Annotated in this window: 102 protein-coding genes, 3 tRNA genes and 2 pseudogenes (1 of these 107 only partly in view); 53 read left to right on the top strand and 54 right to left on the bottom strand. The window is 71.4% G+C overall.

Going from position 1 to position 115,343, the window contains the following annotated elements; translation table 11 throughout:
* Both MTQ01_RS01930 and MTQ01_RS01925 read left to right on the top strand, forming a co-directional pair.
* A protein-coding gene (locus MTQ01_RS01930) for a Tat pathway signal sequence domain protein (protein WP_247486536.1) crosses the window boundary here: on the top strand, positions 1-284 show its 3' portion. It extends 376 nt beyond the left edge of the window; 284 of the gene's 660 nt are visible here — the last part of the coding sequence; its start codon lies off the left edge, out of view; its stop codon occupies positions 282-284.
* 462 nt (positions 285-746) lie between these two features.
* Positions 747-1,280, top strand: a complete 534-nt coding sequence (locus MTQ01_RS01925) for a hypothetical protein (protein WP_247486535.1) — start codon at positions 747-749, stop codon at positions 1,278-1,280.
* 268 nt (positions 1,281-1,548) lie between these two features.
* Here the strand turns inward: MTQ01_RS01925 and MTQ01_RS01920 are convergent, their stop codons facing one another.
* Together MTQ01_RS01920 and MTQ01_RS01915 are read right to left on the bottom strand one after the other, a co-directional pair.
* Positions 1,549-2,076: a GNAT family N-acetyltransferase gene (locus MTQ01_RS01920; protein ID WP_247487648.1), complete on the bottom strand. Its 528-nt coding sequence runs from the start codon at positions 2,074-2,076 to the stop codon at positions 1,549-1,551.
* 314 nt (positions 2,077-2,390) lie between these two features.
* Positions 2,391-3,035 carry a TetR/AcrR family transcriptional regulator gene (locus MTQ01_RS01915; RefSeq protein WP_247486534.1) on the bottom strand — a complete coding sequence of 215 codons (645 nt, stop codon included), beginning with the start codon at positions 3,033-3,035 and terminating at the stop codon, positions 2,391-2,393.
* 425 nt (positions 3,036-3,460) lie between these two features.
* On the opposite strand from MTQ01_RS01915, the gene MTQ01_RS01910 reads away from it, so the two are divergent.
* Together MTQ01_RS01910 and MTQ01_RS01905 are read left to right on the top strand one after the other, a co-directional pair.
* Entirely contained in the window at positions 3,461-5,854 is a 2,394-nt protein-coding gene (locus MTQ01_RS01910; RefSeq protein WP_247486533.1) for an excinuclease ABC subunit UvrA, read from the top strand.
* 31 nt (positions 5,855-5,885) lie between these two features.
* Positions 5,886-6,365 (top strand): SRPBCC domain-containing protein, encoded by a 480-nt coding sequence (locus tag MTQ01_RS01905; RefSeq protein WP_247486532.1) that lies wholly within the window; start codon positions 5,886-5,888, stop codon positions 6,363-6,365.
* Between the two features lie 149 nt (positions 6,366-6,514).
* Here the strand turns inward: MTQ01_RS01905 and MTQ01_RS01900 are convergent, their stop codons facing one another.
* From MTQ01_RS01900 to MTQ01_RS01865, 8 genes are all read right to left on the bottom strand, one after another.
* On the bottom strand, positions 6,515-6,811 hold the full coding sequence (locus tag MTQ01_RS01900; RefSeq protein WP_247486531.1) for an SCO4225 family membrane protein: 297 nt from the start codon (positions 6,809-6,811) through the stop codon (positions 6,515-6,517).
* A gap of 323 nt (positions 6,812-7,134) precedes the next feature.
* Complete coding sequence (locus tag MTQ01_RS01895) at positions 7,135-7,827, bottom strand: response regulator transcription factor (protein ID WP_247486530.1); 693 nt, start codon at positions 7,825-7,827, stop codon at positions 7,135-7,137.
* Complete coding sequence (locus MTQ01_RS01890; RefSeq protein WP_247486529.1) at positions 7,824-10,454, bottom strand: histidine kinase; 2,631 nt, start codon at positions 10,452-10,454, stop codon at positions 7,824-7,826. The genes MTQ01_RS01895 and MTQ01_RS01890 overlap by 4 nt, the downstream gene beginning before the upstream one ends.
* Before the next feature lie 318 nt (positions 10,455-10,772).
* The gene (locus MTQ01_RS01885) at positions 10,773-13,265 is read right to left on the bottom strand and encodes an HAD-IC family P-type ATPase (protein ID WP_247486528.1); all 2,493 of its coding nucleotides are present in this window, start codon (positions 13,263-13,265) and stop codon (positions 10,773-10,775) included.
* A 358-nt stretch (positions 13,266-13,623) separates the two neighbouring features.
* Positions 13,624-14,427 (bottom strand): ABC transporter permease subunit, encoded by an 804-nt coding sequence (locus MTQ01_RS01880; protein ID WP_247486527.1) that lies wholly within the window; start codon positions 14,425-14,427, stop codon positions 13,624-13,626.
* Between the two features lie 53 nt (positions 14,428-14,480).
* Positions 14,481-15,407, bottom strand: a complete 927-nt coding sequence (locus MTQ01_RS01875; protein ID WP_247486526.1) for an ATP-binding cassette domain-containing protein — start codon at positions 15,405-15,407, stop codon at positions 14,481-14,483.
* A gap of 151 nt (positions 15,408-15,558) precedes the next feature.
* Positions 15,559-16,347: a response regulator transcription factor gene (locus MTQ01_RS01870; protein WP_247486525.1), complete on the bottom strand. Its 789-nt coding sequence runs from the start codon at positions 16,345-16,347 to the stop codon at positions 15,559-15,561.
* A 285-nt stretch (positions 16,348-16,632) separates the two neighbouring features.
* Positions 16,633-17,406, bottom strand: a complete 774-nt coding sequence (locus MTQ01_RS01865) for a TIGR03084 family metal-binding protein (protein WP_247487645.1) — start codon at positions 17,404-17,406, stop codon at positions 16,633-16,635.
* A 334-nt stretch (positions 17,407-17,740) separates the two neighbouring features.
* Here MTQ01_RS01865 and MTQ01_RS01860 point away from each other — a divergent pair, with 334 nt between their 5' ends.
* Positions 17,741-18,313: a GNAT family N-acetyltransferase gene (locus MTQ01_RS01860; RefSeq protein ID WP_247486524.1), complete on the top strand. Its 573-nt coding sequence runs from the start codon at positions 17,741-17,743 to the stop codon at positions 18,311-18,313.
* Positions 18,314-18,322: 9 nt separating this feature from the next.
* On the opposite strand, the gene MTQ01_RS01855 is transcribed toward MTQ01_RS01860, so the two are convergent.
* Complete coding sequence (locus tag MTQ01_RS01855; RefSeq protein ID WP_247486523.1) at positions 18,323-19,537, bottom strand: sensor histidine kinase; 1,215 nt, start codon at positions 19,535-19,537, stop codon at positions 18,323-18,325.
* A gap of 193 nt (positions 19,538-19,730) precedes the next feature.
* On the opposite strand from MTQ01_RS01855, the gene MTQ01_RS01850 reads away from it, so the two are divergent.
* Positions 19,731-21,149 (top strand): DUF234 domain-containing protein, encoded by a 1,419-nt coding sequence (locus MTQ01_RS01850; RefSeq protein ID WP_247486522.1) that lies wholly within the window; start codon positions 19,731-19,733, stop codon positions 21,147-21,149.
* A 174-nt stretch (positions 21,150-21,323) separates the two neighbouring features.
* Here the strand turns inward: MTQ01_RS01850 and MTQ01_RS01845 are convergent, their stop codons facing one another.
* A complete protein-coding gene (locus tag MTQ01_RS01845; protein WP_247486521.1) occupies positions 21,324-23,645 on the bottom strand; it encodes a family 2 encapsulin nanocompartment cargo protein terpene cyclase in 2,322 nt (773 codons plus the stop codon).
* A gap of 415 nt (positions 23,646-24,060) precedes the next feature.
* Between MTQ01_RS01845 and MTQ01_RS01840 the strand changes: the two genes are divergently transcribed.
* On the top strand, positions 24,061-24,648 hold the full coding sequence (locus tag MTQ01_RS01840; protein ID WP_247486520.1) for an HhH-GPD-type base excision DNA repair protein: 588 nt from the start codon (positions 24,061-24,063) through the stop codon (positions 24,646-24,648).
* A 140-nt stretch (positions 24,649-24,788) separates the two neighbouring features.
* On the opposite strand, the gene MTQ01_RS01835 is transcribed toward MTQ01_RS01840, so the two are convergent.
* Both MTQ01_RS01835 and MTQ01_RS01830 read right to left on the bottom strand, forming a co-directional pair.
* Positions 24,789-25,538, bottom strand: coding sequence for a GrpB family protein (locus MTQ01_RS01835; protein ID WP_247486519.1), 750 nt, complete (start codon positions 25,536-25,538; stop codon positions 24,789-24,791).
* Positions 25,535-25,918: a VOC family protein gene (locus MTQ01_RS01830; protein WP_247486518.1), complete on the bottom strand. Its 384-nt coding sequence runs from the start codon at positions 25,916-25,918 to the stop codon at positions 25,535-25,537. The genes MTQ01_RS01835 and MTQ01_RS01830 overlap by 4 nt, the downstream gene beginning before the upstream one ends.
* A gap of 349 nt (positions 25,919-26,267) precedes the next feature.
* Between MTQ01_RS01830 and MTQ01_RS01825 the strand changes: the two genes are divergently transcribed.
* From MTQ01_RS01825 to MTQ01_RS01815, 3 genes are all read left to right on the top strand, one after another.
* Entirely contained in the window at positions 26,268-27,854 is a 1,587-nt protein-coding gene (locus tag MTQ01_RS01825) for a M28 family metallopeptidase (protein WP_247486517.1), read from the top strand.
* 279 nt (positions 27,855-28,133) lie between these two features.
* On the top strand, positions 28,134-28,430 hold the full coding sequence (locus MTQ01_RS01820) for a type II toxin-antitoxin system VapB family antitoxin (RefSeq protein ID WP_211042282.1): 297 nt from the start codon (positions 28,134-28,136) through the stop codon (positions 28,428-28,430).
* Between the two features lie 368 nt (positions 28,431-28,798).
* Entirely contained in the window at positions 28,799-29,464 is a 666-nt protein-coding gene (locus tag MTQ01_RS01815) for a LytR C-terminal domain-containing protein (RefSeq protein ID WP_247486516.1), read from the top strand.
* 106 nt (positions 29,465-29,570) lie between these two features.
* Here the strand turns inward: MTQ01_RS01815 and upp are convergent, their stop codons facing one another.
* Positions 29,571-30,206 carry a uracil phosphoribosyltransferase gene (upp, locus tag MTQ01_RS01810; RefSeq protein ID WP_247486515.1) on the bottom strand — a complete coding sequence of 212 codons (636 nt, stop codon included), beginning with the start codon at positions 30,204-30,206 and terminating at the stop codon, positions 29,571-29,573.
* Between the two features lie 101 nt (positions 30,207-30,307).
* Between upp and MTQ01_RS01805 the strand changes: the two genes are divergently transcribed.
* The 5 genes from MTQ01_RS01805 to MTQ01_RS01785 all read left to right on the top strand — a co-directional run bounded on the left by MTQ01_RS01805 (position 30,308) and on the right by MTQ01_RS01785 (position 33,408).
* The gene (locus MTQ01_RS01805; protein ID WP_247486514.1) at positions 30,308-30,559 is read left to right on the top strand and encodes a hypothetical protein; all 252 of its coding nucleotides are present in this window, start codon (positions 30,308-30,310) and stop codon (positions 30,557-30,559) included.
* Between the two features lie 313 nt (positions 30,560-30,872).
* A complete protein-coding gene (locus MTQ01_RS01800; RefSeq protein WP_247486513.1) occupies positions 30,873-31,421 on the top strand; it encodes a hypothetical protein in 549 nt (182 codons plus the stop codon).
* Positions 31,422-31,678: 257 nt separating this feature from the next.
* Entirely contained in the window at positions 31,679-32,221 is a 543-nt protein-coding gene (locus tag MTQ01_RS01795; RefSeq protein WP_247486512.1) for a nucleoside deaminase, read from the top strand.
* A gap of 294 nt (positions 32,222-32,515) precedes the next feature.
* Positions 32,516-32,602, top strand: a tRNA-Ser gene (locus MTQ01_RS01790).
* A 218-nt stretch (positions 32,603-32,820) separates the two neighbouring features.
* Positions 32,821-33,408, top strand: a complete 588-nt coding sequence (locus MTQ01_RS01785) for a hypothetical protein (RefSeq protein ID WP_247486511.1) — start codon at positions 32,821-32,823, stop codon at positions 33,406-33,408.
* A 1-nt stretch (position 33,409) separates the two neighbouring features.
* On the opposite strand, the gene MTQ01_RS01780 is transcribed toward MTQ01_RS01785, so the two are convergent.
* On the bottom strand, positions 33,410-35,200 hold the full coding sequence (locus MTQ01_RS01780) for a transcriptional regulator (RefSeq protein ID WP_247486510.1): 1,791 nt from the start codon (positions 35,198-35,200) through the stop codon (positions 33,410-33,412).
* 223 nt (positions 35,201-35,423) lie between these two features.
* Here MTQ01_RS01780 and MTQ01_RS01775 point away from each other — a divergent pair, with 223 nt between their 5' ends.
* Positions 35,424-36,632, top strand: coding sequence for an ArsR family transcriptional regulator (locus MTQ01_RS01775; protein WP_308294344.1), 1,209 nt, complete (start codon positions 35,424-35,426; stop codon positions 36,630-36,632).
* Here MTQ01_RS01775 and MTQ01_RS01770 read toward each other — a convergent pair.
* The 6 genes from MTQ01_RS01770 to MTQ01_RS01745 form a co-directional block, all read right to left on the bottom strand.
* Complete coding sequence (locus tag MTQ01_RS01770) at positions 36,600-38,354, bottom strand: ABC transporter ATP-binding protein (RefSeq protein WP_247487642.1); 1,755 nt, start codon at positions 38,352-38,354, stop codon at positions 36,600-36,602. The two genes, MTQ01_RS01775 and MTQ01_RS01770, sit on opposite strands and share 33 nt — an antisense overlap.
* A 359-nt stretch (positions 38,355-38,713) precedes the next feature.
* Positions 38,714-39,784, bottom strand: a complete 1,071-nt coding sequence (locus MTQ01_RS01765) for an LLM class flavin-dependent oxidoreductase (protein WP_247486509.1) — start codon at positions 39,782-39,784, stop codon at positions 38,714-38,716.
* Positions 39,781-40,233, bottom strand: a complete 453-nt coding sequence (locus MTQ01_RS01760) for a lasso peptide biosynthesis B2 protein (protein WP_247486508.1) — start codon at positions 40,231-40,233, stop codon at positions 39,781-39,783. Before MTQ01_RS01760 ends, MTQ01_RS01765 begins: the two co-directional genes overlap by 4 nt.
* A complete protein-coding gene (locus tag MTQ01_RS01755) occupies positions 40,230-40,490 on the bottom strand; it encodes a lasso peptide biosynthesis PqqD family chaperone (RefSeq protein ID WP_247486507.1) in 261 nt (86 codons plus the stop codon). Before MTQ01_RS01755 ends, MTQ01_RS01760 begins: the two co-directional genes overlap by 4 nt.
* The gene (locus tag MTQ01_RS01750; RefSeq protein ID WP_247486506.1) at positions 40,487-42,310 is read right to left on the bottom strand and encodes an asparagine synthase-related protein; all 1,824 of its coding nucleotides are present in this window, start codon (positions 42,308-42,310) and stop codon (positions 40,487-40,489) included. Before MTQ01_RS01750 ends, MTQ01_RS01755 begins: the two co-directional genes overlap by 4 nt.
* Before the next feature lie 216 nt (positions 42,311-42,526).
* Positions 42,527-42,652, bottom strand: a complete 126-nt coding sequence (locus tag MTQ01_RS01745) for a lasso RiPP family leader peptide-containing protein (RefSeq protein ID WP_247486505.1) — start codon at positions 42,650-42,652, stop codon at positions 42,527-42,529.
* Positions 42,653-43,090: 438 nt separating this feature from the next.
* On the opposite strand from MTQ01_RS01745, the gene MTQ01_RS01740 reads away from it, so the two are divergent.
* The 4 genes from MTQ01_RS01740 to MTQ01_RS01725 all read left to right on the top strand — a co-directional run bounded on the left by MTQ01_RS01740 (position 43,091) and on the right by MTQ01_RS01725 (position 46,567).
* Complete coding sequence (locus MTQ01_RS01740; protein ID WP_211043823.1) at positions 43,091-43,252, top strand: hypothetical protein; 162 nt, start codon at positions 43,091-43,093, stop codon at positions 43,250-43,252.
* A gap of 255 nt (positions 43,253-43,507) precedes the next feature.
* A complete protein-coding gene (locus MTQ01_RS01735) occupies positions 43,508-44,299 on the top strand; it encodes an RNA polymerase sigma factor SigF (protein ID WP_247486504.1) in 792 nt (263 codons plus the stop codon).
* A gap of 197 nt (positions 44,300-44,496) precedes the next feature.
* Complete coding sequence (locus tag MTQ01_RS01730; protein ID WP_247486503.1) at positions 44,497-45,414, top strand: RNA polymerase sigma factor SigF; 918 nt, start codon at positions 44,497-44,499, stop codon at positions 45,412-45,414.
* Positions 45,415-45,784: 370 nt separating this feature from the next.
* Positions 45,785-46,567 carry a hypothetical protein gene (locus MTQ01_RS01725; protein WP_247486502.1) on the top strand — a complete coding sequence of 261 codons (783 nt, stop codon included), beginning with the start codon at positions 45,785-45,787 and terminating at the stop codon, positions 46,565-46,567.
* Between the two features lie 180 nt (positions 46,568-46,747).
* On the opposite strand, the gene MTQ01_RS01720 is transcribed toward MTQ01_RS01725, so the two are convergent.
* The gene (locus tag MTQ01_RS01720) at positions 46,748-46,960 is read right to left on the bottom strand and encodes a hypothetical protein (protein ID WP_247486501.1); all 213 of its coding nucleotides are present in this window, start codon (positions 46,958-46,960) and stop codon (positions 46,748-46,750) included.
* Between the two features lie 401 nt (positions 46,961-47,361).
* On the opposite strand from MTQ01_RS01720, the gene MTQ01_RS01715 reads away from it, so the two are divergent.
* The gene (locus tag MTQ01_RS01715) at positions 47,362-48,855 is read left to right on the top strand and encodes an MDR family MFS transporter (RefSeq protein WP_247487640.1); all 1,494 of its coding nucleotides are present in this window, start codon (positions 47,362-47,364) and stop codon (positions 48,853-48,855) included.
* Between the two features lie 166 nt (positions 48,856-49,021).
* Here the strand turns inward: MTQ01_RS01715 and MTQ01_RS01710 are convergent, their stop codons facing one another.
* From MTQ01_RS01710 to dnaK, 7 genes are all read right to left on the bottom strand, one after another.
* Entirely contained in the window at positions 49,022-49,798 is a 777-nt protein-coding gene (locus MTQ01_RS01710; RefSeq protein WP_247486500.1) for a TetR/AcrR family transcriptional regulator, read from the bottom strand.
* 98 nt (positions 49,799-49,896) lie between these two features.
* Positions 49,897-51,609 carry an MFS transporter gene (locus MTQ01_RS01705; protein ID WP_247486499.1) on the bottom strand — a complete coding sequence of 571 codons (1,713 nt, stop codon included), beginning with the start codon at positions 51,607-51,609 and terminating at the stop codon, positions 49,897-49,899.
* Positions 51,610-51,828: 219 nt separating this feature from the next.
* The gene (locus tag MTQ01_RS01700) at positions 51,829-52,782 is read right to left on the bottom strand and encodes an amidohydrolase family protein (RefSeq protein ID WP_247486498.1); all 954 of its coding nucleotides are present in this window, start codon (positions 52,780-52,782) and stop codon (positions 51,829-51,831) included.
* Positions 52,783-53,033: 251 nt separating this feature from the next.
* Positions 53,034-53,492: a heat shock protein transcriptional repressor HspR gene (locus tag MTQ01_RS01695; RefSeq protein WP_211040798.1), complete on the bottom strand. Its 459-nt coding sequence runs from the start codon at positions 53,490-53,492 to the stop codon at positions 53,034-53,036.
* A gap of 1 nt (position 53,493) precedes the next feature.
* A complete protein-coding gene (gene dnaJ / locus MTQ01_RS01690) occupies positions 53,494-54,687 on the bottom strand; it encodes a molecular chaperone DnaJ (RefSeq protein ID WP_247486497.1) in 1,194 nt (397 codons plus the stop codon).
* A gap of 39 nt (positions 54,688-54,726) precedes the next feature.
* Positions 54,727-55,428 carry a nucleotide exchange factor GrpE gene (gene grpE / locus MTQ01_RS01685; protein ID WP_247486496.1) on the bottom strand — a complete coding sequence of 234 codons (702 nt, stop codon included), beginning with the start codon at positions 55,426-55,428 and terminating at the stop codon, positions 54,727-54,729.
* Positions 55,425-57,293: a molecular chaperone DnaK gene (gene dnaK, locus MTQ01_RS01680; protein WP_247486495.1), complete on the bottom strand. Its 1,869-nt coding sequence runs from the start codon at positions 57,291-57,293 to the stop codon at positions 55,425-55,427. Before dnaK ends, grpE begins: the two co-directional genes overlap by 4 nt.
* A 538-nt stretch (positions 57,294-57,831) precedes the next feature.
* Between dnaK and MTQ01_RS01675 the strand changes: the two genes are divergently transcribed.
* From MTQ01_RS01675 to MTQ01_RS01655, 5 genes are all read left to right on the top strand, one after another.
* Entirely contained in the window at positions 57,832-58,506 is a 675-nt protein-coding gene (locus tag MTQ01_RS01675; protein WP_247486494.1) for a response regulator transcription factor, read from the top strand.
* 372 nt (positions 58,507-58,878) lie between these two features.
* Positions 58,879-60,072, top strand: coding sequence for a M23 family metallopeptidase (locus MTQ01_RS24790; protein WP_282613120.1), 1,194 nt, complete (start codon positions 58,879-58,881; stop codon positions 60,070-60,072).
* 236 nt (positions 60,073-60,308) lie between these two features.
* The gene (locus tag MTQ01_RS01665) at positions 60,309-62,714 is read left to right on the top strand and encodes a (Fe-S)-binding protein (RefSeq protein ID WP_247486493.1); all 2,406 of its coding nucleotides are present in this window, start codon (positions 60,309-60,311) and stop codon (positions 62,712-62,714) included.
* A 306-nt stretch (positions 62,715-63,020) separates the two neighbouring features.
* The gene (locus MTQ01_RS01660) at positions 63,021-63,467 is read left to right on the top strand and encodes an ATP-binding protein (RefSeq protein ID WP_374207629.1); all 447 of its coding nucleotides are present in this window, start codon (positions 63,021-63,023) and stop codon (positions 63,465-63,467) included.
* 245 nt (positions 63,468-63,712) lie between these two features.
* On the top strand, positions 63,713-64,711 hold the full coding sequence (locus tag MTQ01_RS01655; protein ID WP_247486492.1) for a Yip1 family protein: 999 nt from the start codon (positions 63,713-63,715) through the stop codon (positions 64,709-64,711).
* 203 nt (positions 64,712-64,914) lie between these two features.
* On the opposite strand, the gene MTQ01_RS01650 is transcribed toward MTQ01_RS01655, so the two are convergent.
* From MTQ01_RS01650 to MTQ01_RS01635, 4 genes are all read right to left on the bottom strand, one after another.
* Complete coding sequence (locus MTQ01_RS01650; protein WP_247486491.1) at positions 64,915-65,454, bottom strand: GNAT family N-acetyltransferase; 540 nt, start codon at positions 65,452-65,454, stop codon at positions 64,915-64,917.
* Positions 65,455-65,479: 25 nt separating this feature from the next.
* Positions 65,480-66,214 (bottom strand): VOC family protein, encoded by a 735-nt coding sequence (locus tag MTQ01_RS01645; RefSeq protein ID WP_247486490.1) that lies wholly within the window; start codon positions 66,212-66,214, stop codon positions 65,480-65,482.
* A gap of 92 nt (positions 66,215-66,306) precedes the next feature.
* A complete protein-coding gene (locus MTQ01_RS01640) occupies positions 66,307-66,450 on the bottom strand; it encodes a hypothetical protein (protein ID WP_247486489.1) in 144 nt (47 codons plus the stop codon).
* Positions 66,451-66,500: 50 nt separating this feature from the next.
* A complete protein-coding gene (locus tag MTQ01_RS01635; protein ID WP_247486488.1) occupies positions 66,501-66,917 on the bottom strand; it encodes a hypothetical protein in 417 nt (138 codons plus the stop codon).
* A 452-nt stretch (positions 66,918-67,369) separates the two neighbouring features.
* On the opposite strand from MTQ01_RS01635, the pseudogene MTQ01_RS01630 reads away from it, so the two are divergent.
* Positions 67,370-67,657: pseudogene (locus MTQ01_RS01630) on the top strand (ArsR/SmtB family transcription factor); the annotation flags it as partial.
* Positions 67,658-67,746: 89 nt separating this feature from the next.
* On the top strand, positions 67,747-68,139 hold the full coding sequence (locus MTQ01_RS01625; protein ID WP_247486487.1) for a VOC family protein: 393 nt from the start codon (positions 67,747-67,749) through the stop codon (positions 68,137-68,139).
* Positions 68,140-68,270: 131 nt separating this feature from the next.
* Here MTQ01_RS01625 and MTQ01_RS01620 read toward each other — a convergent pair.
* Positions 68,271-68,344, bottom strand: a tRNA-Met gene (locus tag MTQ01_RS01620).
* 424 nt (positions 68,345-68,768) lie between these two features.
* Between MTQ01_RS01620 and MTQ01_RS01615 the strand changes: the two genes are divergently transcribed.
* The 7 genes from MTQ01_RS01615 (at position 68,769) to MTQ01_RS01590 (ending at position 73,639) form a co-directional block, all read left to right on the top strand.
* Positions 68,769-69,188: a hypothetical protein gene (locus tag MTQ01_RS01615; protein WP_247486486.1), complete on the top strand. Its 420-nt coding sequence runs from the start codon at positions 68,769-68,771 to the stop codon at positions 69,186-69,188.
* Between the two features lie 58 nt (positions 69,189-69,246).
* Entirely contained in the window at positions 69,247-69,717 is a 471-nt protein-coding gene (locus MTQ01_RS01610) for a hypothetical protein (RefSeq protein WP_247486485.1), read from the top strand.
* A complete protein-coding gene (locus MTQ01_RS01605; RefSeq protein WP_247486484.1) occupies positions 69,714-71,027 on the top strand; it encodes an efflux RND transporter periplasmic adaptor subunit in 1,314 nt (437 codons plus the stop codon). Before MTQ01_RS01610 ends, MTQ01_RS01605 begins: the two co-directional genes overlap by 4 nt.
* Complete coding sequence (locus MTQ01_RS01600; RefSeq protein ID WP_247486483.1) at positions 71,024-71,848, top strand: ABC transporter ATP-binding protein; 825 nt, start codon at positions 71,024-71,026, stop codon at positions 71,846-71,848. The genes MTQ01_RS01605 and MTQ01_RS01600 overlap by 4 nt, the downstream gene beginning before the upstream one ends.
* Positions 71,845-73,245 (top strand): FtsX-like permease family protein, encoded by a 1,401-nt coding sequence (locus tag MTQ01_RS25065; protein WP_247486482.1) that lies wholly within the window; start codon positions 71,845-71,847, stop codon positions 73,243-73,245. Before MTQ01_RS01600 ends, MTQ01_RS25065 begins: the two co-directional genes overlap by 4 nt.
* A 61-nt stretch (positions 73,246-73,306) precedes the next feature.
* Positions 73,307-73,438 carry a hypothetical protein gene (locus tag MTQ01_RS24780; protein WP_282613119.1) on the top strand — a complete coding sequence of 44 codons (132 nt, stop codon included), beginning with the start codon at positions 73,307-73,309 and terminating at the stop codon, positions 73,436-73,438.
* A 15-nt stretch (positions 73,439-73,453) separates the two neighbouring features.
* Entirely contained in the window at positions 73,454-73,639 is a 186-nt protein-coding gene (locus MTQ01_RS01590) for a hypothetical protein (RefSeq protein ID WP_247486481.1), read from the top strand.
* Between the two features lie 153 nt (positions 73,640-73,792).
* On the opposite strand, the gene MTQ01_RS01585 is transcribed toward MTQ01_RS01590, so the two are convergent.
* The 4 genes from MTQ01_RS01585 to MTQ01_RS01570 form a co-directional block, all read right to left on the bottom strand.
* A complete protein-coding gene (locus tag MTQ01_RS01585; RefSeq protein WP_247486480.1) occupies positions 73,793-74,497 on the bottom strand; it encodes a hypothetical protein in 705 nt (234 codons plus the stop codon).
* Between the two features lie 1,753 nt (positions 74,498-76,250).
* Positions 76,251-76,772: a phosphoribosyltransferase gene (locus MTQ01_RS01580; protein WP_247486479.1), complete on the bottom strand. Its 522-nt coding sequence runs from the start codon at positions 76,770-76,772 to the stop codon at positions 76,251-76,253.
* A gap of 4 nt (positions 76,773-76,776) precedes the next feature.
* Positions 76,777-77,352 carry a dCTP deaminase gene (gene dcd / locus MTQ01_RS01575; protein WP_247486478.1) on the bottom strand — a complete coding sequence of 192 codons (576 nt, stop codon included), beginning with the start codon at positions 77,350-77,352 and terminating at the stop codon, positions 76,777-76,779.
* Between the two features lie 91 nt (positions 77,353-77,443).
* Positions 77,444-77,623: a hypothetical protein gene (locus MTQ01_RS01570; protein WP_247486477.1), complete on the bottom strand. Its 180-nt coding sequence runs from the start codon at positions 77,621-77,623 to the stop codon at positions 77,444-77,446.
* A gap of 866 nt (positions 77,624-78,489) precedes the next feature.
* Here MTQ01_RS01570 and MTQ01_RS01565 point away from each other — a divergent pair.
* Complete coding sequence (locus MTQ01_RS01565; protein ID WP_247486476.1) at positions 78,490-80,631, top strand: hypothetical protein; 2,142 nt, start codon at positions 78,490-78,492, stop codon at positions 80,629-80,631.
* A 5-nt stretch (positions 80,632-80,636) separates the two neighbouring features.
* Positions 80,637-82,277, top strand: coding sequence for an ABC transporter substrate-binding protein (locus MTQ01_RS01560; protein WP_247486475.1), 1,641 nt, complete (start codon positions 80,637-80,639; stop codon positions 82,275-82,277).
* A 193-nt stretch (positions 82,278-82,470) separates the two neighbouring features.
* On the opposite strand, the gene MTQ01_RS01555 is transcribed toward MTQ01_RS01560, so the two are convergent.
* The 3 genes from MTQ01_RS01555 to MTQ01_RS01545 form a co-directional block, all read right to left on the bottom strand.
* Positions 82,471-82,698 carry a hypothetical protein gene (locus MTQ01_RS01555; protein WP_247486474.1) on the bottom strand — a complete coding sequence of 76 codons (228 nt, stop codon included), beginning with the start codon at positions 82,696-82,698 and terminating at the stop codon, positions 82,471-82,473.
* 29 nt (positions 82,699-82,727) lie between these two features.
* A complete protein-coding gene (locus MTQ01_RS01550; RefSeq protein WP_247486473.1) occupies positions 82,728-82,904 on the bottom strand; it encodes a hypothetical protein in 177 nt (58 codons plus the stop codon).
* A gap of 143 nt (positions 82,905-83,047) precedes the next feature.
* Positions 83,048-83,341 (bottom strand): hypothetical protein, encoded by a 294-nt coding sequence (locus MTQ01_RS01545; RefSeq protein ID WP_247486472.1) that lies wholly within the window; start codon positions 83,339-83,341, stop codon positions 83,048-83,050.
* A gap of 216 nt (positions 83,342-83,557) precedes the next feature.
* Here MTQ01_RS01545 and MTQ01_RS01540 point away from each other — a divergent pair, with 216 nt between their 5' ends.
* Both MTQ01_RS01540 and MTQ01_RS01535 read left to right on the top strand, forming a co-directional pair.
* Positions 83,558-83,878, top strand: a complete 321-nt coding sequence (locus MTQ01_RS01540; RefSeq protein ID WP_247486471.1) for a putative quinol monooxygenase — start codon at positions 83,558-83,560, stop codon at positions 83,876-83,878.
* Positions 83,875-85,113, top strand: coding sequence for a helix-turn-helix domain-containing protein (locus tag MTQ01_RS01535; protein ID WP_247486470.1), 1,239 nt, complete (start codon positions 83,875-83,877; stop codon positions 85,111-85,113). Before MTQ01_RS01540 ends, MTQ01_RS01535 begins: the two co-directional genes overlap by 4 nt.
* 49 nt (positions 85,114-85,162) lie before the next feature.
* On the opposite strand, the gene MTQ01_RS01530 is transcribed toward MTQ01_RS01535, so the two are convergent.
* The 4 genes from MTQ01_RS01530 to MTQ01_RS01515 all read right to left on the bottom strand — a co-directional run bounded on the left by MTQ01_RS01530 (position 85,163) and on the right by MTQ01_RS01515 (position 89,232).
* Positions 85,163-85,846 carry a hypothetical protein gene (locus tag MTQ01_RS01530; RefSeq protein WP_247486469.1) on the bottom strand — a complete coding sequence of 228 codons (684 nt, stop codon included), beginning with the start codon at positions 85,844-85,846 and terminating at the stop codon, positions 85,163-85,165.
* A 565-nt stretch (positions 85,847-86,411) separates the two neighbouring features.
* Entirely contained in the window at positions 86,412-86,846 is a 435-nt protein-coding gene (locus MTQ01_RS01525) for a hypothetical protein (protein ID WP_247486468.1), read from the bottom strand.
* A gap of 566 nt (positions 86,847-87,412) precedes the next feature.
* Positions 87,413-87,500: transfer RNA gene (locus tag MTQ01_RS01520), tRNA-Ser, on the bottom strand.
* Positions 87,501-87,615: 115 nt separating this feature from the next.
* Entirely contained in the window at positions 87,616-89,232 is a 1,617-nt protein-coding gene (locus tag MTQ01_RS01515) for a S1C family serine protease (RefSeq protein ID WP_247486467.1), read from the bottom strand.
* A gap of 947 nt (positions 89,233-90,179) precedes the next feature.
* On the opposite strand from MTQ01_RS01515, the gene MTQ01_RS01510 reads away from it, so the two are divergent.
* From MTQ01_RS01510 to MTQ01_RS01500, 3 genes and pseudogenes are all read left to right on the top strand, one after another.
* Complete coding sequence (locus MTQ01_RS01510) at positions 90,180-90,962, top strand: glycerophosphodiester phosphodiesterase (RefSeq protein ID WP_247486466.1); 783 nt, start codon at positions 90,180-90,182, stop codon at positions 90,960-90,962.
* Positions 90,963-91,123: 161 nt separating this feature from the next.
* Positions 91,124-91,540 (top strand): annotated as a pseudogene (locus MTQ01_RS01505) (ATP-binding protein); the annotation flags it as partial.
* A gap of 593 nt (positions 91,541-92,133) precedes the next feature.
* Entirely contained in the window at positions 92,134-93,102 is a 969-nt protein-coding gene (locus tag MTQ01_RS01500; RefSeq protein ID WP_247486465.1) for a DUF5926 family protein, read from the top strand.
* Between the two features lie 588 nt (positions 93,103-93,690).
* Here MTQ01_RS01500 and MTQ01_RS01495 read toward each other — a convergent pair.
* Together MTQ01_RS01495 and MTQ01_RS01490 are read right to left on the bottom strand one after the other, a co-directional pair.
* Positions 93,691-94,386, bottom strand: a complete 696-nt coding sequence (locus tag MTQ01_RS01495; RefSeq protein ID WP_247486464.1) for a hypothetical protein — start codon at positions 94,384-94,386, stop codon at positions 93,691-93,693.
* Positions 94,387-94,520: 134 nt separating this feature from the next.
* Complete coding sequence (locus MTQ01_RS01490) at positions 94,521-95,336, bottom strand: bifunctional DNA primase/polymerase (protein WP_247486463.1); 816 nt, start codon at positions 95,334-95,336, stop codon at positions 94,521-94,523.
* A 709-nt stretch (positions 95,337-96,045) separates the two neighbouring features.
* Between MTQ01_RS01490 and MTQ01_RS01485 the strand changes: the two genes are divergently transcribed.
* The 3 genes from MTQ01_RS01485 to MTQ01_RS01475 all read left to right on the top strand — a co-directional run bounded on the left by MTQ01_RS01485 (position 96,046) and on the right by MTQ01_RS01475 (position 100,152).
* Positions 96,046-98,007 carry a SpoIIE family protein phosphatase gene (locus tag MTQ01_RS01485; protein ID WP_374207628.1) on the top strand — a complete coding sequence of 654 codons (1,962 nt, stop codon included), beginning with the start codon at positions 96,046-96,048 and terminating at the stop codon, positions 98,005-98,007.
* Positions 98,008-98,195: 188 nt separating this feature from the next.
* Positions 98,196-99,656: an aminopeptidase P family protein gene (locus MTQ01_RS01480; protein WP_247486461.1), complete on the top strand. Its 1,461-nt coding sequence runs from the start codon at positions 98,196-98,198 to the stop codon at positions 99,654-99,656.
* A 265-nt stretch (positions 99,657-99,921) separates the two neighbouring features.
* Positions 99,922-100,152, top strand: coding sequence for a twin-arginine translocase TatA/TatE family subunit (locus tag MTQ01_RS01475; protein WP_247486460.1), 231 nt, complete (start codon positions 99,922-99,924; stop codon positions 100,150-100,152).
* Between the two features lie 299 nt (positions 100,153-100,451).
* On the opposite strand, the gene MTQ01_RS01470 is transcribed toward MTQ01_RS01475, so the two are convergent.
* Both MTQ01_RS01470 and MTQ01_RS01465 read right to left on the bottom strand, forming a co-directional pair.
* Positions 100,452-101,507, bottom strand: a complete 1,056-nt coding sequence (locus MTQ01_RS01470) for a hemolysin family protein (RefSeq protein WP_247486459.1) — start codon at positions 101,505-101,507, stop codon at positions 100,452-100,454.
* Positions 101,504-102,838, bottom strand: a complete 1,335-nt coding sequence (locus MTQ01_RS01465; protein WP_247486458.1) for a hemolysin family protein — start codon at positions 102,836-102,838, stop codon at positions 101,504-101,506. Before MTQ01_RS01465 ends, MTQ01_RS01470 begins: the two co-directional genes overlap by 4 nt.
* Before the next feature lie 578 nt (positions 102,839-103,416).
* On the opposite strand from MTQ01_RS01465, the gene MTQ01_RS01460 reads away from it, so the two are divergent.
* Positions 103,417-104,925 (top strand): LCP family protein, encoded by a 1,509-nt coding sequence (locus MTQ01_RS01460; protein ID WP_247486457.1) that lies wholly within the window; start codon positions 103,417-103,419, stop codon positions 104,923-104,925.
* 66 nt (positions 104,926-104,991) lie between these two features.
* On the opposite strand, the gene MTQ01_RS01455 is transcribed toward MTQ01_RS01460, so the two are convergent.
* The 4 genes from MTQ01_RS01455 to MTQ01_RS01440 form a co-directional block, all read right to left on the bottom strand.
* A complete protein-coding gene (locus MTQ01_RS01455) occupies positions 104,992-105,564 on the bottom strand; it encodes a hypothetical protein (protein WP_247486456.1) in 573 nt (190 codons plus the stop codon).
* 104 nt (positions 105,565-105,668) lie between these two features.
* Positions 105,669-106,082 carry a hypothetical protein gene (locus tag MTQ01_RS01450; protein ID WP_247486455.1) on the bottom strand — a complete coding sequence of 138 codons (414 nt, stop codon included), beginning with the start codon at positions 106,080-106,082 and terminating at the stop codon, positions 105,669-105,671.
* Positions 106,083-106,341: 259 nt separating this feature from the next.
* Positions 106,342-106,545 carry a cold-shock protein gene (locus MTQ01_RS01445; protein ID WP_247486454.1) on the bottom strand — a complete coding sequence of 68 codons (204 nt, stop codon included), beginning with the start codon at positions 106,543-106,545 and terminating at the stop codon, positions 106,342-106,344.
* Between the two features lie 274 nt (positions 106,546-106,819).
* On the bottom strand, positions 106,820-107,266 hold the full coding sequence (locus MTQ01_RS01440) for an ATP-binding protein (RefSeq protein WP_247486453.1): 447 nt from the start codon (positions 107,264-107,266) through the stop codon (positions 106,820-106,822).
* Between the two features lie 274 nt (positions 107,267-107,540).
* On the opposite strand from MTQ01_RS01440, the gene MTQ01_RS01435 reads away from it, so the two are divergent.
* The 7 genes from MTQ01_RS01435 (at position 107,541) to pheA (ending at position 115,186) form a co-directional block, all read left to right on the top strand.
* Complete coding sequence (locus MTQ01_RS01435) at positions 107,541-108,368, top strand: hypothetical protein (protein ID WP_247486452.1); 828 nt, start codon at positions 107,541-107,543, stop codon at positions 108,366-108,368.
* Positions 108,369-108,504: 136 nt separating this feature from the next.
* Entirely contained in the window at positions 108,505-109,242 is a 738-nt protein-coding gene (locus tag MTQ01_RS01430; RefSeq protein WP_247486451.1) for a YcnI family protein, read from the top strand.
* Positions 109,243-109,495: 253 nt separating this feature from the next.
* The gene (locus MTQ01_RS01425) at positions 109,496-110,203 is read left to right on the top strand and encodes an SCO family protein (protein WP_247486450.1); all 708 of its coding nucleotides are present in this window, start codon (positions 109,496-109,498) and stop codon (positions 110,201-110,203) included.
* Positions 110,203-110,691: a copper chaperone PCu(A)C gene (locus tag MTQ01_RS01420; protein ID WP_247486449.1), complete on the top strand. Its 489-nt coding sequence runs from the start codon at positions 110,203-110,205 to the stop codon at positions 110,689-110,691. The genes MTQ01_RS01425 and MTQ01_RS01420 overlap by 1 nt, the downstream gene beginning before the upstream one ends.
* 63 nt (positions 110,692-110,754) lie before the next feature.
* Complete coding sequence (locus tag MTQ01_RS01415) at positions 110,755-112,881, top strand: copper resistance CopC/CopD family protein (protein ID WP_247486448.1); 2,127 nt, start codon at positions 110,755-110,757, stop codon at positions 112,879-112,881.
* A gap of 9 nt (positions 112,882-112,890) precedes the next feature.
* The gene (gene efeB / locus MTQ01_RS01410) at positions 112,891-114,174 is read left to right on the top strand and encodes an iron uptake transporter deferrochelatase/peroxidase subunit (protein WP_247486447.1); all 1,284 of its coding nucleotides are present in this window, start codon (positions 112,891-112,893) and stop codon (positions 114,172-114,174) included.
* Between the two features lie 82 nt (positions 114,175-114,256).
* Positions 114,257-115,186 carry a prephenate dehydratase gene (pheA, locus tag MTQ01_RS01405; RefSeq protein ID WP_247486446.1) on the top strand — a complete coding sequence of 310 codons (930 nt, stop codon included), beginning with the start codon at positions 114,257-114,259 and terminating at the stop codon, positions 115,184-115,186.
* The last annotated feature ends 157 nt before the right edge of the window (positions 115,187-115,343 follow it).

Genomic DNA, 115,343 nt, shown 5'->3' with positions numbered 1-115,343 from the left:
CGCTGGGCGTCAGCAGCGGCGAGGGCAACCCCGTCACCATCAGCGGCGAACCGATGAAGATCAGCGCCGAACTGGACACCCTCATCGGCAAGATCACCTGCGTGTACGAGTCGACGAGCATCAGCGGCAGCGCGAACAACGCCGACAACAGCATCGCCTTCAGCAAGCAGGAGTTCACCCGCAGCGAGGGCCCGAGCAACTGCTTCTCGCCGGGCTACTTCACCGCCACGTACAGCCCGATCCAGAACGAGACCGCGGGCGGCAGTCCGGTCTTCGTCAACTGACCCGCACCACGGGCAGGTTGACGAGGAGCCGCTGACCGGTTCGCAACCGGGCGCAAGGCACTGAACCGCCGCAGCCGTCGGGCGTTCGACGACCGGAGCGGCGACGGTGACCGGCGACCGGCGCGACCGGAGCCGGCGGCGCAACCGCGACGCCCGGTACGCACGGCCCTCCCGGGTGGGCCGAGGCGTACCGGGCGTCGCCACGTCCGCCCACGGACAGGCCGCCGGGCCGCCCCTGCCCGGCTTGCAGTACGGGTTACAGGCGCCCGGCGCGGTACGGGCAACACGGGCCCGGCGCGGTACGGGCGATGTGCTCGGCGCGGCAGTGCGAGCGGTGCGCCCGGCGCCGCGGGCCGCGAGCACGCCTGGGCAATGGAGCGCCGAGTGCGCCTGGCTATCCTCGACGGACGGACGAACGCGGCCCGAGCGCCGCGAAAGGGCACCACCAAGGGGGATCACGACATGCGCAGAACCGCGAACGGGGCCGTACTCGCGACAGCGGTCGCACTGGTACTGACCGGCTGCGGCAGCGACGGGGGCGACAGCGAGGACGGCGCAAAGAAGGACACGGCCTCCTCGGGGCCGTCCGACCCGAACAGCGGCTCGGACGACAGCAGTTCGGGGGACGGCGGCTCGGACGACGGGGCCTCGCAGGACAAGGGCTCCGACGGCTCGGGCGACGCGGACGGGGAGACCCGCGAGGTCACCCTCGAAGTGACCGGCGAGGGCACCGTCCTCGGCGCCGTCATCTACATGACGAACGAGATGAAGACCGAGACGGTCAAGAAGCTGCCGTGGACGAAGACCGAGACGCTCGCGCTGAGGGGCGCGGAGACCGAGGTCGGCCGGGCGGTCACGCTGACACCGCCCTCGGTCCAGAATCCCGACGGCAAGCTGGTGCCCGCTCGCTGCGTCATCAAGGTCGACGGGAAGACGATCGCGGACAACGCGGACAACGACCCGGGCGACAGCAGCTGCAAGGCGTCGGTCAAGTAGCCCCGCCCCGAAGGCTTTCCGGCCGCCGAGGCGAGAGCGAGAACCAACGGTGAACGGGTCACCACAACGAACGCACGCTGCAACCTGACCGAGGTCGCCGAGCAGTCGACCGAAGTCCGAGGTTGAGGCTCATTCGTACGCGTGGTGAACGTCCCTCATTGATGCGAACCATCGCCTCCGCGGCCGGTTGGGGACTTCCGCGCCGGCCCCCGAGAGCCCGACTCGCAGCCGCACCGCCGCGGCCGCGCCAAGGGCTGTCAGGCAGGGCTCAATCGGAGAACCGCATTCCCAGCCACTGCTCGGCGCCCCAGGCATGGAACCGCTCCACCTCGGTGAACCCCAGCTTCGCCGCGAGGCGCATTGATGCGACGTTCGCGATCTGGGTGGTGAGCACTACCGACTCTCCGGGAAGGACGCTGTCGAGCCAGTCGAGTGCGGCCCCGCACGCCTCAGCGGCGTACCCGAACCCCCATGCCTGCGGCAGAAACAGGTAGCCGAGGTCGGCTTTCCCCACGGCAACCGGGCAACTGTGCTCCGTCGCCCGCCTGAGGAGGACCTGGCCGATCATCTCCTCGTCAAGATCAACAACGAAGCTGCCCGGCCGCCTCCCCGGCACTTCGGGCATCTCACGCGCAAGCTCGCGACGCGGGCGGGGACCACCCAGGTAGGTGTGCACCTCGGGCGAGGCGTGCAGCTCGATGAAGGCGGCACGGTCCCGCCCCTCGGCCTGACGAAGAACGAGCCTCTCGGTCCGGATCGGTGCGGGAGGCCAGCTGACAGGCCCGAGCTCAGTCATGTCGCGCAGCCAATCAGCACGCTCGGCAGCGATCAAGGCTCGCAGTCGGTCAAGCCGCTGCCGCAGGGCCCCTGTCCCACTTGGGCGGCTCTCAACGAACCACGCCGGCCGGGGCGAAATGCCTCCCGTTCCCGTGGCTTCGGCTTCGGCGGCTGCGGACCGTGCGACGAAGCGCCGTTCTGCACTCGGGCTTTGTGAACAGGGCCGCCCCGTCCGACGCAAGACGCCGTCGTAGGAACGGTGTTGAGCCGACGGGCGGGGAAGGCCATGCCAGTACGAGCCACCTCGGGCTGGGTCGGCGGTACGGGCTCGGCTCAGGGTGCCGGTCGTACTCCGCAGGCGGCGCGGAAGGCCCGGAGCAGTGGCGCTCGCAGCACCTCGGCCGGCTCCTGGCGGCAGGCGACGGTGTGCACCAGCCCCATCACGGCCAACTGGGCCGCCACCGAACCGTCCTCGGGCCGCGCCTCGGAGCCGGTCACTGAGCCCGTCGAGGTGTCGGTCGAGGTGTCCGTCGAGGAACCGGCCGCGGATTCACCGGAAGTGCTGAACTCCGCGAGCGTCTCCGTACGGTGGTCGTTTAGCTCGGTCAACACGCCGCTCTCCGCGCGGAGTTCGGTGCGCAGCATCGGCAGACCGGAGTCGAGCACCAGGCCCACGCTGGCGCGGTGCCGCAGCGCGAGGTCCACCAGATCCGCGGAGGCCCGCATCCGTCGCTCGGGTCCCGGCGGCAGAGCCGCCCAGGTCGCCCGGAGCGCCGCGAACTCCGCCAGCGGAGGGGCGAGGACCGCGGCGAGCAGCCGTTCCTTGGAGGGGAAACGGTGCAGCAGGCCGGTCTTCGAGTAGCCGACCCGATCGGCCACCTGCTGGACGGAGGTGCCCAAGTAGCCCTGGGCGCGGAAGAGTTCGGCGGCCGCCTCGATGATCTCGGCATCGACCTCGGCGCGGGTGGGGCGGGGCAAGGCGTTCTCCTGTCGTGAGTCCGCGGCCGGTCCGGACACTGGGCCGGCCCGATATGGACCCGGCACGGTTCCGGTTCCGGTCCGGAGCCGGGCCCCGAGGGGCGGCAGGTCGTGGGGCCGGACCGAACGTAACAGACCAAGTGGTCCCTCTCCGACCGAGTGGTCCGGCAGACCGTCGCCGACCAGTGCCGGAACGGATTGTCAGTGCCGTGCCCTACGGTTCGTTCGACCCCTCGATCCCGCTCGGCCCTCGGCCGTTGTCGCGCACCGTCACCGTTCCGCCGTCGTTCCCACTCGCCTCTCAGCCGCCTCCCAGCCCGTTCCCACTCGCCTTCCCAGCCGTCATCCGCTGTCGCTCCCGCCGTCGCCGGTCGCTGTCACCGCTCCTCGTGATCCGGCTCGGCCCCGCAGAGAAGGACGTACCCATGCCCGCCGAGCCCCCGGCCCTCGACCGCACCGCGACCGGGCCCACAGCCGCCGGCCACGACTCCCCCGCCGGTGGGAGCGCGGCAAGCGCCCCCGCTGCTCTCCCGCCCGCGCTCGCGGTCCCCACCACCGCCGACGGGCACGCCGTCATCCAGGTCCGCGGTGCGCGCGAGAACAACCTGCGCAACGTCTCGGTCGATCTGCCCAAGCGTCGGCTCACCGTCTTCACCGGCGTCTCCGGATCGGGCAAGTCCTCGCTCGTCTTCGGCACGATCGCCGCCGAGTCGCAGCGGCTGATCAACGAGACGTACACCGCGTTCATCCAGTCGTTCATGCCGAGCCTGGGCCGTCCCGACGTGGACGGGCTGCACAACCTGAGCGCCGCGATCATCGTCGACCAGGAGCGGATGACGCCCAACTCCCGTTCCACGGTCGGCACGGTGACGGACGCCTACACGATGCTGCGGATCATCTTCAGCCGCCTCGGCAGCCCGTACGTCGGGCCGTCCTTCCACTTCAGCTTCAACACCCCGGACGGGATGTGCCCCGACTGCGAGGGCATCGGCGAGGTCTCCACCATCGACCTCGACGAGCTCGTCGACCGCGAACTCTCCCTGAACCAGGGCGCGATCACCGCTCCCGGGTACGCGGTCGACTCCTGGCAGTGGCAGGTCTACGCGAGCTCGGGGTTCTACGACCCCGACACCAGGCTCGCCGACTTCACGGCCGAGGAGTGGCACGCGCTGATGCATCTGCCCGCCACCAAGGTGAAGGTCGGCAAGAGCAATCTGAGCTACGAGGGCCTGGTCCCCAAGATCCAGCGCACGTACCTGAGCAAGGACCGGGAGGCGATGCAGGCGCACATCCGCACCTTCGTCGACCGGGCCGTGGTCTTCGCGACCTGCGGCAGCTGCGGAGGCAGCCGGCTCAGCCCGGCCGCGCTCTCCGCGCGGATCGACGGCCGCAACATCGCCGACTGCTCCCGGATGCAGATCAACGACCTCGCCGCCTTCCTGCGCGGCATCGAGCCGGGCGACACCGGCCCGCTGCTGTCCAATCTGCGCGAACTGCTGGACTCCCTGGTCGAGATCGGGCTCGGCTACCTCAGCCTCGACCGCCCCTCGGGCACCCTCTCCGGCGGCGAGGCACAGCGCGTGAAGATGGTGCGGCACCTCGGCTCCAGCATCACCGACGTCACCTACGTCTTCGACGAGCCGACCGTCGGTCTGCACCCGCACGACATCCGGCGGATGAACGACCTGCTGCTGCGCATCCGCGACAAGGGCAACACCGTGCTGGTCGTGGAGCATAAGCCGGAGGTCATCACGATCGCCGACCACGTCGTCGACCTGGGGCCCGGCGCGGGGACCGCCGGCGGCGAGATCTGCTACACCGGTGACGTCGCCGGCCTCCGCACCTCCGGCACCCTGACCGGTCAGCACCTGGAGCACCGCATACGTCCCAAGGAGACCGTGCGGGAGCCGCGCGGCAGGCTCTCGATCACCGGAGCGAGCAGACACAACCTGCGGAACGTCGACGTGGACATCCCGCTGGGGGTGCTCACCGTGGTCACCGGGGTGGCCGGCTCGGGCAAGTCCTCCCTGATCCACGGTTCGCTGCCGGGCCGCGAGGGTGTGGTGGTGGCCGACCAGACACCGATCCGCGGTTCGCGCCGCAGCAACCCCGCCACGTACACCGGGCTGCTCACCTCGATCCGCAACGCCTTCGCCAAGGAGAACGGCGTCAAGGCGTCCCTGTTCAGCGCCAACTCCGAGGGCGCCTGCGCGAAGTGCGGCGGTATCGGGCTCATCCACACCGATTTGGCGATGATGGCCGGTGTGGCGTCGCGGTGCGAGGAGTGCGAGGGCAAGCGCTTCACCCCGGAGGTGCTGAACCACCGGCTGCGCGGCAGAAACATCCACGAGGTGCTGGAGATGTCGGCCGCCGAGGCGCACGACTTCTTCCCCGGCGGCCAGGCGCACAAGGTCCTCGGCCGACTGGTCGACGTGGGCCTGGGCTACATACGCCTCGGCCAGCCGCTCACCACCCTGTCCGGCGGTGAGCGCCAGCGCCTCAAGCTCGCCATCCACATGGCGGAGAAGGCGGCCACCTACGTCCTGGACGAGCCGACGACCGGCCTCCACCTCGCCGACGTCGACCAACTCCTGGCGCTGATGGACCAGTTGGTCGACGCGGGCAACTCGGTCATCGTCATCGAGCACCACCAGGCCGTGATGGCGCACGCCGACTGGATCATCGACCTCGGTCCCGGCGGCGGGCACGACGGCGGCGAGGTCGTCTTCACCGGAACCCCGGCCGATCTCGTCGCCCACGGCAAGACGCTCACCGCGCAGCATCTGCGCGAGTACGTGGACCGGCACGACGAGCCGTGACCGACATACGCTGACGAATGAGGGTGACAGCATGAAGCGGACGGATCGGGCACAGAAGTGGGTGCCGGCGGACAGCGGACGGGTGTACGCGGCCCTGGTGGACGCGGACGCGCTGGCGCAGTGGCTGCCGCCGGAGGGGATGCACGGCCGGTTCGAGCACTTCGACCCGCGGCCGGGCGGTTCCTTCCGGATGGTCCTCACCTACCTGGGCGACGACGAGGGCAACGCCAAGTCCGGCGAAGGGCAGGACGTGGTGGAGTCCCGGTTCGTCGAACTCGTGCCGGGCCGACGGGTGGTGCAGGCGATCGACTTCGTCTCGGACGACCCCGCCTACAGCGGCACGATGACGATGACCTGGGAGCTGACGCCCGGCGACGGCGGCACCCTGATGGAGATCCGCGCCGAGGACGTGCCGTCGGGCATCTCCGCGGAGGACCACGCCGCCGGGCTCTCCTCGTCGCTGTCGCACCTCGCGGCACACCTCGCACAGGACACACAACCGGACGAGTGACCCGGGGCAGGTGAAGGGTGCGGCGGTTCGGCGGGTGCGCGTGGTGCATTGCTTGCGCGAGGTGAGTGGCGTGCGCGGGATGAGTGGCGTGCGCGGGCAGGCGCGGGGCGCCCCGGGTGTGCGGCACGTGCGCGGGACCGCCGGGCGTCTCAGCTGCTGCGCCTCTTGCGCAGGGTCTGCGAACACCAGCCGATGACAAGGGCGTTGACGAGCCCGCCGATCGCCACGGCCACCAGGAACGACGCGGCGTGATCGGGCAGCAGGACGAGGACGAAACCGAAGGGCGCGGTCGCCAGGACGGGCACGACCCCCGCCATCGACTCGCCCGAATCGTCGAGACCGGTCACCGTCAGCGCCCAGACCACCAGGGCGGCGACCAGGGCCAGATAGCCGAGCGCCACCGGGTCGGTGAGGAACTGGCGGATACGGCCGGCGAATCGATTCATGGTGAACTCCTCTGTTGTACGAGCCTGTTGAGTCGTGCCCGTCGGATCGGGGCTGGGCTGGTCGGGGGCGGTGGGTCGGGGCTGTCGGGTCGGGGGCGGTGGGTCGGGGGGCTGTCGGGTCGGGGCCGGTGGCTGCGGAAGGGCTGAGGTCGGGGGCGGGCAGGGACGGGCACGAGGGCTCGGCAGGGTCGGCCGGCCTTGTGGCCGAGCGAGCGCCCAACTCCCGTGCGCCGTGCGTCGTGCGTCGTGCGGCATCCGGCCGTGCGTAACGGCTGTGCCGCTCCGGTGCGGGCAGAGCCGGCGCCGTTACGGGTGCGGCGCGGTCAAGTCGCGTACGGACCGGGCGGGTTGGGGCGTACGAGGCCCAGGTCGTAGGCGAGGATCGTCGCCTGGACCCGGTCGCGCACCCCGAGCTTGTGCAACAGCGCGTTGACATGGGATTTCACGGTGCCGACGGCGATGCCGAGCTGATCACCGATCTCGGCGTTGCTCAGTCCGGTGGCGAGCAGGCCGAGCACACGGCGTTCGCGTTCGGTGAGGTTCGCCGAATCGGGAGGCATCCGATCGTCCGCACGGGAGCGCCCGGACCCCGGCTGTGCCGCATAGTGGCCGATGAGTCGGCGGGTCGCGGACGGTGCCAGTACGCTCTCACCGGCCGCCACCACCCTGATTCCGCGCAGGAGTTCGCCCGCGTGGACGTCCTTCAGCAGAAAGCCGGACGCTCCCGCGCGCAGTGCGTCGAAGACGTACGAGTCGAGGTCGAAGGTGGTCAGCACCAGTACCCGGGGGCCGTTCGGCACGGCGGTGATGATGCGGGTGGCGGCGATGCCGTCGACCTCCGGCATCCGGACGTCCCTGACGACCACGTCGGGCGCGAGTTCGCGTGCGAGGTGCACCGCCGCGGCACCGTCGGCGGCCTCGCCCACGACGCACATGTCCTCCTCGGCGTCGATCACCGCGGCGAACCCCGCCCGGACCACGCCCTGGTCGTCGACGACCAGCACCTTGAGACTCACCGGTTCCTCCTGTCGTGGTCCCGCTCCGTGCCCGACCCGCGGTCCGCCGCACCGTCACCGAGCGGCAGCGAAATGCGGAACGCCCCCGGTGAGCCGTCGAATCGGGCCGTCAGTGTGCCACCGAGCGCGTCGACGCGGGCCGCAAGACGCGCTGCCGCCGCGGGCCGCTCGGCACCCGCCGCCCCGGTCGCCGTGATCGTCAACTCGGCCTCGTCCGCGTCGAGTTCGACCGTGGTGACAGCGGCCGGAGGCTGCGGGGCAGCGGCGGAGAGGAGCGTCTCGGTGAGGTGGTACGCGGCGAGGTCGACTGCTGCGGGCAGGCGCTGCGGTACGCGAGGCGTCAGCCGGATCCTGACGTCTCGGCCGGTGGCCCGGGCCTGGCGGGCGAGCAGATCGAGGGCGTCGACCGTCGGCTGCGGACGGCGCGGAGCGCCGGAGCGATGCGCGTCAGTGCTGTCCTGTGTCGCGCCGGAGCCGTCTCGCGTTTCGCCGGACAGATGCGTCTCGCCGGCCGGGTGCGCCTCACTGTCGCGCGCATCGCCGTCGTGCGCGTCACTGTGGTGCGCATCGCCGTCGCGCGCATCGTCGGCCGGCTGCGCGTCGCGGGCTGTGCGTGCTTCGCCCGAGGGGCGGGTGGTGTCGGCGGCGTGGACGGAGTCGAGCAGGGCGCGCATCGCCGCCAGCGCCTCGCGGGCCCGTTCGGCGGTCGCCTCGAGCCGTCCGGCCTCGGCTTCCGCGGCCATGTCGGCGGTGCGTGCGAGCACGGTCGTCTCCAGTCCGGCGGTGATGCGGCGGCGTTCGGCCCAGGCGTCGCGCACGGCCGCCTCGGTCCAGTCGTCGATGCGCGCCGCGTGTGCGTCCTCGGCCTCGCGCCTCCGACTACCGCGCCGCAGGCCGGCCGTCTCGGCGGCGCCGAGCAGCGCCGCGGCACCGGCCGCACATCCCGCGACCACCGCCCAGAGCGGCAGCGTCGTACCGCGTCCGAGCACCGCGGCGACCGCCGCCGCGGTGTGCACCGCCACGCACACCGCCGGTGCGATCAGCCCCGCCGAACCGGCGACACCGGCAGCACCGGCGACACCGGCAGCACCGGTGACACCGGCCCGGCCGCCGCGCCCGGTCGCGGTGCCGTCGGGGCGGGGGCGTTCCTGGCCGACGAGAGCCGCGCAGGTGGCGACGGCGCTCAGCAGCGGCGGCAGCAACACCGGCCCTTCGTACTGCCCCGCGGCCATGGCCACCGGCCACAGCGGTACCAGCGCGAGCAGTGCGAACTGCGCCGTGCGCGGCGAACGGCGCAGCCACAGCAGGGCGACGGCCTGCGCGGCGGCGAGCAGCGCGAACAGCACTCCGGCCGGAATCTGCCAGTCGCCGCTCGGCTCGGCCGGTGTCCGCGCGGTACTGAGCACCAGCGTCGACAGCAGCGGCTGGGTGCACAGGCCGAGGGCCACGACCAGCTGTGCGGCCCGGTGACCGACCGGTTCGGTCCGTTCCACCAACACAGCGGCCCGGCCCGGGAGTTCGGCGCGGACCTCCCAACCGCCCTCCGGGCCCGGGCCGGTCCGCAGCGTGCCGCCGGCCTCCCGTGCCCGCGAGCGGAGCGACCCCTGCCCGCGTCCGCCGCCGAGTCCCGCGGCGTGCGCGGTTGCGCCGGCGGGCGGTGCGGCGTTGGTGATCCGCACCTCGGTCCGTGCCTCGCCGTATCGGCAGACCACCGTGGTACGGGCGCCGGGGGCGTGGCGGGCCACATTGGTCAGCGCCTCGCGGACGATGCCGTACGCCGCGTCGGCGACAGCACCGTCGGGCAGCGGGTCGATCTCGTGCTCGATGACCCCGCCCAGCCGGCCGAAGCCCGCGACGAGGTCGAGCAACCGCTCGTGCGGGGAGGGGAGTTCGTCCGCCGACGCCGCGGGCGAGCGTACGGCGGTGAGGGCAGCGGTGACCGTACGGCCGGTTTCGGCGGCGAACTCCAGTGCCTCACCGGCGAGTTCGGGTCGCCGCTCGTGCAGGCTGAGCGCCGCACCGGCGGTGACGACGACAGCGGTCAGATGGTGCGCGCTGACGTCGTGCAACTCCCGTTCCATCCGCCGGCGTTCGACTGCCGGGAGCCGGTGGCGCTCCGACTCGGCGCGTTCCAGGCGGAGTTCGGCCGCCCCACGGGCCCGACGGTTGCGCCGTACCAGCAGCCCGCCGCCGCAGGCGCCGGCGTGGAGCAGCGCGGTCAGGACGAGGTCGAGCCCGTGGCGGTCGCTGAGGCCGTGCAGACTCACGCCGTGGACGAACTGCCAGCCGGAGAGCGCGGCTGCGCACAGCACCGCGGTGAAGGTGTCCCGTTCCGTCGCCACGGTGTACAGCGCGAGCGCGATTCCGGCCGTGCCCAGTACCGCGGTGCCACCGACGGGCAGCGCCCCCGCGCCCAGCGCACAGGCGGCGACGGCCGGCAGCAGCGCGAGCACGGGCCGCGAGCGGCGCACTGTGAGCGCGGCCGTCACGGTGCCCGCGGTCAGCAGCGCCACCAACAGTTCCGAGGCGGACGGCACCGATCCGCGCAGCAGCGATCCGCCCGGCCACACCAGGGCCTGGAGGCAGAGCAGGAGAGCCGGCAGCAACCGGTCGTCGTCGCGTTTCACGTGGCCAGGCTAGGTCCGGGCCCACTCCGTACGGCTCGGGCTGCGGGGCGATATCCGGGCGACGGCTCTCTATCGCTGGTTCGAGTCCGGCCTCGTCCGACCGGTCGAAGCACCTCGCGGGACAGCACCCGTCACCAGCCGCACCGCCGCCACCCGTACGCCCCGTCCCCATACGTCCACCGCACATACGCCCGCCCGCCTCACCGGAGACGACGGCGGGGCGGGTCCGAAGACCCGCCCCGTGCTGCGCCCGTCGGGCCGGCCGGCGACCCCGCCGACCGGTCCGACGGGCGTCAACCGCCCTGTCGGCAAAGCGTGTTACGCCGCCGCGCCGAGCTTCTCCCCCGCCGCGGTCCCGGCCGCGGACTCCTCGGTCCGGGCCCGGCGGCGCAGCACGTACCAGAGGACCTCCAGCGTCACACCGGCCGTCACGGCGACGCCGACCGCGGTCCAGGGCGCCTGGGTGCCGACCAGGCTGATCTGGAAGAAGTCCTGGAGGAACGGCACGGTCAGCACGGTCGCGAACGACAGCGCCATGGTGCCGACCAGCAGCACCCGCCACCAGGTGTACGGGCGGGAGATGATCGCCAGCGCCCAGAGCGCGACCAGGAACAGGGTCAGACAGGCGATGGAGGTCTCCGCCTCCAGGTTGTCGTCGTACACCGACCGCGCCATCAGGTACGACACCGTGGTGGCGACCGCGGCGAGGCTGCCCGCGGGGATCGCGAACCTCAGCACCCGGCCCACGAAGTTGGACTTCGCGCGCTCCTTGTTCGGGGCGAGCGCGAGGAAGAAGGCCGGGATGCCGATCGTCAGCGAACCGATCAGGGTCAGATGCCGCGGCAGGAACGGGTACGGGGTCTGCGCGAACACCACGATGATCGCGAGCAGCGCTCCGTACACCGTCTTGGTGAGGAAGAGGTTGGCGACCCGCTCGATGTTGCCGATCACCCGACGGCCCTCGGCGACCACCGACGGGAGGGTGGCGAAGCTGTTGTTCAGCAGCACGATCTGGGCTACACCGCGCGAGGCCGGGCTGCCGGAGCCCATCGCGACTGCGATGTCCGCGTCCTTGAGCGCCAGTACGTCGTTGACGCCGTCACCGGTCATCGCCACCGTGTGGCCGCGCGACTGGAGTGCGTGCACCATGTCCCGCTTCTGCTGCGGACCGACGCGGCCGAAGATCGTGTTGCCCTCGACCTCGTCGGCGAGCCGGTCGGGCTCGCGCGCACCGTCGGGCAGGCCGCGGGCGTCCACCGGGTGCTCGGCGCCGGGCAGTTCGAGGCCACGGGCGACCGCGCCGACGGAGAGCGCGTTGTCGCCGGAGATGACCTTGGTTTCCACGCCCTGGTCGGCGAAGTACCGCAGCGTCTCGGGGGCCTCGGGACGGATGCGCTGCTTGATCACGACCAGTGCCACCGGGGTGGCCGCCGCCGTCGCGGTCGCCGGCTCGGCGAGCAGCGCGTCCAGTTCGGCCGAGCAGCGGGCCAGCAGCAGGACCCGCAGTCCCTTGGCGCCGTACTCGTCGACCTCGGCGAGCGCCTCGTGGCCGGCGGGCAGCAGCACGTCGGGGGCGCCCAGCAGCCAGGTCTCGGTGGCACCCGCGGCGGTGCGCACGGTGGCGCCGCTCCACTTGCGCGCCGAGGAGAACGGGGCGCCGCCGACCACCGACCAGCCGGAAGGGGCCGGGTAGCGGTCGATGATGGCCTGGAGGCTGGCGTTGGGACGCTCGTCCGCGCTGCCGAGCGCGCCGAGCACCGCGTCCACGTCGATGTCGGCGGGCGCGTCGCCCAACCGGTGCACGGTCTCGACGTCCATCGAGGCCTCGGTGAGCGTGCCGGTCTTGTCCAGGCAGACGGTGTCGACCCGGGCCAGGCCCTCGATCGCCGGCAGCTCCTGGACCAGGCACTGCTTGCGGCCCAGCCGTACGACGCCGACCGCGAAGGCGATCGAGGTGAGCAGCACCAGCCCCTCGGGCACCATCGGCACCAGACCCGCGACCATCCGGCGCACGGCCTCCGGCAGATCGCCGTCGTTGATCGCCAACTGGCTGATGATCAAGGCGATTCCGGCCGGAATGATGACGTACGTGACGTACTTCAGGATGGTGCTGATGCCCTGCCGCAGCTCCGAGTTGACCAGCGTGAAGCGCTTGGCCTCCTCGGCGAGCTGCGCCGCGTACGCGTCCTTGCCCACCCGGGTCGCGGCGAACGCACCGCCACCGGCGACGACGAAGCTGCCGGACATCACCGGGTCGCCGGGCTCCTTGACGACCGGATCGGCCTCGCCGGTGAGCAGCGACTCGTCGACCTCCAGGTTGTCGGTGAAGACGGCCTGCCCGTCGACGACGATCTTGTCCCCCGGCCCGAGCTCGATGACGTCGCCGAGCACCACCTCGGACGGGCTGATCTCGACGACCTCCCCGTCGCGCCAGACCGACGGACGGGTCTCGCCGACGATGGCCAGCTCGTCCAGGGTCCGCTTGGCGCGCACCTCCTGGAAGATGCCGATCAGGATGTTGGCGACGATCACGCCGCCGAAGAGACCGTCCTGGATCGGGCCGACGATCATGATGATGACGAAGAGCACACCGATGATCGCGTTGATACGGGTGAAGACGTTCGCCCGCACGATCTCGCCGACGCTGCGGCTGGACCGCGGCGGTACGTCGTTGACCTGCCCGGCGGCAACCCGTGCGGCGACTTCGGCGGAGGTCAGTCCGACTCCTCGCGAGGCGTGATGGGCACCCCCGGACTCCTGTCCGGCCGACGAGTCCGTCGACTCGTCGATCGTGTCCAACCGTTCACTCATGCGTGATGTCCTCCGCGCTCGCGCAACCGTCCTGCAGGGCCCCGGGAGAACCCACCCGGCTGACCGTAGAGCGTGCGGGCCGATCGCACCATTCACCTTCGTCGCCCGTCGGGTCTGACGAAAGTGAGAACACCCGCTCCGGCGGGTCCCTGCCCGCCCCCGCTGGGACGCGACGCGGGCGGCCACGGTTGCGCCCACCGCCCGCGAAGTGCGGCTTGTGACCAGCGCAACCCCGCCGACCGGTGCGACCCCGGAGACGCCGGGGCGCCCGGCGCCGTACGGGCCGCGGCGCTGCGTTCGGGCCGCGGGCGCTGCGTTCGGGCCGCGGCGCTGCGGCCCGTACGGCGGGCGCTGCGGTTCAGTGCACGTCGCGCAGCCGGAAGGCCGTACCGGCCACCAGCAGTACGACCGCCGTGTAGCCGGCGACCAACAGGAGCGACGCCCCGGCGCCGAGACTGCCGACCACCTCCGCGCCGGCGTCGGAGGTCTGGATCACCTTCTCCAGCGCGGCGGTCGGCGAGACGCCCGCCACCCAGCCCTGGAAGTCGCCGAAGAGCGGGCCGAGGAGGGACGGCAGCAGGAGCACCGCCACCGCCGCGGTCACCGCACCCGCCGAGTGGCGCACCAGCAGTCCGATCGCCAACCCCAGCAGCCCGGAGACGGCGAACGACGCCGCGGCCCCGAACAGCGCGGGCAGCGGCTCGCCCTGTGCGTACGTCCCGCTCGGCAGCAGTGCGTCTCCCAGCAGGTACGCGGCTGTGCACGAGACCAGCCCCACCGCGTACAGCACCGACGCGACCAGCGTCGTCTTGGCCGCCACCACCGTGCCGCGGCGCGGACAGGCAGTGAGCGTCGTACGGATCGTGCCGCTCGCGTACTCGCCGCTGACGACGAGCACACCGAACACGGCCGCCAGCATCTGGCCGAGGACGGCCAGTGTGAGACTGCCGCCCAGCACGGTGTCGTCGGGTTGCAGGCTCTCGCTGAGGGCGACGAACACCGCGCCGAGAGCGGTCACCGCGCCGGTCGCCACCACGGTCCACAGCGTCGAGCGGACGCTGGTGAATTTGACCCACTCGTGGCCGAGCGCCTGCCGGAAACCGGCTCTCCCGGCGCCGGGCCGGGACTCGGCCCGCTGTTCCGTCCTGGGTGTCCTGTTCACCTCGTCCGCCCTGTTGTCCGTCCTGTGTGTCCTGTCCGTCCCGGTGTCCCCTTTCATCGGGCAGCCTCCTTCTCGGGCCGGGCGCGGTAGCGCGCGGCGGGTTGGGCCAGCTCCGTGTAGACGTCCTCCAACGAGGAGTGGCACGGAGTGAGTTCATGGATCGCGTGTCCGTACCGACGGGCGAGATCACCGATGACCTCGGCGCGCAGCCCGTCGACTCGCCAGCCGCCTCGCGGCTCCGGCCGCCACTGCGCGCCCCGCCCCTCCACCAGTGAGCGCAGGCACTCCGGCTCGGGCGTGCGGACCAGCACATGACCCTGCGAATGGGTCTCGATGAAGTCCCGCATCGTGGTGTCGGCCAGCAACCGTCCCCGGCCGACGACGATCAGATGGTCCGCGGTGAGTTCCATCTCGCTCATCAGATGGCTGGAGAGGAAGACCGTACGGCCCTGCGCGGCAAGGGACTTCAGCAGATCGCGGATCCAGCGGATGCCCTCGGTGTCCAGCCCGTTGACCGGTTCGTCCAGGATCAGCACCTCGGGATCGCCGAGAAGCGCGGCGGCGATGCCGAGCCGCTGGGCCATGCCCAGGGAGAAGCCGCGCACCCGTCGGCGCGCGGTATCGGCGGGCAGCCCCACCAGCTCCAGCACCTCGTCGACCCGGTCGCGCGCGATGCCGTTGCTGACCGCGAGGCCGAGCAGATGCCGGTGGGCGGACCGCCCGCCGTGCACCTCCCCCGCGCCCAGCAGCGAACCGACCGTGCGCAGCGGCGACGGCAGTCCGGTGTACGGCACTCCGCCGACCGTCACGCTGCCGGAAGTGGGAGCGTCCAGGCCCAGGATCAGCCGCATCGTGGTCGTCTTCCCGGCTCCGTTCGGGCCGAGGAAGCCGGTGACGCGGCCTGGTTTCACGTGGAACGTCAGTCCGTCGACGGCGAAGTGGTCGCCGTAGCGTTTGGTGAGCTCTCTTGCTTCGATCATGTTTCCGAAGCTAGGAGCGTGCGCCGCGCCTGCCATCCGCCGCCGGGAGTCGGCCGCTACACCCCACGTCGTACCCCGGCCTCAGCCAGGTCAGGCACAGCACCGGGCGCAGCCGGTGGCCCGCACCGCCGCGGCACCCACGACGTCGCGCTCAGACCGGGCCGCCGCCCCGTCCTCCGGCCCGCACCAGCCCCGTCTCGTACGCGAGCACCACCAGCTGCGCACGGTCCCGGGCGCCGAGCTTGGTCATCGCCCGGTGGACATGGGTCTTCGCGGTGTACTGGCTCATCAGCAGCTCACGACCGATCTCCTCATTGGTCAGCCCGGCCGCCACCAGGGCCATCACCTCGCGTTCACGGTCGGTGAGCGCACCGAGCCGTTCGGCACCGGCCGCCTCCGGCGCCGCGAGCCTGGCGAACTCCTCGATCGTCCTGCGCGTCACCGCAGGGGCCAGCAGCCCCTGGCCGGCCGCGACCGTACGGATCGCCGCACGCAGTTCCTCGGGCTCCACGTCCTTGAGCAGAAAGCCCGCCGCCCCGCTCCTCAGCGCCTCGAAGACGTACGAGTCGATCTCGAAGGTGGTCAGTATCAGCACCCGGACGCCGTTCAGCGCGGGATCCGCGGCGATTCTGCGGGTCGCCTCCAGCCCGTCGATGCCGGGCTTCCGGATGTCCATCAGCACCAGATCCGGCCGGGTCATCCGTACCGCCTCGACGGCCTGCACACCGTCCGCGGCCTCGGCGACGACCACCAGGTCCTCGGTCAGTTCGAGCAACGCCCGGAATCCGGCCCGCACCACCGTCTGGTCATCGGCCAGCACGATCCGGACGCGTTTCGCCTCAGCAGTCGCGGCAGGCTCGGCCGTACCGGACGGCTCGTACGCCCCGTCCGGCCCGTACACCCCGGCGGACCCGGGACCTGGCGTCTCCTGCTCGGTCATGCTGCACAGCGTACGGCGCGACCAGCGCCGCGCACCGGGCGTTCGGCCCGCGCGAGCGCGGCGCGCGGGACGCCGTGCACGAGCCGCGCGGCGCCATGCACGAGTCGGTGACGCCGGGACGACGGGGAAGCCGGGGACGCCGAACCGGGACCCGCGGGTGCCGGGGCGCCGACGCTCGACCCGGCTCGTACGACCGGGCCCGACCGGCCCTTCTGCGGCTCTCCGCGTCCTGGTGCCTCGCCTTCAGGACGCCGGATTCAGGGCGCCGGATTCAGGACGCGGGCTTCAGGACGCCGACGGTTTGCGTCCCTCGCCCGGCGGGCCGGCGAACGCCTGCGCGAAGTCGAGCCAGGCGTCGGCCTGTTCGCCGTGTGCGACCACCGCCAGATCGTCGCGGTGACGTCTGCGGGTGACCAGCAGACAGAAGTCGAGCGCCGGGCCGGTCACCCTCTGGTCGGCCTCCTGCGGGCCCCAGACCCACAACTGGCCGTCGGGGCCGAGCAGTTCGACCCGGAACGGCTCGTCGGGCGCGGTCCGGCCGTTGACCATGTGCGAGAAGTCCCTTGTGCGGACGCCGAGATGGGCGACGTTGCGCAACCGGGCGGTCGGGGCGCGGACCACGCCCAGCGCGTCGGCCACGTCCTGGCCGTGCGCCCAGGTCTCCATCAGCCGCGCCGTCGCCATCGACATCGCACTCATCGGCGGCCCGAACCAGGGCAGTTTGGTGCCGGACGGCACCTCGGCGAGCGCCTGTGCAAGCGCCGTTCTGGTCGCGCGCCAGTGGTCGACGAGATCGGCGCGCTCGGCCGCCTCCGCCGCGGCCCGGTCGACATACCCCTCCAACTCCGCCATCGCGCGCTCCAGTTCGGCGCGGAACGCGTCCGGCCGGGTGGCCGAGAGCAGCGCGACCTCGTCCGTCCAGGCGAGATGCCCGATCTGGTGCGCGACGGTCCAACCGGGCGCCGGTGTCGGGGTGCTCCAGCCTTCGGGCGGCAACTCCCGTACCAATCGGTCCAGTTCCTCGCCCTCCGCGCGCAACTCGGCGGGCACGCCGGTCATACGGGAGGTGCGGGCCTGCGCGTCGGCCGCGCCTGCCGGGTCCTGTGGGGTTTCGGAGGAGGTCACGCCTCAACGTCGCACGCGGCACGGCGAAGGACAACACCCCGACGGCCCGAACGCACCCCGCGACGTCCCGGCCCGCCACCACCCGTCGTCCGTCGTCCGTCGTCCGTCGCTCGTCGCTCGTCGCTCGTCGTCCGTCACCCGTCACCCGTCCCCCGTCACCCGTCACCCGCTGGGCGCCCCGCTTCGCCTCCTGCGAGCAGCTCGGACAATGTGCGCGGCCCAGGTGCGGGCGGAGGCAGCTCGGCGTTCCCCGTGGCACGGTGTGTCCATGTCTCTCGACGTGCGCCCGGCCACCGCCTTCGACGACGTCCGCGCGCTGGTGGGTCCCAAGTCCCCTGCCGCCAACGTCTGCTGGTGCCTGAGCTACCGGCTGCCCTCGAAGGTCAACAACGAGCTGCGCGGCCCGGCCCGCGGCGAGTACGTGGCCGGGCTCGTACGCGAGGACCCGCCGCCGGGCGTGCTCGCGTACGAGGGCGGCGAACCGGTCGGCTGGGCCGCCGTGGCGCCCCGCGCGAACACCTCCTTCGCCCGCAACCGCAAGATCCCCCACGTCGACGAACTGCCGGTCTGGTCGCTGTGGTGCATCCGGGTGCGGCCGGGCCACCGCAAGAAGGGCATCTCGCACGAACTCATCGCCGGCGCGGTCGAGTTCGCCCGTGAACGCGGTGCGCCGGCGGTGGAGGCGTACCCGCTGGACAACAGGGGCGCCCGGGTCGACCTGACCATGGCCTATCCAGGGTTGCGCCGGAACTTCGAACGCGCGGGTTTCGTCCACGCCGCCGACACCACCTCCGTACTCGCCGGCCACCCCCGCGTCCTCATGCGCCTCGACCTGCGCTGATCGGCGGGATCACCCCCCGGCGCCCCCGCGCTCCGGACCCGTCGCGGCTCGGCCGCCGTCCACCGGCAGCCACGCGCGGACGGCGAAGCCGCCGCCCGGGCGCGGCCCGTGCTCCAGCTCCCCGCCCGCCGCGACGGCCCGCTCCCGCATTCCCACCAGCCCGAACCCGGCGGCCCGCGCCCCGTGCTCCGGCGGTCGCTCGGGTCCCTCGTCCGCCACCTCCACCAGCAGCCGCCCCGGGGGGCCGGCGACCGTCACCTTCACCCGGCGGGCCCGGCTGTGGCGGCGTACGTTGGTCAGCGCCTCCTGGACGATCCGGTACGCCGCCAGCTCCACCACGAGCGGCAACTCGCCCTCCCCCGCGGCCTGTTCACGGGTCAGGTCGACCAGCAGCCCGTCCGCGCGCGCCCGGTCCACCAGCTCGTCGAGATCCGCGAGCCGGGGCGTGGGCGCGGTCGAACCGGGCTCCTCCCGCAGCACGGCGAGCGTGGCCCGCAGCTCCCGCACGGCGTCCCGGCCCGACGCCCGCACCTGCCGCATCGCCTCGGCCGCCACCTCGGGCCGGCTCTCCCGCGCGTCCAGTGCGAGTCCGGCCTGCACGGTCATCCCGGTCACCGTGTGCGCGACGATGTCGTGCAGCTCGCGGGCGATACGCACCCGCTCCTGCCGCACCCGGCGGGCGGCCTCCGCCTCGCGCTCCGCCTCGGCCCGTTCGGCGCGGTCCGCGTACTCCCGCAGCAGTTCCGCCCTGGTCCGTACGACCTCGCCGAGCAGCAGCGGCACCAGCGGCCACACCAGCTCCAGCATCGGCGCACCCTGCGGGTTGGCCCGGCCGCCGACCGTGAGCGCGACCAGCCCGGACAGCGCCGAGGCGACGACCGCCGTCACCACGGTGCGACGGCGGTCGCCCTGCACCGCGACGGTGTACAGCGCGACGATGACGGGGAGGTTCAGCAGCTCGCCCACATGTCCGTTCAACGCCCAGCCCGCGCACGCCGCGCCGGTCGTCAGAGCGACCGGAACCGGCCAACGGCGCCGTCCCAGCAGGGCCACCAGCGAGACCGCGAGCAGCACCCACGTCAACGGACCGGCGGGCTCGTACCCCGGGTAGCTGACCGCGGCGTCCGCCCCCGTCAGCAGCCCCACGACCACGACGACCAGCACGTCCACGACCACCGGCGAGATCCCTCGCACCAGCCCCGCCACCCGCTCGACCGTCACCATGCCCCGACGGTAGGCACTCGCCGACGGCCCCGCATACGACACGAGGAGTAGCTCCCCCTCGAAAACCACCCCGAACCAGACCAAAACGAAGGGAATACTAGCGCCAGAGATAGTATCGCCAGCGATACTATTCCCAGCGCTAGTATCCGAGGTTTCGGATGAGCGCACGACAACGGCTGTGGAGGTGGCCCGGGTGCAGCAATTCATCGGCCGTACCCGCGAGTTGAGGATCCTGGACGGCGCGCTGGAGTCGGTGCGCAGTGCCGAGAGCGGCGAGAAGCCCGGCAAGTGCCTCCTCATCCGCGGACGCAGACGCGTCGGCAAGTCCAGCCTCGTCGAGGAGTTCCTCCAGCGCGGGCAGCACCCCTACGTGTTCTTCACCGCCTCCGGCGCTTCCGCCGAGATCGAGCTGGCCGCGCTCTCGGACGAGGTGGGCCACTCCTCGCTGCCCCGGCGCGACCTCTTCACCGAGGAGCCTCCGGCCAACTGGAACGCCGCGCTTCGCCTGCTCGCCGACGCGCTTCCGGACGACAGTCCCAGCGTGGTGGTCATCGACGAAGTCCCCTACCTCATGGACCGGGTGGACGCCTTCGAGGGAATGCTGCAACGCGCCTGGGACAGGCTCCTGTGCCGCAAACCCGTACTTCTTCTGCTGGTCGGTTCCGACCTGTCGATGATGGAGGCGCTCAACAGCTACGAACGCCCCTTCCACCAGCGCGGCACCGAGCTCGTACTGGGTCCGCTCAACCCCGCGGACATCGGCCGGATGCTCTCGCTGGAGCCGCCCGCGGCCATCGACGCCGCGCTGGTCACCGGGGGGCTGCCCCTGATCTGCCAGGAGTGGCCGGCCGGCGCCTCGGTCCGGGAGTTTCTGACCGGCGCACTGAACAACCCGACCTCCGCACTGCTCGTCTCGGCCGAACGCTCACTCGCCGCCGAGTTCCCGCCCCGGGCCATGAGCCGGGAAGTGCTGCGCGCCATCGGTTCGGGCGAGCGCAGCTTCACCAACATCGCCAGGGCGGCCGGCGGCATCGCGCACACCACACTCAGCCGGGCGGCCGAACTGCTCATGGAGAAACGGGTGGTGGCCGCGGAACTGCCGATCTCGCTGCATCCGTCCAAAGAGCGCCGCTACCGCGTGGCCGATCCGTATCTGCGTTTCTGGCTCACCTTCGTCGAGCCCTACATGGCAGAGATCGAGCGCATGCGGGGAGACCTCACGCTGGAGCGCATCGAGCGTCAGTGGAGCAGCTGGCGGGGGCGAGCCGTCGAGCCGCTCGTCCGGGAATCGCTCGCGCGCCTGCTGCCCGACGGCGCGCTGCCCGCCACCCCCGCCGTCGGCGGCTACTGGACGCGGAGCAACGACGTCGAGATCGACCTCGTCGGCGCGGACAGAGCACCGATCGCCAGGAGCCTGCACTTCCTCGGCTCCGTCAAATGGCTGGAGTCCTCACCGTTCGACCGCCACGATCTGGCTGCGCTGCAACGGCATCGCGCGCTGCTCACCGAGGAGGCCGTCCCGCTCGTCGCCGTCAGCCGCAGCGGCTTCGACTGCGCCGGGCTCGACGCGACGTACGGTCCCGGCGAGCTGCTCGAGGCCTGGGCCGACTGACCCGGGGGACGGGCCGACTGACCCGGGGGACGGGCCGACTGACCCGGGGGACGGGCCGACTGGCCCGGGGGACGGGCCGACTGGCCCGGGGGACGGGCCGACCGACGCCGAACCTCGTCCGCCCCCGGGGTCGTGCGGCCGGGTGGGCCGGGCGACGCCGGGGGCGGTGGGTGTTCAGCCGCGGTGCACGGCGCCGGTGGTGACCGAGGTGCCGGGGCGGCCGGCCAGTGGGCCGAGCCGGGCGGCGGAGGTGCCGAGGCCGGTGAGCGCGCCGGGGAGGGCCCGGCTGCCGGGTGCGGTCAGGGCGCCGGGCGCCAGCGGCCGGGCCGGCATGTGCCGGGTGGTGGCCGGGTTGCCGTGACTGAGGTCCTCCTCGCGGTAGCGGCGGCAGCCGCGGTGCCAGTGCAGGATGCCGGAGAGCCAGTTCTCCAACTCCGCCACATAGCCGCGCAGGACCGCGCGGGTCTTCTCGTCGAGCTCGAAGTCGTCGTAGAGCACGGGGAGTTCGTTCGCGGCGACGTGCTGGAACTGGCGCATCCGGCTCTTCATCAGATCGTCGATCACGCGCAGCGCGGTCGGGTAGTCGCAGTCGAAGAAGTTCTGGACGACGAGGATGCCGTTGTGCACCTCGCCCTCGTACTCGATCTCCTTCTGGTACGAGAACACGTCGTTGATCAGCATGGCGTAGTCGGAGGCGGCGTTCTCCAGCGAGCGCATCGGCCCGCTGCGGTAGACCTCCTCCGGCACGATCTGCCCGTGTCCGATGCGGCACAGGCTCATGGTGAGTTCGGAGCCGAAGGTCATCCGGCGCATTTCCAGGTAGTCGACCGGGTCGGGGATGCGGTTCTGGGCCTGGTTGGCCAGCTCCCAGAGCCAACTCCCGGTCATGTCCGTGATGGTGGCGCGGAACGTGGCCCTGGCGGACGGCGTCATCGGTCCGGAGGTGCGCAGCCACAGGTCCAGCAGCCCGCGCTCAAGTGCGTTGGCCGGTACGGGAGTCGGCTCGGCCGGGTCGAGCGGCATGAAGGAGGGGAGCCGGTCGGTGCAGAGTTTGGCGCCGACCAGGTCGCGGGTCGCGCCGAAGACCACCGGATAGTAGTCGTCACCGTAGGTGCCCCAGGTCAGCCACTGGGAACTGAGGTCGAGTGCCTCGGAAGTGGCGTCCGGATGGATGCCCGCGGCGCACAGCGGGAAGTCGTAGCCGGCCAGGGCGTCCCGGCTCCAGATGTCGGAGAGCGGTACGCCGGGCTGCGGCTCCAGCATGCCCATCGCCTCGCCCCAGTCGACGGTCGCCCGGCGCGAGGCTTCGAGGTGCGGACTGAGTCCGACCTTGAACGGCATCTCGAACTCCGGCAGTCGGGAGGGTCCGGTCCGCTGGAAGGGCACATGGGTGAAGCTGCGCCGTCGCGCGGTCTCGGATCGCACGGTGAACGGCTTGACCGTCACCGCCGACGTACCGAGGCCGCGGGGGACGGGGAGGGACCAGGTGCCGCTGCCGCTGTTCGCACCGCCGTTCATGTAGCGGCTGGAGCGCATGTGCCACTCGTGACCGCCGGACTGCCAGTCCTGGAGCCCCTTCACATAGGCCATCACCGCGGCGCACTGCGCCGGATCGAGGCCGAACTCGACGAAAAGCGGCGGCAGTTCGGTGACGACGGTGTTCTCGAACTGGTGGAGTCTGGAGGTGAGCAGATCGTTCACCGAGTCGGCCGACTCCTGCGTGGAGCACTCCAGGAAGGTCTCCAACACCAGTACGCCGTTGCTGAGTTCGCCCTCCTCCTGGGTCTCGCGCTCGTAGGAGAAGAGGTCGTTGCGCAGATGCACGCCGTCGCTGAACGCGTCCCGCAGCACCCGCAACGGCCTGGAGTGCGCGACGGAGGCGGGCACTTCGGCCTGCGCCGCGTACTCCACAAGCCCGGCCGACCAGGGCGCACCGCCGACCTTCCGGCGCATCTCGATGTACTCGACGGGGTTGGGGACGCGCCCCGCGTTGATGTTGGAGAGCTCCCAGAGCGACTCGTTCAGCAGGTGCTCGGTGCTCTCCGCGAAACGTGCCCGCCAGTCCAGCGACATCTCCGGCACGGTGCGCGCCCACAGATCCGCGAGCCCCGCCTCGACCGGGTTGGTCGGCTCGGGGAAGCCGTCGGCCAGGTCCATCGGCATGAAGGCGGGCAGCCGGTCCAGATACCGCTTGCCGCCGGCCCGGTCCTGCGAGCGCTTGAACGTTTCCAGGAAGTGGTCGTCGAAGAAGAAGACCCACACGTACCAGTCCGTGACCAGGGACAACGCCGCGTCCGAGCAGTCGGGATGGGTGTAGGCGCACAGCAGCGCGTAGTCGTGCGCCTCCAGATCGCGTTCCTCCCAGATGCCCGAGCCCTCCAGCATCCCCATCCGGTGCGCCCAGGTTCTGGTGTGGGTCCGCGCGCTCTCCACATGTGGATTGAGGCGGGCGGGGTGCGGCAGATAGAAGTCGGGCAGTTCGAATGGCTGTGACACCTGTTCGGCCTTTCCCAGGGCGGTACCTGTGGAGTCCTGTGCGGTCCGTACGGTCCGGTGCGGTCCGTACGGTCCGGTGCGGTCCGTACGGGTCCGGCGCCGCCCGCTCTCCGGTGCGGAAGGCGGGCGGCGCCGTCTGGTGCGAGCGGGCGGCCTGAGCTCAGACGGCCGAGGACTACCCGCGCCCCGCGGCCGCTATCCGGCTCACCCCCGCAAGCGGCGGGGGGACGTCCGTACGAGAAGTCGCTCCGAGGAGTGAGGCCCGCGCTCCGGGCCTGGTCACGGGCCTCGACCGGATCACCGGCCCGAGCCCGGGCGGCGGGGTGTCCGGGAGCACGCCCGTGGGGAAGGCCGCCGGGGCGGGGGCACACCCACCGGGTGTGCGCGGGCGTCGCCGTACGGGGATGATCGGAGCATGGACGCTCAACTTCGGCTCGCCCAACAGCCCGAGGCCGACGAACTGCTCAGCCGCAGCCCACTGGCCGCGCTGGTGGGCATGCTCCTCGACCAACAGGTACCGATGGAGTGGGCCTTCAGCGGCCCGCGCACCATCGCCGACCGGATGGGCTCGGACGACCTCGACGCCCACGAGATCGCCGCACACGACCCCGAGGCGTTCGCCGAGCTGCTCTCCACCAAGCCCGCCGTGCACCGCTACCCCGGCTCCATGGCCGGCCGGGTGCAGAAGCTCTGCCAGTACCTCGTCGAGCACTACGACGGCGACGCCGAGGCGCTCTGGCGCGACGCGACCAGCGGCCGCGAGCTGCTCAAGCGGCTGAACGACCTCCCCGGCTTCGGCAAGCAGAAGGCCCAGATCTTCCTGGCGCTGCTGGGGAAGCAGCTCGGTGTCGCCCCCGAGGGCTGGCGCGAGGCCGCGGGCGACTACGGCGCGCCGGACGCCCACCGCTCGGTCGCCGACATCACCGGCCCCGAGTCGCTGGACCGAGTACGGGCGCACAAGCAGGAGTTGAAGCGCGCGGCGAAGGAAGCGAAGGCCAAGTAGCCGCGGCGCGCCGGATCCCGCGCCGACTCGTCACGCCCCGAGCTCGACGCGACGCGAGTCCGACGCCGCGGGCGGTCCGTACGAGCCCGGCACGGCGCGGGCCCGGGCGACACCGGGTCCGACGCGGGGCGGGCAGGCGGTCAGTCCGGGCGGGTCCGGCCGCCGCGCCAGCCGGCACGGGCCAGGATCGCGTCCACCACCTCGTTCTTGGCGTCCGCGTAGTGCTGGGTGAACTCCCAGTCGCGCGCGGCCAGTTCGCGCTTGGTCGCGGCGTACAGCTCCCGCTCGGCCGGTACGGCGCGCAGCGTGTCGCGGAACAGCAGCATCCGCCGCACCTCGGAGCTGCCCGCACCGAAGACGTGCAGATTCACCGTGCGCCGGCCGTCCCCGCGCCGGCCGTCCCCGCGCCGGTCGTCCGAGGGCCCGTCCGCGGGCCGCAGCAGCCGGTGCTCGTGCCACTGCGGTTCCCTGATCAGCAGCGCGTACCCCGCCCGCTCCAGGGGCGGTACGTACTGCGTCTCCCGCGCCGCGTCCGGCACCGCGAGCAGGATGTCCAGCACCGGCTTGGCCACCAGGCCCGGCACGGAGGTGGAGCCGACGTGCTCCAGCAGCAGCCGTACGCCCCGGGGCAGCGCCGCTCGGACACGGGCAGCCTCCCGCTCGTACGCCCGCGGCCACTCCGGGTCGGGCTCGGCCAGCAGGATCGCGCCGTCCAACCTCGGTGCGCGACCCGAGACGTGGGCGGCGTTCATCTCCGCCTCCCGCGCCGCGCCGGCCGGTTCGCTCCCCGCCCCGGAACGCGCCCCGCCCTGCGCCGCGCCGGCGGGGTCCACCGCCGCGCCGGACCCCGCACCACCGCCGGGCCCCGCAGGGCCGCCGGGTTCGGTCACGGTGTCGGTTCCATGAACTCCAGCCGGTTGCCGAGCAGGTCGGCCGTGTGGAAGCGGCGGTAGCCGGGGAAGTCGTCGTTCCAGGTGACCTCCCGGCCGTGCGCCGTCAGCCGATCGGCGAGCGCGTCGAGGTCGTGCACCAGAATGCCGGGGTGCGCCTTGCGCGCGGGGGCGAAGTCGGCCTCCACGCCCAGGTGCACCTCCAGCCCGCCCGACCGGAACCAGCATCCGCCCCTTGCTCTGAGCGCCGGCGGCTTCCGCACCTCGGTCATCCCGAGCAGATCGCCCCAGAATCTGCGGCACTCGTCCTCCGAGCCCGGTGGCACGGAGATCTGCACATGGTGCAGTCCGCCGATACGGAACGTCACGTTCCTTGTCATCCAACTCCCCTCCCGTCAGGGCGGGTTCACCGATCCCCCACCCGTGAGCCGACCGCTCGACGACACGCCGCCGGGTGACCCGTCCGTCACTTTCCGCGCAGGTCAGCGATCTCGCAACGACTGACACAGCCTCAGGAACCGACAGGAAACTGCCACACTCCACCCATGGGGAGTAGTCATATCTCCGCCAAATCTCCCCAATACGGTCATCACATTCGGTGATGTCTGCCACAGGCGTTCCCACCCGGTCGCCCTGCCGCTAGCTTTCCCTTCCATCACGTCCGCAACCCGGACGCCGCTGTCCCGACGCCGAACAGCAACGTCCCGCCGCCCGGAAGGACTCCGTCGAGTGCCATCACCGCAGAAGAGGAGACGCCGCGCCCTCGCCGCGCTCTCCGTCGCCGCCCTCGCCACCCCGCTCCTCATCGGCAGCGCCGCCCCCGCGAGCGCCGCCGACCCCGCGAGCGAGGGTCGCAAGCTCGCCGAGAAGCTGGTGAAGAAGACCGGCAAGAAGAACGCCATGAACCACATGCGGGTGTTCCAGGCCATCGCCCTGGCCAACGAGAACAACCGCGCCGCCGGCGCCGCGGGCCACGACCTCTCCGCCAAGTACGCGGGCACCCTGCTGAAGGCCGCCGGGTACAAGGTGACCTACCAGGACTTCGACTTCATCTACCGCGAGACGGTCGAGGAGAAGCTCAAGGTGCTCGCGCCCAACGAGCGCGACATCGGCATCAAGCTGATGACGTACACCAAGAGCACCGAGGAGGGCGGCCTGGAGGCGCCGGTCGCCGAGGTTCCGATCGACGACAGCGACGAGGCTCTCACCGGCTGCGCCGCCGAGGACTACAAGGACTTCGAGGGCAAGATCGCGCTGATCCAGCGCGGTGGCTGCTCCTTCGCCGAGAAGCAGTCCGCCGCGGGCGAGGCCGGCGCGGTCGGCGCCATCATCTACAACACCGAGGACGGCGAGCTCAACGGCACCCTCGGCGACCCGGACGAGGGCGTCATCCCGACCGGCGGCATCAGCAAGGCGGACGGCGAGGCGCTCTCCAAGGAGGTCGCGGCCGGCGAGGTGAAGGTCAACCTGGAGATCATCGAGTTCCAGGAGGAGCGCACCACCCCGAACGTCATCGCGGAGACCCGCGGCGGCGACGAGAACAACGTCGTGATGGCCGGCGCGCACCTGGACTCGGTGAGCGAAGGCCCGGGCATCAACGACAACGCGTCCGGTTCGGCCGGCGTGCTGGAGGCGGCGCTCCAGTACTCCAAGGCGACCAAGCAGTGGATGGGCAAGCACGCCAAGAACCCCGCCAACAAGGTGCGGTTCGCGCTGTGGACGGCGGAGGAGATCGGCCTCCAGGGCTCGGAGCACTACGTCTCCGAACTGTCGAAGAAGGAGCAGGAGCAGATCGCCCTGTACCTCAACTACGACATGATCGCCTCGCCCAACTACGGCCTCTTCGTGTACGACGGCGACGACTCCGACGGTGAGGGCGAGGGCCCGGGCCCCGAGGGTTCGGCGCAGATCGAGCACAAGCTGAACAAGTTCTTCGAGTCCCGGGGCGAGGAGTCGCGGGGCACCGACTTCAGCGGTCGCTCCGACTACGGCCCGTTCATCGCGGTCGGCATCCCCTCCGGCGGCACCTTCACCGGAGCCGAGGGCAAGAAGACCGAGGAGCAGGCGAAGCTCTGGGGCGGCAAGGCCGGAGTCGACTACGACGAGTGCTACCACCAGGAGTGCGACAACCTGGGCAACGTCGACCAGAAGGCGCTCGACATCAACGTCAAGGCCATCGCGCACACCCTCGGCCACTACGCCTGGGACACCTCGAGCCTGGAGGACGAGGTGCCGTTCGCGCCCACTAGCGGCGGCACCCCGAGCGGCGGCGGTCTCCACGAGCACCACCACGACGAGGAGCCGGTCGCCAAGTAACCGGCGGCGGAGCCCGTACACGGAGACCGAAGGGCGCCCGGGAGCACCGATTCCGGCCGGCCCGAGCCCCGTTCGGTTCCGCACAGGCACCGCGACAGCATCAGCGGGCGCCGAACCCACGCGGTTCGGCGCCCGCCGCACGTACGGCCCGACAGCCACTCGGAATGAGGAAGTCCGGTGCGCCGCGAGGGGACTTGTGCCAGGAAATCTTCCGCTTGCCCGCTATGCGTCACACCGGCGAGGCTGCGCCGTCGGCGGTGCGCCCGGTAGGCTTTCCGTGTGATCTTCAAGCGCATCGGAAACGGTCGGCCCTATCCGGACCACGGCCGGGACAGCACTCGCGACTGGGCGGATGTCGCCCCGCGCCCGGTACGCCTTGACCAGTTGGTCACCACCAAGGGCCAGCTCGATCTGGAGACCCTCCTCGCCGAGGACTCCACCTTCTACGGCGACCTCTTCGCCCACGTCGTGAAGTGGCAGGGCGATCTGTACCTGGAGGACGGCCTGCACCGCGCCGTCCGGGCGGCGCTTCAGCAGCGCCAGGTGCTGCACGCCCGCGTGCTCGAACTCGGCTGAGCCCGGCACACGGACTCCCGCACACGGGCCGGCGGCCCACGCGCGATCTGACGGCCCGCACACGGCAGGTCTCTCGCCGCGGGGCTGACGGAACGGCAGGACCTTCTCGCCGCTCCCCCACTGCACTCACGGAGCCGTACGGCTTGCGGAGTCACACGACTCGCTGGGGTCGTACGGCTCGTGGAGTCGCACGGCGTTCCCGGCCGGCGGCGGGGTGTCGCGCACGGCCTGCCGAGTCCGACTGCGGGCGGAGCGCCGGCACGGAACCGCCCGCGGGAGACCCGGCAGAAGCCCGGCAGCGGGCCTTCGACCCCCGATCGGTTGAGCAGCTTGTAGGACTGTCGTGCGCTGACGGCTACCCTGCGAACATGAGCATGCTGACACCCCCGGGCATGGGCGGTAAGTACCGCATTACGGGCAACCGTTACCCCAAGATGCACAGGCCGAAGCGCCGGTTCCGACTGGTGTTCCGGATCGTCGCGAGTACGGCCGCCCTGGGTCTGGTCGCCTGGGGTTCCGTGCAGCTCATCGATGTCTTCACCACGGATTCCGGCGGCGACACGGTCAAGGCGTCCAGCGCGTCCGGCCCGGCCTCCGGCGACTGCAAGCCCGGCGCCACCGGGGCCGACACGGCTCCGGTGAAGGCCCCCAAGCCCTCCGCGATCACCGTGAACGTCTACAACGCCACCGACCGCACCGGACTGGCCAAGGACACGGCGGACGAGCTGAAGAAACGTGGCTTCAAGATCGGCGAGGTGGACAACGCCCCGGAGGACCTCGACAAGAAGGTCAAGGAGCCCGGACTGCTGCTCGGGGCCCCGGCCGCGAAGAAGGACGGTTCGCTGGCCGTTCTGGGCACTCAGCTGGCCAAGGCCGACACCCGGACCGACGACGCCCGCAAGGGCAAGGCGGCCAAGAGCGTGGACCTGGTGATCGGCGACGGTTACAAGAAACTGGTCAAGGCCGCGGCCGCGGACCGTGCGGTCACCGAGCTGACCAAGCCCCGCCCGACCCCGTCGCCCTCCGACTGCTGACACGGCCGGAAACCCGCGGGCGTCGTTCGACGAGCACCGCGAAGGGGCCGGGAAGCATCGCGCTTCCCGGCCCCTTCGACGTCCCGCCGGTCCCGCCGCCCGCGACTCAGCCGGCGGTGCCGTACATCCGGTCACCCGCGTCGCCGAGGCCGGGGACGATGTAGCCCAGCTCGTTGAGCCGCTCGTCCACCGAGGCGGTGACGACGGTGACCGGCGTACCGGCCAGCTCGCGCTCCATCACCTCCACGCCCTCGGGCGCCGCCAGCAGGCACAGCGCCGTGACGTCGTCCGCGCCGCGCGAGATCAGCTCCTTGATCGCGGCGACGAGGGTGCCACCGGTCGCCAGCATCGGGTCGAGCACGTACACCTGCCGACCGGAGAGGTCGTCCGGCATCCGGGTCGCGTAGGTGGACGCCTGAAGGGTCTCCTCGTCCCGGATCATGCCGAGGAATCCCACCTCGGCCGTGGGCAGCAGCCTGACCATGCCCTCCAGCATGCCCAGACCGGCCCGCAGGATCGGCACCACCAGCGGCTTCGGGCTGGAGAGCCGGACACCTGTCGTCTCGGCGACCGGTGTGGCGATGTCCACCTGCTCGGTACGGACGTCGCGGGTCGCCTCGTACGCGAGCAGGGTCACCAGCTCGTCGGCGAGGCGCCGGAAGGTCGGGGAATCGGTGCGCTTGTCGCGCAACGTAGTCAACTTGTGCGCCACCAACGGGTGGTCGACGACGTGGGTCCGCATGTCTCGACAGTAGCGGAGCACCAAGAGGGCAGTGCCCCCTCGGGGTGGCGGGAAACCGTCGCTCCGAGGCAAGGTAGTCGGATACGTCGGAGGTGACTTGTATGTCCGATCTGACCGGTCGCAGTGGTGGCCCGCTGCCCCCGTCCGGGCGCACCACCTCGCGCGCCGTGCTGTCCACCGCGGTGGACGACGGGCTGCGCAGGGGGACCGTGGACAGCGACCGACTGCGCCGCCGGGCCCGGTTCCTCCGGGAACTGAGCGAGGCCCGCGCACTGCGCGAGCGGGTCCAGCCGCGGCGCGCGCGGGTCGCACGGATGCGCCAGCAGATGCGGATGCGCACATTCCGCTGGTGAAGATCCGACCGCACCAACTCCCCCCGCAGCAACGACATCCGGCCGTTCCGTAAACGGCACGGCCGACGCACGCCCGAAGACTCCTCACCAGGGGTGCCTTTCTGTCACGATTCCGATTGGTGGGGAGCCTCCCCACCGGGGTCTGCCCGACGGACCGCGCCGGGCCGGGCGCGGGACCCGTCGCCGTACAACGCGAGGCGGAGGAGGCAGTCGACGCACGGAGCACGGCCACAGCGCCGTCGGTCCGTGCCGAGATCCACCAGGACAGACCTCTGCTCTCTCGGGAACTCAGGCAACCAGTGGGAGATTCACGGTGTACTTCGCCGCAGTGCTCGCGCGTACCTCAGACGGATGGCAAGCGAGCGACACAGAACTCGACAACGTGGAGACCCTCACCGACCTCGCCGATCTGGCCCGCGAAGCGGTCGCCGGGGACGAGGACGACACGGTGCTGGTCTGTATCGAACATGAAGGCGCGTGGTTCGGCCTCGTACGCGTGGACGGCGAGGACGACCCGCGCATCTACGTCTCCAACGCCGCAGCCGCGTCACGCAGCGCGTACGGCGAACTGCTGCTGACCGACGAGCTGCTCGGTCGCGACCCCCTCACCCCCGAGGACCTCGACAGCCTCGTCGACCTCGACGGCACCGAGGACGGCGAGCCCGACCGGGACGAGGGCTCCGACGGCGGCGACACCCCGCCCGACGCCGCGACCGTCCCCGAGGGCCCGGTCGGCGAACCGGAGTTGCTGGAGGACCTCGGCATGGGAGAGAAGGACGTGCTCGCGCTCAGCTCGGAGGACGCGTTGAGCGGTATCGCCGAGGCGCTCGGCTGCGCGGACGTCCTCGAAGCGGTCCGGTAGCCCGCCCGCGGAGTCGCGGTACGGGGCGCAGCGCCACCCGCGACCCGCACCGCGACTCCACGCGCGGCGCGACGACCCGCGGGGCCGGTGGCGCGGGTAGCGGGCCGACGGGCCGGAGAGTGGCGGCAGGCGGCGTGTGGCAGGCGGCAGGCAGCTCTGGCGGCCGGTGGCGCAGCGCGGCTCTCGTTTGTGACGGCCGGGCACAGGCGGGGTTCGGCGGTGAGAGCTGCCGGGCCCGGCTCGGGCAGACTGGCGCCATGGACGACGACCCGCTGCGCGACCCCTGGCTCCCCGCGATGCGGCTGGCCCTCGCCGAAGCCGAACAGGCCGCGCGGGAGTCGGACGTACCGGTCGGAGCCGTCGTCCTCGGCCCCGACGGGCAGCTCCTCGCCGCAGCCCGCAACGAGCGGGAGGCGACCGGCGACCCCACCGCGCACGCCGAACTGCTCGCCCTCCGCCGCGCCGCCCGCGCGCTGCACGCATCGACCGCCGAACCGGCAACCGGCACCGCCCGCACCACGCACGAGTGGCGGCTGACCGACTGCACCCTCGTCGTCACCCTGGAACCGTGCACGATGTGCGCGGGCGCCGCCGTGCTCTCGCGCGTCGATCGTGTGGTCTACGGCGCCCGCGACGCCAAGGCGGGCGCGACCGGTTCGCTCTGGGACGTGGTGCGCGACCGCCGACTCAACCACCGTCCCGAAGTGATCGCCGGTGTGCTCCCCGAGGAGTGCGGCCGACTGCTCACCGACTTCTTCCGCCGCCCGCGCCCCGGCCCCGAGCACCACCCCGCGCCGTAACCGAAGCAGGGCCTGCGCCCGGCGTGCGTACGGGGTGCGCAGGGCGTACGGGGTGCGAACTGCGCCTGGCGTGCGCAGGGCGTACGGCGTGCGCACGGCGTACGGGCGGCAGCGGCATCGTCGGGCCGACGGCGGGTGCGGCGTCGCGGCGTCCCGCACGCCGGGCTTCGGGGACGGGCCACCGGGCCCCGGGCCGCACGTCCGGAGCTGTGTATCGGCTGCGGGCGGACCGCTTGCGGGCGCTCACCGATACCGATTTCGGCGCACGGGCACCCGTGGGCTAGGATCTCTCTCGGTAGCGTGTCCGAGCGGCCGAAGGAGCTCGCCTCGAAAGCGAGTGAGGGGGCAACTCCTCCGTGGGTTCAAATCCCACCGCTACCGCTTGTGAAGGGCCGGACTCCACTGCGGAGTCCGGCCCTTCGTGCTGCCCGTCCCGGTCCGTTGCCGCGGGCCGGCTGTCCGCCCGGCCTCGGCGGGTCGCCGGACCGGCGGGCACACCCGCCCGCACGGCTCGTTCCCGCTCGTCCTTCGGGCCGTCAACGTCGGCCGGGGCGGGGGCGGTTGGCAACCGCAGCGGTGACGCGGCCGTCCTTGTGGTCATGGCCGACTCCAGCGAAGAACACCGCACCGCCCGTTCCTCCGTCGCCGATGCCGTCGCCGATGCCGTAGTCGATGCCGTCGCCGACCCGGTCGCCGACGCCCGTGCGGACGACGCCGTGGATGACGTCGCCGACGCCCGTGCGGGCGGCGGGGTGGACGAGGTCGACGACGAGGAGAACGCGCTGCGGACCGGGCCTTGGTGGCGTCACGCGCTGTGGGTGTCCTTCGTTCCCCTCGCCGGGGTGGCGGTCGGCTGGCTCGACTCCCTGCACAGGTTCTGGCCGGAGGAGTACGGGGTACCGCTTCTCGCCGAAGGTGCGGTGTGGCCGTATCTGGTTGCCTGGTTCGCGATCGGGGCGGCAGGGGCGGCCGTACTGCGGACGGCCGCGACCCGGGTGCCCATGCGGGGCGCGACCGTACTGGTGCTGGCGTGCACCTTCATGGGCACCCGGCTGTCGCTGCCCGGGCAGCCCGGTCCGGCGGTGATGGCCGTCGTGGGCGCGGTACTGGTCCTGGCCGCCGTCGGCTGGGCCGTACTCGCAGTGCGCCGGGGCGGCCCGCAGGTGCCGCCCGACACCGCAGCCTGACTCAGGCGGTCAACGGCTGCCGAACGGCGAGGGAGCGGCCGACGGGCAGGATCAGGCCGTACTCGCCGCACCGGTGGTGGGCCAGCAGATGCTGTTCAGCGAGTTCGTCCAGCAGCCGTTCTGCTCTTTCGGGCGGTACGGCAAGCAGCGCGGCGACGTCGGCGGCCGTGAAGAGGGTGGCTCCGGCGCGCGCCCCGGCGCAGAGGCGGCGGAAGAGTCCCGCCGCGTCGGGGGTGAGCGCCTCGACGGACCAGGACAGTACGGTCCGCATGTCCGTACGGCTTTCGCTCCCGCCGAGCACGCTCAGCGGTTCGCCTGCTTCCCGGATCTCGGCGACGAGCCTCGCGGGCCCGCCTTCGGGCCGGCGTTCGAGGCGTTCTGCCACGGTGCGCAGGGTGAGCGGCAACCTCCAGCAGAGTTCGGCCAGTTCGGCCAGTTCGGCGGGGCTGTGCCGGGCGAAGGGGGCGTGCGGGGGCGGAGTGAGCCGGCGGAGCAGCTCGGCGGCGGCCGGCGCGGGCAGCGGCGGGAGGGTGAGGCGGAAGGCGCCGTCCCCGGCGACCAGTCCGCGCATCTGGTTCCTGCTGGTGACCAGGACGGTGCTGGCGCCGCCCGGCAGCAGCGGTCTGACCTGCTCCCCACAGCGGACGTTGTCCAGGACGACGAGCATCCGGCGGCCCGCGAGCAGGCTGCGCAGCAGAGCGCTGCGGGACTCCTCCCGGTCGGGCACCTCCTCGGCGGGAACGCCCAGCCCGAGGAGGAACGAGCGAAGCACATCGGCCGGTTGCGCGGAGTCCTTGGCCCCGTAGCCCTGGAGGTCCGCGTAGAGGCGGCCGTCCGGGTAGTCGGCGCGGTGACGGTGTGCCCAGTGCACGGCGAAGCCGGTCTTGCCGACCCCCGGAGGGCCGTCCACCACCGTGAGGCTGCCGGCGGTGCCGCCCGGGTCCGACAGGGCGGTGAGAGTGGCGAGTTCGGCGGCTCGTCCGACGAACGAGCTGATGTCCGGCGGGAGTTGCATCGGCGCGGGCAGCAACAGCGAGCTGCGGGCGGGTTCCTGGGCGGGGGCATCGGTCTGGGGCGACCGTCGCGCCGGAGGCGGCGGGGCCGGGTCGCCCGCCAGGATGCTCCGGTGGAGAGCACGGAGCTCCGCGCCGGGGTCGGCGCCGAGACCGTCGGCGAGGACCTCCCGACATCGTCCGTACTCCCGCAGCGCCTCGGCCTGACGTCCCGCGGCGTGCAGGGCCTGGATGAGCAGCGCCCAGAAGCGTTCCTGGTACGGGTCCTTGGCGAGGATCTCGCGCAGCAGCGGCAGTTCCTCCCCGGCACCCGCGCCGTCCTGGAGCCGCAGTACGACGCGCCGGTGCAGGGCGGTCAGCCGCTGCTCCTCCATGGCGGGTGCCACCGTGGTGGCCAGCGACCTGCTGACCACCCCGGACAGCGCCTCGCCCCGCCACAACTGCAGCGCCGCGTCGAGGAATTCGGCCTCGCTTCGGCGGTCGGGGGCGTTGGCGGCGCGCGCGGTCAGTGTGCGGAACCGGTCCACGTCCACCACGACGGCCTCGCGCCGCAGCCGATAGCCGCCGTACTCGCTGGAGATGACCGAGGCGGAACCCCGCAACGACCCGTCGAGCACCCGGCGCAGCCGTTTGACGTAGGTGCGGACGGTGGCTCTGGCGCCGGACGGCGGGTCGATGCCCCACAGGCGTTCGGAGATCTCCTCGATCGACACGACGCTGCCCGCGCGCAGCGCCAACGAGACGAGCAGCACCCGCAGTCGGCCTGCCGGAACGTCCAACCGCTGTTCCTGGCAGTGCACTTCGACAGTCCCCAGTAGACGTACTTCCAGCTGTCGCACAGAACCCCCGTGAACATCGACGACATCGACGGTGGGGCGCCCGGCCGCGCAGGCGGGCCCGCCGCCGCGGTCCGCCTCCCGAAGAGGTGAAGCACACCGGTCACACCCCGGTCTTCACCGCTTCGCGGCTTCGCCCTCACACCGGCTCCACTATTGCCCAGCGATGCGGTTGCAGGTGACAATGTTTCCTCCAGATGCAAAAGCGCTGGCCACGGGGGATTCGCCATTGCTTCGTATCCATTTCACCGACGCGGATCTCGCCCGGACCCGCGTCGCCGGCACCATGAACCCGATGTGGGAGATCACCGGCAGCCTTCACCGTCTTCAGGGGCGGCGCGGTCGATGGGCGTACGCGGACTGGCACCACTCGGCCCGGGCCCGACTCAGAGAACGCGGCCTGGAGCGCGCGCTTCGAAGTATGCTGCTGCCGCTGTTTCCGAAAGCTGCCTATCTTCCGGACTTCCTCACTCCCACGCAGTCCGAATATGGCCTTGACAGCGGAATACAAGCGATACTCGCCACTCCTCCGGAGCGGGTTTCGGCAGAAATAGCGCTGCTCGGCCGGGTGGCCGGTGCTCCGAGTTGGTCACGTCAACTCGCGGACCATCCCGCACGGTTGGAGCTGACCGAGGCAGTGCGGGCGTATCACGAAGCGGCGATCGCGCCCCATGCGGAGCACATTCAGGCGCGCATAGACGCGGAACGGTCGGCGCTCACCCGGCGGATGCTGGACGGCGGAATGGACGGACTGCTGTCCGGACTCGGACCCACGATGCGGTGGGAGCCTCCCGTCCTGTATGTGGAGTATCCCGCCGAGCAGCGCGACCTCCGTCTGGACGGTCGCGGGCTCCTGCTGATCCCGTCGTATTTCTGTTGGCACAACCCGATCAGTCTTGCCGATTCGGGACTGCCTCCCGTACTGGCCTATCCGCTGCTTCACGACCGCACCACCACCGCGCAGACCCGGGGGCCCGGACCGGTTCAACAGCCTGCCGCAACGGGCCAGGAGGGGGCGAACGGCTATCGTGGTGAAGCACTCGCAGCATTGCTCGGGCAAACACGTGGGACGATTCTGCTGGCCGCCGCGGAGGGAGCGACCAACGGCGAGCTGGCCCGTGCCGCCGGAGTCGCCGCATCCTCCGCCAGCAAGCACACCGCGGCGCTGCGCGACGCGGGCCTGCTCACCACGAGCAGACACGGCGCGAGCGTGCTGCACACCCTCACCCCGCTCGGTGCCGCGCTGCTGCGGGGCAGCGGTTTCGACGACGGACTGCAGCGCACCGAACTGGCCGCCCGCGAGGAACGTCTGGCCGCCGAGCAGGAACCGCGGCGGCTCCCCTCACCGGCCGACGGGCCGCCCCGCCCGGGATGAATCCCCGTTCCGCCCGTCCTCGACCAGAAACTGGGTGGCGGCCAGTTCCGCGTACAGCGGATCGGTGCGCACCAGCTCCTCGTGCGTCCCGACCGCCTTGATCTCTCCCGCATCCATGACGACGATCCGGTCCGCGAGCATCACCGTGGACAGGCGGTGCGCGACCACCAGCACCGTGGTCCTGCGGGCGGCCTCGGCGACCGTCTCGCGCAGCGCCGCCTCGTTCGCCGCGTCCAGTTGCGAGGTCGCTTCGTCCAGCAGCAGCAGACGCGGCTCACGCAGCAACGCCCTTGCGATGGCGACGCGTTGGCGCTCGCCGCCGGAGAGCCTGGTCCCCCGGTGGCCGACGGCGGTGTCCAGACCTGCCGGCAGTCTGCCGACCAGCGCCTCCAGCCGGGCCGTGCGCAGCACGGTGCGGATCGCCTCCTCCCCGGCGTCTGGGGCCGCGAGCACGATGTTGTCCCGCAGCGAACCCGACAGCACCGGAGCATCCTGCTCCACGTAGCCGATGGCGGCTCGGAGTTCGGGCAGCGACCACTGCTGCAGCGGACGTCCGTCGAGCAGCACCCGGCCCGAATCCGGCTCGTAGAACCGCTCGATGAGCGAGAACAGCGTGCTTTTCCCTGCGCCCGAAGGGCCCACGAAGGCGGTCATCCCGCCGGCCGGAACGGAGAAGCTCACTTCGCGATGCACCTGAGGCGCGTGGGGCTCGTACCGGAACCGCACCCGTTCGAAGGCGACGGTCGCCGGCGGACCGGTGGGCTCGGAGCGCGGACGGGGCGGCTCGGTTCTCTCCACCGGCAGCCGCTCCGCCTCCATGATCCGTCCGGCCGCCGCCGCGCCCACCTGGTACTGGGTGACCGCCTGCACCAGCTCACCGATCGGCGACATCAGATAGAAGACGTAGAGCAGGAACGCGATGAGGCTGCCGATGTCGATCGCCCCCGACGCCACCCGGGCGCCGCCCACACCGAGCACGGTGAGGAAGGCGATCTGCATCGCCAGCCCGGTGGTGTTGGAGGCGACCGCCGTCCACTTGGCGGCCCGTACGCTCGCCCGCCAGGAGTCGTGCGCGGCCCGGTGGACGACGGCCTCCTCCCTGCTCTCCGCCCCCGAGGCCCGTACGGTGCGCAGGGCGCCGAGCACCCGCTCCATTGCCGCGCCCACCGCGCCCACCGAGTCCTGCGCCTGCCGGGTGGCCCGGTGGATACGCGGCACGACCAGCCCCAGCAGCACACCGCCGAGGGCCAGGACGGCCAGGGTGACCAGGAGCAGCACCGGGTCCATCAGCCACATCATCACCAGCGTGGCGAGCATCACCAGTCCACCCGTTCCGGCGCCGACCAGTGCGTCGGTGGTGACCTGCCGCAGCAGCGTCGTGTCCGAGGTGACCCGTGCCAGCAGATCGCCGGGCTCGCTGCGGTCGACGACCGGGATGCGCAGCCGCAGCAGATGGGACGTCAACCGTCGCCGTGCGCCCAGCACCACGGACTCGGCGGTGCGGCTCAGCACGTAGTAACCCACAGCGCCCAGTACGGCGTTGGTGACCACCAGCAGCGTCATCAGGACCAGAGTCCACCCGATCGAGCGGTCTCCGGAAAGGTCGTCCACCAACTGCTTGGCCACCAGCGGCAGCGCGAGTCCCGCAAGCCCGGTGAGCAGCGACAGCACCGCTCCCGCGAGCAGCGCCCCGCGGTGCGGACGCGCGTACGCCAGCAGCATCCGCCAGGGCGGCAACGGGGCGGCCCCGTCACCCGGCCCGCCCCAGGGGCCCGGACGGCCAGGTTCCGGATCGCCCGCGCCCGGGGCGGCGGTGTCCGGCACGGTGGCGGGGGAGGAAGCGGCGGGGGGCGGCGGTGCTGGGTGCTTGTCCACAGGAGTTCCTCATGACGGGGCGCGATCTGGACTGGACACGGCGCGGACGGGCCGCGGGCACGGGCGCGGTACCGCACCACTGGCGCGGGCCGCAGTACGGTTCGGCCGCGGCACGGTTCGGCCGCGGCACGGGCGGGACTGCCGCAGTACGGCGCGCACGGAGGCGACCGGTTCGCGCAACGATGCGCGCCCGTACGGGGCGGGACTCAGGCCGGCCGGCCGGCTGCGGCGACCCGTCTGCGCACCTCCGGGAAGACGTCGCCCACCAGCCGTTTGAGGTTCTGCACCGAGGAGTCGACCCCGCCGCTGAGCTCCACCTGGCACATGACGTGGCGGCAGCCGGAAACGGTGAGATGCTCGACCAGTCGTCGCACGCAGGTCTCCACGTCGCCGACGGCCTGGGTCGCAAGCAGCCCCTCAGCCGTCTGGCGGATCGCCTCCTCCCGCTGGTCCGGGGGGATGGTCCGCCGCTCGGTGCCGGCCATCCACCGGGCGTCGGCGGAGGTCTCCACCATGTGCCGGGCACGTTCCAGCAGAAGGGCGCGCGACTCCTCTTCCCCGCCGGTCACCTGCGCGAACAGTGCGAAGACGTGGTCGTACCCGGTGCGCGGCAGGCCCGCGGCGGCGGCGCGTTCGGCGTGCAACGCCACCAACTCCCTCTTGTTCCGGGCGCTCTTGTCGAAGAAGAGCATCAACGGCAGCCCCCGGGAGGCGACTTCCGCGGCAGGTTCCGGCGAACCGGTGGCGACGTACACCGGCGGTCCGTCGGCGCCGCGCGGTGCGGGCACCACCGCCACCTCGGGAAAGTCGTACCGCGCGGTGCCCCCGTGCACCGGGCCGGTGAAGGCGGCGCGGACCAGGTCGAGTGCCTCGAAGAACCCCTCCCGCCAGCGGTCCGGTCCGCCCGCGAACACGTCGTTGTCCACCAGCGGCGCACCGCGGCCCACTCCGAGGCGGAAGCGTCCTTCGCCGATCCGGTCGAGCAGTGCGGCCTGCTCCGCCACGTGGACCGGCGAGTGCAGCGGCAGCAGCGTCACCGCGGTGCCGACCGCGATGGTGGAGGTGCGGCCCAGCAGAAAGGAGGCCAGATTCAACGCGGAGGGGCTCAACGAGCTGTCGCTGAAGTGGTGTTCGGTGACCCACAGATCGTCGAGCCCGGCCCGCTCGGCCTCGGCGGCCAGCGCCAGGGCGCGCGCGTACACGTCGTCCTCGCTCTGGCCGGCAGTGCGGTTGGTGGTGAGGAAGAGACCGATCGATACGTCGGGGCTGGGTGTCATGAGTCGGCTCCACGGTTGGCTTCGACCGGCTGTCGGGCAGTGGCGCGCACGGACATGACCGTCCGGTAGAACCCGATGTCCTCCGGTTCTCCGACAGCCCGCCCGTCGACCTCCACCCAGGCGTGCGCCTGGAACGGTCGTGCCCGCACGCCCGTGCACCAGTCCGGCCAGGTGCCCGCCGAGCGGCACAACAGGGCCGTGGCGACGGCTCGTTGCAGACACCCCTGGCCCGCGCAGCGGGTGCTCACGGCGACCACGGCGTCGCGGGCCGCCAGGGCACGCTGCGCGTCCGCGGGCCGGGCGCCGCGGGCGAGCGCGGACAGCACCCGCCGCAGCCGCTTGGGCCTGAGCCGGATCAGCACTCGTGCCGCCGCGACCGCGAGCAGGGCGGCCGGCCGCCGGGTCCAGGGCACGCGTCCCGTCGTCTGGAGCGAGACCTGCATGCTCATGCACCCACCACCAGACCGGAGTTGCGCAGCGCGGCCAGGAGTCCCTCGACGTCGCCCGGGATGCGGTCGGCGTGACGCGGGTGCTGGTCGCAGAGCAGCGCGACGGCGTCGGCCACGTCCCGGCCCTCTCTGAGGTGTTCGAGGACGACGGTGCCGGTGTGGTTCAGCAGCCAGTAGCGGCCGTTCTTCTCGTCGAGCAGGACGGTCGTGTCGTCGGTCTCGACGAGTGACACGTCGGGGGCCAGGGCAAGGGTCATCGAACGTCTCCCGTTCCACTTGTTGCGGTTGCCCCGACCGCGTACAGCGATCTGAGCCAGCTCTCGCAGGCGAGCGTCGGCATCAGCGGCACCATGGTCCGCGGCCCGGGGTGAGAGCGAAGAAGGGCGGCCCGCAGCGCGTCGGCGTCCACCAGACCGAGCCGGGCCAGCTTCAAGTCGTCGCACATGTCCATCAGTTCGTCCTGGTGGCGGCGCAGCCCCGCGTACACCTCGGCGGAGTACTCGGCCTTGGTGGGACGCTGGATCAGTTCCTGCGGCACCACCGACCGCATCGCCGCGGCCAGCGCGGGCTTGTAGCTGCCGGGTACGTTGCGGTGGTCGACCCTGATCGCCAGGGTCGCCTCCACCACCCGGTCGTCGAGGAACGGGGCCTCCGCGGAGATCCCGTACCTGCGGAAGATCCGGTCGACCTGCCTCATCGTGTCCCCGCACTGACGCACGAAGTGCAGCACCTCGTGGTCACCGCGCGAGGCGGCGAGCGGCTCCGCCTCCACGGCTGCCGCCCGCAGCCGGTCGCGGGCCGAGTCGACCGCGTCGCCAGTGGCCCAGGGCGGCATCCGCAGCGCCGCGCCCCAGCCGATGTCCGCGACGGCGAATCCGGGAGCGGGCGCGTCCAGCCGGTCCCCCGCGGCGGCCAGCCACTTCCCGTACGAGCCGCCGTCGGCCAGTTGCCGCAGCGTCGGCAGGAGCCCCCAGCGCAACATCGCGCTGTTGGCCCTGATGCTGCGGAGCGCCCGAAGCGGGTGGCGCCGGACGAGGGTGTGCAGCCCGGTCGGGGACGGGAGGAAGAGTTGGTCGCCGCCGTGACCGGTCAGGTGGCGGGTGGAGCCCCAGGCCGCCGCCCGCCGCGCCTGGAGCAGCTTGTGCTCGCGGGTCCGGATGAACTCCAGCGGTTCCTCCGGGTCGAAGTCGGGACGCAGCAGCCCCGCGAGCTGGTGCGGCTGCTCCTCCCACGGGGTGACGTCGTACTCGACGCCCGGCAGTTGAGCGGCGGCGCGATCCGCCCAGACCCCGTCGTCGTTCGAGACGTCGTTGGTCGCCTCCCGGCAGGCCAGCAGCCGGGGAGACTCCCGCGCGGCGAGGAAGGCGACGCTGGTGGAGTCCATACCGCCGGACAGGTCCGCGCTGAGCGCGTCCACGTCGTGGGTGCGTGCCCGCACCGCCTCCTCCAGCGCGGTCCTGATGTCCGCCGCGCCGGTCGACAGAGGGGCCTCCGGTTCGGGCGGCGACCACCACCGCCGTACTCGCGCCCGGCCGTCGAGGTCGATCTCCAGACAGCTGTGCTGGGGCAGTTGCCGGGTTCCCCGCCACAGCGGCGCGTTGTTCAGCGGCCACGGAACGTCACTCAGCAGCCGGGTGGCGACCGCCTCCTCGTCGAGCCGGGCCGGATCGCGGCCCACCAGGCGCAGCGGACTTTCCGCGGCCACGGTGACGCCGTCGACCTCGGCGAAGTGCACCTGGCGCGCCGCGGAGAGCGTTCCCTGGACGCGCACCCTGCCGTCCAGGGACGCCAGCAGATAGTGGCTGCCGTGCAGCGAACGGGCGGGGCCGTCCAGATCGGCCGGGGTGCGGACGCGTTCCAGTGCCCGGACGAGAGCGTCGGTGCCCCGGCCCGTCCGTCCGAGCAGCACCACCAGGTTCCGGCCCACCGAGGCGATCGCCAGATCCTCCGCGGACCAGGTGCCCACGATCCACGGACGCCCGGAGGCGTGCGTGATCACTTCTCGGGCGGGCTCCCCCGACCGTGCGGCGGCGACGGCTTCGCCCTGCTCGTTGTCGGGGAGAACAATGAACTCCACGTCTTCCTCCGGTCTGCGGTGTCTCGGCGTGGCGGTGTCCCGGCGTGGCGCCCGGCGTTCCGTGCGCGGGGACGGACGGCCGCGGTACGTCTGCGGGGCGGGCGTCGGGCGGCCCTTCCGGCCGGCCGACCCCGAGGGACCGGCCGGCGGAAGGGCCGAGGTCGACCCATGGACCGGACCTCAGTCCGGCCGGGGATCAACGGAGCGCGGTGGGACTCAGCCGCACTTGATGAACCAGCACTTGAAGTCCTTCTCGAAGCCGCCGCCGGGCTCGCCCAGGGTGACGGCGGAGAAGTCGCCCAGCTCGGTGAGGGACGGGATTTCGTAGGCCTGCTCAGTCATGGAATGACCTCCAGTCGAATGGTTGGTGTTCGTCCCTGCGGCGGCCCGGTGGCTGCCGCCGCGGTGGGACGATCACCACGTTCGGTGCCGCCGGTGGCAGTTCGGTGGCACTCGTGTGGCAGGCCGTGGCGCCCCGGTGGCACACCGGTGGCACCGCAGGTCGGCGGCTCGGAGAGGGACGGCCCACCCGGGTGGTGCGGCGGGCACGGAGCAAGTGCCGGGGACACACGGCGCTCGGGTCGGGGGCGGGCCGGGCGGGGTCGGAACGGGGCGCTCGGCCTGGGAAGAAGGGCTGCGGTGGGTGCACGAAGGGCCCCGGTTGACCGTGGTTTGGGAGGGAAACCGACTGGTCGACGTGGGCGCGGAGACGGTTAGACTCTCGCGATCGCCCGTTTGCGGCGGCCGACGGGGACAGCAGGCGCCGGGGAGGGTGACCGCGTGGACATCAAGAAGATCGCGATATACATCCTCATCGTCTTCGTGCTGTACACGATCATCAACTCCCCCGACCGCGCGGCCGAGCTGGTCCAGGTCGGCTTCGAGGGGATATCCGACGCGGCGCAGGGTGTCGGCGAGTTCATGACCGGCCTGGTCAACTGAGGCTCGTCGGCGGCAGCCACCCGGCGTACCCGCACGATCCCGCGCCACTTCACCGCACCGTTCGGCCCGCAGCGCTCTGACCAGCCGCGGGCCTTCTCCATGCCGTCCTCGAACGGCTGTCGGGCCCGCCAACACGGAGCCGACAGGTGCTTGCACACCACGACCGGGAATTGTGATGCTATGACCGCTTTTCCATGGTTTGTTTCGCTTTAGCCGCTTCTGATGGAGCGGTTCTGACGAAGGGGTGGTCCGCCGGTGGCTGCGACTCAGGAACGTGAGGCGCGCAGCGCACGGAGCCGAGCCCTGACACAGGCGCTCTTCGAACGGCTCGGCGGATGCGAGAAGGGCACCACCGAGTACCGCCGGGCCCGGTCCGCGCTGATCGAGGCGAACATCCCGCTGGTCCGCTACGTCGCCCGCCGCTTCCACAACCGCAACGAGCCGATGGAGGACATCGTCCAGGTCGGCACCATCGGGCTGATCAACGCGATCGACCGCTTCGACCCCGAACGCGGCGTGCAGTTCCCGACGTTCGCGATGCCGACGATCATCGGCGAGATCCGCCGCTACTTCCGCGACAACGTGCGCACCGTCCACGTGCCCCGGCGACTGCACGAGATGTGGGCCCAAGTCAGCGGCGCCACCGAGGATTTGACCGTCCAGCACGGCCGTACGCCGACCACCGCCGAGATCGCCGAGCGCCTCAAGGTCCCCGAGGAGGAGGTGCTCGCCTGCATGGAGGCCGGCCGCGCCTACCGCCCGGCCTCGCTGGAGGCGGCCCAGGAGCGCGACGAGGGCATGCCGGGCCTGATCGACCGGCTCGGCTACGAGGACCCGGCCCTGGACAGCGTCGAACACCGCGAACTCGTACGGCACTTGCTGGTCCAGCTGCCCGAGCGGGAGCAGCGCATCCTGCTGCTGCGCTACTACGGAAACCTGACGCAGTCGCAGATCAGCGCGGAGCTGGGGGTCTCCCAGATGCACGTCTCACGGCTGCTTACGCGGAGCTTCGCACGCCTGCGCGCCGCAAACACCATCGAGGCGTAACCGCATCGAGTGAGTCGCGAGAGTCCCAACACCCCTTCGAGCAGCATTGTTTGTCGACAAGGCGCTTCGTCGCGTTGCTGACTGTGACATTCTGCGAGAAGCGCGTTTGCCGAGGGCTCACCTCCGGTATTCAGCTGGAGGCGCTGTCTTCACGCGACAACGCCACTGCGACCCGTCCGCGACCTCAAGGGAGTGGCATGTCCGTAGAACTGGGCAGCTCCAAGGTGCTCACCGACGAGATGACGACCGCCGCGCCGAGCGGTGCCCCGGAGCCGGCCGAGGCCGACCGCGCGCCGGAGAGCCGGCCCGTCGCCGGCGTCGAAGCCGTACCCGCTCCCGTCGACGACGCTCCCAGCGACACCCGCACGCTCTCGCGCTCGCTCTTCCTGCGGCTCGCCGCCCTGGACGCGGACAGCGCGGAGCGGGTGTACGTGCGCGACACCCTGATCGAGCTCAACCTCCCGCTGGTGCGGTACGCCGCCGCCCGCTTCCGCAGCCGCAACGAGCCGATGGAGGACATCGTCCAGGTCGGCACCATCGGGCTGATCAAGGCGATCGACCGCTTCGACTGCGAACGCGGCGTGGAGTTCCCGACGTTCGCGATGCCGACCGTGGTCGGCGAGATCAAGCGCTTCTTCCGGGACACCTCCTGGTCGGTGCGGGTCCCCCGGCGCCTCCAGGAGCTGCGGCTCGCGCTGACGAAGGCCAGCGACGAGCTGTCGCACAAGCTCGACCGGTCGCCGACCGTGCCCGAGCTGGCCGTCTGCCTCGGAGTCTCCGAGGAGGACGTCGTCGACGGTCTCGCGGTCGGAAACGCCTACACCGCAAGCTCGTTGGACTCCCCCTCACTGGAGGAGGACGGCAGCGAGGCGTCGCTGGCCGACCGGCTCGGCTACGAGGACACCGCGCTGGAGGGCGTGGAGTACCGCGAGGCGCTGAAGCCGCTGCTGGCCCAACTGCCCTCGCGCGAGCGGCGGATCATCATGCTGCGCTTCTTCGCCAACATGACGCAGTCGCAGATCGGCGAGGAGGTCGGCATCTCGCAGATGCACGTCTCGCGGCTGCTGACCCGCACCCTCGCCCAGCTGCGCGAAGGCCTCATCGCGGAGGAGTGACCCGGCGGGCACGCGCAGGACACGGGCCGCAGCAGGCACGGGATCGGGCAGACGCGGGCACGCGCACGAGCAGACGCAGGCACGAGCAGACTCAGGCACGCGCGCGAGCGGACGCGGACGCGGACGCGCGCACTCGGCCGGCCCGGCGCCGGTTCGACGGCGCTGCTTCTCGGCGCGGGCCGCCGCCCCCAGGGCGGCCGCGCGCCAGGTCCCAACCGGCCGCCGCGGCCGACCGGTTCGACGTGCGTCACGGACGCGTACCACTTCCGAGCGGAACGCTGCGATTCGCCCGCATTGCGCCCGGAAAGCGCTCCCGGTTGCTCGCCGTCGGCACTTCACAAGCGGGCCCGTCGCCGGTGAGACTGCACGGATGCGCGGGACGGACACTACGGCGACGACGACAGCGGCCACCCGGCCGGCACCGGCCACCGGATCGGCGGCAGCAGCCACGGGATGGCGCTCCACCGCCGGGCGCCGCCTCGGCCCGGCAGCGGCGGCGGCGCTCTGCCTCGGCCTGCTCACGGCCTGCGGCTCCGACAGCGAGGGCGGCGGCTACGTCAACGACGGCGCGGCCGGCCCCGGAAGCGACTCGGCCTCGGGCCCGCAGGCCCCCGACGAGGACGTACGGCTCATCCCGCTGAAGAAGGAGCCCCCGCTGACCGACGCCCCCGACGGCGAGCGCGGCGAGGGGGCCGCCGGGAGCGGAAGCGGCGAACCCGACGATCCGGCGGGCGGACCCGGCACCGCGGGCGGCTCGGACGGGGCCGGCCGACCGGGAGGCGGGGAGAGCGGCGGGAGCGAGGGCGACTCCTCGGGGCCGCCGTCGCCCGGCGAGACGGCCGAGGGCCCGGCGAAGCTCTCGGTGGGCGACCACGAGCGCGCGCCGGGCGAAGAGCGCTGGTGCGAGCGCGTCACCTTCCCGGTGCACAACTCCGGCGGCGCCGCGGTGAGTTCGGGCAGCGTGACCTTCACGACCAGGATCGTCGGACTGCTCGGCGGCACCTGGGGCAACGTCGACACCCGGCAGAACCTGCGCGCCCCGATCGAGGCGGGCGCCCGCGCCGACCAGAGCTACACGGTCTGTGTGGACAGCTGGCGCGTCCCGATAGGCATGAGCATCGAGACGACCGGCGTCAAGGTCGACTGGAAGTAGCCGCCGGCGGGGAGAACAGCCGCTGCCGCCCCGGCGATCGGGAGCGGCGGCACCCTGCGGCGACGGCGAGAGGCCCGGCTGCCCGTACCTGGTGTACGGGCAGCCGGGCCTCTCGCGCTGCCGGATCTCAAAATCTTCCGGATCTCGCGCTGCCGGCTCGTCGCCGGTCGACGGGCCGGGTCAGCCGATCGCGAGGAAGACCACCGCGGCCAGCACCGCGACCGCCACGACCACACCCGCGATCAGGCCGAGCCGCGATTTCGCGGGCTCGGGCGGAGCCGGGCGGCTCGGGCCGCTGCTGCCGTCGTCGACGAAGGCGCGGAACATCTGGGTGCTCGCCGCGGGGTCTTGCTGGGCGCCGGGGCCCTGTGGTGCCTGGGGGTTCTGAGCCATGCGGCGACCCTAGCGAATGCGGGGTCCCTCGGGCACCCCGGCCTTTAGTCATTGTTTGCCTTGCGCGGAGATTGTTTGCCTTCCGCTGACTGGATCCGGTTGTTCGCCCTCATTGACCCCCGTACAGTTGCTTAGAGCAACGAACTATCTCGGGTGGCTTCGAAGGGAGTGACGAGCAGGTGGCAGGACCGGCAGCACCCGGTGCGTCCAGCGCATCCGGCATATCGAGCACCAAGCCCCGAGGGGCGGAATCTCCGGCGGAGAGGACCGCCTCGGCACCGGCCGCGAGCCCCGTCCCGGACGCCGCGGCACCGGCCGCGAGCCCCGTCCCGGACGCCGCGGACCCGGACGCCGTCGAGAGCGCGGACCGCACCGAGGCCGTTCCGGCCGAGGAGGTGCGGATGCCGCACCGGCAGGTCATGACGGTGCTCTCCGGACTGCTGCTCGGCATGTTCGTCGCGATCCTCTCCTCCACGGTCGTCTCCAACGCACTGCCGCAGATCGTCTCCGACCTCGGCGGCGGCCAGAGCTCGTACACCTGGGTGGTCACCGCCTCACTGCTGACGCTCACCGCATCGACCCCGCTGTGGGGCAAGCTCTCCGACCTGTTCAGCAAGAAGCTGCTGGTCCAGCTCTCCATCGTGATCTTCGTGCTGGCCTCGGCCGGTGCGGGCCTCTCCCAGTCCACCGGCACCCTGATCGCCTGGCGCGCGGTGCAGGGGATCGGGGTCGGCGGTCTGGTCGCGCTGGCCCAGGTGATCCTCGCCGCGCTCGTACCGCCGCGTGAACGCGGGCGCTACGGCGGGTACTTCGGCGCCACCTTCGCCGTCGCCACGGTCGGCGGTCCGCTGCTCGGCGGCGTCATCACCGACGCTCCGGGGCTCGGCTGGCGGTGGTGCTTCTACGTCGGCGTACCGTTCGCGGTCATCGCGCTCGTGGTGCTCCAGCGGACGCTGACGCTGCCGGGCGGCACGGTGCGGCGCAAGGGCGTACGGATCGACTGGCTCGGCTCGCTGCTCATCGCCGCCTCGGTCTCGCTGCTGCTCATCTGGGTCACCCTGGCCGGCGACTCCTACGCCTGGCTGTCCTGGCAGACCGCCGCCATGGTCGGCGGCTCGATCGCGCTGGGCGGGCTCTTCGTCGCGGTCGAGAAGCGCGCCGCCGAACCGGTCATCCCGCTCTCCCTCTTCCGCAACCGCACCATCACGCTGACCGCGCTGGCCTCCTTCTTCATCGGTATCGCGATGTTCGGCGCGACGGTGTTCCTCAGCCAGTACTTCCAGTTGGCCCGCGGGCAGTCGCCGACCATGTCGGGAGTGATGACGATTCCGATGATCGGCGGCCTGTTCCTGGCCAGCACCGGCTCGGGTCTGATCATCACCCGCACCGGACGCTGGAAGAGGTGGCTGGTCGCCGGCGGCACGCTGGTGACGGCGGGCCTCGGGCTGCTCGGCACGATGCGCCACGACACCGCGTACTGGCAGGTCGGCACGTACATGGCGGTGCTCGGCCTGGGCATCGGCATGCTGATGCAGAACCTCGTGCTGGCCACCCAGAACCAGGTCAGCGGCGACCGGATCGGCGCCGCCAGCTCGGTCATCGCCTTCTCCCGCTCGCTCGGCGGAGCCATCGGAGTCTCGGCGCTCGGGGCCGTGCTCGCGGAGCGGATCCGCCACCACATGGCCGACGGCTTCGCCGGCGCCGGGGGTGCGCCGGGCGGCGCCGACAGCGGCACCATCCCCAACCTGTCCACGCTGCCCGCCCCGGTGCGCGCCGTGGTGGAGAGCGCGTACGGGCACGGGATCGCCGACATCTACCTGTACGCGGCGCCCGCGGCCCTGCTGGTGCTGGCGCTGGTCGTGGCGGTGAAGGAAGTACCGCTCAGAACCCGCTGAGCCACGAGGAGTTCGGCCGCCGCACCGCCCGCGGACCCGCGGACCGGCGGACCGGCGGTCCTCCCGGGCACTCGGCAAACCCGGCTCTCGCGTGCGCGTCGGGCCCGGCTCACGCGGGCGGGGAGTCCGTCCGCGTGCCGCTGGTGCCACCCGGGCCGCCCGCGCCTCAGTCGCCTCCGGCGCCGTCGGTCCCCTCGCGCAGCGCGCCGACTCCGGCGATCAGCAGCTCCAGCGCGGTGTCGAAGTCGTTCTGCCGCATCTGTCGCACGGAGATTCCGCGGTCCGCCTCGTCCCGCAGCTCCAGCGAATCGGCGTACTGCGGCATCCCGTCGACCCGGGCGAGGACCATCGCGTAGAACTCGTCGGGCTGCATTCCCGTGTCGGCCAGCCGAGCGTTCCAGTTCGCCTCCACCGAGGCGAAGCCGTTCACGAACTGGAACACCGCGGCGAGCGCCCCCGGCAGCTGCTCCGGCCGCAGTCCCGCGCTGCCGAGCACCGACTGCGCCGCACCCGCGAACCGCATCGCCTCCGGCCCGATGTTGAGGTACTGCCCGATGGTCCGGGCCACCCACGGATGGTCGACGAGCATCCTGCGGTACGCGGCGGCGAGCAGCCGCAGGCTCTCGCGCCAGTCGGCCCCCGCCAGGTCCGGCAGCGTCAGCTCCGCCTGCACCGCGTCCACCGCGAGCTCCATCAGCTCGTCCTTGGAGTTGACGTACCAGTAGAGCGACATGGCCGTGACGCCCAACTCCCCGGCCAGCCGGCGCATCGAGAACTTCGCCGTGCCCTCCGCGTCCAGCAGCGCCACCGTCGCCGCGGTGATCGCCGCCCGGTCCAGCGCGGGCTGCTCGGCGCCCGTACGGGAGTAGCGCCGGGGCGCGGGCCGGTCGTCCAGCCAGACGCTGATCCGGGGTGAGGGTTCGGCAGGGCGTTCAGCGGCCACGGGGCTCCTCGGCTGGCGGTACGAACGGGCGGGGCGTTCCGCGTACGGGTCGGCGGCCCCGCACCCGCTCCGGGGTACGGCCCCGAAGGGTAGCGATGTCAGGCCCCGCCCTTCCCCCCGACGCCCGCTCCGGGCCCGTCCGTCCCGGTCCCGCGCGGCCCGGCGCCGTCCCCCGCGTCGTCGGGCCCGGCGCCGTCCGCCGCGTCCTCGCGCCCGGCGCCGTCGGGCTCGGCAGGAGCGGCGCCGCGCGTCGCGTCCGCCGTGCCGCCCGTCTCCGCCTCCGTCTCCGCGCCCGCGACCGCCGCGTCCGCCTCGGCCGCGGCGGTGGCCTCGGCTCGGCGAAGGAGCGCCCAGGCGACGACTCCGCCCGCCAACACCGCGGCAGCGCCGACCAGTTGGCTGGTGCCCACCCCGCTGTCGAACGCGTCCAGCACCGCTGCCGCCTCCGCCTCCGTACGCGTCGTGTCCAGCGCCGCGGTCAGCGAGCCGGCGCCCGCCGCGCCCGCGGGCAGCAGCGCCACGAACCGGGAGCTGAGCACCGCGCCCAGCACCGCCACGCCCAGTCCGTGGCCGAACTCCGCGAGCGTGCCGTTGACTCCGGCGCCCACTCCGGCCTTGGCCGGCGGTATGGACGACATCAGCGCGTTCGCCATGGTCGGCATCGCGAAGCCGACTCCGGCGCCCATCAGCACCAGCCCGGCCGTCAGCGTCGGAGCGCTGTCGCCGAGCACCGAGACGGCCACGAGACCGCCGGAGAGCAGCCCCATGCCGAGCAGCACCGTGAGCGGGGTGCCGAGGCGTTGCACGGCCTTCGCCCCGCCGCCGCCGAAGTTGACCACGATGACGGTGAGCGCCATCGGCGCCATGCGCAGCCCCGCCTCCAACGGGCTGTGCCCCAGCACGAACTGGAGGTGCTGGGTGAGCAGGTAGAGCGAGCCCGCCATGCCGAAGGCCACCAGCAGCCCGCCCGCGACCGCGCCGACGAAACGCTGGTTGCGGAAGAAGTGCATGTCCAGCATCGGCGACGGCGCGCGCAGTTCCCAGAGCGCGAACGCGGCCATCACCACCGCACCCACCAGCGCGGGGACCAGGACCTGCGGCGAGGACCAGCCGTGCTCCGGGCCGGCGATGATGGCGTACACGATCGTGGTCATTCCGACGACGGAGAGCACGGCGCCCAGTGGGTCGGGCGCCTCCCCGGCCGGGTTTCTGGACTCGGGGACGAGTCGGGCCACGGCCCAGAGGCCGATCGCCACCACCGGGACGTTGATCAGGAAGAGCGATCCCCACCAGTAGTGGTCCAGCAGGAAACCGCCGACCAGCGGCCCGAGCGCGAACCCGAGCGACAGCACCGAGGACCAGATGCCGATCGCCCGGACCCGCTCCCGGTCGTCGAAGATCTGCACCACGACCGCGAGCGTGGTGGTCACCAGCAGCGCCCCGCCGACCCCCATCGCCGCCCGGGCGGCGATGAGTTGGCCCGCGCTCTGCGACATCGCGGCGCACAGCGAGGCGGCGCCGAAGATCGCCAGACCGGTGAGCAGCATCTTCTTGCGGCCGACCCGGTCCGCGGTGTTGCCGGCCAGTAGCAACAGCCCCGCCTGGACGAGCGCGTAGGCGTTGATGACCCACTGGATGTCGGCGGTCGAGGCGTCGAGCTCGGTGCCGAGCGTCGGGATCGCCACGTTCAGGATGGTGTTGTCCACGATGACCGCGAACTGCGTGAGGCAGATCACCGCGAGGATGATCCACCGCCGGGGGTGCCCCCGGGTGGACGACGTGTCGTCCCGGGCGGTTGCGGGCGCGGTCAAGGGAACCCCTTCGCAAGGCGTGGACGGCAGGCGTGGACGGCGCCCGGCGGCATGTACGGCGCGACCCGCCCGAGGCCGTGGACATCGATCGATGTACACCGTACAAGTATTTTCCCGTACAGCGTAAGGGAATAACGCCGCCCCGCCTCGGCCCGGCTGCCCCGTCCCGCGCCCAGCACGGATCTCAGTCCGGAGCCCGGCCCGGAGCCCGCCCGGAGGTCAGCGCGGGGCGGGCGCGGCGGACTCGGTCGCGGGGCGGGGTCCGAGGCCGAAGAGGCGTACGGCGTTGTCGTGGCAGACCGCGCGCAGCCAGTCCTCGTCCTGGTCGAGCCGGGTGAGGACGTCGAGCGCGTGCGGATAGCCGTAGGGGATGTTGGGGAAGTCGCTGCCGAACAGCACGCGTTCACGCAGCTCCGCCAGCCGTCGGCGGAGCTCGGGCGGGAAGGGCATCAGCTTCTCGGCGAAGTCGGTGAAGGCCATCGTGGTGTCCAGGTGGACGCCCTCGTGGCGCTCGGCCAGCGCGAGGAAGTCGGCGTACTCGGGCATCCCCATGTGCGCGACGATCAGCCGCAGCCGCGGGTGGCGCGCCAGCACCTCGGCGACGCGCCGCGGCCCGGTGAAGCGGCCCGGCGCGGGACCCGAACCGCAGTGGACGACGACGGGCACGCCGGCCTCCGCCAGCAGCCCCCAGACCGGGTCGAGCAGTGGGTCGGCCGGATCGTAGTCCCCCACCTGCACATGGGACTTGAAGATCCGGGCACCGCTGTCCACGGCGCTCGCCGTGTACGCCGCCGCGCTCGGCTCCGGGTAGAACGTCGAGGTGTGCAGGCAGTCGGGCACACGGCCGGCGAAGTCGGCGGACCAGCCGTTGAGCCACTCGGCCATGCCCGGCTTGTGCGGATAGATCATCGAGGTGAAGGCCCGCACCCCGAACTCCCGGATCAGCGCGAGGCGTTCGGCCTCCTCGTGGCGGTAGGTGATCGGCCAGTCGGGGCCTCCCGAGGGGCCGACCGCGTCGAAGTACGCCCACACCTTGCTCATCACACGGGCTGGCATGAAGTGGGTGTGCACGTCCACCAGCCCCGGCAGCCCGAGCCGCTGCCAGAACTCCCGCACCCGTACGGCTTCCGCACCGCCGCCCGCGGGAGCGCCCGCGGTCTCCGCATTCGCCATGGAGGCAGCGTACGGGCACGTCGGAAGCACCGTCCCCGGCGGTCGGAGCAGCCCGCCGCCGGTCGAGCGGCCCGGCCCTCAGCCGTCAGAACCGCCCGGCCGCCCGGAGCAGCCCGCCCGGCGCACGAAGCCCGGCACCCGCGCGGCGCGACACGCCCCCGCACGGCTTCGAGCCCGCCCCCGGAAATCCGGGAGCGGGCTCGAAGAACCGCTCTGCCGCCCGGCGGCCGTCGGCCCCGGACGCGCGCGGGTCAGTCCCGCGACCGCTGGGGCCGCCAGACCACCAGCGCGCCCGACTGGTGCACGTCCTGGTACGGCACGAGATCGCGCCGGTAGGAGGCGTGCACCTGTGCCTCGCGCTGCTGGAGCGCGACCGCCGCGCCCTCGACCGCCTGGGAGAGCTCGCCGACCCGCGCCCGAAGCGCCCGCACCTGGTTCTCCAGCTCGATGATGCGTTTGATGCCCGCCAGGTTGATGCCCTCGTCCTGGCTGAGCCGCTGCACCTCGCGGAGCTGGTCGATGTCCCGCGCCGAGTAGCGACGGCCGCGCCCGGCGGTGCGGTCGGGCGAGACCAGACCCAGCCGGTCGTACTGGCGGAGGGTCTGCGGATGCAGCCCGGAGAGCTGTGCCGCGACGGAGATGACGTAGACCGGTGATTCCTCGGTCAGCTCGTACGGATTGTTCCTGCCTCCACCTCGGCCGGTCGTCACCTCAGTCTCCCTTCGCGGCCTTGAACAGCGCGGCCCTCGGGTCCTCGTCCGCGGTGGCTTCGCGGTAGGACTCCAGTGCGTCCTGCGCCTTCTTGCTCAGGTCCTTCGGCACGGCGATCTCCACGGTGACCAGAAGGTCGCCGCGGGTGCCGTCCTTGCGAGTGGTTCCTTTCCCGCGGGCGCGCATCGTACGCCCGCCCGGAGTGCCCGGCGGCAGCTTCAGCTTGACCGGCGGACCGCCCAGGGTGGGTACGACGATCTCCCCGCCGAGCGCCGCCTCGGTGAAGGTGACCGGCACGGTGACGGTGAGGTTGTCGCCACGCCTGCCGAACACCGCGTGCCCGTCGACGTGGACGACCACGTACAGATCGCCCGCCGGACCGCCGCGCTCCCCCGGGGCGCCCTTGCCGCGCAGCCGGATGCGCTGCCCGTCCGAGACTCCCGCGGGGATGCGGACCTGCATGGTGCGCGAACTCGTCGCCCGGCCGCTGCCCCGGCAGACGTCGCAGGGGTTCTCGGCGATCAGGCCGCGGCCCTTGCAGTCCATGCACGGGTCGGTGAGCGAGAAGCCGCCACCGCCGCCGCGGCTGACCTGCCCGGTGCCGACACAGGTCGGGCACACCCTCGGGGTGCCGTTCTTGTCGCCGGTGCCCGAACACGCCTTGCAGGCCGCGCTGCTGGACATCCGCAGCGGAACCGTCGCGCCCTCGACCGCCTCGGTGAAGCTGAGCGTCACCTCCGACTCGACGTCCTGACCGCGACGCGGCTGGGTGCGCGCACCCGTGCCCGTACCGCCGCGGTTGAACAGCCCGCCGAAGACGTCGCCCAGACCGCCGCCGAAACCGCCGGCGCCGCCCGGGCCGCCGGCCGTTCCGCCCGGCTGACCGCCGAAGAGGTCGCCGAGGTCGAAGTTGAAGTTGCCGCCGGCGCCGGGACCGGGGCGGAAGCCGCCCGAGCCCAGCAGCGTGCGCGCTTCGTCGTACTCCTTGCGGGACTTGGGGTCGGAGAGGATGTCGTTGGCCTCGGAGACCTCCTTGAAGCGCTCCTCGGCCTTGGCGTCACCCGTGTTGGCGTCCGGGTGGTTCTCGCGGGCGAGCTTCCGGTACGCCTTCTTGATCTCCGCCTCGGTGGCGTCTTTCGGGACGCCGAGGACCTTGTACAGATCCTTCTCCAGCACTTCCCTGCTGAGGCTCATCCCCGGCGTCCCTCCTTCCGTACCTGTGCGGCCGTCACGTCAGCCCTCTTCCGGGCCACCGTTCTCCTCGTCCGTCCCCGATGACTCTTCGCCCTTCGTCGGCTGCGCCCCGGGCTGGGGCTCGGCGACGCCGACCCGCGCGGGGCGGATCGTACGCTCGCCGATGCGATACCCGGGCTGCAGGATCTGCACGCACGTCGTCTCGGTGACATCGGGCGAGTACGAGTGCATCAGCGCCTCGTGCACGGTCGGGTCGAAGGGCTCGCCCTCCTTGCCGAACTGCGCCAGACCCATCTTGGCCATCGTCGTCTCCAACGACTCGGCCACGACCTTGAATCCGCCGACCAGCTCACCGTGGTCCCGGGCCCGCCCGATGTCGTCGAGCACCGGCAGCAGCTCGGTGAGCAGGTTGGCGACCGCGACCTCCTTGACGGCGATCCGGTCCCGCTCCACCCGGCGGCGGTAGTTCGAGAACTCCGCCTGGAGGCGCTGCAGATCCTGGGTGCGCTCGTTCAACGCGGTACGGGTCTGGTCGAGTTGGGCGGTGAGGCCCGCCTGCTGGAGCTCGTCGCCCTCCGGTGCGGAGCCCGACCCGCCCGTACCACCGGCCTTCTCCTGGGAGTCCCCGGCCGGAGCCGCCGGCCCCGCCTTGTCGGCGGAACCGGCAGCCTCGTCAGCCTGTGCGGCGTCGGCGGGGACCTCGGGCTCGTCCTTGTCGAAGCCCGGCGTCTCCTCCGTCACGCGGCACCTCCACGCTTGTCCTTGTCCTTCTCGTCATCGACGATCTCGGCGTCCACGACGTCGTCCTCGTCCTTCTGGGCGGAGCCGGCGCCCGCGGCACCCTCGGCGCCGCCTGCCGCCTGCTGACCGGCCTGCGCGTCGGCGTACAGGGCCTGGCCGAGCTTCTGGCTGGTGGTCGCGACCTTCTCGGAGGCCTCGCGGATCGCCGGGGTGTCCTCACCCTTCAGCTTCTCCTTGAGGTCCGCGATCGCTTCCTCGACCTCGCCCTTGGTGTCGGCCGGGACCTTGTCCTCGTTGTCCTTGAGGAACTTCTCGGTCGTGTACACCAGCTGCTCGGCCTGGTTGCGGGTCTCGGCGGACTCGCGGCGCTTGGTGTCCTCGTCGGCGTACTGCTCGGCGTCGCGCATCATGCGCTCGATGTCGTCCTTCGGCAGCGCGGAGCCACCGGTGACGGTCATGCGCTGCTCCTTGCCGGTACCGAGGTCCTTGGCGGAGACGTGCATGATGCCGTTGGCGTCGATGTCGAAGGTGACCTCGATCTGCGGCACACCGCGCGGGGCCGGCGGCAGACCGGTCAGCTCGAACATCCCGAGCTTCTTGTTGTACGCCGCGATCTCGCGCTCGCCCTGGTAGACCTGGATCTGCACCGACGGCTGGTTGTCCTCGGCCGTCGTGAAGATCTCCGAACGCTTCGTCGGGATCGTGGTGTTGCGCTCGATCAGCTTGGTCATGATGCCGCCCTTGGTCTCGATACCGAGGGACAGCGGGGTGACGTCCAGCAGCAGGACGTCCTTGACCTCACCCTTGAGCACACCGGCCTGGAGGCTGGCACCGATGGCCACGACCTCGTCCGGGTTGACGCCCTTGTTGGCCTCCTTGCCACCGGTCAGGTCCTTGACCAGCTCGGCGACGGCGGGCATCCGGGTCGAACCGCCCACGAGCACCACGTGGTCGATCTCGGACAGCTGGATGCCGGCGTCCTTGATGACGTTGTGGAACGGGGTCTTGCAGCGCTCGAGCAGGTCCTGCGTCAGCTGCTGGAACTGCGCCCGGGTCAGCTTCTCGTCGAGGTGCAGCGGGCCCTCGGCGGAGGCGGTGACGTAGGGCAGGTTGATCGAGGTCTCGGTCGAGGAGGACAGCTCGATCTTGGCCTTCTCGGCGGCCTCGCGCAGACGCTGGAGCGCCATCTTGTCCTTGGACAGGTCGACGCCGTGGCCCGAGTGGAACTGCTTGACCAGGTGGTCGACGACGCGCTGGTCCCAGTCGTCACCACCGAGGTTGTTGTCGCCGTTGGTCGCCTTGACCTCGACGACACCGTCGCCGATCTCCAGCAGGGAGACGTCGAAGGTACCGCCACCGAGGTCGAAGACCAGGATGGTCTGGTCCTCCTTGTCGAGGCCGTACGCCAGCGCGGCGGCGGTCGGCTCGTTGACGATGCGCAGCACGTTCAGACCGGCGATCTCGCCGGCCTCCTTGGTGGCCTGGCGCTCGTGGTCGTTGAAGTACGCGGGCACGGTGATGACCGCGTCGGTGACCTTCTCGCCCAGGTAGGACTCGGCGTCCCGCTTCAGCTTCTGGAGCACGAAGGCGCTCATCTGCTGCGGGTTGAAGTCCTTGCCGTCCAGGTTGATCTTCCAGTCGGTGCCCATGTGGCGCTTGACCGACCGGACGGTCCTGTCGACGTTGGTGACGGCCTGGCGCTTGGCCACCTCGCCGACCAGCACCTCGCCGTTCTTCGCGAAGGCGACGACGGACGGCGTGGTCCTGGCGCCCTCGGCGTTGGTGATGACGGTGGGCTCACCGCCTTCGAGCACACTGACGACGGAGTTCGTCGTACCCAGGTCGATGCCGACCGCACGTGCCATTTCGGAATCTCCTCCAACTAAGTCCTGAGTGGAACAGGCTCAAGGATGCACCACTCCGGCGCAGCCGTCAACGTACCTGAGTGGAGGCGACTCAACTTGCTTGCGAGTAAACGGCGCATAAAGAAGCAGTGCGCACTCCTGACCCCTGCCGATGACGCTCACCGAAGCCCTCGAGGTTCCCTGCGAACCACCGCGAGCCGCACCCCCGCCGACGCGGAAAACCCCGGCCGCAGCAGGCGAACCACGACGAACACCCCCTCCAGCGCACCACGCACCCGCCCGCGCCGCACGTCGCCGAACCGCTCCGCGAACCGCCGCCGCGAGCCCGCCCGACGGCACCCCGTCAGGACGCGGCGCGGGTACGGGAGTTGAGCCTCCGCCCGCTCCGCACGGTGACGTAGCGTCCTGACACGAGCCCGGGGGCCCGGGGCGACCGGGAACCGTCCGAGCACCGGAAGGGTCCGACAGACCGGACGGCGGAAACGGCCGGCACCCGCGGGAACAGCGCAGAACCGGAAGAGGGCGGGGAGACAGCTCCATGATTCGAGTGGCGGTCGTCGACGACGAAGAGCTGATCAGGTCGAGCGTGCGGCTCATCCTGAACAGCGCCCCCGACATCGAGGTGGTCGCGGAGGCCGCCGGCGGCGGGGCCGTCGAGTCCGTCCTCGCCACCAGACCGGACGTGTTGCTGCTCGACATCCGCATGCCCGGCACCGACGGGCTCGCGGTCCTGCGCGAACTGCGCCGGGAGGGCCCGGACGGCTCCGCGGCCGACCCGGACCTGCCGGCCGTCTGCATGCTCACCACGTTCGACGCCGACGAGTACCTGACTGCGGCGCTGCGGCTCGGCGCTTCCGGCTACCTGCTCAAGGACGCCGAACCCACCAGGCTGATCGAGACCGTACGGGTGCTCGCCGCGGGCGGCTCCACGCTCGACCCGAGCATCACCCCGACCGTCATCGGCGGCTACCTCCACCGAACCGCCGGCTCCCCGGAGGCCAGGGACGCCATCGGCACACTCACGCCCCGCGAGCGCGAGGTGCTGGCGCTGCTCGCACACGGTCGCTCCAACTCCGCCATCGCCGAGCAACTCGGCCTCGCCCACGGCACGGTCAAGGACCACGTGAGCACCCTGCTGGCCAAGCTCGGCGGCGTGAACCGGGTCCAGGCGGCCGTACTGGCGGACCGCGCCGGCCTCACCGGCGGCAGCTGACGCCCCGCCGGCCGGGCACCCGACACCGCCCCCGCACGGCCCACGCACCCCGGTACGCACACCCCGGCGCGCGCACCCCACACCCCGCCTCGCCCGCCCCGCGGCAACCGCAGCCCCGTCCGCGCCACACATCCCGGCGCACACCGCTCGCATCACCCGCACCACACCCGACGGGGCGCCGAAGAACGCCGCCGAAACCGGTTCGCACACCGCCGGTTGACGCATTCTTCAGACCAACTGTCTTTTCCCGGCAATGGGGTTGATTGTTCTTTTCGCCCCTTTAAGGATCACCACACCGGGAGATCGACACCAGTGACCGGATGAATTCTTCCGACCACTCTCAGTCATGCACCGGCTGAGAAGCAGACGGAGATGGTGCTGGTGTTCCCGCGTCCGTCGCGCCCGTACCGGCTTTCCGCCGCGTTCCTGGGCGCCCTGCTCCTGTCACCGCTGACCGGCGGCCCCGCCTCGGCGGCGCCCGCGACCACCGCCCCGGCCGCCGGGCCGCCGTCCCACCGCTCCCAAGCGGTGAGCCGCCCGGGCCCCGGCGCCTCGCCGGAGATCGGCGGGCTCTACCGCAAGGCCGCCGCGGCGTCCCGGCAGCACGAACGCACCCGGCGCGCGGTGGACCGGCAGCGCGCCACCACCGAGCGGTTGACCACGGCGCTGACCGAGAAGCGCAGACAGTACGCCTCCCACCGCCGGGCACTCGGCGCCGCGGCGGCGATGCAGTACCGCTCCGGAGTGGGCCCCGAAGCACGGTTGGTGCTCGCGCGAAGCCCCGAGGAGTTCCTCACCCGCAGCGCCTCGCTGCGACAGGGCAACCGGGCGGGGGTGCGCATGGTGCACGAGGCCGACCGGGCCCGCGTCTCGCTCGACCGCCAGAAGCGCGCCGCCCGCACCGCACTGAAGAAGCTGCACGAGCGACAGCGCGAGCAGCTGCGCATCAAGCACTCCATCCAGGCCCAACTCGTGCGCGCCGAGCAGCGGGTCGCCCGGCAGGCCGCGGCCCGGCAGCGTGCCGCGCAGCAGCTGGAGGCCGCCGGCCAGGGCGGTCCCGCGACGCGTACGCCCGAGCCGGTCCGGCCGCAGCCGCTGCGCGTCTCGCACCGCAGCGGCTGCCCGAGCGGCGCCGCACCCGCTTCGACCGGCCGCTCCGGCGGCTGGTCGCGCCCGGTGGACGGCGGCTACACACTCACCGCCGGCTTCGCCGCCCAGGGCGGACGCTGGGCGAGCAACCACACCGGCCAGGACTTCGCGGTGCCCACCGGTACGCCGGTGAAGTCCGTCGGCGACGGCGTCGTCACCAGGACCGGCTGCGGCGACAGCTACGGTGTGCAGATCGTGGTGCGGCACAGCGGCGGCTACCACACGCAGTACGCCCATCTCAGCCTTCTGCAGGTAAAGGCAGGGCAGCGGGTGAAGGCGGGTCAGCAGCTGGGCCTGTCCGGGTCGACCGGCAACTCCAGCGGTCCGCATCTGCACTTCGAGGTACGGGTCACCGAGCAGTCCGGATCCGCGGTCAGCCCGCTCCCGTGGCTGCGCGAACGCGGCGTACGGGTATAGCTCGGACACCGCGCGCGGCGGGCGGTGTCGGCGCACCCGGCACCGCCGCACCGCACGGCCGGGGCAACTTAGCCAAGCCTGAGCGACACAGATCACCGCATGCCGAGGTACAGCGGCAGAGCGTTAGTGGGTAGTCTCGGGAATACTTGATAAGTTACTGATTAGTACGCCTGCTGTGTGTCCGGATCCCACGGCTGCTTCCGGCAGGCTCCGCCCCGCAGGTTCGAGGAGCCGAGATGCAACTCGTCGCGATCGTCGTCTCGCTGACGCTCAGCGTGGTCGGTATTGCGCTGTTCGCGCGCGCCATCGCCGAGATCTACCGATTCGTGAAGCTCGGCCAGCCCGTGCCGGCAGGCTCACGCACCAACGACTGGAAGTTGCGCACGGCCACCCTGATCAAGGAGTTCCTCGGCCACACCCGGATGAACCGGTGGGCCGTGGTCGGTGTGGCGCACTGGTTCGTCGCCATCGGCTTCCTCACGCTGCCGCCGACCCTGGCCAACGCCTACGGCCAGCTCTTCCAGGCCGACTGGATGCTGCCGGTCATCGGCGGCTTCGTGCCGTACGAGATGTACATCGAGTTCATCGGTCTGATGACGGTCGTCGGCATCCTCACGCTGATCGTGATCCGCCAGCTCAACCTGCCGAGCCGGGCCGGCCGCAAGTCGCGCTTCACCGGCTCCAAGGAGGGCCAGGCGTACTTCGTCGAGGCGATCATCCTCATCATCGGCCTCGCGATCCTGGTGCTGCGCGGCCTCGAGGGCGCCCTGCACCACGTCGACGGCTGGGAGCCCGCGTACTTCGCCTCGTACCCGCTGGTCGCCTTCTTCAGCGGGATGAGCCTCGGCACCCTGCAGAACCTCGTGTACTTCTGGGCCATGGTCAAGATCGGCACCTCGCTGATCTGGATGATCACGGTCAGCCTCAACACCAACATGGGTGTCGCCTGGCACCGGTTCCTCGGCTTCCCGAACATCTGGTTCAAGCGCGACGCCAAGGGCGGTACGGCGCTCGGCGCGCTCCAGCCGATGACCTCGGACGGCAAGGAGATCGACTTCGAGACGGTCTTCGACGACGAGGAGGGCGGCGGCGAGGAGACCAAGTTCGGCGCCTCCCAGGTCGAGCACTTCTCCTGGAAGGGCATCCTCGACTTCTCCACCTGCACCGAGTGCGGACGCTGCCAGTCCCAGTGCCCCGCCTGGAACACCGGCAAGCCGCTCTCCCCCAAGCTGCTGATCATGTCCCTGCGCGACCACGCGCACGCCAAGGCGCCCTATCTGCTGGCCGGCGGCGGCAAGACGATGGAGGGCGAGGAGAAGGCCACCGAGGAGCAGCTGAAGGACGTACCCGCGTCCGCTCTGGCCGAGGCCGAGCGTCCGCTGATCGGCACCGCCGAGGAGAACGGCGTCATCGACCCGGACGTCCTGTGGTCCTGCACCACCTGCGGTGCCTGCGTCGAGCAGTGCCCGGTGGACATCGAGCACATCGACCACATCGTCGACATGCGCCGCTACCAGGTGATGATCGAGTCCGCGTTCCCGTCCGAGGCGGGCACGATGCTCAAGAACCTGGAGAAGAAGGGCAACCCCTGGGGCCTGGCCAAGAAGCAGCGGCTGGAGTGGACCAAGGAGCTCAAGGCCGAGAAGGACATCGACGTGCCCGTGGTGGGCAAGACCGTCGACGATCTGACCGAGGTCGACTACCTGTACTGGGTGGGCTGCGCCGGCGCGCTGGAGGACCGGGCGAAGAAGACCACCAAGGCCTTCGCCGAGCTGCTGCACATCGCGGGCGTGAAGTTCGCGATCATGGGCGGCGACGAGAAGTGCACCGGTGACTCGCCGCGCCGCCTGGGCAACGAGTTCCTCTTCCAGCAGCTGGGCGAGGAGAACGTGGCGACGCTGAACGCGGCGTTCGGCGAGGACCCCTCCGAGGACGCCGACGAGTCGTCGAAGCTGCCCGCGTCGAAGAAGAAGATCGTCGCGACCTGCCCGCACTGCTTCAACACCATCGCCAACGAGTACCCGCAGCTGGGCGGGCACTACGAGGTCATCCACCACACCCAGCTGCTCCAGCACCTCATCGACGAGGGCCGGCTCGTTCCGGTCAACCCCGTCGAGGGTCTGATCACCTACCACGACCCCTGCTACCTCGGTCGTCACAACCAGGTCTACACCCCGCCGCGCGAGATCATCGGCAAGGTGCCCGGCCTGCGGAACGAGGAGATGCACCGGCACAAGGAGCGCGGCTTCTGCTGCGGCGCCGGCGGTGCCCGGATGTGGATGGAGGAGCAGATCGGCAAGCGCATCAACAACGAGCGCGTCGACGAGGCCCTCTCGCTCAACCCGGACATCGTCTCCACCGCCTGCCCGTTCTGCCTGGTCATGCTCACCGACTCGGTGAACGGCAAGAAGAACGACGGCCAGGCCAAGGAGTCCGTCGAGGTCGTGGACGTCTCCCAGCTGCTGCTGCAGTCGGTGCGGGCCGAGCCCGCCGGCACCGCGGACGAGGACGGCGACGGCGGTTCGGGTCCCGGCGGCTCCGGCCCCGAGTCGGACCCCGGCGGCGAGGGCGGCGACGGCCCGGCCGCCGGTGGCGACGACGCCCGGCCGAGCGACGCGCCCCAGCCGGAACCGGCGAAGTAGCGCCGCTCCCCGGACGGAAGCACCACGGTCGGCCGGCCCCTCGCACTGAGGGGCCGGCCGACCGTTTTCCGTCGTCCGGAGCACAGATCGACACCAAACCGAGCACGCCCGGAAATCGACTGGTCGCTTTCGGTCTTTTCTGGTGGCAAATCGGCCCGCGCTCGCTCCGGCCTGTCGGGCGGCGCGAGCGCGCCATAGCCTCAGGCCTATGCCTGTGGTCCAGGCGGCCCGTCCGCACCCCCGCGCCCTTCTCCCCGCCGCAGTCGCAGGGGAGGTGGGTCCCCGGTGCGCACTCTGGCCGACCGCGTGACCGGCCGCCCGGGCACGGCACCCGCCGGCCCGGCGCCCGGACCCCGACTCCAGCTGCTCAAACGCCACTTCACCGCCCGTACGCTCACTCAGCTGCGGTACGGCGTCGAGGAGTGCGCCGCCCGCGCGGGCCTGGCGGAGCCCCGGCGCGGGGACTTCGTGCTCGCCGTCGACGCCGTCACCAGCAACGCCGTGGAGCACGCCGGCGGGGCGGGACACCTGCTGCTGCGCGACCTCGGCGGCGAGCTGGAGGCCACCGTCACCGACAGCGGGCCCGGCTTCAGCTCCGACGTCATTCCCGAGCTGCTGCCCGGCCTGGACGGCGCACCGCTGGGCCGCGGTCTCTGGCTCGCGACGATCACCACCGACCGGCTCACCGTCGAACGCGGCGCGGTCGGCGCGATCGTCACACTGGGCGTCAGACTCCCCGCCGCGCACACCTGACGGTCCGGCACCCCGTCGCCGCGCACACGTCCCGAAGGAGACTCGGCGCACGTCCGGCGCACGGCCCCGACACACAACCGGCGCACCGCCGGCACACGCTCGGCGCACGTCCCGACGCTCACGCCGGTCGAACGGCGCGAACCCGTAGGGGACAGCCCTGCGGGGATGTGACGAACAAGCCACAATGGGCCCCGGAACGACCAGCCGGACTCGCCGGAGCCGCCGGAAGGGGTACGTTCGAATACGTGGCTGGATTCAGGATCGGACGCGGCCGGGACCCGCGCAACGGACAGCAGGCGCACCCTGCCCAGCAGCCCACTCAACCGGGCTACGGACAGCAGGGCGCACCGAACGGGGCGCCCGGTGCCCACGACCCGCACCGGGCGGGCGGACAGCAGTACGGGCACCACGTCCCGTACGCCCCGCACCCGACCCAGCCCGGTCACGGGCCGGACCAGGGGTACGGGCCGGACGCCGACGCACCGTACGGCCACGGCCGCCCACCGGCCGACGAGGGCCCCTGGCAGCAGAGCCACGACGGCGGTCCGGAGTACTTCGACCACCGCTTCGACCCGGGCCAGTACGCCAACTCCCCCGGCCACACCGCCCAGTTCAGGGTCGACGACAGCAACGGCTACGACGACCCCGGCTACTCCGGCGGCAACACCTACGTCGCCGGACGGGACAGCGCGCCGCCCGCCGGTCCGCGGCTGCACTGGAAGCAGTTGCTCAGCGGCATCGTGCTCAGGCCGAACCCGACCTTCTGGCAGATGCGCGACCACTCGGTGTGGGCGACCGCGCTGATCGTCACCTTCCTCTACGGGCTGCTCGCCGTCTTCGGCCTCGACAAGCCCCGTGAGGACGTTCTCAACTCCACGCTGGCCAACGCCGTTCCGACGGTGCTCATCACCGGTGCCGCGGTGACGATCTGCTTCCTGATCCTCAGCTCGGTGACCCACACCCTGGCCCGCCAGTTCGGCGGCGACGGAGCCTGGGCGCCGACGGTCGGGCTGGCCATGCTGATCAGCTGCCTCACCGAGGCGCCGCGGCTGCTCTTCGCGCTCTTCCTCGGCGGCGACGCCGGATTCGTCCAACTCCTCGGCTGGGCAACCTGGTTGGCCGCGGGCTTCCTCTTCACCTCGATGGTCAGCCGCTCGCACGACCTGCCCTGGCAGAAGGCGCTCGGCGCCTCCTCGATCCAACTCATCGCCATGCTGGTGCTGATCAAGCTCGGCACCCTGTAGCCGCACCCCGCTCCCGCACCGCCGCCGCCCGCAGCACATGCGCGAGGCGGCGGGCGCGGTTGCTCACGGACCGTCGGGGGCGTGAGCACGACGCGGGCGACGGGCTCCCCGCGGACACGCACCGGTGGTCCTCCCGCCCGAGGGCCCGGGCCCCGGCGTTCAAGTCGCCTCGGGCGCGGCCCCTCATCTCCTCGGCGGCCCGGCTAGCGCGTCAACCGCTTCTCCAGCAGCGTCACCGGGTACGGGTTGCCCTCCCGGTCGCGCTGCACACCTTCACCGACGTGCACGTACCCCGCCGACTCGTAGTACGCGCGCAACCGCGGATTGCTCCGGACGCAGTCCAACCGGCTGTGCTCCAGGCCCAGTTCGGCGATGCGCCGCTCGGCCGCCGCCAGCAGCAGCCGGCCGGCGCCGCGCGGCGCCGCGGCGCGGTCGACCATCAGCCGGTGCACGTACGCCGCGTCGTCCGGCCGTACGCCCCAGGCCGTCGGATCGGACCACCACAGCTCCCAGGCCCCGACGACCGTTCCCGCACCGCGCAGGGAGGCGAGCCACACCTCGCCGTCCTCGACCCGCCGCAGGAAGTGCTTCTCGTCCTTCTCGCCGGGCTGCCACTGCTCGATGCCGTTGGCGATCATCCACCGCGCGGCGTCGTCCCGCAGCCGTACGAGCGTGCCGGCGTCCGCGGCACCCGCCCGCCGGTACGCGAAGGGGTCGTCGGTCGCTGCCTCACCACTGTCCATACCCGCAGCCTAGAAGCCGCCGCGGCTACCCGGTGAAGCGGAGGACGAGGCCCTCCACCTCCGTGTCCGGCCCGGCGACGCCGCTGCCGTCGGAGAGTGTGACCGCGGTGATCGCCCGGCGTTCACCGCGCTCGAAGCGTATGTGCGCGCCGGGGAGCAGCACCTCTGCGTTCTCGGCCCGCAGCCCCAGCAGCCGCGCCAACGCGCGGGCGGCCTCCCGGGGTTGGGGATCGGTGACGACCAGCCCGGTGAGGTCGTGGGGGCCGCGTTCGAAAGCAGCCGGGTCGACGCCGGCGAGCAGTTCCTCGCGCGGCGGATCGTAGGTGATGAAGAACGGCTGCCAGGGCGGGCCGTCCAGCACGAAGATCTCGACGAACGAGACGCCGTGCTCGGCCATCTCGACCTCGAACTCGGCGACCTCGTGACCCTGCGCCCGCAGCCGCTCGGCGGTGGCGCGGGCGTCCGTCACGTTCACCGCGAAGGTGAACGCACCGGCCGGCCCCTCCAGTGCCTCGACGGCAGGGCGCAGCAGCCGCAGCCCTTCGGCGTAGCGCGAGGCGCGCAACGCGTCGGGGTCGGTGATCGTCAGCGTCTCGATGTAGCGCGTGTCGAGGCGCCAACCGCCGTTCTGGAAACCGTCCAGGGCCTCGTTGGTGTGCGCCGGCACGCCTGCCGCCCGGTACGCCTCGGTGGCCTCCGGGACCCCGCGCACCCAGTGCAGCAGATGGTCGAACTCGGGACGTTCATCGAATCGCCGCATGCAACTTAGGCTAGCCTAAGTTGCACAGTCGTACGACCGAGAAGGCGGGGCACGACGCCCTCGGACGTCGTGCCCCGCCTTCGTCGACTCGCCTACGAGGCCCGCCTCTTCGCGCTGACGAATCTCGCACCGAAGAACAGCGCACCCGCTGTACCACCGATCATCGCGGCGACGCAGAGGACCGCAGCCCAGACGGCCAGCCCCTTCGCGATCCACAGCGCACCGACCAGGATCAACGCGAGAGAGAAAAGGAAGCGCTCGCCGTTTCCCGGATTTCGACTGTTCGTCAGTCCCTGATCGCGGTGCACTTGTATTCCACTCCCTTCATGACGATCGTCCGCCAGCCCGCTTTCACCTCCATCGGCGCCGAGTCGGTGCCGCCACCGCCACCGCCGCCTTCCTTCTTGCAGTAATAGCCGAGCGCATCGAGCTTCCCGAGGGCGCTCTTCGACTGGTAGTTCTTGTACGACTTCTCCATGGCCGCCCGCTGCTCGGCAGGAGTCACCTTCTTCGCCTGCGTGTAGAGGTAGCAGCCCACACTGGCGCCGATTCCCACCCAGGAGGCGCCGCGAGCAAGGGCCTTGGTCAGACCCGCCGCCCCGCTGCCGATGCCGAGGATCGCGCAGATCTCGTCCGCACCGGCCGCACTGTTGACCGAACCCGCTGCCTGCGGGGAGGAATTCGCGGGTGCGCGATCACTCACCGGAGACGCCTGCGCCGCTCCCGCGGCGGTACCGCACATCACACCGGCCATCGCCACGGCGGTAACCGTCGAGAACGCCCTGCGTCGAATATTCACGATATGGATCCCCCTGATCCCGGTAACTCGTCAAATGCCTGGTCAAAGCATTTGATCTTCGAGTTGCTCACGGTAGCAGCGCCCTCGACGGCGATGCAACGGGTTGAATTCCATCACCACGCAAAATGACTCCGCGTCAATTCGGCCTCACCCAACGACCCGGAAATGCGACCGTCCGGGCAAAAGCACCGAAGCCGCACCGCACCTCGGCGGCCGGACTCCGGCCCACCGAACCCGCGGGCCGCCGGGCCTCCGGACGCCGGGCCACCGGGCCACCGCGACCGGAGCCACCTCCGGGCCGGGCCGCATCACCGCTCCACTTGATAGGCAAGTGGTGACTTGCCTATCCTGGTCGAGTGATGGACGATGTCTTCAAGGCGCTCGCGGACCCCACCCGTCGGCGCATCCTCGACGAACTCGCCGAGCGGGACGGGCAGTCGCTGTTCGAGATCTGCGGACGGCTGACCACCAGGCACGGCCTGGGGCTCACCCGGCAGGCGATCAGCCAGCACCTCGCCGTCCTGGAGGCCGCCGGCCTGATACGGACGCGGCGCGAGGGCCGCTACAAGTTCCACGACCTCGACACCGGTCCGCTGCGTCGTGCCGTGGCGCGCTGGCTGCCGACCGAGGAAGCCGGCGCGCCGCAGCCGCCGGACACAACCGGAACACCCGGACCCGAAACACCCGACGACCCCGAGCCGACCGACACAGCCGCAACACCCGGAGAGCACTGATGCGCATCAATCTGGCCAGCATCCATGTCAGCGACCAGGCGAAGGCCCTGCGCTTCTACACCGAAGTCCTGGGCTTCCGGAAGAAGGTCGAGATCCCGCTCGACGAGCACCACAGCTGGATCACCGTCGTCTCCCCCGAGCAGCCGGACGGAACCGAGCTCGTACTGGAGCCGGACACCCACCCCGCGGTGAAGCCGTACCAGGACGCGCTGGTCGCGGACGGCATCCCGATCACCTCGTTCGCGGTGGACGACGTACGGGCCGAGTACGAGCGGCTGCGCAAGCTGGACGTGGTCTTCACCCAGCCGCCGACCGACATGGGCCCGGTCACCACCGCCGTCCTCGACGACACCTGCGGCAACCTCCTCCAGCTCGCCCAGCACCACGGCTGAGCCGAACCCCTCCTCCGGAGCGGCGACCACCGGCGCTCGCCACCCCGGCGAGCACAAGACCGGACAACTCAAGGCCAGAAAACACCCGAGGCCCGGCGCTGCTTTCGCAGTGCCGGGCCTCGGGTGATCAGTAGCGGGGACAGGATTTGAACCTGCGACCTCTGGGTTATGAGCCCAGCGAGCTACCGAGCTGCTCCACCCCGCGTCGGTGAACACGACACTACGTCATGGTGGGCCCCGGAGGGAAATCGGTACTTCACGGAGGGCGATCCGGCCCGCTTGCGACACTTTTCGGACTGGCCGCGGGGCGCACCGGCACAGGCGTGCACCCAACACCCGGCAGACGGTACGAACGCACCAACTCCGCTGCCGCACAGGCGAGTTCACCTTCCAGCGGCAGCCGCGAAAGCGGGGCCGAACTCGTGTGAGTGACCGGGCTTTCGCTCCTTCGAGTGGCATATGCATCGATCGTTGCGGAAACCTAATCACCGGCAGTCGCACATCTGGCACCATGCGTGACCACGAGGCTGGTGGCGCCCCTCCAACTGCCGTACGGCGCAACCGACTTCGTCTCAGCGTTGCCGCCCGTCGCGTACGGACGACGCCCTGACCGAGGTGAAGGAAACGAAGTGCGCTTGAAGAGCATCGCCGCCCGGACCGGCTTCTCCGCCGCGGTGACCATCGGCATCCTGGGCGCCCACACCGGACCGGCCCACGCGGCCGGCTGGCACGGCATCCAGGGCACGGTCCACCAGAAGCGCGTGGGCAAGGACTGGTACCACTCGTCGAACCGGCGGGTGAAGGTCGGCACCGGAACAGTGCGGGCGCTGTTCGACGACCTTCCCAAGAGCGGGATCACCTTCAAGATCCGCACCAAGTCCAACCGGACCATCGGGGACCCCGAGCACTGGACCGCCCGGGAGACGGACCTCGCGCGCGTGCTCGCGAAGAGGGTGCGGACCCTCACACCGATGTACGCCTCCTTCAAGCAGTACGACGCCTGCGACCGCTGCCGGCCGTACTCGTTCAGTGGCTCGCTCTACTACTGACCACAGGAAGGCCGGGCACGGCAGCATGAGAGCACAACGGAAGGTCATCCTCGGGTGCGTGGCCGCCCTGTTCCTGGCGCCCTCCTGCGGGTTCGGCCTGGAGGAGGCGTCGACCGGCGCGCAGACGCCGGAGGAGACCCGCGCGCAGTACTGGGAGGAGGCGAAGAAGCTTCCCCTGGCGCCCGGTTGGGACTGGCCGCCGCGCACCCCCGAGGGCGTCGGCATCCTCGACTCCGATCCGGACGACGGGGCCGGCAACACCTACGGCCCCGGATACGGCCGCGGTTGGGCCAACGACTACTGGTTCTGCTCCTGGCAACGGCGGCTGCTCGAGGACGACCTGCGGCCCGCCGAGCGCACCGAGGCGCTCCGGATGGCCAAGAAGATCAGGGAGACGCCCCGCTACAAGCACTTCGTGGACGAGGACGGCCGCCGACAGTACGAGGACATGCTCGCCGAGGCCGAACTGGGTGATCTCTCCACCCTGCGCTCCGACTTCAGGGTGAGCTGTTCCCAGAGGCACCGATGAACCGTCCTCGGGACGCGGACCCGCCCGCTCCTGCCACCGGCGGCCGGCGACGCGTCCGGGCCGCGGTCCGGCGCGTCCGCTGCCGACTCCCGCCGCTGCGCGCGGTGCTGGCCGGCGGGACGGCGGCGGTGCTCCTGGGGGCGCTGCTCGCCTCGTGCGACGGCGGCCACCCGGACGAGTCGGGGCGGGCAGGGCAGGCAGGGCACGACGCACGGTCGGACGGTCGCGGCGGGTCGGCGGTCGTCTCCGTCACCCGCGAGACCCTGGAGGTGGTGACGACGGTGCCGGCGACCGTACGCGCCGCCACGGAGGTCGACGTCACCGCGCCGAGCGCCGGCACCGTGGAGCGGATCGACGCCGACGGCGTCGTCATCCGGACCCGCAGCAGCCGCGAGGACGACGCCGGGGACGGTAACGAGGACTCGGAGGACTCGGAGGCGGACGGGGACAGGGGTGGAGACGGGGACAGGGGCGGGACGCCGGCGCGGGCGCGGGTGAAGGTCGACTTCCCGTCCGGGCTGAGGATCGTGGACCAGCTGGTGGCCGTCGGCAGTCGGGTTCCGGCCAACTATCCGCTCGCCCGCGGGCGGGTGGAGGGCTTCGCCATGGTGGCCGTGCTGGATCGTCAGAGCCTCCACAAGGTGTACGACCCGCCGCTCTCCGCCCGTGCGCAGATCAGCGAGGGACCCGGCCCGTTCGACTGTCCGTTGGCCAACACCGTGCCGAGCGCCGAAGCCCAACCGGCGCCGGCCCGCGCGGAGTCGGGGGCCGGTACGGCCGGCACGCCCGGGAGAGACGCCCCGTACGACGCCCCACCCGGCGCCGCGGACGACGGCACCTACGACAGCGCGTACGACGCTCCGGACGCGGAGAGCGCTGCGGACGCCGATGGCGGTGCCGCGGACGGAGACGGACAGAACTCCGGGATGCGGCTGGTCTGCGTCGTGCCGGAGGACGCCAGAGTCTTCGCCGGGATGGTCGGGGTGATGGCGATTCGCACCGCCAGCGTCGAGGACGCCCTGCTGCTGCCCGTCGAAGCCGTCGCCGGAGACTCCTCACGCGGTGAGGTGACGGTGATCGAGCCGAACGGCGCACCGACCAACCGCACGGTCCGGCTCGGAGCCACGGACGGCAGCCGCGTCGAGCTGGTGTCCGGGGTGCGGGAGGGCGAACGGGTACGAGTCCCCGGCCCGGACCTGGCCGGTGCGACCGACGCGACCGACGCGACCGACGAGACCGACGACGGCAGCGCAGCCGACGACGGTGCCGGGGCCGGCAGCGCGGCCGACGGCAGCGGGGCCGGCCGATGAACTGCCCGCCCGGCGCGGCCAGTTCGGCGCCCGCGCCGTCCCCGCGGTCGTCCGACGATGCCGCGCCCTCGGACGATCCTCGGCGAGCCGGCAACGGAGCAGAGGCCGGGGCCGGGGCCAGAGTCGGCGACGGGGCGGGGGTCGGTGTAGCACTGGAACTGCGGCAGGTCGTCAAACGCCACGGAGCCGGCCGGGGCCGCCAACTCACCGCGCTGGACGGGGTTTCGCTGCGTGTCGACCCCGGCGAGCGGGTCGCCGTGCTGGGTCGTTCCGGGTCGGGGAAGAGCACGCTGCTGTCGATTCTGGGCCTGCTCGACGCCCCCACGACGGGGAGCTATCTCGTCGACGGCCGGGACGTGTCGTCCCTGCGCGCACGGGAGTTGGACGCTCTGCGCGGCACCGTCTTCGCGTTCGTGCACCAGCGCTTCGGCCTTCTGGACCATCTCACCGCCCGGGAGAACGTCGAGGCGGCCGCGCTCCATCGGGGAGAGCCCCGCAGGCTCCGCCGCAGCCGCTCGCTGCGTGCCCTCGCACAGGTCGGACTCGCCGGACGTGCGCACCACCGGCCCGGAGAACTCTCCGGCGGCGAGCAGCAACGGGTCGCGGTGGCGAGGGCGTTGGCCGGCCGACCGGCCGTGCTGCTCGCCGACGAACCGACCGGTTCGCTCGACGAGGACACCGGTGGCGAGGTGATGCGGCAGCTCCACCGCCTGGCCGCGGAACGTCACTGCACCCTGGTCGTCGTCACCCACGACCCGTTGGTGGCAAGGGAGTTCGACCGCACGGTCGTGCTGGACCGCGGGCGGGTGCGCGCACGGTGAACCCGTCCGCGGCCGAGGACGCGGCGAACGCCCCGCCGCACCGGCCGCCCCGCCGGGCGCCGCACCGACCGCGTGCCCGCTCGACGGCGCTCGTGCTGGTCGCCTGGCAGGGCGTGCGACGGCGTCCGCTGCGGCACACGCTGACCGCGCTCAGCCTGCTCGTCGGCGTGCTCGGCGTCGTACTGGTCCAGGGGGCCGGCGACCAGCTCGAGGACGCGCTCGTACGGGACTCCGTGCTCGGCAACGGCCGCAGCACCACCCTTCTGGTGCCCGTCACCGGCAGCGGACGCGAAGTCGGGCTGCGGGAGAACGTCGCCGACTGGCGGGCCGTGCTCTCCCGTCTCAGCGCCGACGGCGACGGCGTGGTGGCCGCCTTCGTCCAGGACGGCACCGTCCGGATCCACGCGGCGCACGACCCGCGCGGCGACGCCCCCGCGGAGGTCCCCGGGGATGCGCGCGCCGCGGCCGCCGGCAGCACGGTCGGCGCCGTCACCGGTACGGGCCCTGCGTCCCGTACCGCCCTGCCGGCCGTCGTCGACGGAGAGGAACTGCTGCCGGGCATCACGCTGTTGGCGGTCGATCCCGAACTGCGGCTGATCCGCCCGTTCCCGGTGCTGCACGGGTCCTGGTTCCAAACCCCCACGCTCGGCCCGCAGTTGGTGCTCAACCGGGCAGCGTGGCGTCGGCTGCCGGCGTACGGGCCGCCACTCGCGCTCAGCCGTACGGGCGCCCACGACCGCTACCGTGCCCGGCTCGTCGGCGTCGTCGACGACGGCAGCGACGAGCCGCAGGGGTACGTCGGTCTCGCCGGGGGCGGGCCCTGGAACTCGGGTGTCCACCACCGCCGCAGCGCGGTCGCACTGCTGCTGCACTCGCCCTCACTGGACGCGGACACCCTGCGCGCCCGGATCGAGACGCACGCACAGATCACCGGCCGCCTCGGCGAGCTCGGTGACATCCGCCGCCTGGACAACATCGACGACCACACCGCCCAACTCGACGCCGGCAGAAGGGCGTTCCTCGCCGCCGCGGCACTCGTACTGCTCGTCGGCTGCCTCGGCATCCTGAACGTGGGACTGGCGACCGCGCGCGAACGCTCGCAGGAGCTGTCGCTGCGCCGGTCGTTCGGCGCGACCCGGGGCCACCTCGTGCGCATCGTGGTGCTGGAGTCGCAGCTCGTCGCCCTGCTCGCCGCGGCGGCGGCCATCGGGATCGCCTCCCTGGTGACCGATCCGCTCCTGCACCAGCTGGGCGGACGCGCGCGGTTGGAGCCGTCCGGCCCACCGCTCGGCGCGATGGTCGCCGGGGTGCTCACCAGCTGCGGAACGGCGCTGGTCGGCGCGCTGGCCCCCGCACTGCGGGCCGCCCGGGTGCCCATCGCCCGAGCCGCCCGCTGAACGCGGACAACGGCCGCCGCCACGCACGCACCGGACGCCGGGTTCTCCCGAGGAGAACAGCGTGTCCAGGTTCAAGCGGAACGTCGCCCACGACGAGTTCAAGGAGCCCGTGGGCAATCTCATTGCCCGGCTCGTCCTCCGGGAACAGCAAGAGAGGGCCGCCACAACGGCTCTGCCGACCGAGGAACGGTGACCCAGGGAGGAGGAGTTGGAATCGCTTCTTCTCGACATCGCCCAGCTCATCGAGGCGGAGAAGGCCAAGACGAGCACCGTCTCCACGTTCCTTCAATTCCTCTCCGGCAAGGAGCGTGAGTGGGACGTCCTGAAGCTGGAACGAGCCCGCTTCTACAAGGAGCGGAGCAGGCAGAGGCCAAGGGCGACACGGTCAGCCTGACCGAAGCAGAGGCATTCGACCTCCCCACCGAACGACAGCGGGAGATCACCTGCGCAGCCTCACAACCGTGATCTTCCACTTTGCAGGACAAGGCAGGAGGAAGGTCGACCTGACCTGATCGACCCGGTTTGACGCTGACCTGGAAAGCCCGATTCAAGTGGCCCGCTTCCTACGACAGATAGAAGTGGGCAACGCGTCGGGCCAGTCGTGGCGGACCCACCCGGTCTCGTCATCCCAATGCAGAACGTGAGTGGAATCCGCCAGAGAGCCGACCCAGACTCCGGTCACCCCATCGGGCAGTTCTGGATCACGGGCAGGCAGCAGGCTGTGCCGTGTAAGGCGATTCCAGGCCGGCGCCCGCATCCACGTGAGCCAGAAGAAGACTTCTCGCCGCACACGGCGGGGATTCACTCGATTCAGCTTCGCCGCCAAATCGGGATGAAGTAAGAACTCAACCTCCAGCAGGTCCACAAGGTCAGTGCCCGCATCCGCCTTCTTGGCCTTGGGTGGAGATGGGAGTCGTTCCCGCCAAGTCATTGCCCTCGCAAGATCGATCCTCTTGGCCACCTCCTCCCGCGCACGTTTGACGATCTCGAATTCAGAAAGTTGATCAGCAAACAAGGATCGGCTGACTTCCACTTCCCTCTGTTCGTCCTGTGATCGCCGACGCTCCAGATGCGCAATGAATCCGGGGTCGAACGACCACTGCACGGGGCCCAGCTCGTCGGACTCGGTAGTCTTGGGCGCGGGTTTCCGTCCCTCCTTGGCCTGCTGCTTCCTCTCCAGTCGTGCCGCCTTCTTCCTGTCACCCTCTTCATCAGCCGTAGGCATGGCGTCGTACCCATAGAGCACCGTCACGCTGATCGCGCCCGTTCCGTCACTCGATATTGCCTTCGCGGACTGAACACCCGCTCGACGCAACTTCCCGTACGGGCAACCAGAATCATGGAAGGGGTCTGAGGCACATGGACTCCCCCACATAAGATCTGAGACGCCCCGCCGTTCAAGCTCAGCAAGCCCAGATCCGACTCTTTCGAGAAAGTCCGGGGAGCCGCGACCCTCCTTCCCTTTACGTGGCGCCTTGACCTTGGCCGTGCTCTCGACCAGAACGAGCCAGTGATTTCGCAGCGATGGCACTGGCTGCGGACTGCGATACGGCGCCCAGTCTCGTGAGTTCCGTTCAGCAACTCTGCTGGTGGCGAGCGTGACTTCCAGTGCACCTGTCTGCCCTACGTGAAAGTCGTACCGTCCGTTGACAGCTGTGCTCTCGTCGTGGAATTCATCGCAGCATTCAGAGCAACTGTCGTAGGGTTCAAGCCGTTGCCCGGTCACGCATTCCACGATGCCGGCGGCGTGGAGCTCACTCTCACTGGAGCCACGTGCCATCACGACCGCCCAGGTGAGGTGTGAGACTCCCAGGGAAGCGAAAGCCCTGCGGGAAGCTGAGAGAGAGTCAGCAGAAGGTCCTCACGACGAAACTCGATGCCAGCTGCCAACAAAGCCCGTACATGGCTTTCGAGAGCATCCAGGAGGCCGCTGGGCAAGCCGACCGCGACAGGGATCTCCCAGGCGCCTTCCAGCAACGCGTCAAGCTCGTGGTCTTCAACGGGCAGGTGCACATGAATCGACCACCGGTCGACGGACCTCATGGGGCCCCGAACCGAACGGCCACGCCTGCCCAGAACGCGGTTCCCAGCCAGCTGGAGCGCCCGCATGACAGCCATCTCTGACACAGCGACCAACGCGACACGGCCGTGCTGTTCCAATCCTCAGCCCTTCTACCAGACTCCTCCTCCATCGTAAGGATGCCGCTCTGGCGGGACGATCGGTTTTACAGGTACGAACTGACGTCGCAATCACGTCCTGCGCGAGCTGTCCGGCCCGAGCGGTTCGCTGACATCCTGTCCGCTGGAAGCGCTTCCCTGATCACGCTCGGGTCCCCGCGCCAGACGCTTCCGCATCCAAACCACCTCGCCCTTCGCACTCTCATTCTTCACCCGGCGCGTCGTCGCTTCGATTGTGGTGATCACCGCGAAGGGATCGCCTCTCTTTTGAGGCGATCGGTGTTGGCCAGGTCCTGGTGGACCTCATTGGCAAGGAGTTCTTCGCCGGGGCGGTAGCCCGGAGCACGGTAGGGCCAGGGGCTTCAGTGACGAGGCTGGTGTTCTCGTCGAAGGCGGGGTGGCCGGCGCGGGTACAGGCCGCGTCTGCCTGGGCGCTCCGCCATGCACGACGTACCTCGCGGAGCGCGCTGAGGGAGGTCGAACAGGTACAGGACTTGGTAGCGAAGCAAGCGAAGACGCGGGTGGGGCGAACGTCTTCCGCGTCGGACTTTCCGCCGAAGAGTCCCGCCTTGATCAAGTGGTACGTGTCTGCGGCGTGGACGCTGGAGAAGGACGGCAGTCAGGAGGCCGCCCGGCGGTTGCCGCAGGTGGTGAAATGTCGGCCTGTGGGATCGTCGGCGGTCGGTTAGGCGCGGACCACGGTGCGGGTGGCGGCATCGAGGGTGACGGTGTGGCCGACCAGTTGAGCGGACGGGGCGCCACAGACGTTGCGGACATGCTCCCAACAATCGGGTGCTGAGCCGTCGGGGCCTGCCGCCGCGCCAGGACTACAGTGCTTCCAGGTTCGGCTTGGCCGGCTCTCCCGACTTGCTCACTGGAGGCAAAACCGACCAGGGGAAGTTGATCCACTCGTCCGTGCGCTTCCACACGTACTCGCACTTGACCAGCGATTCGGGCTTCTCGTAGATCACCGCGCTGCGGACGTCGGCGACATGGCCCTCGCAGAAGTCGTAGATCAGCTTGAGCGTCTTGCCGGTGTCGGCGACGTCGTCCGCGATCAGGATCTTCTTCTGCGAGAAGTCGACCACGTTGGGGACGGGGGCGAGCATCACCGGCATCGGGAGCGTCGTGCCCACCCCGGTGTAGAACTCCACGTTCACCAGGTGGAGGTTCTTCACGTCGAGCGCGTACGCGAGGGCGCCGGCGACGAAGACACCGCCGCGCGCGACCGAGAGGATTATGTCGGGCTCGAAACCGTCGTCGGCGATCGTGTGGGCGAGGTCGCGCACCGCGCCGCCGAAGCGCTCGTAGGTGAGGTTCTCGCGCTGGGGGTCGTTCGTCGCGGTCACTGCGTCACACCTGCGTCCGGTGGAAGTTGAGGAAACTGCGCGAGGGGGTCGGGCCGCGCTGGTCCTGGTAGCGGGACCCGTACTTCTCCGAGCCGTACGGGAACTCCGCCGGCGAGGTCAGCCGGAACATGCACAGCTGGCCGATCTTCATGCCCGGCCACAGCTTCATCGGCAGCGTCGCGACGTTGCTCAGCTCCAGCGTGACGTGACCGCTGAAACCGGGGTCGATGAAACCGGCCGTCGAATGGGTCAGCAGGCCGAGCCGCCCGAGCGAACTCTTGCCCTCCAGCCGGGAGGCGATGTCCTCCGGCAGCGAGACGACCTCGTAGGTGGAGGCCAGTACGAACTCGCCCGGGTGCAGGATGAACGGCTCGTCGCCGTCCGGCTCGATCAGCCGCGTCAGATCGGGCTGCTCCACAGCCGGATCGATGTGCGGGTAGCGGTGGTTCTCAAAGACCCGGAAGAAGCGGTCGAGGCGTACGTCGATACTGGAGGGCTGCACCATCGACGGGTCGTACGGGTCGATCCGCACCCGCCCCGCGTCGATCTCGGCCCGGATGTCCTTGTCTGAGAGAAGCACGGGACGAGCGTACGCGCACGACAGGGGCCCGGCTCAACCGGCCGGGCCCCTGTCCGGGTGGAAACGCTCGTACGTGAACGCGTACGTGAACTCAGTCGCTCTCTGCGGACCGGTGGCGCACGGGTACGGCCTGCCGCAGCCGCGCACACTGCGGACACCTCAACAGGCGCCCGGGTCCGATGCGTTCACTGCCGAGCTGCTGCATGGGAAACGTGGCGGTACGAAACTCATGACCCTCGGCGCAACGGACGACCGTGGTGGTGGCTGCCATCGATTCCCTTCCCCAGGCACGGAACACAACAAAAGCCACCATAAGGGAGAAGACAGACTGCCTGTCACATCCACCCACCTCGACCACCGGAACACCCGTCCACCCAACCCTCCGACCACCGTACGCCCACCGCGCCGCCCCGGGCTCGCACCGGCCCGGCACACCCCAACCAGCCCCGCCCGACCGACCCTTGACCCCCACCGACCGCAGTTCACACAGACCCCACTACACGCACGAATCCCACGACACGCACGAGTCCCACGACACACGCCAGCCCCTCAATTCCCCTGAGCCCCCGAATTCCCCAACTCGCGCTCCACAGAGGGAAACGCGCACAACTCCAGAAACGCGCAACGGCTCACCGAAATTGTTTCCACTGTCCACACGAAGCCGCACGAAATCCCGCCGAAACAGCCCCAATCACCAAACCGACCCACCGAGGCGCCGCTCCATTCCATTGGCCGACATTCACAGGCCACGCAAGAGACCGCGCACCACAGACGGAACCACCAGCCGCGCACCCGCTCCCCCGCCCCGACCCCACCCGTACCGCCACACCCCCGGCCACCCGGCCCCGAGCCCGCGGCTCCCCACTCCCGACCCCACCCAGCACCCAGCACCCAGCACCCCACCCGGCACCCGGCACCCCCACCCGGCACCGAAGCCCGGGAACAACACCCTTGATCAATAGCGAAAGCACCACCACCGAAACGACCAGACGGAATTCATAACCGGAACTCCACCGTCAACTTCCCGCCGTGCCGCAAGAATTGCCGTTTCCCTGACAACAGCTCTTGCGCTCCGTTAACCTCCACCCACCACATCGGCCACCCGCTTTCGGGCGGTAGAGCATCCACGGGGGATGCGTGTACGAGGATCTCGGCTTCGAAGAACTCCTCGCCGCGGACGGGTTCTTCGCCCGGCTGTTTGGCCGGTCGCCCACGGGCGCCGACTGCAAGGCGCTCTACGGGCCCGACCTGCCCGTGGTGCTGCTCACCGGCGGCCCGGGGATGGGCAAGGGGCGGTTGCTGCGCACGGTGCACTCGCGGTTCGCCCGCCAGGTGCCGGTGATCCATCTGGACTGCGCCTCACCGGTGCACGCCTTCCGGGCCCTGCCCGAGCCCGGTGCCCGCTCCGCGGCGACGGAGGCGCTGGTCGAGATCGCCACGCTCCTGCACACCTGGCGGGGAACCGGCGGAGCGTTCAGCTTCCCGCGGTGCTTCGCGGGCCTGGCCGTGATCGCGACCGGTGTCGCGACCGACACCGACTCGGCGGTCAGGGCCGAGGTCGACCGGTACGAGAAGCTGATCCAACGCCCCCGGCTGCGCGGCCTGGGGACACGCGACTTCTGGCACGGCTCGCTCCTCGGCGCCGTGCGCAAGATGCTGGAAGTGCTTGCCGGGCAGACGCTCGGCCCGTACGGAGCCGCCGCTCTCACCGGACTGCTCGATGTGCTCTTCGAGCGCCTGACGCCCCGCGGGGAGGCGGAACTCGCACGCATCTACGGCGAGTACCCCGGCGCCGCCGGCCAGCCCAGGCACGGACTGCACCGGCTCGCCGCCGACTTCCGGTCCGGCGACGAGCGGCGCGAGGACGCGGAGCGCTTCCTCTTCCGTGCACTGCGCGAGGACCTGGAGGCGGCGTACAACGGCCTCGGCGGCTGGCTCGCCCGCGTCGGCCGACCCGGGCTGCTGCTCGACCACGCCGAACAGCCCCTGGGCGAACAGCTGTTGCGCGGTGTGCTCACCGACCGCCGGGACGGGCAGCGCGACCGCGTGGTGGTCGTCGGCACCGCACGCCGCGCGGACGGTGGCGACTTCCTGCACGGAGGTCTGCAGCCGAGGGAGGTGGCGACGTTCCGCCCCGCGGACGGTGTTCCGCCGGAGTGGTCCCGCCGCAGGGACCCGGAGGAGGACCGCGGCCCACTGTCGGCCGGCGTGCTCATCCTGCGGATGCCCTTCCTCACCGGCGACCGGCTCCGCCGCGCGACCGAGAGCATCCAGCTGGGCGCGGAGCGCGAGGGCGGCGTCCACCGCCGCCGGGTCACCGCTGCCGTGGCCCAACTGAGCGGCGGACGGCCCCACACGGTGATCCAGCTGGCCACCGCCGCCGCCGACCACCGGATGGAGGCGGACGCCAACGACCGGGCCGTGCTCGACGCCGTGCTCCGCCGCCCGGACGGCACTTCCGAGCGGCCGGTGACGGACGTACTCCTCCAGGAGCTGGTCCTGGACCAACTGCCCGTCCAGCTGCCGGACGAGCACCACAACCAGTGGCTCGACCTGCTCACCCATCTCTCGGCGGCGCACGATCCGGAGTGCGCGGACGTCCTGCTCCGCCACCACCAGGCCGGACGCGTTCTGCGGCTGACCGCGCACGAGGTCGCGCGGCTGCTCCACGACACCGGATGGCCCAGCTGCACACGGCACTTCATCGGCGACTTCGGCCTGCGCCAACTGCTGGTGCACCGGCTGTACGGCCTGGAACCGGGCGGCGCCGCCTGGTACGCCGACCACCAGCTGCTCCGCGACCACTACGCCGGCAACGATCACAGCGGCGACGCCTTCCGGTCGGCGACGTCCCACCGGATGAACCACCACCTCGTCTCCGGAGGCGTGGACGACGTCGCCCGCCACCTCGCCGACGCGCTCCCCACCGACCCCCGCAGCTGGTGCGAGGAGCTGTTGGAGATCGCCCAGGCGCCCTACCCCAGCGAGGCGGACGAACGCCGCGAACGCGCCCAGGGACTCGTACGGATGGACGGGCCGCCGCTGCGCCGCACCGTCGACCAACTGCTGCACGCCGTATGGCTGTGCGAGGAGCGCACCACCGCGACGGGCGGCGAGATGGCCCGCACTCTGGAGCAGCTGCTCAGGCAGCTGTCGTCCCTCGACTTCGACGGCGCCGGGGAGTTCGGCCCGACCGCGACCGGATGGAGCCACCTGGCCGCGAACGAGCAACCGCTGCTCCGCTGCGACTGCACCGACCAGCTCGCCCGACGGAGGTAGCGACGATGCCCAGCCCTTTGCCCAGATGGAACCGGCTGCCCAGATGGGGCAAGATCCTCTACGCGCTGACGTCGACCGCGGCGCTCCTGGCCGCCCTGGTGTACGTCGTTCCCGAGCTCCGGAAGCCGGACACCTGCCACGACGGCATCGAGAAGATCGACGACCAGTGCATCGGGGTCGACGGCGCCGGCTACGACTTCGGCACCTCCGAGATCAGCGCCGTCGCCGAGGCCATCGCAGCGGAGAACGAGAAGATCGACGACACGCCCCATGTCACGGTGGCGGTGATGCTGCCCCTCCAGTCGCAGGCGGCGGGGCTCCGACGGCAGATGCGCAGCGACCTCCAGGGCGCGTACCTGGGTCAGCGGCAGTCCAACGCGGGCGACGGCAACCTGCCCAAGATCCGTCTGGTGCTGGCCAACCCCGGGCGCAACTACGCCCATCAGGACAAAGTCGTGAACACACTCCTGGACATGTCGAAGTCCGACAGCGACAACCTGCGGGCCGTCACCGGCTTCAACCTCAGCCTCGAAGCAACCAAGAAGGCCGTGGCACGACTGACGGAGAACGGCGTGCCGGTACTGGCCTCAAGGATCACCGGGGACGACATCGCCAACGTCGAGGGAGCCGAGCAGCAGCGCTTCCCCGGCCTGGCCCGAATACTCCCCACCAACAAGAACGCGGCCAAGGCCCTGGCGAGCTTCAGCGGCGAGGAGGGCCGCGAGAACGCCAGAACGGTCCTGGTGCACGACACCCGACGGGACACCTACAACGATTCGCTGGCAAGCGCGTTCCGCGGCATCGAGGAAACCGGCCCGGCCGGCCCCGCGGACATGCCGTTCACCTCACCGGCGATCGACCGGTCCGGCACGACCGGCAGCCAGTTCAAGCAGATCGCCAACAACATCTGCGACTCCAAGGCCGACACCGTGTACTTCGCGGGACGCACCCGGCACCTCCGGATCTTCGCCCTCACCCTCGCCGGACAGACCTGCGCAGACCGCCACTTCACCCTGATCAGCGGCTCCGACGCCGCCTCGCTGCGCCAGGGAATGAGCAAGAAGAACTGGGCGGAACTGCGCGGCGAGGACGGCAGCGCGAAGGTGACGGTCCAGTACGCCGCCCCCGCCCACCCGGAGGCCTGGGAGACAGAACTGAGCGAGTGGATCAAGGACTGGAAGAAGACCAACGACGGCGAACCCCGCAAGGGCCAGCTCCCCCAGTACCTCACCGAACCCAAGGCGGCCCTGGACCAACTCGAAAAACTCATCGACGACACGGCAGCGGAGGGCATCGACCTCGGCTCCGTCCCGGACCTCGACGACTCACGCACCATGCTCGTCCACGACGGCGTCCTCACCGTCGGCACCGCCCTGCACAAGGTCCAGGGCACCGACGAGACCAGGGTCCCCAGCCTCACCGACCTCAGCCAGCAGTGGTCGAAGCTCCACTCGCGACACCGCATCAAGGGAACGAGCGGCCTCATCTGCCTGACCAGCGACGGAAACTCGTACAACAAGCCCGTCTCCGTGGTGCGGCTGCACCCGGGCAAGGACGGGGAGGGAACCCTGAAGTTCGCCGGTCTGGCCTGGCCCACCGGCAAGGAACAACCGGAGAACTGCGTCATCCCCAGCGACACCCCGTAGCCGGCCGACCTCCGGACGCCTCTCGGGCGGCGTCCAGGGCAACCACCCCTTGAGCAACCGCCCCTCAGTGAGCGCCACTTGGACGGACAGCAACCACCGGAGAAAGGCCCTGCTCTGACCGCCAGGCGCCCTGCGACCGCCACGCGAAGCCGATCCGCAGGACACCGGGTTCCCCGTACGCGCCGAGGACACGTCACCCGCGAACGTCCGGGCTGTGGCCACGGGTGACGGTGTACTCGCCGTCCAGATCGACCACCAGCAACTCGCCGGTGTGCAGCCGGAGCTGACGGCCGCCGTGCACGGCACGGATGTCCGTGATCCGCCGTGCCCGGCCGCCGATGTCGATGACGTCGCCGCGCCGTACGGTCTTGGCGGTCACAGTGAGCACGTCGTACGCCCCCGCACTCGCACCATCAACCACGCTCCGGCTCCCGGGACTTCTGGGCCCGGTCATGCCGTGTCCTTCTCAGCCGCGGTGACCTCCTGGAAGAGCTGAAGCACGCTGCGCAGACTGCGCTTCAGCGAGGTGAAGTGGTACGCGAACTGTTCCGCACCGGCGCTCCCGAGCGGCAGCTCCTCCGCGAGCGCCAACTGCTGCTCGGCGACGATCACGATGGCCTGCTCCATCCCGCTGCGCGTCGGCCGAGCCGCCCGTGTGCACGCCTGACACAAGCCCAGACGCACAGAACCCGCGCACTCCGCGTCCGACTCATGGCTCAACTCGTGGGCACAGAGGACGCAGTGCCGTACACCGGGCCCGTCGGGGAAGTTCATACGCACGCCCCGACCAGCACGACGTACGGCCGTTCCCGAAGCAGCCGGCAGAACGCCCTATCCTCCCTCCGGTCCTCCCGCTCCTGCGCAAGGACGTAGGGCCGCACCAACAGGCAGTCGTCACCGCGCAACGGCTGAACACCCTTCACCGGCCGGTCGCGCAACGGCTGATGGCGACGCAACACACGCACCCCGCGGCCCGGTTGAGTCGGCAGGGCAGGAGGCTGCCCGAGCCGGTCGACCCGGCGTCCGGCTCTGCGGCTGACCAGCCGCTGGACGAGTTCGAGCACGTTCGGTCAGCTCCTTCTCAACTCTGCGCCACCCCCGGATACCGCCGGGCGCCGCCAAGGCACACCTGCCTGCGCTGCGGACGTCCTGGAACGTTGCCGATCGACTGGCAGCTTCACTGCGAACGTAGTAACAGTTTTTCTGCGAGTCAAGCATTTCTGTTAGTAGCAGTGACGCTGAAGTTCTGCGACTCTGTTGCGACAGAGAGGAGCGCGGCAATGAGTGATGCGTATGGCCTGGTCGTACGGTTCGAACTGCACGACCTCACCGCCGCTACCGGCTTCGATCAGCTCGTCGCGCAGACGCGTGTCGGTATCGAGGAGTCGGAGCCCGGAACCCTCGCGTACGTCGTTCACGAGGTGCCCGATGAGCCGAACGTTCGCGTCTTCTACGAGCTCTACGCGTCCCGTGAGGCGTTCGAGGCCCACGAGAATCAGCCTCACGTCCAGCGGTTCCTGCGGGAGCGCGGGCAGTACCTGGCCGACACCCGGGTGACCTTCCTGACCAGTCCGAGCGGAAAGGCGCCGATGCTGCCGTGAGTTCAGAGGAACGACGGGCGTTCGGAGGTCGTATCGCACACCTCAGAGAGCAACGAGGCTTCACCCAGAAGGAGTTGGCGGCGGAGATCGGCCGCACGGCGAGCTGGCTCTCGCAGGTCGAACGCGGAGTGCAACCCGTCAACCGCATCGACGTGTTGAGGATGCTGGCCAACGGCTTGGGCGTATCGGTCCAGGAGATTCGTCCCGACGCGCCCGCCGAACGGATCGCGGTCGAGAGGACCGCCCCCGAGAGGTCCAACGACCTCGACCAGGCCCGGCTCCTCATCTCCGGGCACCCGGTGCCCGAGGTTCTGCTCGGCCCCACGGGTGCGGGAACCTCCGCGTCGGTCGATCAGCTCTCCGTCGCAGTCGACCACGTCTGGGAACTCACTCACGCGAACCGATTCGCTGAACTCAGCGCTGAGCTCGGGCCACTCGTACCTCGGATCGAACGAGCGATGCGGACCGCCGCGGCCGACCAACGACCGGCGCTCGCCTCACTGCTTGCCCGCACGTATCAGGCACTCGCCGCAGCCTTCGTTCGACAGGGTGAGGCAGACGCGGCGTGGGTTGCGGCAGACCGGGCGATTCGTTCCGCAGAAGAGTGCGGTCAACCTCTCGAGGTGTTCGCCGGAGTGTTCCGGCTCTCTCAGGCATTCGTCCGACTGAAGCGCTTCGACCAGGCAGAACACGGCGCGACAACGGCCCTCAACGCTCTGGAACGGTACGCCGCTGACCGTGACGAGCCGGAGGCACACTCGGTTACGGGAGCGTTGTTCCTCGCGCTGGCCCTGGCGCACGCTCGCGCGGGCGAGCGAGCCAAAGCCCGTGCAGCGTTGGACGAGGCGAAACGCGTGGCAGACCGTCTGGGCGAGGACCGCAACGACTACAACCTGGAGTTCGGCCCCACGAACGTCGAGATCCAGGCCGTGTCCCTGGCAGTCGAACTCGGAGACGCGGGCGAGGCAATCGACCGGGGCACCCGAATCGACGCCTCCGAGCTGTCCAACGAGCGGCGTGCCCGCCTGCTCATGGACCTGGGCCGGGCGTACACACAGCGCAAGCAGTTCGGCGAGGCGCAGGCCGCACTCCTTCAAGCCGAGGAGCTGTCACCGGAGTTGATCCGCACCCACCTGGCCGCCCGAGAGACGATCCGCGATCTGACCCTCGCAGCGGGCCGCTCAGCCGGCCCCGACCTCCGCGGCCTGGCAAGCCGAGCAGACGCCCAACCCTGACCGTTCGAAAACAACTCCCGTCCGGGACGCGACCGCTGGGGCGACCGGGTCAGCTCCCCTGCCAGATCACCGCATCGAAGTTGCGGTGATCTCGACCGGCACCGCTTGAGCCACGCTCGATGAGCTTGAGCCGGGCGATGTTCCCCTCACTCGTCTGCACACACAGCACCACGTCCTTCACCAGCTCCTGCTCCCCTGCCCCGGCCGCCGTCACTGTGTCCGCGCACTGCTGGAAATCGGGGAGGGTGTCCGCAGGGCCGGCCCACAGAGAGACAACCGAGCCGTGCCCGCCGATGATCTGGTTCGCGAACGTCATGTACAGATCGCCGGTGTCGGCGTATCCGACTGCTACTGGCTGTCCGGCGTCCAGATCCTTGGGGCTGTGGTCGAGCAGAAGCGAGCCCTTCCAGAGCTCGGTCCCGTTCGCAGAGGACGAACCGGTCGACGAATCCGGGCTCCTGCTCGAATCCGCCGACTGCTCGGGTTCCGGCGCGGAGTCCGATTCGGGAGCGGATGACGTTGGACCGTCGGACGGGGCCGCCGCTCCGCCGTCCTCGTCCGACGAGGCAAGAATCGGAACCAGAACGGTGATCAGAGCCGCAGCAAGCGTCGCACCGGCCGCAATCCACGCTGCCCGCTGGTGCCGACTGAACCAGCCGTCGTCGCGGCCGTCGGGCGGACTGTCACCTTGACCGGGCCGGTTGGCACGAGATCGATCGTCGTCGTCCGTCACGTACTCAAGCACCCCCACAGCAGCCACGTCACCGATGTCCGCCGCGGCGCAGCAGCCGAGCTCCGTTGGTTGCCCAACTTCAACTCACAACGCCACGACAGTAGTTGGCCCATACCCAGCCCACAGAGGAGTAGGCGAGCAAGCCCACCTGCCAGTTGGGACCGCCTGCCCCCACGGCAGCACTCCAGCCGAGAGCGCCGGCCCCACCTACGCAGGCCGGTGGCCGGTGGCTGGCCCACAGAGACTCATTGCAGCGAGAACTGAGCGAGCGCAGGACGAGACCCTGCAACGCCGAAGGGGTGCCCGTCATGTCATGGACGGGCACCCCTTCAGAGGCGCTTTGCCTATCGGGCGGAGGCGGTGGGATTTGAACCCACAGTGAGGGGTTACCTCACCGTGGGTTCAAGACGGATGACAACTTACTGCCCCTGTAACAGTTGACCTGCTCGCATGCTCTGAGACGACCTTCTGCCCGTTGTTTCAGCCCACGCATGGCCCGCCAGGGGCCTCTGGCCAGAGCTACGCCCGACCACCGAGCAGGCCGCCCACCGACTCCGGCTTAACACTACGAGGTGACCTTCACGACGTCAGAGCACGTAAGGCCGACGTTGTTGTTTCCGATGCATGCCCAGAACGTGTACACCTTATCCTCAGGCAGATTGCGCTGAGCGGTGTCGGTGTACGGGGAGTTGTGCCCAGCTGTGTTGGCAATCAGGTACGGGTTGGCGGTCACGTAGCCCGAGATGCCATGGCCGTCCGCTTTGACGTCCGACGCGGTCAACTTGTCCCCGTTCGCCGTCCACTTCACCGTGCCGGCAGTGGAACCACCCGTCTTGACGGTGATGGTGCGCGAGCCGTCGCCCTGAAGGCTTCCGATGCTGAATGTTGCGGACGGTCCCGCATAAGCGGAACCGGCACCGAGCATCGAAGTCCCACCCGCCAGAACGGCGGCAGTCGCGAACACCGTAAGGGCGCGCTTGCGAATGGAAGCGTTCATCATTCCCCCCCAGGAAAGTTTTGCGCTCAATTCGCTAACAACCCTAGCCGACCGCCCACCCGAGGGGTAATCGCTTTTAAGTCATACAGACCCGAACACCTCGCGACACACTGCACGGCTGTGGAAGACGGTTGTTCCGGGCGGCTCAAGGCGGCCGGGTGCGATCCACCGAGTATTGCGAGCCGTCGGACGCCACGCGTCGCACGGCCCTGTCGGCATGGGAAGCGGCGCCCCCTGGCCTCGGTGCCCTACTTCCTGCGGCACGCAGGCGTGTCCCTGTGCATCAAGTCGGGCTCAACCCGGCCGAGGTGGCCGAGAAGGCGCGCCACAGCATCGCCGTGCTGTACCGCTTCTACGCCAAGATCCTCAAGCGCGACCAGGCCAGCTTCAACCGGCTCAGCGCTCAGGGCCTCGCCGAGGAACAGCCCCCAGCCTCTGGCCCACAGATGGCCCACACGCACTGGTCAAAGCCGGTACAGGGACGAGTCGGGGTGCGACAGGGTGAACGCAGAAGAGGTGCCCCTCGACGAGAGAGCACCCCTTCTGAACCGCATATTCTACGACCTGGGCGGAGGCGGTGGGATTTGAACCCACGGTGAGGGGTTACCTCACGACGGTTTTCAAGACCGTTCCCTTCGGCCGCTCGGGCACACCTCCCGGTATCGCCGCGCGGGCGGTACGGCGACAGCTTAACTCGTCGGTCATCGGCGGGTGTCCGGCGGTTGTCGTCGCCGGGCACCCGCCGCCGGGAGGGTGCCGGGAGGGTGTCCGGTCAGTCGCCGGTGCGCTTGCCGAGGGTGATGGTGGTGGTGTTCTCGTTGCCGTTGCGCTCGTACGTCAGCTTGACCTTGTTGCCCGGCTTGTAGGTCCAGATCTCGCTGATGAGCGTGGGCCCGCTGTCGATCTGGGTGTTACCGAGCTTGGTGATGACGTCGCCGCCGCGCAGGCCCGCCTTGTCCGCGGGTCCGCCGGAGATGACGGAGTCGCTGCCGTCCTCGGCCTCCTCGATGACCTCGGCGCCCTTGCCCTGTCCGCGCATGTCGACGGTGGCGCCGATGATCGGGTAGACGGGTTCGCCGGTCTCGATGAGGTTCTGGGCGACGCGCTTGGCCTGGTCGATGGGGATCGCGAAGCCCAGGCCGATGCTGCCGGCCGAGCCTCCCATGCCGTCTCCGGTCGACTGGATCGCGGAGTTGACGCCGATGACGGCGCCGGAGTCGTTGAGCAGCGGGCCGCCGGAGTTGCCGGGGTTGATGGAGGCGTCGGTCTGGAGCGCGCTCATGTACGAGGCCGCGGAGCCCTCGCCGTCGCTGGAGGCGACGGGACGCTTGAGCGCGCTGACGATTCCGGTGGTGACCGTGCCGGAGAGGCCGAACGGGGCGCCGATCGCGACCGTCGCGTCGCCCACCGCCACATCGCCGGACTTGCCGAGCGGCAGCGGTGTGAGCTTGGCGTCGCCGGGGTTGCGGAGCTTGATGACGGCCACGTCGTAGCCCTCGGCGCGGCCGACGACTTCTGCCTCGTACTTCTCGCCGTCGGAGAAGACGACCGTCAGTTCCGCGTCGCCGTCGCCCGCGGCCACCACGTGGTTGTTGGTCATGATGTGGCCCTGCTTGTCGAAGACGAAGCCGGTGCCGGTGCCGCCGCCCTGGGTGCCCGTCCCGCCGTTGAGCTGGATGGTGACCACGCTCGGCAGCGCCTTGGAGGCGATGCCGGCCACCGAATCGGCCGCGCGGTCCCCGGCGTTGCCGGGCGCGGAGACGGTGTCGGGGGAGCTGCCCGAGGAACGGTCGGCGGCCCAGTAGCCGACGCCACCGCCGATGCCGCCGGCCAGCAGCGCGGCGGCGAGGACGGCGGCGACCAGGCCGCCGCGGCCCTTCTTGCGCTGCGGCGGCGGTACGGGCGCGCCCCAGTAGTCACCGCTGTCGCCACCGCCGCCGTACGGACCGCTGCCACCGTGACCGCCGTGGCCGCCTGCGCCGCCCTGGCCGCCGTAGGTTCCGTCGCCGGCGTACGGGCTGTCGGCGCCGTGTGCGCCGGCCGCGCCGCCGTACGTGCCGCCGGGAACGCCTCCGCCGTACGTACCGCCCGCGCCGGCGCTGTAGGGGTTGCCGCCCTGGGTGCCGCTGTCGCCGGAGTGGCCGGTGCCGGCGTACGCGCCGCCTGCTCCGCCGTACGTTCCGCCGGAGGCGCCGCCGTACGGAGGCGCACCGGTCGTGGGCGCACCGGTCGTGGGCGCACCGGAGGTCGGAGGGCCGGGGACCGGGGAGCCGGCGGCGCTGGGTGGCTGGGCGGCCGGTGGGTTGGCGCCGGCCGCGGGGTTCACCGGAGGCAGGTGCTGGGTGGGCGCCTCGTCTCCCGCACCGCCGCCGGACGCGGGGGCGGACACGGGTGGGGCGCCTGGAGCTGCCGGTGCGCCGGGAGTCGTGGGCGGCTTCGTCAGGCCGACCGCCCCTTCGCTGCCGGGCCCGCTGCCGGGCGCGGTGCCGGCGTCGGCGGGAGCGCCGCCCGGGGCAGGTTCGAACGGTGAAGCGGGTGCGGAGGGCGGAGGAGCGGGGAGGCCGGAGTCCTCCGTACCGCAGACACCGCCACCGCCGGGCGCCGGCGTTCCGGCTCCGGGCTGCTCTCCCGTGCCGCCTGCCGACCCGGTGGCCGGAGTGCCGGGAGTGCCGGGAGCGGCGGGGCCCGCCGGAGCGGCTGCGGGTGGTGCCGAGTCCGGGGTGACGCGCCGCAGTTGGGTGGTGCCTCCGGGAGCCCTACGGGCGGGCGGGGGCGTCTCGCCGCCCGGCGGCGTACCGTCGCGCGGCGGGGCCGGGGGCGCGTCCTCGGGGGTCACGGGCGGACGCTGCGGGGTGTTCTGCGGCACTCGGTCGGCGGGGGCCGTTTCGTCGCCAGGGCCCTCGTCCGACGGTCGGCCGACACCCTCGTGCTCGGTGCTCACAGCTCTCTCCTCAGGTACACGACAGTCACGCCTGGGCTGTTCACCCTAGAACCAGTCTGCGGTCAGCTTTTCCCACGGCACGTCAAGGCGGCGTAAGCCGTACGTGTCTTCCCTCCTCGCACACCTCTCCCGCTCCCCGCCACGCGCCTCTCCCGCTCCTCGCCGCACGCCGTCCCCTCTCCTCGCCCCCATCTCACTCCTGCCCCACACCGCTCCTTCCGCACGCCCGCCCTCCACATCGCACGCCCCGCCGCGCTCCTCCTCCGGCCTCTTCCGGCCAACCGGCGGGCGCGAACCGGACAACCTCGCGCCGGCATCGACCCGAACCCGTGCACGGCCGGGCTCGCGGCCCCGCGCCGACGACCGGCGGTGCCCGAAAGTGGCACGATGACGCCGTGCGCCCCCTTTCCGTCATCGCCCATCGAGGGGCGTCCGAGGACGCTCCCGAGCACACTCTGGCCGCCTACCGCAAAGCCATCGAGGATGGCGCCCACGCGCTGGAGTGCGACGTCCGCCTCACCGCCGACGGCCATCTCGTCTGTGTCCACGACCGCCGCGTCAACCGCGTCTCCAACGGCAGGGGCGCGGTCTCCACACTGGAGCTCTCCGAGCTGGCGACCCTGGACTTCGGCTCCTGGAAGGACGCGGACGAGCAGCCCGAGACCGAGGACCCGGAGCGTGCCTCGGTGTTGACGCTCGACCGGCTGCTGCGTCTGGTGCGCGAGTACGCCGACGCCGGGCGTCCGGTGGAGCTGGCGATCGAGACCAAGCACCCGACCCGCTGGGCGGGGCAGGTGGAGGAGCGGTTGGTCGAGCTGCTCGCGGAGCACCGACTGCCCACTCCGGTACGGGTGATGAGCTTCTCCGCGCGTTCACTGCACCGGGTGCGCGCGGCGGCACCGCATCTGCCGACCGTCTATCTGATGCAGTTCCTGCTGCCGCGCTACCGCGACGGACGGCTTCCGGTGGGCGTCGGCATCGCGGGGCCGAGCGTGCGGATCATCCGGAACCACCCGGAGTACGTCATCCACGCGCAGCGCGCCGGGCACCAGGTGCACGTCTGGACGGTGGACGACCCGATCGACGTCGAACTGTGCGCACGGCTGGGAGTGGACGCGCTGATTACGAACAGACCACAACAGGTGCTGTCCCAACTGTCCGACCTTGGGCGGCTTTAGAGGCATTCACCCGGTCGTTTTTCCTCACTCGTCGCACAGTTGCGGACGCGTTCCGTGTCAGTTCATGACGTGAGTGACAAACGTCCGTTGCCTGTCGGTTTCCCCTCGCACCGCGAAGGGCATCCATCTTCTTGGCATGGGGCAATAAGGAGGTCTCGGGGGTGGCGTTCGTAATGGCACAGGAAGTGCCGGCTTCGTCAACCATGGCCGTGCCCTATGGACCAATGGGCGTCGGTCTGGCGCGGCGGCGTATGCGCGAAGAACTACGGGCACATGGCGCGCCCGACAGCGTGGTGGACGACGCGCTGCTCATCCTTTCCGAGTTGCTGAGCAACTCCTGCCGCCATGCGTCCCCTCTCCCTCCCGACGACTCGGTCCGCGCGGACTGGGCGCACACCTCCGACGGGCGTCTGACCATTTCTGTCACGGACGGGGGCGGTCCGACCAGACCGCTTCCAGCCACACCGTCGGTGAGCGCGCACGGCGGCAGGGGGCTCTCGATCATCACCTCGCTCGCGCGGGACTGGGGAGTCGAGGACCGCGGCGAGGACGGCAGCGTCACCGTGTGGGCCGTGGTCGCCCCGCAGAGCATCTCGCCGAGCGCACGGCTGAGCGGTCGGGGCCTGCCCGGGCTGCCCGGCGGTCTCGGCCCGCGGGGCGGCGGGCGCGGCGGGCTGCGCGCGATGGCACCGGGCAGCGGCCGGGCCAGGCGCTCGGCGCGCACCCACGGCGGCGTACGGGCGTCCGGCAGGCCGGAGGCGGGCAGGACCGAGGCGGGCAGACCGGAGCCCCGGCCCGAATCCGCGCTGGAGACCGAGGCCTTGGAGTCGCTGGAGGGGCTGGAGGAGTTCACCGGCTTCGACGAGCCGTCGGCCCGCGGTCAGCGGCGCAGTGCCCCCGGCGGGCGCAACGCCGGGCCCCAGCACGGCACTTCGGGGCCGCACGGCGCTCCGGGCCACCACGGCTGAGCCCGTCGGGCTCGTTCGCGCCCGTTCGTGCCCCCTTCGTACGCCGACGTCCCTTCGGCCCGTGGGCGGGCTCGGACGCGGCCGTTGGGCGGACTCCGGCGCGTCGGCCACGGGTTGGGGACGTTCGGATACCGCAGCACGGGCGGCAGCCGGTGCCCTAAGCTCGCGCGCGACAGCGTTCGCACGACACGGAGACTCGCGCCATGGCCAAGAAGCGTCGCCCCCAGTCCAAGGCTGCCAAGCCTCAGCTCGCCGACGGGGAGGTCGCGGTCGTCGGTGCGCGCGAGCCCTGCCCCTGCGGTTCGGGCCGCCGGTACAAGGCCTGTCACGGGCGCGAGGCGTCCCACGCCGCGACCGAGCTGGTGCGCCGACCCTTCGAGGGCCTGGCGGGCGAGTGCGACTGGGTCGCCATGCGCGAGCTGGTGCCGGCCGCGACCGCGTCTCTGACGCTGCGCGACGGCCTCCCCGAGGGCGTCCCCTCGGTGACGCTCGCCACCGTCCTTCCGCTCGCCTGGCCGGGCCTGCGGCGCGACGACGGCAGCGTCATGGTCGGCATCCAGAACGACACTCCTTCCGGTGACATCAGCCGCGACCTCGCCGATGTGCTGCTGCGCGGCCTGAACGCCGACCCGGGCAGCCCGATCGCCACCGGTCGGCCGTCGGTCGACGCCCCGCGCCTCCAGGACGTGTTGGACGCGCAGGTGCAGCTGGTGCCCGAGGTGCACACCGGCTTCGAGTTCTGGCTGGGCGACGCCGAGGACGCCTCGGGCGAGGTCGCCGCGTCGCTGGAGCGCGCCAACTCCGCCGCTCTGCCCACCCTTCGCCTCGGCGGCGTCGAGGCCGCCTACTGGTGCGAGACCCCGGAGAAGAACCATCTGCGCTGGGTCATGCCGCACGGCGAGGAGGAGCTGCTCGACGCGCTCTCGCGCCTGCACGCGGCCGGCGCCTCCTCGCTGGGGGAGGACACCCGCCTGGTCGGTTCGTTCCGTGCGCACGGGCTGCTCGTCCCGGTGTGGGACCTGCCGAGCGCGATGACCGCCGAGGAGTGCGAGAAGCCCGCCGCGGCCTTCCAGGAGCGGCTGGCCGAGGCGCTCGGCAGCACCGTGCCGCTGACCGCGGAGGAGCGCAAGTCCCGCAGCGGGCTGATGAATCGGCAGATCACCCTCAGCTGACCCGGCGCGATTCAAGTCGATTACACCTGTCACGAACTCCCGGCCATACTTCGCGGGAACTCGTGACGCTTATCACAAGAAGCCATTCAGGTCCGGGAATCGGCGCGGGAATTGGCGCCGAGGAATTTGCCTGAGCCGAATCTCTTGTTACCGTTTCCGAAGCCCGATCGCTGGTGCATCCCCCGTCGCCAGCGATCGGGCGTTGCCATTTCCTGCCCAGGTGCGCACCCGGTTCGTGCCGGCTTTCGAGGGCCGTTCCAGCGGGTTGGGCCCGCACCCCCGCGTACGGCTGCCGGTGCCGGGCACCCGCGGCTGCGGCACCCGGTCCGTCCCCTTTGGGCCCGCACTCGCGGCGACGGCGGCGGCTTCGAGCACGTCCCACCCGGCCCGCTTCGCGGCGGGGCGCACCGCCCGAGGCGCAGTTCGCAGCGCTTCCCGCCCCTTGCCTCCCGTCCCACGCCTCCCGCTGCACGACCGGGGCTTCACCCGTCGCGCAGTCGGGAGTCGGGCCGTCGCGCAGTCGGGACTCGGGCACTCGGACAGTCGGGACTTCGACCGCCGGACGTCCCGGAGGCACTTGCCGCCGCCTCAACGCGGCTGTTCCCCGGCGGGGTTGCTGCCCGCGCGCACCAGCATGCGTTCGGCGTCGGCGGTGGCGATCTCGGCGATCGCCGTATAGGGCTCCTCGTGTTCCAAAGGGTGCAGAGTGCGTTCGCGGGGCGTTTCACAGCTGCCGGGATTACCGGAAGCCGGGAGTTCGCAGTTCACCTGAAGAGTCCTGCCGTCCGGGCGCAGCAGCGTGAGCACTCCCATTAGCGGGGCACCGCTCGTATTGCGGTAGTAGGTGCGGCCGCGGGTGTGGTCTTCTTCTTCCAGTACGCAGGTCTGGGCCATCACCCACTCGCGGAGTTCGATCTCCGGACCGCACCGCGCGGTGGGGCCGGAGTTCGTTTCGGGTCCGGCGGCGGGTGCGGGGGCGGGGCCCGCGGCGGCAGCGGGCCCGGGCTCCCGGTCGCCCGCGGAAGGGGACGACTCGTCCGGCTCCGGCGCCGTGCGCCGCTCCCCGGAGCCGTCCAACGGACCGCGCAACGGCGCTCCCGGGCTCCCGTGGATCGACTCGACCCCGGCAGCCCCCGGGGGCCGGGACTGCTCGCGCGGCGCGTCGACGGGCCCCGCGCTCGCCGCGGTCAGCGGCAGCACGGCGGACAGCGCGACGGCCGCGGAGAGAGCGGCCACGCGTACTCGGGAGAAGCGCCGCTGTGGCGCGTGCTGCGGCGGAGGCATGCGGCGAACATACGGGCCGGCGGATGCGCCGTTCGCCCGCTTCCGCCCGTTGCCCGACAAGTCGCGCGGCTTCCCACCCCTTTGAGTGACGGGCGCCGCAACACCCGTACCCCGGCGCCCGCTTGGGCTCCGGGTCAGTACGTCAACCTGCTGCCGCCCTCCGGCGCGGTCGCACTGGCCTCGACGAGAACGTCCAGCAGTGCGGCCGTCGGCGGAAGGTACGGCGTGCGGGCCCCGCGCGGAGTCAGCGGCGGACGCTCCCAGCTCACCCGGCCGCCCGTCGTCGAGGAGGGCGGCAGGGCGATGTAGCCGCCCTCCGAGTGGAAGCGCAGCGAACTGGGCACATGGTCCAACGCGTACAGCAGCTCGCCCAGTTCGGCCAGCTCGTACGGCTGGACCAGCAGCGCCCAGCGGGTCGGCCCGGCCACCACGGGGCCGGTGCGGATGCCGCGGGCGTCCAGGGTCCGCAGCGCCGCCGCTCCCGCGCCCGCCGGCAGGCTGAGCGCGCACGGCGCCCGCCCTCCGGTGGCCAGGATCACGGAGGCGTGCGGCCGGGTGCTCCACCACCAGCGGATCATCCGGGCGTCCGTGGTGGCGGCGAGCAGGTCCGGGTCGTACGGGTGGGCTCCCGGCACCACGCAGTCCGGCCGCCCGCATTCGCAGCGGACGTCCGCGCCCGGGTCGCTGCCCGCCTCCGCCGGACCCCTGCCGGCCGCAGCGGCGATACGAGCCCGCACCCCGCGCACCGGGGACCGCTGTGCGCCGCGGGTGCCGGTGGAGGCGTCGGGGCTGTCGGTGGAGCGGGAGGAGCTGCCGGAGCCGTATCGGCCGACGGGCTCACGCAGTTCCGCCCCGGGCACCACCGGCCAACCCCACTGGGTGGCGGTGGTGAGGACGGCGGACCGCCGTGCCCAGCGGCCGAGGCGCTGCCTTCCGGGGATCTCACGCATGAGCGCTCAACCTTTCCGTTGGTCGCGGACCGTTCGCGGGGCCGGTGGACGCCGTAACGGACGTGGTGCCGTGTCGGCTTGCTGACTCACCGGCGTGCGCGAACAGTACGCAGGGCGTACAGGACCTTTCAGACGTAACGCTTTCAGAGTGGTGCAACGAGCGGGAAGTTCACATTCTTCTCGCAACCGACCGCAGGCAGCGGTACACCGCGAGTGGATCTCGTGTCACTGTGCGTACGGAGCAGCGCATCATGCTCTTGGCCGAGCGCGGAACCTGGCGGGAGGTGGCGCGTCCTGGCGTTCGCGCGTGCTCCCCGCTGTGCGTTGCGCGTGTGCTTCCGATCGTGTCGATCTCTGCTCGCCACTGCTGAACCAGTCGCCCTCGACTCCCGATTGAGACGCACGGGACCGGGATCGGGTTCCCCTGCGGGGAGGTCTACCCCCGCAGCGCGCCCGTGTCCACGCTCTCCGCACACCCGCCAGGGGCGGCCCGGACGACGTCCCGGATGTCGTGGCGCTGCCGAACGAATCCAGTCGACCTCGTTTTGACGCAACTGGGGTACTTTTCACGCCAAGTTGCGGGACACTCGGCTTGTCACTCCCCACCGCCGGAAGGCGCCTGGGCACCATCGCCCGGATCACAACATTGCTGGACATTCTCTGACCGGTGCGTGTACTTCTGGAGGCACTGGTAGCAGAGCAGCACGACATGGGGGTTTGCGATGCTAGTGACAGATACGCCCTCCGGCGAAAGCCGCTGCTCATGACAACGCACCATCTGCCAAAAGTGGCCGGAATCAGTTCCTCCCTACCCAGGGCGGAGCACACTAACCCGCCTTCTCCCGCGGCAGGTTCGGCGCAGAGCAGTGCGCACGAGCCGCTCGCCGAGTCCGAAAACATTCGTGCCGATCCGGGCCACCCGGACCACCGCGCACCCGCCTCGGCGGACGCCCCGCACACTCCGTACGCCGACGCCCCCACACCCGTCGAGCAGTTGGCCGCCGCGCAGGACCGGCTGGCCGGCTGGATCTCCGATCTCACCACCCTGCACGAGCTCACCGAGGGCCTCGTCCGCGCCACCACTCTGGAGGAGGCGCTGCACGAGACGCTGCGCGGCGGCGCGGTGCTGGTCGGCGCGCAGCGCGGACTGATCGTGCTGGCACCGGCCGACGGGCTGGGCCCGGACCGGACGCTGGGCCTGGGTCTGGGCCGGGCCGACATCGGCCAGATCGAGACCGTCACCGACAGCTCCGCCTTCTACGGACGGCTGTTGGAGGGCCTGCCCGAGCCGGGACGGCCGGAGGAGATCAGCCACCCCGACATCGCCGGCCAGGACGAACTCGACCCGCGCCACCGCGAGGTGGCCGCCCGGCTCGGCTACGCGGCGAGCTACGCCGTACCACTCCACGCGGCGCCGCTCCGGCCCGCGCCCGGCCCCGACGCCGACCCCGCCCTCGCGAGCGCCGCCGATGGCGCCGTCGAGAGCACCGGGGCCACCGGGAGCACCGACACCGCCACCGGGCCGACGGCACCGACCGGCCCATCGAGCGCCACCCCCACCGGCGCCGCCGCCCACTCCACCGCCCTGCCGCCCGAAGCCGACACCAACACCGACACCGCCACCGGCACCTCCCGCGCCACCGACGACGTCACGCTTTCGGATGAGCCGCCCGCCGCCCCGGGCCCGCCCCCGGCCCCGTCCCCGGATTCGCCCGTCTCCCCCGACTCCTCCGCCGGGCAGCCGCTCACGCCGCTGCCGTCGCGCCCGTCGGGCCCCCCGCCCCTGCCCGTCCACCGCGTCCCCGTGCCGAACGGGGCGGGGGGCCGGCTCGGTGCGGTGGTCTGGCTGTACGACGAGCCGGCGGCGCCCACCGAGCGGCAGCGCCATCTGCTGGGCCTCTACCTCCAGTGCGCCGCCGAGCACCTCGCCCGGCGGCTGTCCCTCTTCCGGGCCGAGTCCGCGCTCGCCGCCGTGCAGGAGGAGCTGCTGCCGGCCAGGCTGCCGCGGGTGCCCGGAGTACGGCTGGCGGTACGGCACTTCGCCGGCCCGCACGGCGGTGGCGACTGGTACGACGTGCTGCCGCTCCCCGAAGCCGCGCTCGGCCTCTCGGTCGGCGGGGTCACCGGCTCCGGGCCGGGCGCCGTCGCCGCGATGGGACGGCTGCGCGCCTCGCTGCGGGCGTACGCCGTGATGGAGGGCGAGGATCCGGTGGCCGTGCTGTCGGATCTGGAGCTGCTGATGCGGCTGACCGAGCCGGCGCGCTCGGCGACCGCGCTCTTCGGGTACGCCGAACCGGCCTCGCGGAAGATCGTGATCGCCGGCGCCGGGCACTGTCCGCCGCTGATCGTGGGCCCGCGGCGGTGCGAGTTCGTCGAGACGACGCTGTCGGCGCCGCTGGGCATGCTGGCCTGCTGGGAGGCGCCCAGCGTCGAGGTGCGTCCGGAGGCCGGCGAGACGCTTCTGCTCTACACGGACGGGTTGCTGCGGCGCACCGGCGAGTCGATGGACCGCGCCTTCAGCCGGCTGCACTCCGCCGCGTCGACGGCCGCACCGGACGTACGCGACGATCCGGACGCCCTCGTCGACCATGTGCTGCACAAAGTGCTCGGCCGGCAACGCTGCGAGGAGCCGCACCCCGAGGACGTCGTCCTCCTCGCGGCTCGTTTCTGAGCCCGGGACCCGCGGGCCGGCCGCCGCCCACCGGGCCCAACGCCGCGCCCGCGGACGGGGGTTGCCCCCGACGGCGAGCGCGGCGCCGCCGCACGCCGCGACGGCGGGGCGCCCGCGGCAGGGAGAGCTTCGCGGGAACGCTCGTACGATGGGCAGCGGTCCCAGTCCGTACGCAAGGAGGCAGCGACGTGGCCGAGCAGCAGTCACCGGAGACCCCGGCAGACGAGCAGCCGATCAAACAGCGGAAGAACGGCCTGTACGGGGGCGTTTCCGACGAGCTCGCGGAGAACATGCGCTCGGGGTGGGCGGACACCGAGCTGCACGGCCTCGAACCGATCGAGCAGGCCGGGCAGACCGCCGAACGCCGCGCGAAGCTCTCCGCCCAGTTCCCCGGCGAGCGCCTCGTGATCCCCGCGGGCAACCTCAAGACCCGTTCCAACGACACGGAGTACCCGTTCCGCTCCTCGGTCGAGTACACCTACCTCACCGGTGACCAGACCGAGAACGGCGTTCTGGTGCTGGAGCCGCGGGACGGCGGCCCGGGGCACGACGCCACGCTCTACCTGCTGCCGCGCTCCGACCGGGAGAACGGCGAGTTCTGGCTGGACGGCCAGGGCGAGCTGTGGGTCGGCCGCCGCCACAGCCTGGCCGAGGCCGAGCAGCTCTACGGCATCCCCTGCTCCGACGTCCGCGAACTCACCGGAAAGCTGGGCGCCGCCGCCGGGCCGGTCCGGGCGGTGCGCGGCCACGACGCCGGTGTCGAAGCGGCCCTGGCCGACAGCGCGACCGCCGACGGCGACGAGGAGCTGCGCGGCTTCCTCTCCGAGATGCGGCTGGTCAAGGACGCCTTCGAGGTCGCCGAGCTGCAGAAGGCCGTGGACTCCACGGTGCGCGGCTTCGAGGACGTCGTGAAGGTGCTGGACCGGGCGGAGGCCACCTCCGAGCGGTACATCGAGGGCACCTTCTTCCTCCGTGCCCGCGTCGAGGGCAACGACATCGGCTACGGCTCGATCTGCGCCGCCGGTCCGCACGCCACCACCCTGCACTGGGTGCGCAACGACGGCGCGGTGCGCTCCGGCGAGCTGCTGCTGCTGGACGCCGGAGTGGAGACGCACAGCCTCTACACGGCGGACGTCACCCGCACCATGCCGATCAACGGCCGTTTCAACGACCTCCAGCGCAAGATCTACGACGCGGTGTACGACGCGCAGGAGGCGGGCATCGCGGCCGTCCGGCCCGGCGCGAAGTACCTGGACTTCCACCACGCCTCGCAGCGCGTGCTCGCCGAACGCCTGGTGGAGTGGGGCCTGTTGGAGGGCCCGGTGGAGCGGGTGCTGGAGCTGGGTCTCCAGCGGCGCTGGTCGCTGCACGGCACCGGCCACATGCTCGGCATGGACGTCCACGACTGCGCCGTGGCCCGGCGCGAGACCTACGCGGACGGAACGCTTGAGCCCGGCATGTGCCTGACGGTCGAGCCCGGCCTCTACTTCCAGCCGGACGATCTGACGGTCCCCGAGGAGTACCGCGGCATCGGCGTGCGGATCGAGGACGACATCCTCGTGACGGAGGACGGCAACCGCAACATGTCCGACGGCCTCCCGCGCCGCTCGCAGGACGTGGAGGAGTGGATGGCCCGGCTGAAGGGCTGACCCTCCCGCTCCCCGGCTCCGAAGGGCCGGGCGCGAGTCCGCGGACGCCTCGGCCGCCACGGACTCCGCGCCCGGCCCTTCGCCGTCGCCGGTCCGGCCGGGCCCCACAGCCCAACGGCCCGCAGCCATCCCGCTGCCCGCTGCCCGCTGCCCGCTGCCCGCTGCCCGCTGCCCGCTGCCCGCTGCCAAGACTTACCTGGGTCTTTTCCAACTCCATGCGTTTGCTTTGCCATCTCCGGCAGCGGCCCCCGGCATAGTGGATCGCATGCTAAGCAACGGACTCGCCCCCTGGCACCTGCTTCTGCTGGTGCTCGTCGCGGTTGTCGTGTTCGGCTCCAGCAGGCTGCCGGGAGCGGCACGCGGTCTGGGTCAGGCACTGCGCATCCTCAAGTCGGAGGTCGGCGCCGCCAAGTCCCAGCCGGACACCGCGGCGAGCCGGCCGGTCGAGGAGCAGCAGCTCAAGCCGCCGCCCGCGGGCGAGTCCGCGGCCCGCTGAGCCGACACCACACGTAGACGCGCGGCCCGCACCCGACCGCGCGGGAGCCGCCCGTACGACCCTGTGCGCACGCGCCGCACGTACGACCGCGAGCGCCCCGCCTGTACGGTCGCGCACCCGCACGCCCCTCGACGGGCGCCCCGCCCCCGTCGACCCGCAACGGAACAGCTCCGCCCCGCTCTCCCGGGGAGGAAAGAAAGCGTCCTCGTCCCGTGCCCACGCACGGGACGAGGACGCTTTCGTGTCCGCTCCTCGGTCGCGCCCGGGCCGGTCGGATCCGCGGCCGGCCCGGGCGTCGGCTAGCTCTTCGCCACCGCGGTCGCGCCGGTGCCGCGGTCGGCGACCAGCGGGCCGGTCAGCCGGACGATGAGGTCGTCCAGGCTGATGAGGCCGACCAGTCGGGCCTCGGTGTCCCGGATGACCGCGAGCGAGGCCCTGCGCTGACGCAGTTGCTCGATCGCGTGCGCGGTGGTGTCGCCGGGCGCGAGCTCGGGCACCGGCCGGGCGAGCATTCCGGCGGTGGTCTGCCGTCCCCTCGCCCGCGCCACCATGGCGTCCCTGGCGTGCACGGAGCCGAGCACCCGGTCGCCGTCGCGCACCAGCAGCCGGGTCAGATCGTGCTCGGCCGCCGCGGCGAGCAGCGTGTCCACATCCGCGTCCGGTGCCACCGAGTGGATGCGGTCGGCCGCCACCATCAGCTCGCCGACCTCGGTCTGCGGTTCGGTGAGGCTGCGGGTGAGCAGGGTGGAGTCGTCCCGGCTGATCAGGCCCAGCCGCGAGGACTCGGTGATCAGATGCGTCAGCTGCTCCCGGTTGTGCACCGAGGTCAGCTCCTCGCGGGGGGTGACGCGGCACATCCGCACCAGACCGTTGCTGATCTTGTTGAGCACCCAGATCAGCGGACGCACGAAGGTGGTGATCGCGCGGAACGGCGGTGCGAGCAGCATCGCCGAACTCTCCGGGTGGGCGATCGCCCAGGACTTCGGCGCCATCTCGCCGAGGACCATGTGCAGGAAGACGACCACGACCATCGCGAGGATGAACGCGACCACATAGCTGAGCGAGGTGGGCAGTCCGGCCGAGACCAGCAGCGGGTCCAGCTGGTGCGAGATCGCCGGCTTGGAGATGCTTCCCAGCCCCAACGTGCAGACAGTGATGCCGAGTTGGGCGCCGGCGAGCATCAGCGAGAGCTCCCGCATGCCGGCCAGCGCCGATTTGGCGCCGCGCTTCTTCTCGGCCGCTGCCTGCTCCATGCGGTGGTGCTTGGCCGCGACCAGCGCGAACTCGGCGGCGACGAAGAAGCCACTGCCGACCAGCAGCAGCAGGGTGATGAAGGTTGCCATCAGAGGGCTCATGCGACTTCCTCCCGCGCGGCCGGTGCGCCGTGGGTGGCGATCCGCACCCGGCCCGGTACGTGACGGTCGAGCGTCACGACCTCGATCTCCGCCGTACCGGTCTCGGGCAGGTCCACGCTCAGCCGGTCACCGATCGTCGGGAAGCGGCCGAGTCGGTCGATGACGAACCCGGCGACGGTGTCGTAGTCCTCGTCCTCGGGCAGTACGACGCCGGTGGCCTCGGCCACCTCGTCGAGCCTGCGGTGGGCGTCCACCAGCCAGCGGTCGCCCAGCGCGACCGCGACCTCGACGACCCGGTCGGACTCGTCGTTGATCTCGCCCACCAGCTCCTCGGCGATGTCCTCGAAGGTGATGATGCCGGCGAGGCCGCCGTGCTCGTCCAGCACGACCGCGAACTCGTCGCCCTGCTCCTCCAGTTGGCGCACCGCGTCGGGCAGCGGAAGGGTCTCCGGCAGCAGCAGCGCCGGCCGGGCCAGCTCGCCCGCGGTGACCTCGGCGATCCGGTCGGCGTCCACCCGCATCAGCTCCCGGACGCCGATCAGCCCGACGATGTCGTCGGGCCGTTCGCCGTGCACGGGGTAGGTGGAGTGGCCGTAGCGGGCGATCAGCTCCACCGCGTCCGCGGCCGGTGCGGCGGCGGCCAGGTAGGCGACGTCCACCCGCGGGACCATCGTCTCGCCGACCGTGCGCTCGCCGAACTCCAGTACGTGGTCGATGAGTTCGGCGGTGTGCTGGGGGAGGTGGCCGTGCTCGTGGGAGGTGTCCACGAGGTGGCCGAGCTCCTCCAGGGTGGCGCCGTGGTGCAGCTCCTCGACCGGCTCGATGCCCACCTTGCGCAGGATCTTGTTGGCCGAGTTGTCGAAGATGTGGATCAGCGGTCCGGCGACCTTGAGGTACGCCAGGGTGGAGGGCGCCAGCGATTTGGCGAGCCGTTCGGGGATCGCCAGTGCCAGGTTCTTCGGCGCGAGTTCGCCGAGCACCATCTGCAGCGCGGTGGCGGAGACGAAGGCGAGCGTCAGCGCCACGCCGCCCACCGCCGCGTCGGGCACACCGATACCGGTGAGCATCGGCCGCAGCAGCTCCGCGAGCGCGGGCTCGGCGAGGAAACCGACGATGAGGCCGGTGACGGTGATGCCGAGCTGTGCGCCGGAAAGCATGAAGGAAAGCCGGCCGAGCACCTTGAGTGCTCGTGCGGCGCGCTTGTCGCCCGCGTCGGCGTCACGCGCGAGCGCGACCCGGTCGGCGGCGACGTAAGCGAATTCCTGAGCAACGAAATAGCCGGTGCCCGCGGTGAGCACGACAACCGCGAGCAGACCCAGAACGGCGTTCACCGCTCACCACCCGGAACGCGCGAAGGGCCGGCGCTGCGACGGGGGAGCGGCGAGGACGTCTGCCGGAGTCCGTGCCACCCCCGTTCCGCGAGCCGCGTTCCGCGGTGTCCGAGTGGACCGTCCGGAAGCTTCGGGAGAGGTGTGGCACGGCTGGTACTGGGAGGTTCGCCCATGATGGGTCTGGAACTCCTTTCGAACGCGGATGCACCCACTGTGGTGCTCCTGGTGAAAAGCATCGTAAAGGAGCAGCAAAGACTTCGGCAGAGCTCAACGGTGTTATCTGCGCGATTGCGGTCACCCTCCGCATTGTGTTGTTCACTGTCACAACATGCAGGTCAACTCCTTGAATAGGGGGCTCCCGTAGATCGTTGCGCTATTGGTACTGTCAGCTCGCCGTACTCGGCCTCGCGCAGTTCGCGAGGGGACGGGCGGACCCCTGGCACCGGTTCGTCGGGCTCACATCCATGACCCCGACGACACCGCGCGTACGCCGTCAGCCCCCTGGCGGGCGCCGTACGCACGCGCCAGTGCAGGCAGCAGGCGACAGGTGCCCCTGGCGGGGCTGGAGGTGCACAGGCATGAGCGCGGGTGGAATAAGCGAAGGTCCACGGCCGGGCCGTGGCCGCCGCCGAGCGCCCCGCCGTGCCGAGAGCGGCCAGCGCAGGGCGACCCGACCGGAGTCCGGTACGGGCGGCGCCGGCAGTGGCCGAGCCGCGGCCGGCTCGCGCCGCGGCCGCCGTGCCCAGCAGACCCGCCTCACGCGCCGCGGCCGGATCGTCGCCTGGACGTGCGCCGTCCTGGCCGTGCTGGTGGTCCTCGGCGGCGGCGCCGCGACCTGGATCTACCAGAAGCTCGACGGCAACATCAACGAGGCCGACATCGACGGCCGCCTCGGCGACAACCGCCCCGTCTCGCTCAGCCCCGGCGCCAAGAACATCCTCGTCGTCGGCTCCGACAGCCGCGACGGCACGGACGGCAAGTACGGCAAGGGCTTCGAGACCATGCAGTCGGACACCCTGATGGTCGTCCACATCTCCGCGGACCGCGACTGGGCCAGCGTCGTCTCGCTCCCCCGCGACTCCTGGGTCGAGATCCCCAGCTGCGACAAGGGCAACGGCAACGACTCCAAGAGCCACCACTCGAAGATCAACGAGTCGTTCGCGATCGGCGGCATGGACGGCGACATCGCCGGCGCCGCCGCCTGCACCATCCGCACCGTCGAGCACAACACCGGGCTGCGGATGGACCACTTCATGTCGATGGACTTCCAGGGCTTCAAGGGCATGGTCGACGCGCTCGACGGCGTCGAGGTCTGCCTCGAGGAGCCGATCGACGACAAGAAGGCCCACCTCAAGCTCCCCGCGGGCTGCCAGACCATCAAGGGCGAGGACGCGCTCGGCTACGTCCGCGCCCGCTACAGCGTCGGCGACGGCAGCGACACCTCCCGCATCGGCCGCCAGCAGGAGTTCATGGACGCGCTCGCCGCGAAGGCGAAGTCCAAGCTCACCAACGGCAAGGCGATGTACAGCTTCATGGAGGCGTTCACCGGCTCGCTGACCACCGACCCGAAGCTGGCCGGTGTCCGGCCGCTCTACGACCTGGCCCGCGAGGTGCAGGGCATCCCGACCAAGCGGCTCACCTTCCTGACCGTGCCCAACTACCCGCGCGAGCGGGACGTCCCCACCGACAAGGCGAACGTCGTCTGGCAGTACCCGCAGGCCGAGACGCTCTTCACCTCGCTCGCCAAGGACAAGCCGATCAGCAAGAAGAAGCTGGAGCAGAGCGCCGAGGAGACCGCGGCCCTCACCCCCTCCCAGATCCGGGTGAACGTGCTCAACGGCACCGACACGGCCGGGAAGGCGGCGGAGGTCGCCGAGCAGCTGCGCGCGGCCGGCTTCCAGGTCGCCACGACGGGCAACGCCCCCACCCCGACCGAGCGGACCACGATCGGCTACCCGCAGGGCCTGCGCTCCCACGCCAGTGTGCTGAGCGGCCGGGTGCCGGGCTCGGACACCAAGGCCGGCGGCGGCGTGCCCGGCGTGCTGACGCTCACCATCGGCGACGACTTCCGCGGTCTGCGCTCCTGATCCCGGGCGGCGCGGCCCCGCGGCCGTACCCGGGTGGGCCCGGTGGAGGCGAGGGCCCGGCCGGGGTCACGCCTCGCGGACGTCCGAGGTCGGTGAGGCGCTCGGCGCGGGCGTGGCGTCCAGTGCCCGCCGGTACTGCTCCGCCTGGTACTCGCTGAGGTAGGGCGAGAGGCGCAGCAGCACACCGCGCAGTACGTAGGCGCGCTCGGAGCGGGTCGGGATGCCCTCCGCGTCGCGCTGCAGCTGCTGGGCGCGGGTCCGTGCCTCGCGAGGAGTGTCGAACACCTCGATGACGCCGCCCAGCGCGACGCTGCCCGGATCGTTGTCGACGACCAGGCCGCCGTCCACCCGGCCGTCCTCGAAGCTCAACTTGCTGCGGTAGCCGTCCTGTTCGCCCAGCAGATGGTCCGGATCGGTCTCCGGGCGGTGCAGTATCGGCTGCTCGATCGGGAGGCCGGCCTGCTCGATCCGCGCCAGCACCTCCCGGGCCTCCCCGGTGACCGCGCGCGAGGTGCCGCCCGTGCCGTCCCGACCGCCGTCGGCGTCGTCCGTCGACAGCACTCCGAACGTCACCGCCGCGGCGACCACGGCGAGCGCCACCCCGCAGGCGACGGACGCGACTCTGCCAGGACGTTGCACACCCCTCACACCTTCACGGATCGATTTCACGACACGGCCACACTCTGCCCCGGGCAGAGTACGCCGAGCCGCGCCGAGCCGTGCCCCCCGGTGCGCCCCGAGAACTACCGGGCGAGGGGGCCGGCCGCGGGCGGGTGCGGTACGACGACGATCTGGTGCTCGTCCTCGTACACGACCCGTCCGGGGTCGGCCGAGGAGAGCCGCTCCCACGGCACGGAGTGCGCGGTGAGGATGTCGAGGTACCCCTCGACCCGTGCGATGAGTTCGTGCGAGGTGTGCCTGAACCAGGCGACCGCTCCCGGGTTGACCGCACGGTCGTAGACGGCGGTGTCGACATGGCTGGGATTGGTGTACGCGGCGTCGTACCAGGCGTTGCTGGTGCGCCTGAAGTGCTCCTGCTCCGCGGTGAGCCTGCCGTCCCGGGACAATCCGTTCACCAGGACGAAGATGCCCGGACGGTGGCCTGCCGGATGCGGCTCCACTCCCTGGAAGCGTACGTAGTGGACCTGCTGCGCCATCGTGCCCTCCGGGTGCGGGATACGGGTTCGCGCGGACCGCGCCGTGCGCGCCGTCCCCCGGGACGGGCCTGTGGAGCGGTTCCGCGTCCGCCGGCGATTCGACCACGACCGGCAGGAACAGCCGTACCCGCCCGTGCCGTCGGCTCCACGTCGATCTCGGGCGCACACGACGGCGGGCCCGCACCCCTCGCTCGGGGTGCGGGCCCGCCGGACGCGTCAGACGCGTGCTGTGCGCGTGGCCTCGGGGGCCTCAGGCACTTCAGGCGACGGTGATGTTCTCCGCCTGCGGGCCCTTCGGGCCCTGCGTGACGTCGAAGTTCACGGTCTGGCCCTCGAACAGCTCACGGAAGCCCTGAGCAGCGATGTTCGAGTAGTGCGCGAAGACGTCGGGGCCGCCGCCGTCCTGCGCGATGAAGCCGAAGCCCTTTTCCGAGTTGAACCACTTCACGGTACCGGTAGCCATAGTGATCTCCTCCATACGGGGAAATTGCGGAATCCGCACCCTGCGAACTCCCTGTTGCCGCAAGCCCCATCCGGGGAGACCCGGAAAAACAGACACGCCCGACGGTCACATCCCATCGGGCGCACATCACGTTCATGAGTACCACACTGCAACTGCCGCCAAAGGTAACACAGCACCACTCACCGACCCAGCGAAACGTCCACGTACGGCATGTGATTCATCACTGATTGTTACCGTCACGGGCGGTGGGCCCGGGCAACGCGCACCGAGCGGGTCAGGAGGCGTGCAGCAGGGCGTCGGCGCGCCACTTGAGGATCTTGTCGAAGCTGACCACCGCGCCGTCACCGGGCTGGTTGCCGAACCGTGCGTGATCGCAGAGCGCCTCGATGAGGTGCATGCCCCGGCCGCACTCCAGCTCCAGCGGAGGCGGCGGGCCCGGCAGCTCGCGCCGCTGGTGGAGCGGGAAGCCGGGGCCGTGGTCGGTGACCTCGATCCGGCACATGTCCCCGTCGAGGAAGGCCGTCACCCGATACTGGTCCGAGTGGCCGGGCTCGCCCCCGTGCTCGACCGCGTTGGCGCACGCCTCGGACAGGGCGAGGGAGAGATCGTGGGCGATTTCGTCCTCCACCCCCGCCGTCTCCATCGCGCCGAGCAGCAGACGCCGGGCGAGCGGAACGCTCGCCGCCTCGCGCCGCAGGTGCAGCGACCACCAGATGCTCATGCTCCAGCCCCCCGGCTGCGACTGGACGAACAGAGGCTCGACATATCGTTACCTATTGCCCCTGTTGTCCCGGTGTAAGCGTTCCGCCGCCGCCGAAGCGCCCGGATGGCGGATGCGGCGGTCGCCGACTCCGTGTAGGCCCGCCCGTCCGGACCCGCGCGGGAGGGCTGACCGGGGCGGGTCCGGTGGGAGTGCGGACGCCCGGTGCGGGACGGACCGCTGCGGGCGGCCCGGGCGGTGGCGGGCGAAGCGGTGGTGAGAAGATGGCGCCGCCATGAACGTGCCCGTCGTGCGCGCCAGCGCCGATCTGCGACTGCTGAGGGCCGCGGTCTTCACCGCGGCCTGTGTGGCGTTGTCGGCCGCGGCGCACACCGTCGGCGGCGGCACCGCGGTACCGCTGTGGACGCTGGGACTGGCCGCACTGGTGACCTTCGCCCTGGCCGCCCCGCTGGCCGGCCGCGAACGCACCCTCCCCGGCATCGCCGCCGGGCTCGCACTGGGACAGCTGGCCCTGCACGGCCTCTTCGCCGCCGGCCAGACGCTGTCGGTACGGGCGCCGGCCGGGGCCGGCGAGGACCGTCGGATCATCGAGCTGGCGCGGGCGCTGCTGTGCAACGACCAGCTCGCCGGATCGCTGACCGTCGCCCACGCCCGTCGCTCGCTGAGCGAGGCGGGCCTGGGCCACCTCGCCGGGACCGCCTCGCACGGAGCGCACGCCTCGCACGGGCCCGCCGACCCGGCCGTCTCCGACGCCGCGGCGCCGGCCCTGAACGCCGTGCTCGCCGTCGCGACCAGTCCGATGCTGCTGGCCCACCTGGCCGCCGCCGTGGTCACCGGCGTGCTGCTGCGCCGCGGCGAGGCGGCGCTGTGGCGGCTGGTGCGGCTGTCCGCGCTCGCCGTCGACGAGCTGCTGCTGCGTGCGCTTCGGGACGTGCTGCACTGGCTGCGGACGCTCGGCGCCGGACTCGCCGGAAGCTGCCGGCCGGTGCGCCCGGCAGCGGCCGTCGGGCCGCCCGTACCGGTGGAGACGGAGGCGCTGCGGCATTCGCTGAGCCGCCGCGGACCGCCGTCGGACGCGAGGGACTTCGCCCTCACGGCCTGAGCGCCCGTGCCCCGTACGAGGGGTGCCGGCGGGCCGTTCTCCGACCGTCCGTTCGCGTCCCCGCACGTCGTGCGCCGCCTCTGCGGCGCCGCGACCCGTGCGCGGCATCCGAGACCACGAAGGCACAAAACCACAGATGAACACCACTGTCCGACGCATCGCCGCGGTCGGCGGCGCCACCGCCGTCGCCGTACTGGCCCTGGGCACCCCGGCGTTGGCGCATGTCAGCGTCGATCCGGCCGAGGTACCCGGCGGCGGCTACGCCACCCTCAACTTCAAGGTCCCCAACGAGAGGGACAACGCCTCCACCGTGAAGCTGGAGGTCACCCTGCCGACCGACCACCCGATGGCCTCGGTCATGCCCGAGCCGGTGCCGGGCTGGAAGATCGAGGTGGAGACCGGAAAGCTCGACAAGCCGATCGAGTCGCACGGCAACCGGATCGAGGAGGCGCCGACCAAGATCACCTGGTCCGGCGGCGAGATCGAGCCCGGCACCTTCCAGCGCTTCCCGGTCTCGGTCGGCCAGCTGCCCGACAACACCGACCGGATCGCGTTCAAGGCGCTCCAGACGTACGACAACAAGGAGGTCGTGCGCTGGATCGAGGTGCCCGAGGGCGAGCAGGAGCCGGAGTTCCCGGCGCCGGTCCTCGCCCTCGGCGAGGCCGCGGACGACGGGCACGGCGGGTCCGCCGACTCGGACGGCAAGGCCGGCCGGGAGAGCGCCGCGGAACGGGACGGCACGGACTCGGCGCAGGAGAGCACCTCGACGACCGACACCACCGCCCGGGTGCTGGGCGGCGTCGGTATCGCGCTGGGCGTCGCCGGCGTCGCCTACGGCGTCCTCGCCGGCCGCCGCCGGGACGCCACCGACTGACCGCCGCCCGCAGCGCCGGCCCGTCCCGTGCGCCGAGCACGACCCGTACGCCGGGTGCCTTCCGTACGCCGGGTGCCTTCCGTACGCCGACCCCGCCCGTGTGCCGGGTGCCTTCCGCAGTGCGCGGGGCGGGTTCGGTACGCGCGGGCCGGGTCCCGGAGGGCGGCCGTGTCCGCCGGTATCCATGGGAGCCCCGGTGCCTCGCGCCGGGCCGCGCCCACACCACACGTCATCACCAGAGCAAGGAATTTCCATGCACCGCACCACCGCCGCGCCACCCCGCGGCCGACGTCCGCGCCGGGGCGTGTACGCCGCGGCCCTCGCCGCCGCGCTCGCGCTCGGCCTCACCGCCTGCGGGTCCGACTCCGGCTCCGGGAAGGACTCGGGCGACAAGGGCGACGCCATCGTCGAGGGTTCGCAGGACAGCGGCACCAAGAAGGCCACCGTCCTGGACCGCCCGTTCGAGAAGCCCGACCTCGTACTGACCGACACCGAGGGCGAGGAGTACGACTTCATCGAGGAGACCAAGGGCCGGCCGACGCTGATCTACTTCGGCTACACCAACTGCCCGGACGTCTGCCCGCTGACGATGAGCAACATCGCCGTCGCCAGGAACGAGCTGCCGAAGAAGGACCAGGAGAAGCTCAGGGTCGTCTTCGTGACCACCGACCCCGACCGGGACACCCCCGAGGAGCTCGGCAAGTGGCTCAAGAGCGCCGCGCCCGGCTCGGTCGGGCTGACCGGTGACTTCGACACCATCCAGGCCGGCGCCCGCACGCTCGGCATCTCCATCGAGCCCTCCACCAAGGACAAGAAGGGCCAGATCGTCTCCAACCACGGCTCCCAGGTGCTGTTCTTCTCGCCGAAGGACGACAAGGCCCGGGTGCTCTACACCGACAAGGTGACCCAGGAGACGTACACCGAGGACCTGCCGAAGCTCGTCGAGGGAGAGACCCCGTGATGCGACGCACCGCACTTCCCGCCGCACTCGCGCTCGGCGCGCTGCTCCTGGCCGGCTGCGGCTCGGGGGACTCGGACTCCGGTTCGGACTCGGGCAGTTCGGGCGCGGACTCGGCCCGGCCCGAACTGACCGTCGACGGCGCCTTCGTGCCGGAGCCGCTGAACGACAGGATGGCGGGCGGCTTCCTGACCGTGCAGAACAAGGGCGACGCGGACGACACTCTCGTCGGGGTCTCCAGCGACCTCTCCGACGACGTCCAGCTGCACGAGACCGTGGACAACAAGATGCGCGAGGTCGAGTCCTTCGAGGTGCCGGCCGGCGGCAGCCTCGAACTCAGCCGGGGCGGCGACCACTTGATGTTCATGGGACTCAAGCGCGAGGTGTCCGAGGGCGACCGGGTGGAGGTGGAGCTGGAGTTCGAGGACTCCGATCCGATCACCGTCGAGATGACGGTCGAGGCCAAGACCCACAATCCGCACGCGCATTGAGCACGGCCGGAGTGAACAGGCTCTGTCTGTCCGCGAGTTGACCGGCCGCAGAAGAGAGAAACGATGACCGCCACCGCACCCCGCGCCGTCGGCACGACCGCCGGGCCGCCTCAACGCCCCCTGCTCGCACGGCTTTCGGCCGTCGCGGCAGTGGTGTTCGCGGCCCTGCTCGGTGTGCTCGGCACCGCCACCGAGGCAGCCGCGCACGCCGCGCTGACCGGCAGCGATCCGGCGCAGGGTGCGGTGGTGGCATCGGCACCGGACACCGTGACCCTGACCTTCTCCGAGCAGGTCGCGATGAACGACGACTCGATCCGCGTCCTCGATCCGGACGGCGAGCGGGTCGACACCGGTGAACTGCAGGACCTGTGCAGCGAGTCGGTGATCCGCTGGGGCGTCGGTCTGCGCTCCGGCGTCGCCGACGGCACGTACACCGTGGCCTGGCAGGCCGTATCGGCGGACAGCCACCCGGTGTCCGGAGCCTTCACCTTCTCGATCGGCGCACCCTCCGAGACCTCGGTCGAGCTGCCGGAGCAGCAGGCCGGCGGCGGCCCGGTCGGCGGACTGTACGACGCTGCGCGGTACTTCGCCTACGGCGGCTTCCTGCTGCTGGTCGGCGGCTGCGCGTTCGTGCTCGCGGTGTGGCGCGAGGGGGCGGGCTCCGCGGTGCTGCGGCGGCTGGTCGTCGGCGGCTGGCTGACGCTCGTGGTGTCGACGCTGCTGGCGCTGCTGCTGCGGCACCCGTACACCACCGGAGGCGGGGTGCCGGACGCGTTCGACCTGTCCGGGCTGGCGGCGGTCGTGGAGACCGGAACCGGTACGGCGCTGGTCTCGCGGCTGCTGCTGTGCGCGGTGGCGGCGCTCTTCGTCGCGGTGCTGTTCGGGTCGTACCGGAGCGGGGCCCGGGAGCGCGGAGAGCGGCAGCAGCGCGATCTGCACCTCGGCCTCGTACTGGGCGGTTCGGTGCTGACGCTCGGTGTCGCGGCCACCTGGGCGATGGCCGAGCACGCCTCGACCGGGCCGCAGCCACAGGTGGCGGTGCCGGTCTCGATCGTCCATCTGCTGGCGATGGCCGTCTGGTTGGGCGGGCTCGCGGCGCTGCTGAGCGTGCTGTACCGCGGCGAGGTGCCGGTGCCGCGCGCGGCGGTGCGGCGCTTCTCCGCGGTGGCGTTCGGCGCCGTGGTGGTGCTGGCCGCGACCGGGCTGTACCAGTCGTGGCGGCAGCTGGGCAGCTGGTCCGCGCTGACCGGTACGGAGTACGGGCGGCTGCTGCTGGCGAAACTGGCGCTGCTGGGGGTGCTGCTCGTCGCCGCCCGGTACTCGCGCCGCTGGGTCGCCGCGCTGGCCAAGGTGCCCGGCGACGCGACGGACGGGCGCTCCGGTCCGTCCGGGCCGAGCGCCGGGGCCGTATCCGAGGCGAACTCCGCGGCGGAGCAGGGCGGTTCGGCGGAGACCGACCCGCGGCCCGACGCCGAGGCCGCCGACGACGGCCGGAAACGGGACGACGACGGCCGGGAACGGGGCAGCGGCGAGGACCACGGCCGGTCCGACGCCGGCGGTGGCGGTGGCGACCGCGACCGCCCGGCGGCGGACCCCGTACCGACGGAGGGCCCCGTACCCGCGGCGGACCCCGTACGGGCGGCGCAGCTGGCCCGGCAGGCGGCGGCGGTGGAACAGGCGCGGCGCCGCAAGGAGCGGGACGCCGATCCGGAGCGTGCCGGACTGCGGCGGGGCGTACTCGTGGAGGCGGCCGTGGCGGCCGTGCTGCTGGCGGTGACCACCGTGCTCACCGGCACCGAGCCCGGGCGCACCGCGGAGGCGGCCGCGCGTGCCGGCGACACCTCAACGGCCGTACCGGACCGGCCGGTTGAGCTCTCCGTCCCCTTCGACACCGGAGGCGAAGACGGCGAGGGCACGGCGCTGGTGGAGCTGGACCCCGGCCGCACCGGCGACAACGTGCTGCACGTCCGCACGGATGTGGACGCCGAGGAGGTACGGGTCTCCCTCACCCTGGCGAAGGAGGAGATCGGGCCTCTTCAGTTCTCCCCCGAGCCGGTGGAGGGGAGCGAGCGGCACTGGAGCAGCGAGGGAGTCCAGCTGCCCCGGCCGGGCGAGTGGGAGCTCGCCGTGACCGTACGCACCTCGGACATCGACCAGATCACCGAGACCAGAACCGTGAAGATCGGCTGAGGCACCACCATGGCAGAGACACCCCCCGCACCCGCACCGGACAACGAGATCCCGGGCCTCACCCGCCGCCGGCTGATCGGCACCGTCGGCGCGGCGGGCGCGACCGGGCTGGTGGTCGGCGCGGCGGGCGGCGCCGCGACGACGGCGCTGGTCCGCGACGAGCCGCCGACACTCCTGTCGGCGGTGGGCAGCACCCGGGTGGGGTTCCGCGGCCCGCACCAGGCGGGAATCGTCGAACCCCTCCAGGCGCACGGGCAGTTGCTCGCCTTCGACCTCGCCCCCGGCGCGGGCGCGAAGGAGGCCGCCGCGCTGCTGCGGCGCTGGTCGGCCACGGCGGAGAAGCTGATGGCGGGCGAGCCGGTGACGTCCGGCGGTGCCGCGGACACCGGTGTCGCCCTGGACGCGGGCCCCTCCTCGCTGACCGTCACCTTCGGTTTCGGCGCGGGGTTCTTCGACCGCACCAAGCTCACCGACCGGCGCCCGGCCGCGCTCGCACCGCTGCCGGAGTTCAGCAACGACGCGCTGGAGAGCGGGCGTTCGGGCGGTGACCTGTGGGTGCAGATCGGTGCGGACGACGCCCTGGTGGTCGTGCACGCGCTGCGCGCGCTGCGGCGCGAGGTCGGCGACGCGGCCCGGCAGCGCTGGCAGATGTCCGGCTTCAACCGCGCACGCGGGGCGACCGACCGGCCGCGCACCACCCGCAACCTGATGGGCCAGGTCGACGGCACCAACAACCCGGCCCCCTCGGACGAGGACTTCGACGGCCATGTCTTCGTGCCGCGCGGCGGCGACTCCCGCAGTCCCGCGTGGATGGAGGGCGGCTCGTACGCCGTCGTTCGCCGCATCCGGATGCTGCTGGAGAAGTGGGACGAGCAGTCCACGGCCCGGCAGGAAGCCGTCATCGGGCGCCGGAAGTCCGACGGTGCGCCGCTGTCCGGCGGGCAGGAGCGGACGCCGATGGACCTGGAGAAGCAGAACGACGAGGGCGAACTGGCCATTCCCTTCGACGCCCACGCCCGGGTCTCCGCGCCGGAGACCAGCGGCGGCGCCACGATGCTGCGGCGGCCGTTCTCGTACCACGACGGGCTCCGCGAGGACGGTGCCGAGGACGCCGGGCTGCTCTTCATCGCCTGGCAGGCCGACCCGCAGAAGGGCTTCGTACCGGTGCAGCGCAAGCTCGACCGCGGGGACGCGCTCTCGCGCTTCATCCGCCACGAGGCGAGCGGGCTGTTCGCGGTGCCGGGCGGGCCGGGCGAGGGCGAGTACGTGGGCCAGCGGCTGCTGGAGGGCTGACGACCGCGAGGCGGCGGGAGAGCAGTCGTTCGCGGGGTGAGACCCGGCCTCCGGGGGCGGAAGCGCTGGTTAGTGTGGCGGCATGTCACCCGCCAGTCGCTACACGTATCTGGGGCCCGAGGGCACCTTCACCGAAGCCGCGATCCGCACCCTGCCCGAGGCCGCGACGCGCGAGCTGATTCCGATGGTCTCGGTGCCGGCCGCGTTGGACGCCGTGCGCGGCGGCGAGGCCGCGGGCGCGCTCGTACCGATCGAGAACTCGGTGGAGGGCGGGGTCACCGCCACCATCGACGAACTCGCCGCCGGCGAGGCGCTGATGATCTACCGCGAGGTCGTCCTGCCGATCTCCTTCGCACTGCTGGTGCGGCCGGGCACCCGGCTGGAGGAGATCAAGACGGTGACCGGGCATCCGGTCGCGCAGCCGCAGGTCCGCCGCTGGCTGGCGCGTCATCTGCCGAACGTCACCTGGGAGTCGGCCGCCTCCAACGCCGACGGGGCGCGCCTGGTGCAGGAGGGCCGCTACGACGCCGCGTTCGCGGGGGAGTTCGCGGCGGCGACCTACGGGCTGGAAGCCCTGGTGAGCGACATCCACGACGCGGAGAACGCGGAGACCCGTTTCGTACTGGTGGGCCGGCCCGCCCGTCCGCCGGCGCCGACCGGCACCGACAAGACCTCCGTGGTCTTCTGGCTGACCGAGGACCATCCGGGCGCCCTGCTGGATCTGCTGCACGAGTACGCGTCGCGCGGCGTGAACATGATGCGGATCGAGTCGCGCCCGACCGGTGAGGGCATCGGCCGGTACTGCTTCTCGGTGGACTGCGAGGGCCACATCCAGGACCGTCGGGTGGCGGACGCGCTGATGGGGCTGCAACGGCTGTCGCGCAAGGTGCGTTTCCTCGGTTCCTACCCGCGGGCCGACCGGCAGGCGCCGACCGTCCGGGCGGGCACCACCGACGAGGCGTTCAGCACGGCTGCGGACTGGGTGATGCGCTGCATGGACGGCCGCGGCTGAGGTTTCCGGGCCCGGTTGCCGGTACGGTTCCGCCGCACCGGTCGCCGGGCCCGGAAAGTTATCCACAGGGCGGGTGGCACGCTGTGCACAAGTCGACTTCCTCGCGAGGAGGAATGGGACATTACCTCTCGATAGCCATGAATCGCCACAGACTTCG

Source organism: Streptomyces sp. XM4193 (assembly GCF_023072595.1).
In the GTDB taxonomy this organism is placed as follows: domain Bacteria; phylum Actinomycetota; class Actinomycetes; order Streptomycetales; family Streptomycetaceae; genus Streptomyces.
The sequence above is the reverse complement of the archived record's forward strand: the minus strand, read 5'-3'. Positions and strand labels throughout refer to the sequence as shown.

Bases quoted from the DNA above. Each gene is read 5' to 3' on its own strand.
- MTQ01_RS01925 (WP_247486535.1), top strand. From the start codon at position 747: ATGCGCAGAACCGCGAACGGGGCCGTACTCGCGACAGCGGTCGCACTG.
- MTQ01_RS01920 (WP_247487648.1), bottom strand. From the start codon at position 2,076: ATGACTGAGCTCGGGCCTGTCAGCTGGCCTCCCGCACCGATCCGGACC.
- MTQ01_RS01910 (WP_247486533.1), top strand. From the start codon at position 3,461: ATGCCCGCCGAGCCCCCGGCCCTCGACCGCACCGCGACCGGGCCCACA.
- MTQ01_RS01905 (WP_247486532.1), top strand. From the start codon at position 5,886: ATGAAGCGGACGGATCGGGCACAGAAGTGGGTGCCGGCGGACAGCGGA.
- MTQ01_RS01900 (WP_247486531.1), bottom strand. From the start codon at position 6,811: ATGAATCGATTCGCCGGCCGTATCCGCCAGTTCCTCACCGACCCGGTG.
- MTQ01_RS01885 (WP_247486528.1), bottom strand. From the start codon at position 13,265: ATGAGTGAACGGTTGGACACGATCGACGAGTCGACGGACTCGTCGGCC.
- MTQ01_RS01875 (WP_247486526.1), bottom strand. From the start codon at position 15,407: ATGATCGAAGCAAGAGAGCTCACCAAACGCTACGGCGACCACTTCGCC.
- MTQ01_RS01870 (WP_247486525.1), bottom strand. From the start codon at position 16,347: ATGACCGAGCAGGAGACGCCAGGTCCCGGGTCCGCCGGGGTGTACGGG.
- MTQ01_RS01865 (WP_247487645.1), bottom strand. From the start codon at position 17,406: ATGACCGGCGTGCCCGCCGAGTTGCGCGCGGAGGGCGAGGAACTGGAC.
- MTQ01_RS01860 (WP_247486524.1), top strand. From the start codon at position 17,741: ATGTCTCTCGACGTGCGCCCGGCCACCGCCTTCGACGACGTCCGCGCG.
- MTQ01_RS01855 (WP_247486523.1), bottom strand. From the start codon at position 19,537: ATGGTGACGGTCGAGCGGGTGGCGGGGCTGGTGCGAGGGATCTCGCCG.
- MTQ01_RS01840 (WP_247486520.1), top strand. From the start codon at position 24,061: ATGGACGCTCAACTTCGGCTCGCCCAACAGCCCGAGGCCGACGAACTG.
- MTQ01_RS01830 (WP_247486518.1), bottom strand. From the start codon at position 25,918: ATGACAAGGAACGTGACGTTCCGTATCGGCGGACTGCACCATGTGCAG.
- MTQ01_RS01815 (WP_247486516.1), top strand. From the start codon at position 28,799: ATGAGCATGCTGACACCCCCGGGCATGGGCGGTAAGTACCGCATTACG.
- upp (WP_247486515.1), bottom strand. From the start codon at position 30,206: ATGCGGACCCACGTCGTCGACCACCCGTTGGTGGCGCACAAGTTGACT.
- MTQ01_RS01805 (WP_247486514.1), top strand. From the start codon at position 30,308: ATGTCCGATCTGACCGGTCGCAGTGGTGGCCCGCTGCCCCCGTCCGGG.
- MTQ01_RS01795 (WP_247486512.1), top strand. From the start codon at position 31,679: ATGGACGACGACCCGCTGCGCGACCCCTGGCTCCCCGCGATGCGGCTG.
- MTQ01_RS01785 (WP_247486511.1), top strand. From the start codon at position 32,821: ATGGCCGACTCCAGCGAAGAACACCGCACCGCCCGTTCCTCCGTCGCC.
- MTQ01_RS01775 (WP_308294344.1), top strand. From the start codon at position 35,424: ATGCGGTTGCAGGTGACAATGTTTCCTCCAGATGCAAAAGCGCTGGCC.
- MTQ01_RS01770 (WP_247487642.1), bottom strand. From the start codon at position 38,354: ATGCTGCTGGCGTACGCGCGTCCGCACCGCGGGGCGCTGCTCGCGGGA.
- MTQ01_RS01765 (WP_247486509.1), bottom strand. From the start codon at position 39,784: ATGACACCCAGCCCCGACGTATCGATCGGTCTCTTCCTCACCACCAAC.
- MTQ01_RS01760 (WP_247486508.1), bottom strand. From the start codon at position 40,233: ATGAGCATGCAGGTCTCGCTCCAGACGACGGGACGCGTGCCCTGGACC.
- MTQ01_RS01755 (WP_247486507.1), bottom strand. From the start codon at position 40,490: ATGACCCTTGCCCTGGCCCCCGACGTGTCACTCGTCGAGACCGACGAC.
- MTQ01_RS01745 (WP_247486505.1), bottom strand. From the start codon at position 42,652: ATGACTGAGCAGGCCTACGAAATCCCGTCCCTCACCGAGCTGGGCGAC.
- MTQ01_RS01730 (WP_247486503.1), top strand. From the start codon at position 44,497: ATGTCCGTAGAACTGGGCAGCTCCAAGGTGCTCACCGACGAGATGACG.
- MTQ01_RS01725 (WP_247486502.1), top strand. From the start codon at position 45,785: ATGCGCGGGACGGACACTACGGCGACGACGACAGCGGCCACCCGGCCG.
- MTQ01_RS01720 (WP_247486501.1), bottom strand. From the start codon at position 46,960: ATGGCTCAGAACCCCCAGGCACCACAGGGCCCCGGCGCCCAGCAAGAC.
- MTQ01_RS01715 (WP_247487640.1), top strand. From the start codon at position 47,362: ATGCCGCACCGGCAGGTCATGACGGTGCTCTCCGGACTGCTGCTCGGC.
- MTQ01_RS01700 (WP_247486498.1), bottom strand. From the start codon at position 52,782: ATGGCGAATGCGGAGACCGCGGGCGCTCCCGCGGGCGGCGGTGCGGAA.
- dnaJ (WP_247486497.1), bottom strand. From the start codon at position 54,687: ATGAGCCTCAGCAGGGAAGTGCTGGAGAAGGATCTGTACAAGGTCCTC.
- dnaK (WP_247486495.1), bottom strand. From the start codon at position 57,293: ATGGCACGTGCGGTCGGCATCGACCTGGGTACGACGAACTCCGTCGTC.
- MTQ01_RS01675 (WP_247486494.1), top strand. From the start codon at position 57,832: ATGATTCGAGTGGCGGTCGTCGACGACGAAGAGCTGATCAGGTCGAGC.
- MTQ01_RS24790 (WP_282613120.1), top strand. From the start codon at position 58,879: ATGGTGCTGGTGTTCCCGCGTCCGTCGCGCCCGTACCGGCTTTCCGCC.
- MTQ01_RS01665 (WP_247486493.1), top strand. From the start codon at position 60,309: ATGCAACTCGTCGCGATCGTCGTCTCGCTGACGCTCAGCGTGGTCGGT.
- MTQ01_RS01650 (WP_247486491.1), bottom strand. From the start codon at position 65,454: ATGGACAGTGGTGAGGCAGCGACCGACGACCCCTTCGCGTACCGGCGG.
- MTQ01_RS01645 (WP_247486490.1), bottom strand. From the start codon at position 66,214: ATGCGGCGATTCGATGAACGTCCCGAGTTCGACCATCTGCTGCACTGG.
- MTQ01_RS01625 (WP_247486487.1), top strand. From the start codon at position 67,747: ATGCGCATCAATCTGGCCAGCATCCATGTCAGCGACCAGGCGAAGGCC.
- MTQ01_RS01605 (WP_247486484.1), top strand. From the start codon at position 69,714: ATGAACCGTCCTCGGGACGCGGACCCGCCCGCTCCTGCCACCGGCGGC.
- MTQ01_RS01600 (WP_247486483.1), top strand. From the start codon at position 71,024: ATGAACTGCCCGCCCGGCGCGGCCAGTTCGGCGCCCGCGCCGTCCCCG.
- MTQ01_RS01570 (WP_247486477.1), bottom strand. From the start codon at position 77,623: ATGGCAGCCACCACCACGGTCGTCCGTTGCGCCGAGGGTCATGAGTTT.
- MTQ01_RS01560 (WP_247486475.1), top strand. From the start codon at position 80,637: ATGCCCAGCCCTTTGCCCAGATGGAACCGGCTGCCCAGATGGGGCAAG.
- MTQ01_RS01550 (WP_247486473.1), bottom strand. From the start codon at position 82,904: ATGGAGCAGGCCATCGTGATCGTCGCCGAGCAGCAGTTGGCGCTCGCG.
- MTQ01_RS01540 (WP_247486471.1), top strand. From the start codon at position 83,558: ATGAGTGATGCGTATGGCCTGGTCGTACGGTTCGAACTGCACGACCTC.
- MTQ01_RS01525 (WP_247486468.1), bottom strand. From the start codon at position 86,846: ATGATGAACGCTTCCATTCGCAAGCGCGCCCTTACGGTGTTCGCGACT.
- MTQ01_RS01500 (WP_247486465.1), top strand. From the start codon at position 92,134: ATGGCCAAGAAGCGTCGCCCCCAGTCCAAGGCTGCCAAGCCTCAGCTC.
- MTQ01_RS01495 (WP_247486464.1), bottom strand. From the start codon at position 94,386: ATGCCTCCGCCGCAGCACGCGCCACAGCGGCGCTTCTCCCGAGTACGC.
- MTQ01_RS01490 (WP_247486463.1), bottom strand. From the start codon at position 95,336: ATGCGTGAGATCCCCGGAAGGCAGCGCCTCGGCCGCTGGGCACGGCGG.
- MTQ01_RS01485 (WP_374207628.1), top strand. From the start codon at position 96,046: ATGGGGGTTTGCGATGCTAGTGACAGATACGCCCTCCGGCGAAAGCCG.
- MTQ01_RS01475 (WP_247486460.1), top strand. From the start codon at position 99,922: ATGCTAAGCAACGGACTCGCCCCCTGGCACCTGCTTCTGCTGGTGCTC.
- MTQ01_RS01470 (WP_247486459.1), bottom strand. From the start codon at position 101,507: ATGAGCCCTCTGATGGCAACCTTCATCACCCTGCTGCTGCTGGTCGGC.
- MTQ01_RS01460 (WP_247486457.1), top strand. From the start codon at position 103,417: ATGAGCGCGGGTGGAATAAGCGAAGGTCCACGGCCGGGCCGTGGCCGC.
- MTQ01_RS01450 (WP_247486455.1), bottom strand. From the start codon at position 106,082: ATGGCGCAGCAGGTCCACTACGTACGCTTCCAGGGAGTGGAGCCGCAT.
- MTQ01_RS01445 (WP_247486454.1), bottom strand. From the start codon at position 106,545: ATGGCTACCGGTACCGTGAAGTGGTTCAACTCGGAAAAGGGCTTCGGC.
- MTQ01_RS01440 (WP_247486453.1), bottom strand. From the start codon at position 107,266: ATGAGCATCTGGTGGTCGCTGCACCTGCGGCGCGAGGCGGCGAGCGTT.
- MTQ01_RS01435 (WP_247486452.1), top strand. From the start codon at position 107,541: ATGAACGTGCCCGTCGTGCGCGCCAGCGCCGATCTGCGACTGCTGAGG.
- MTQ01_RS01430 (WP_247486451.1), top strand. From the start codon at position 108,505: ATGAACACCACTGTCCGACGCATCGCCGCGGTCGGCGGCGCCACCGCC.
- MTQ01_RS01425 (WP_247486450.1), top strand. From the start codon at position 109,496: ATGCACCGCACCACCGCCGCGCCACCCCGCGGCCGACGTCCGCGCCGG.
- MTQ01_RS01420 (WP_247486449.1), top strand. From the start codon at position 110,203: ATGCGACGCACCGCACTTCCCGCCGCACTCGCGCTCGGCGCGCTGCTC.
- MTQ01_RS01415 (WP_247486448.1), top strand. From the start codon at position 110,755: ATGACCGCCACCGCACCCCGCGCCGTCGGCACGACCGCCGGGCCGCCT.
- efeB (WP_247486447.1), top strand. From the start codon at position 112,891: ATGGCAGAGACACCCCCCGCACCCGCACCGGACAACGAGATCCCGGGC.
- pheA (WP_247486446.1), top strand. From the start codon at position 114,257: ATGTCACCCGCCAGTCGCTACACGTATCTGGGGCCCGAGGGCACCTTC.